General features: G+C 68.0%; 108 protein-coding genes (1 of these 108 running past the window's edge). 47 read left to right on the top strand and 61 right to left on the bottom strand.

Annotated features, from left to right (window positions below):
- Together groL and groES are read right to left on the bottom strand one after the other, a co-directional pair.
- Nucleotides 1–247, bottom strand: the start of a protein-coding gene (gene groL / locus IEY58_RS03960; RefSeq protein ID WP_189042759.1) for a chaperonin GroEL. The gene continues 1,388 nt to the left of window position 1, outside the view; only the first 247 of its 1,635 coding nucleotides appear in the window; it begins with the start codon at nt 245–247; its stop codon lies off the left edge, out of view.
- A gap of 43 nt (nt 248–290) precedes the next feature.
- On the bottom strand, nt 291–605 hold the full coding sequence (groES, locus tag IEY58_RS03955; RefSeq protein ID WP_189042757.1) for a co-chaperone GroES: 315 nt from the start codon (nt 603–605) through the stop codon (nt 291–293).
- Between the two features lie 281 nt (nt 606–886).
- On the opposite strand from groES, the gene IEY58_RS03950 reads away from it, so the two are divergent.
- From IEY58_RS03950 to IEY58_RS03940, 3 genes are all read left to right on the top strand, one after another.
- The gene (locus tag IEY58_RS03950; RefSeq protein WP_189042755.1) at nt 887–1,063 is read left to right on the top strand and encodes a hypothetical protein; all 177 of its coding nucleotides are present in this window, start codon (nt 887–889) and stop codon (nt 1,061–1,063) included.
- Nucleotides 1,060–4,416: a maltose alpha-D-glucosyltransferase gene (gene treS, locus IEY58_RS03945; protein ID WP_189042753.1), complete on the top strand. Its 3,357-nt coding sequence runs from the start codon at nt 1,060–1,062 to the stop codon at nt 4,414–4,416. Before IEY58_RS03950 ends, treS begins: the two co-directional genes overlap by 4 nt.
- Nucleotides 4,417–4,694: 278 nt before the next feature.
- The gene (locus tag IEY58_RS03940; protein ID WP_189042751.1) at nt 4,695–6,287 is read left to right on the top strand and encodes an alpha-glucosidase; all 1,593 of its coding nucleotides are present in this window, start codon (nt 4,695–4,697) and stop codon (nt 6,285–6,287) included.
- A gap of 18 nt (nt 6,288–6,305) precedes the next feature.
- On the opposite strand, the gene IEY58_RS03935 is transcribed toward IEY58_RS03940, so the two are convergent.
- The 3 genes from IEY58_RS03935 to IEY58_RS03925 all read right to left on the bottom strand — a co-directional run bounded on the left by IEY58_RS03935 (nt 6,306) and on the right by IEY58_RS03925 (nt 10,374).
- A complete protein-coding gene (locus IEY58_RS03935; protein ID WP_189042749.1) occupies nt 6,306–7,511 on the bottom strand; it encodes a CaiB/BaiF CoA transferase family protein in 1,206 nt (401 codons plus the stop codon).
- 18 nt (nt 7,512–7,529) lie between these two features.
- Nucleotides 7,530–8,855 (bottom strand): MFS transporter, encoded by a 1,326-nt coding sequence (locus IEY58_RS03930; protein ID WP_229743465.1) that lies wholly within the window; start codon nt 8,853–8,855, stop codon nt 7,530–7,532.
- A gap of 103 nt (nt 8,856–8,958) precedes the next feature.
- Complete coding sequence (locus tag IEY58_RS03925) at nt 8,959–10,374, bottom strand: malonyl-CoA decarboxylase (protein ID WP_189042747.1); 1,416 nt, start codon at nt 10,372–10,374, stop codon at nt 8,959–8,961.
- A 145-nt stretch (nt 10,375–10,519) separates the two neighbouring features.
- Here IEY58_RS03925 and IEY58_RS03920 point away from each other — a divergent pair, with 145 nt between their 5' ends.
- Together IEY58_RS03920 and panS are read left to right on the top strand one after the other, a co-directional pair.
- Nucleotides 10,520–11,407, top strand: coding sequence for a LysR substrate-binding domain-containing protein (locus tag IEY58_RS03920; RefSeq protein WP_189042745.1), 888 nt, complete (start codon nt 10,520–10,522; stop codon nt 11,405–11,407).
- A gap of 145 nt (nt 11,408–11,552) precedes the next feature.
- Nucleotides 11,553–12,518 (top strand): ketopantoate/pantoate/pantothenate transporter PanS, encoded by a 966-nt coding sequence (panS, locus tag IEY58_RS03915; protein WP_189042743.1) that lies wholly within the window; start codon nt 11,553–11,555, stop codon nt 12,516–12,518.
- A 21-nt stretch (nt 12,519–12,539) separates the two neighbouring features.
- Here the strand turns inward: panS and IEY58_RS03910 are convergent, their stop codons facing one another.
- The 9 genes from IEY58_RS03910 to IEY58_RS03870 all read right to left on the bottom strand — a co-directional run bounded on the left by IEY58_RS03910 (nt 12,540) and on the right by IEY58_RS03870 (nt 21,005).
- Nucleotides 12,540–12,995 carry a MaoC family dehydratase gene (locus IEY58_RS03910; RefSeq protein WP_189042742.1) on the bottom strand — a complete coding sequence of 152 codons (456 nt, stop codon included), beginning with the start codon at nt 12,993–12,995 and terminating at the stop codon, nt 12,540–12,542.
- Between the two features lie 11 nt (nt 12,996–13,006).
- On the bottom strand, nt 13,007–14,377 hold the full coding sequence (locus IEY58_RS03905; RefSeq protein WP_189042740.1) for an MFS transporter: 1,371 nt from the start codon (nt 14,375–14,377) through the stop codon (nt 13,007–13,009).
- A 13-nt stretch (nt 14,378–14,390) separates the two neighbouring features.
- Complete coding sequence (locus tag IEY58_RS03900; protein WP_189042738.1) at nt 14,391–15,164, bottom strand: enoyl-CoA hydratase/isomerase family protein; 774 nt, start codon at nt 15,162–15,164, stop codon at nt 14,391–14,393.
- A 10-nt stretch (nt 15,165–15,174) separates the two neighbouring features.
- Nucleotides 15,175–16,344, bottom strand: coding sequence for an acyl-CoA dehydrogenase family protein (locus IEY58_RS03895; RefSeq protein WP_189042736.1), 1,170 nt, complete (start codon nt 16,342–16,344; stop codon nt 15,175–15,177).
- Nucleotides 16,345–16,354: 10 nt separating this feature from the next.
- Nucleotides 16,355–17,221 carry an HpcH/HpaI aldolase/citrate lyase family protein gene (locus tag IEY58_RS03890; protein WP_189042734.1) on the bottom strand — a complete coding sequence of 289 codons (867 nt, stop codon included), beginning with the start codon at nt 17,219–17,221 and terminating at the stop codon, nt 16,355–16,357.
- Between the two features lie 17 nt (nt 17,222–17,238).
- On the bottom strand, nt 17,239–18,447 hold the full coding sequence (locus IEY58_RS03885; protein WP_189042732.1) for an ABC transporter substrate-binding protein: 1,209 nt from the start codon (nt 18,445–18,447) through the stop codon (nt 17,239–17,241).
- 30 nt (nt 18,448–18,477) lie between these two features.
- Nucleotides 18,478–19,431: a BKACE family enzyme gene (locus IEY58_RS03880; RefSeq protein ID WP_189042730.1), complete on the bottom strand. Its 954-nt coding sequence runs from the start codon at nt 19,429–19,431 to the stop codon at nt 18,478–18,480.
- 2 nt (nt 19,432–19,433) lie between these two features.
- Nucleotides 19,434–20,207 carry an enoyl-CoA hydratase/isomerase family protein gene (locus tag IEY58_RS03875; RefSeq protein ID WP_189042728.1) on the bottom strand — a complete coding sequence of 258 codons (774 nt, stop codon included), beginning with the start codon at nt 20,205–20,207 and terminating at the stop codon, nt 19,434–19,436.
- A 63-nt stretch (nt 20,208–20,270) separates the two neighbouring features.
- On the bottom strand, nt 20,271–21,005 hold the full coding sequence (locus IEY58_RS03870; protein ID WP_189042726.1) for a FadR/GntR family transcriptional regulator: 735 nt from the start codon (nt 21,003–21,005) through the stop codon (nt 20,271–20,273).
- 122 nt (nt 21,006–21,127) lie between these two features.
- On the opposite strand from IEY58_RS03870, the gene IEY58_RS03865 reads away from it, so the two are divergent.
- Nucleotides 21,128–22,318 (top strand): CaiB/BaiF CoA transferase family protein, encoded by a 1,191-nt coding sequence (locus IEY58_RS03865; protein ID WP_189042724.1) that lies wholly within the window; start codon nt 21,128–21,130, stop codon nt 22,316–22,318.
- A gap of 68 nt (nt 22,319–22,386) precedes the next feature.
- Here IEY58_RS03865 and IEY58_RS03860 read toward each other — a convergent pair whose 3' ends face one another.
- Nucleotides 22,387–23,208 (bottom strand): alpha/beta fold hydrolase, encoded by an 822-nt coding sequence (locus tag IEY58_RS03860; RefSeq protein WP_189042722.1) that lies wholly within the window; start codon nt 23,206–23,208, stop codon nt 22,387–22,389.
- 355 nt (nt 23,209–23,563) lie between these two features.
- Here IEY58_RS03860 and IEY58_RS03855 point away from each other — a divergent pair, with 355 nt between their 5' ends.
- Nucleotides 23,564–24,163, top strand: a complete 600-nt coding sequence (locus IEY58_RS03855; protein ID WP_189042720.1) for an AraC family transcriptional regulator — start codon at nt 23,564–23,566, stop codon at nt 24,161–24,163.
- A gap of 129 nt (nt 24,164–24,292) precedes the next feature.
- Nucleotides 24,293–25,216, top strand: coding sequence for a helix-turn-helix transcriptional regulator (locus IEY58_RS03850; RefSeq protein ID WP_189042718.1), 924 nt, complete (start codon nt 24,293–24,295; stop codon nt 25,214–25,216).
- Between the two features lie 33 nt (nt 25,217–25,249).
- Here IEY58_RS03850 and IEY58_RS03845 read toward each other — a convergent pair whose 3' ends face one another.
- The 10 genes from IEY58_RS03845 to IEY58_RS03800 all read right to left on the bottom strand — a co-directional run bounded on the left by IEY58_RS03845 (nt 25,250) and on the right by IEY58_RS03800 (nt 35,127).
- A complete protein-coding gene (locus IEY58_RS03845) occupies nt 25,250–25,921 on the bottom strand; it encodes a YoaK family protein (protein ID WP_189042716.1) in 672 nt (223 codons plus the stop codon).
- Nucleotides 25,922–25,925: 4 nt separating this feature from the next.
- Nucleotides 25,926–27,365 (bottom strand): alginate export family protein, encoded by a 1,440-nt coding sequence (locus tag IEY58_RS03840; protein ID WP_229743464.1) that lies wholly within the window; start codon nt 27,363–27,365, stop codon nt 25,926–25,928.
- Between the two features lie 7 nt (nt 27,366–27,372).
- Nucleotides 27,373–27,807 carry a cupredoxin domain-containing protein gene (locus IEY58_RS03835; RefSeq protein ID WP_189042714.1) on the bottom strand — a complete coding sequence of 145 codons (435 nt, stop codon included), beginning with the start codon at nt 27,805–27,807 and terminating at the stop codon, nt 27,373–27,375.
- A 70-nt stretch (nt 27,808–27,877) separates the two neighbouring features.
- A complete protein-coding gene (locus tag IEY58_RS03830; RefSeq protein ID WP_189042712.1) occupies nt 27,878–28,783 on the bottom strand; it encodes a glyoxalase in 906 nt (301 codons plus the stop codon).
- A 29-nt stretch (nt 28,784–28,812) separates the two neighbouring features.
- Nucleotides 28,813–29,778, bottom strand: a complete 966-nt coding sequence (locus IEY58_RS03825; protein WP_189042710.1) for a quinone oxidoreductase family protein — start codon at nt 29,776–29,778, stop codon at nt 28,813–28,815.
- Nucleotides 29,779–29,791: 13 nt separating this feature from the next.
- Nucleotides 29,792–31,210: an alginate export family protein gene (locus IEY58_RS03820; RefSeq protein WP_189042708.1), complete on the bottom strand. Its 1,419-nt coding sequence runs from the start codon at nt 31,208–31,210 to the stop codon at nt 29,792–29,794.
- A 7-nt stretch (nt 31,211–31,217) separates the two neighbouring features.
- Nucleotides 31,218–33,104 carry an amidohydrolase gene (locus tag IEY58_RS03815; RefSeq protein ID WP_189042706.1) on the bottom strand — a complete coding sequence of 629 codons (1,887 nt, stop codon included), beginning with the start codon at nt 33,102–33,104 and terminating at the stop codon, nt 31,218–31,220.
- Nucleotides 33,101–33,388, bottom strand: coding sequence for a XapX domain-containing protein (locus IEY58_RS03810; protein ID WP_189042704.1), 288 nt, complete (start codon nt 33,386–33,388; stop codon nt 33,101–33,103). The genes IEY58_RS03815 and IEY58_RS03810 overlap by 4 nt, the downstream gene beginning before the upstream one ends.
- Before the next feature lie 60 nt (nt 33,389–33,448).
- The gene (locus IEY58_RS03805; protein WP_189042702.1) at nt 33,449–34,105 is read right to left on the bottom strand and encodes a hydrolase; all 657 of its coding nucleotides are present in this window, start codon (nt 34,103–34,105) and stop codon (nt 33,449–33,451) included.
- Between the two features lie 98 nt (nt 34,106–34,203).
- Nucleotides 34,204–35,127 (bottom strand): LysR family transcriptional regulator, encoded by a 924-nt coding sequence (locus IEY58_RS03800; RefSeq protein ID WP_189042700.1) that lies wholly within the window; start codon nt 35,125–35,127, stop codon nt 34,204–34,206.
- A gap of 143 nt (nt 35,128–35,270) precedes the next feature.
- On the opposite strand from IEY58_RS03800, the gene IEY58_RS03795 reads away from it, so the two are divergent.
- The 5 genes from IEY58_RS03795 (at nt 35,271) to IEY58_RS03775 (ending at nt 42,620) form a co-directional block, all read left to right on the top strand.
- Nucleotides 35,271–36,521: an MFS transporter gene (locus IEY58_RS03795; RefSeq protein ID WP_189042698.1), complete on the top strand. Its 1,251-nt coding sequence runs from the start codon at nt 35,271–35,273 to the stop codon at nt 36,519–36,521.
- A 154-nt stretch (nt 36,522–36,675) separates the two neighbouring features.
- On the top strand, nt 36,676–38,397 hold the full coding sequence (gene poxB / locus IEY58_RS03790; RefSeq protein ID WP_189042696.1) for a ubiquinone-dependent pyruvate dehydrogenase: 1,722 nt from the start codon (nt 36,676–36,678) through the stop codon (nt 38,395–38,397).
- 124 nt (nt 38,398–38,521) lie between these two features.
- Nucleotides 38,522–39,853, top strand: coding sequence for an MFS transporter (locus IEY58_RS03785; protein WP_189042694.1), 1,332 nt, complete (start codon nt 38,522–38,524; stop codon nt 39,851–39,853).
- Nucleotides 39,854–39,858: 5 nt separating this feature from the next.
- Entirely contained in the window at nt 39,859–40,812 is a 954-nt protein-coding gene (locus IEY58_RS03780) for a helix-turn-helix domain-containing protein (RefSeq protein WP_189042692.1), read from the top strand.
- A gap of 239 nt (nt 40,813–41,051) precedes the next feature.
- The gene (locus IEY58_RS03775) at nt 41,052–42,620 is read left to right on the top strand and encodes a glycosyltransferase family protein (protein WP_189042690.1); all 1,569 of its coding nucleotides are present in this window, start codon (nt 41,052–41,054) and stop codon (nt 42,618–42,620) included.
- Here the strand turns inward: IEY58_RS03775 and IEY58_RS03770 are convergent.
- The gene (locus IEY58_RS03770; protein ID WP_229743519.1) at nt 42,546–43,448 is read right to left on the bottom strand and encodes a LysR substrate-binding domain-containing protein; all 903 of its coding nucleotides are present in this window, start codon (nt 43,446–43,448) and stop codon (nt 42,546–42,548) included. The genes IEY58_RS03775 and IEY58_RS03770 overlap by 75 nt on opposite strands.
- 140 nt (nt 43,449–43,588) lie before the next feature.
- On the opposite strand from IEY58_RS03770, the gene IEY58_RS03765 reads away from it, so the two are divergent.
- The 8 genes from IEY58_RS03765 to IEY58_RS03730 are packed head-to-tail and all read left to right on the top strand — an operon-like array spanning nt 43,589 to nt 51,260.
- The gene (locus tag IEY58_RS03765; RefSeq protein ID WP_189042686.1) at nt 43,589–44,635 is read left to right on the top strand and encodes an ABC transporter substrate-binding protein; all 1,047 of its coding nucleotides are present in this window, start codon (nt 43,589–43,591) and stop codon (nt 44,633–44,635) included.
- On the top strand, nt 44,635–45,699 hold the full coding sequence (locus IEY58_RS03760; protein ID WP_189042684.1) for an ABC transporter ATP-binding protein: 1,065 nt from the start codon (nt 44,635–44,637) through the stop codon (nt 45,697–45,699). The genes IEY58_RS03765 and IEY58_RS03760 overlap by 1 nt, the downstream gene beginning before the upstream one ends.
- Nucleotides 45,696–46,556 (top strand): ABC transporter permease, encoded by an 861-nt coding sequence (locus IEY58_RS03755; RefSeq protein ID WP_189042682.1) that lies wholly within the window; start codon nt 45,696–45,698, stop codon nt 46,554–46,556. The genes IEY58_RS03760 and IEY58_RS03755 overlap by 4 nt, the downstream gene beginning before the upstream one ends.
- Nucleotides 46,553–47,350 (top strand): ABC transporter permease, encoded by a 798-nt coding sequence (locus tag IEY58_RS03750; protein WP_189042680.1) that lies wholly within the window; start codon nt 46,553–46,555, stop codon nt 47,348–47,350. The genes IEY58_RS03755 and IEY58_RS03750 overlap by 4 nt, the downstream gene beginning before the upstream one ends.
- The gene (locus tag IEY58_RS03745) at nt 47,347–48,471 is read left to right on the top strand and encodes an NAD(P)/FAD-dependent oxidoreductase (RefSeq protein ID WP_189042678.1); all 1,125 of its coding nucleotides are present in this window, start codon (nt 47,347–47,349) and stop codon (nt 48,469–48,471) included. Before IEY58_RS03750 ends, IEY58_RS03745 begins: the two co-directional genes overlap by 4 nt.
- Nucleotides 48,455–48,748 (top strand): (2Fe-2S)-binding protein, encoded by a 294-nt coding sequence (locus IEY58_RS03740; RefSeq protein WP_189042676.1) that lies wholly within the window; start codon nt 48,455–48,457, stop codon nt 48,746–48,748. The genes IEY58_RS03745 and IEY58_RS03740 overlap by 17 nt, the downstream gene beginning before the upstream one ends.
- Entirely contained in the window at nt 48,745–50,157 is a 1,413-nt protein-coding gene (locus IEY58_RS03735) for an FAD/NAD(P)-dependent oxidoreductase (protein ID WP_229743463.1), read from the top strand. The genes IEY58_RS03740 and IEY58_RS03735 overlap by 4 nt, the downstream gene beginning before the upstream one ends.
- A complete protein-coding gene (locus IEY58_RS03730; protein WP_189042674.1) occupies nt 50,154–51,260 on the top strand; it encodes an NAD(P)/FAD-dependent oxidoreductase in 1,107 nt (368 codons plus the stop codon). The genes IEY58_RS03735 and IEY58_RS03730 overlap by 4 nt, the downstream gene beginning before the upstream one ends.
- Nucleotides 51,261–51,272: 12 nt before the next feature.
- On the opposite strand, the gene IEY58_RS03725 is transcribed toward IEY58_RS03730, so the two are convergent.
- From IEY58_RS03725 to IEY58_RS03700, 6 genes are all read right to left on the bottom strand, one after another.
- A complete protein-coding gene (locus IEY58_RS03725; protein ID WP_189042672.1) occupies nt 51,273–51,464 on the bottom strand; it encodes an MbcA/ParS/Xre antitoxin family protein in 192 nt (63 codons plus the stop codon).
- A 107-nt stretch (nt 51,465–51,571) separates the two neighbouring features.
- On the bottom strand, nt 51,572–52,024 hold the full coding sequence (locus tag IEY58_RS03720) for a carboxymuconolactone decarboxylase family protein (RefSeq protein WP_189042670.1): 453 nt from the start codon (nt 52,022–52,024) through the stop codon (nt 51,572–51,574).
- Nucleotides 52,025–52,036: 12 nt separating this feature from the next.
- Nucleotides 52,037–52,456 carry a cupin domain-containing protein gene (locus IEY58_RS03715; RefSeq protein WP_189042668.1) on the bottom strand — a complete coding sequence of 140 codons (420 nt, stop codon included), beginning with the start codon at nt 52,454–52,456 and terminating at the stop codon, nt 52,037–52,039.
- A 116-nt stretch (nt 52,457–52,572) separates the two neighbouring features.
- A complete protein-coding gene (locus IEY58_RS03710; RefSeq protein WP_189042666.1) occupies nt 52,573–54,081 on the bottom strand; it encodes an efflux transporter outer membrane subunit in 1,509 nt (502 codons plus the stop codon).
- 121 nt (nt 54,082–54,202) lie between these two features.
- Nucleotides 54,203–55,768, bottom strand: a complete 1,566-nt coding sequence (locus tag IEY58_RS03705) for a DHA2 family efflux MFS transporter permease subunit (protein ID WP_189042664.1) — start codon at nt 55,766–55,768, stop codon at nt 54,203–54,205.
- 28 nt (nt 55,769–55,796) lie between these two features.
- On the bottom strand, nt 55,797–56,966 hold the full coding sequence (locus IEY58_RS03700) for an HlyD family secretion protein (protein ID WP_189042662.1): 1,170 nt from the start codon (nt 56,964–56,966) through the stop codon (nt 55,797–55,799).
- 285 nt (nt 56,967–57,251) lie between these two features.
- On the opposite strand from IEY58_RS03700, the gene IEY58_RS03695 reads away from it, so the two are divergent.
- The 6 genes from IEY58_RS03695 to IEY58_RS03670 all read left to right on the top strand — a co-directional run bounded on the left by IEY58_RS03695 (nt 57,252) and on the right by IEY58_RS03670 (nt 60,508).
- Complete coding sequence (locus IEY58_RS03695; RefSeq protein ID WP_189042660.1) at nt 57,252–57,899, top strand: TetR/AcrR family transcriptional regulator; 648 nt, start codon at nt 57,252–57,254, stop codon at nt 57,897–57,899.
- Between the two features lie 91 nt (nt 57,900–57,990).
- A complete protein-coding gene (locus tag IEY58_RS03690; protein WP_189042659.1) occupies nt 57,991–58,650 on the top strand; it encodes a TetR/AcrR family transcriptional regulator in 660 nt (219 codons plus the stop codon).
- Between the two features lie 136 nt (nt 58,651–58,786).
- Nucleotides 58,787–59,305, top strand: coding sequence for a DUF4142 domain-containing protein (locus IEY58_RS03685; RefSeq protein ID WP_189042657.1), 519 nt, complete (start codon nt 58,787–58,789; stop codon nt 59,303–59,305).
- Entirely contained in the window at nt 59,302–59,670 is a 369-nt protein-coding gene (locus tag IEY58_RS03680) for a cupredoxin domain-containing protein (protein WP_189042655.1), read from the top strand. Before IEY58_RS03685 ends, IEY58_RS03680 begins: the two co-directional genes overlap by 4 nt.
- On the top strand, nt 59,667–59,816 hold the full coding sequence (locus IEY58_RS03675; RefSeq protein ID WP_189042654.1) for a hypothetical protein: 150 nt from the start codon (nt 59,667–59,669) through the stop codon (nt 59,814–59,816). The genes IEY58_RS03680 and IEY58_RS03675 overlap by 4 nt, the downstream gene beginning before the upstream one ends.
- Nucleotides 59,813–60,508, top strand: a complete 696-nt coding sequence (locus tag IEY58_RS03670) for an RNA polymerase sigma factor (RefSeq protein WP_189042652.1) — start codon at nt 59,813–59,815, stop codon at nt 60,506–60,508. Before IEY58_RS03675 ends, IEY58_RS03670 begins: the two co-directional genes overlap by 4 nt.
- Nucleotides 60,509–60,549: 41 nt before the next feature.
- Here the strand turns inward: IEY58_RS03670 and IEY58_RS03665 are convergent, their stop codons facing one another.
- Nucleotides 60,550–61,626, bottom strand: coding sequence for an alkene reductase (locus tag IEY58_RS03665; protein WP_189042650.1), 1,077 nt, complete (start codon nt 61,624–61,626; stop codon nt 60,550–60,552).
- 80 nt (nt 61,627–61,706) lie between these two features.
- On the opposite strand from IEY58_RS03665, the gene IEY58_RS03660 reads away from it, so the two are divergent.
- The gene (locus IEY58_RS03660; protein ID WP_189042648.1) at nt 61,707–62,021 is read left to right on the top strand and encodes an ArsR/SmtB family transcription factor; all 315 of its coding nucleotides are present in this window, start codon (nt 61,707–61,709) and stop codon (nt 62,019–62,021) included.
- A 1-nt stretch (nt 62,022) separates the two neighbouring features.
- Here the strand turns inward: IEY58_RS03660 and IEY58_RS03655 are convergent, their stop codons facing one another.
- The 3 genes from IEY58_RS03655 to IEY58_RS03645 form a co-directional block, all read right to left on the bottom strand.
- On the bottom strand, nt 62,023–63,099 hold the full coding sequence (locus IEY58_RS03655; protein ID WP_189042646.1) for a LacI family DNA-binding transcriptional regulator: 1,077 nt from the start codon (nt 63,097–63,099) through the stop codon (nt 62,023–62,025).
- 66 nt (nt 63,100–63,165) lie between these two features.
- Nucleotides 63,166–63,675, bottom strand: a complete 510-nt coding sequence (locus IEY58_RS03650) for a MaoC family dehydratase (protein ID WP_189042644.1) — start codon at nt 63,673–63,675, stop codon at nt 63,166–63,168.
- On the bottom strand, nt 63,675–64,463 hold the full coding sequence (locus IEY58_RS03645; RefSeq protein ID WP_189042642.1) for a 3-ketoacyl-ACP reductase: 789 nt from the start codon (nt 64,461–64,463) through the stop codon (nt 63,675–63,677). The genes IEY58_RS03650 and IEY58_RS03645 overlap by 1 nt, the downstream gene beginning before the upstream one ends.
- Nucleotides 64,464–64,604: 141 nt before the next feature.
- Between IEY58_RS03645 and IEY58_RS03640 the strand changes: the two genes are divergently transcribed.
- Nucleotides 64,605–66,227, top strand: a complete 1,623-nt coding sequence (locus IEY58_RS03640) for an acyl CoA:acetate/3-ketoacid CoA transferase (RefSeq protein WP_229743462.1) — start codon at nt 64,605–64,607, stop codon at nt 66,225–66,227.
- 11 nt (nt 66,228–66,238) lie between these two features.
- The gene (locus IEY58_RS03635) at nt 66,239–67,024 is read left to right on the top strand and encodes an enoyl-CoA hydratase/isomerase family protein (RefSeq protein WP_189042639.1); all 786 of its coding nucleotides are present in this window, start codon (nt 66,239–66,241) and stop codon (nt 67,022–67,024) included.
- Between the two features lie 22 nt (nt 67,025–67,046).
- Here the strand turns inward: IEY58_RS03635 and IEY58_RS03630 are convergent, their stop codons facing one another.
- The 6 genes from IEY58_RS03630 to IEY58_RS03605 form a co-directional block, all read right to left on the bottom strand.
- Nucleotides 67,047–67,868, bottom strand: coding sequence for an alpha/beta hydrolase fold domain-containing protein (locus tag IEY58_RS03630; protein ID WP_189042637.1), 822 nt, complete (start codon nt 67,866–67,868; stop codon nt 67,047–67,049).
- A 14-nt stretch (nt 67,869–67,882) separates the two neighbouring features.
- On the bottom strand, nt 67,883–69,139 hold the full coding sequence (locus IEY58_RS03625) for an MFS transporter (protein ID WP_189042635.1): 1,257 nt from the start codon (nt 69,137–69,139) through the stop codon (nt 67,883–67,885).
- A 4-nt stretch (nt 69,140–69,143) separates the two neighbouring features.
- The gene (locus IEY58_RS03620) at nt 69,144–69,584 is read right to left on the bottom strand and encodes a DoxX family protein (protein WP_189042633.1); all 441 of its coding nucleotides are present in this window, start codon (nt 69,582–69,584) and stop codon (nt 69,144–69,146) included.
- Nucleotides 69,585–69,704: 120 nt separating this feature from the next.
- On the bottom strand, nt 69,705–70,625 hold the full coding sequence (locus IEY58_RS03615; protein WP_189042631.1) for a LysR family transcriptional regulator: 921 nt from the start codon (nt 70,623–70,625) through the stop codon (nt 69,705–69,707).
- A 100-nt stretch (nt 70,626–70,725) separates the two neighbouring features.
- Entirely contained in the window at nt 70,726–71,679 is a 954-nt protein-coding gene (locus IEY58_RS03610; protein WP_189042629.1) for a VOC family protein, read from the bottom strand.
- A 20-nt stretch (nt 71,680–71,699) separates the two neighbouring features.
- Nucleotides 71,700–72,653 carry an amidohydrolase family protein gene (locus IEY58_RS03605; RefSeq protein WP_189042627.1) on the bottom strand — a complete coding sequence of 318 codons (954 nt, stop codon included), beginning with the start codon at nt 72,651–72,653 and terminating at the stop codon, nt 71,700–71,702.
- A 264-nt stretch (nt 72,654–72,917) separates the two neighbouring features.
- On the opposite strand from IEY58_RS03605, the gene IEY58_RS03600 reads away from it, so the two are divergent.
- Nucleotides 72,918–73,805 carry a pirin family protein gene (locus IEY58_RS03600; protein ID WP_189042625.1) on the top strand — a complete coding sequence of 296 codons (888 nt, stop codon included), beginning with the start codon at nt 72,918–72,920 and terminating at the stop codon, nt 73,803–73,805.
- 16 nt (nt 73,806–73,821) lie between these two features.
- On the opposite strand, the gene IEY58_RS03595 is transcribed toward IEY58_RS03600, so the two are convergent.
- The 6 genes from IEY58_RS03595 to IEY58_RS03570 form a co-directional block, all read right to left on the bottom strand.
- The gene (locus IEY58_RS03595) at nt 73,822–75,216 is read right to left on the bottom strand and encodes an NAD(P)/FAD-dependent oxidoreductase (RefSeq protein ID WP_189042623.1); all 1,395 of its coding nucleotides are present in this window, start codon (nt 75,214–75,216) and stop codon (nt 73,822–73,824) included.
- 177 nt (nt 75,217–75,393) lie between these two features.
- The gene (locus IEY58_RS03590; protein WP_189042621.1) at nt 75,394–76,272 is read right to left on the bottom strand and encodes a LysR substrate-binding domain-containing protein; all 879 of its coding nucleotides are present in this window, start codon (nt 76,270–76,272) and stop codon (nt 75,394–75,396) included.
- A 137-nt stretch (nt 76,273–76,409) separates the two neighbouring features.
- Nucleotides 76,410–77,243: a sugar phosphate isomerase/epimerase family protein gene (locus IEY58_RS03585; RefSeq protein ID WP_189042619.1), complete on the bottom strand. Its 834-nt coding sequence runs from the start codon at nt 77,241–77,243 to the stop codon at nt 76,410–76,412.
- Between the two features lies 1 nt (nt 77,244).
- On the bottom strand, nt 77,245–78,144 hold the full coding sequence (locus IEY58_RS03580; RefSeq protein WP_189042617.1) for an NAD-dependent epimerase/dehydratase family protein: 900 nt from the start codon (nt 78,142–78,144) through the stop codon (nt 77,245–77,247).
- A 30-nt stretch (nt 78,145–78,174) separates the two neighbouring features.
- A complete protein-coding gene (locus IEY58_RS03575; protein ID WP_189042615.1) occupies nt 78,175–79,080 on the bottom strand; it encodes an IclR family transcriptional regulator in 906 nt (301 codons plus the stop codon).
- A gap of 11 nt (nt 79,081–79,091) precedes the next feature.
- Entirely contained in the window at nt 79,092–80,132 is a 1,041-nt protein-coding gene (locus tag IEY58_RS03570; RefSeq protein WP_189042613.1) for a Gfo/Idh/MocA family protein, read from the bottom strand.
- A gap of 200 nt (nt 80,133–80,332) precedes the next feature.
- On the opposite strand from IEY58_RS03570, the gene IEY58_RS03565 reads away from it, so the two are divergent.
- The 9 genes from IEY58_RS03565 to IEY58_RS03525 all read left to right on the top strand — a co-directional run bounded on the left by IEY58_RS03565 (nt 80,333) and on the right by IEY58_RS03525 (nt 91,596).
- A complete protein-coding gene (locus IEY58_RS03565; RefSeq protein ID WP_189042611.1) occupies nt 80,333–81,589 on the top strand; it encodes an ABC transporter substrate-binding protein in 1,257 nt (418 codons plus the stop codon).
- Nucleotides 81,590–81,688: 99 nt separating this feature from the next.
- Nucleotides 81,689–82,558, top strand: coding sequence for a branched-chain amino acid ABC transporter permease (locus tag IEY58_RS03560; RefSeq protein WP_189042609.1), 870 nt, complete (start codon nt 81,689–81,691; stop codon nt 82,556–82,558).
- A complete protein-coding gene (locus IEY58_RS03555; protein ID WP_189042607.1) occupies nt 82,555–85,104 on the top strand; it encodes a branched-chain amino acid ABC transporter ATP-binding protein/permease in 2,550 nt (849 codons plus the stop codon). The genes IEY58_RS03560 and IEY58_RS03555 overlap by 4 nt, the downstream gene beginning before the upstream one ends.
- A 15-nt stretch (nt 85,105–85,119) precedes the next feature.
- Entirely contained in the window at nt 85,120–85,944 is an 825-nt protein-coding gene (locus IEY58_RS03550) for a shikimate dehydrogenase family protein (protein WP_189042598.1), read from the top strand.
- The gene (locus IEY58_RS03545; RefSeq protein WP_189042596.1) at nt 85,944–87,668 is read left to right on the top strand and encodes an FAD-dependent oxidoreductase; all 1,725 of its coding nucleotides are present in this window, start codon (nt 85,944–85,946) and stop codon (nt 87,666–87,668) included. Before IEY58_RS03550 ends, IEY58_RS03545 begins: the two co-directional genes overlap by 1 nt.
- Nucleotides 87,658–89,436, top strand: a complete 1,779-nt coding sequence (locus tag IEY58_RS03540) for an FAD-dependent oxidoreductase (RefSeq protein WP_189042594.1) — start codon at nt 87,658–87,660, stop codon at nt 89,434–89,436. Before IEY58_RS03545 ends, IEY58_RS03540 begins: the two co-directional genes overlap by 11 nt.
- Nucleotides 89,426–90,040, top strand: a complete 615-nt coding sequence (locus tag IEY58_RS03535; RefSeq protein ID WP_189042592.1) for an NIPSNAP family protein — start codon at nt 89,426–89,428, stop codon at nt 90,038–90,040. The genes IEY58_RS03540 and IEY58_RS03535 overlap by 11 nt, the downstream gene beginning before the upstream one ends.
- 21 nt (nt 90,041–90,061) lie before the next feature.
- The gene (locus IEY58_RS03530; protein WP_189042590.1) at nt 90,062–90,892 is read left to right on the top strand and encodes a sugar phosphate isomerase/epimerase family protein; all 831 of its coding nucleotides are present in this window, start codon (nt 90,062–90,064) and stop codon (nt 90,890–90,892) included.
- Nucleotides 90,889–91,596: an SDR family oxidoreductase gene (locus IEY58_RS03525; protein WP_189042588.1), complete on the top strand. Its 708-nt coding sequence runs from the start codon at nt 90,889–90,891 to the stop codon at nt 91,594–91,596. Before IEY58_RS03530 ends, IEY58_RS03525 begins: the two co-directional genes overlap by 4 nt.
- 12 nt (nt 91,597–91,608) lie before the next feature.
- On the opposite strand, the gene IEY58_RS03520 is transcribed toward IEY58_RS03525, so the two are convergent.
- From IEY58_RS03520 to IEY58_RS34285, 6 genes are read right to left on the bottom strand one after another with little or no spacing between them, the layout of a single operon-like run.
- The gene (locus IEY58_RS03520) at nt 91,609–92,400 is read right to left on the bottom strand and encodes an SDR family NAD(P)-dependent oxidoreductase (protein ID WP_189042586.1); all 792 of its coding nucleotides are present in this window, start codon (nt 92,398–92,400) and stop codon (nt 91,609–91,611) included.
- Between the two features lie 8 nt (nt 92,401–92,408).
- The gene (locus tag IEY58_RS03515; protein WP_189042584.1) at nt 92,409–92,750 is read right to left on the bottom strand and encodes an NIPSNAP family protein; all 342 of its coding nucleotides are present in this window, start codon (nt 92,748–92,750) and stop codon (nt 92,409–92,411) included.
- Nucleotides 92,751–92,766: 16 nt separating this feature from the next.
- Nucleotides 92,767–94,005 (bottom strand): ABC transporter substrate-binding protein, encoded by a 1,239-nt coding sequence (locus IEY58_RS03510; RefSeq protein WP_189042582.1) that lies wholly within the window; start codon nt 94,003–94,005, stop codon nt 92,767–92,769.
- A 48-nt stretch (nt 94,006–94,053) separates the two neighbouring features.
- Nucleotides 94,054–95,235: a 4-hydroxybenzoate 3-monooxygenase gene (locus IEY58_RS03505; protein ID WP_189042580.1), complete on the bottom strand. Its 1,182-nt coding sequence runs from the start codon at nt 95,233–95,235 to the stop codon at nt 94,054–94,056.
- Nucleotides 95,235–96,944 (bottom strand): FAD-dependent oxidoreductase, encoded by a 1,710-nt coding sequence (locus tag IEY58_RS03500; protein WP_189042578.1) that lies wholly within the window; start codon nt 96,942–96,944, stop codon nt 95,235–95,237. Before IEY58_RS03500 ends, IEY58_RS03505 begins: the two co-directional genes overlap by 1 nt.
- A gap of 30 nt (nt 96,945–96,974) precedes the next feature.
- On the bottom strand, nt 96,975–97,274 hold the full coding sequence (locus IEY58_RS34285; RefSeq protein ID WP_229743526.1) for a hypothetical protein: 300 nt from the start codon (nt 97,272–97,274) through the stop codon (nt 96,975–96,977).
- On the opposite strand from IEY58_RS34285, the gene IEY58_RS03495 reads away from it, so the two are divergent.
- Together IEY58_RS03495 and IEY58_RS03490 are read left to right on the top strand one after the other, a co-directional pair.
- Nucleotides 97,212–98,039 (top strand): helix-turn-helix domain-containing protein, encoded by an 828-nt coding sequence (locus tag IEY58_RS03495; protein WP_229743518.1) that lies wholly within the window; start codon nt 97,212–97,214, stop codon nt 98,037–98,039. The genes IEY58_RS34285 and IEY58_RS03495 overlap by 63 nt on opposite strands.
- Nucleotides 98,040–98,139: 100 nt before the next feature.
- On the top strand, nt 98,140–98,943 hold the full coding sequence (locus tag IEY58_RS03490; RefSeq protein ID WP_189042574.1) for an SDR family NAD(P)-dependent oxidoreductase: 804 nt from the start codon (nt 98,140–98,142) through the stop codon (nt 98,941–98,943).
- On the opposite strand, the gene pyk is transcribed toward IEY58_RS03490, so the two are convergent.
- The 4 genes from pyk to IEY58_RS03470 are packed head-to-tail and all read right to left on the bottom strand — an operon-like array spanning nt 98,925 to nt 104,115.
- A complete protein-coding gene (gene pyk / locus IEY58_RS03485; RefSeq protein ID WP_189042572.1) occupies nt 98,925–100,346 on the bottom strand; it encodes a pyruvate kinase in 1,422 nt (473 codons plus the stop codon). The genes IEY58_RS03490 and pyk overlap by 19 nt on opposite strands.
- A gap of 55 nt (nt 100,347–100,401) precedes the next feature.
- A complete protein-coding gene (locus IEY58_RS03480) occupies nt 100,402–101,676 on the bottom strand; it encodes a glycerate kinase type-2 family protein (RefSeq protein WP_189042570.1) in 1,275 nt (424 codons plus the stop codon).
- Nucleotides 101,677–101,690: 14 nt separating this feature from the next.
- A complete protein-coding gene (locus IEY58_RS03475; protein WP_189042568.1) occupies nt 101,691–102,764 on the bottom strand; it encodes a tartrate dehydrogenase in 1,074 nt (357 codons plus the stop codon).
- 49 nt (nt 102,765–102,813) lie between these two features.
- Nucleotides 102,814–104,115: an MFS transporter gene (locus tag IEY58_RS03470; protein WP_189042566.1), complete on the bottom strand. Its 1,302-nt coding sequence runs from the start codon at nt 104,113–104,115 to the stop codon at nt 102,814–102,816.
- Between the two features lie 152 nt (nt 104,116–104,267).
- Here IEY58_RS03470 and IEY58_RS03465 point away from each other — a divergent pair, with 152 nt between their 5' ends.
- The 3 genes from IEY58_RS03465 to IEY58_RS03455 are packed head-to-tail and all read left to right on the top strand — an operon-like array spanning nt 104,268 to nt 106,399.
- Complete coding sequence (locus IEY58_RS03465) at nt 104,268–105,182, top strand: LysR substrate-binding domain-containing protein (protein WP_189042564.1); 915 nt, start codon at nt 104,268–104,270, stop codon at nt 105,180–105,182.
- A 55-nt stretch (nt 105,183–105,237) separates the two neighbouring features.
- Nucleotides 105,238–105,702, top strand: coding sequence for an Rrf2 family transcriptional regulator (locus tag IEY58_RS03460; RefSeq protein WP_189042562.1), 465 nt, complete (start codon nt 105,238–105,240; stop codon nt 105,700–105,702).
- On the top strand, nt 105,692–106,399 hold the full coding sequence (locus IEY58_RS03455) for a class I SAM-dependent methyltransferase (protein ID WP_189042560.1): 708 nt from the start codon (nt 105,692–105,694) through the stop codon (nt 106,397–106,399). The genes IEY58_RS03460 and IEY58_RS03455 overlap by 11 nt, the downstream gene beginning before the upstream one ends.
- A gap of 80 nt (nt 106,400–106,479) precedes the next feature.
- Here the strand turns inward: IEY58_RS03455 and IEY58_RS03450 are convergent, their stop codons facing one another.
- Nucleotides 106,480–107,910 carry an aldehyde dehydrogenase family protein gene (locus IEY58_RS03450; protein ID WP_189042558.1) on the bottom strand — a complete coding sequence of 477 codons (1,431 nt, stop codon included), beginning with the start codon at nt 107,908–107,910 and terminating at the stop codon, nt 106,480–106,482.
- Nucleotides 107,911–108,132: 222 nt separating this feature from the next.
- On the opposite strand from IEY58_RS03450, the gene IEY58_RS03445 reads away from it, so the two are divergent.
- Nucleotides 108,133–108,618 carry a thiol-disulfide oxidoreductase DCC family protein gene (locus IEY58_RS03445; protein WP_229743461.1) on the top strand — a complete coding sequence of 162 codons (486 nt, stop codon included), beginning with the start codon at nt 108,133–108,135 and terminating at the stop codon, nt 108,616–108,618.
- Between the two features lie 134 nt (nt 108,619–108,752).
- Here the strand turns inward: IEY58_RS03445 and IEY58_RS03440 are convergent, their stop codons facing one another.
- Together IEY58_RS03440 and IEY58_RS03435 are read right to left on the bottom strand one after the other, a co-directional pair.
- Nucleotides 108,753–109,613, bottom strand: coding sequence for a peptidoglycan-binding domain-containing protein (locus IEY58_RS03440; protein ID WP_189042556.1), 861 nt, complete (start codon nt 109,611–109,613; stop codon nt 108,753–108,755).
- Nucleotides 109,614–110,028: 415 nt separating this feature from the next.
- Nucleotides 110,029–110,241, bottom strand: coding sequence for a hypothetical protein (locus IEY58_RS03435; protein WP_189042554.1), 213 nt, complete (start codon nt 110,239–110,241; stop codon nt 110,029–110,031).
- A 342-nt stretch (nt 110,242–110,583) separates the two neighbouring features.
- Here IEY58_RS03435 and IEY58_RS03430 point away from each other — a divergent pair, with 342 nt between their 5' ends.
- Nucleotides 110,584–110,994 (top strand): glycine zipper family protein, encoded by a 411-nt coding sequence (locus tag IEY58_RS03430; protein ID WP_229743460.1) that lies wholly within the window; start codon nt 110,584–110,586, stop codon nt 110,992–110,994.
- Nucleotides 110,995–111,116 lie beyond the last annotated feature (122 nt).

The following is a 111,116-nucleotide window of genomic DNA, read 5'->3' as shown; positions in this document are numbered from 1 at the left end:
CGCTCGTCTTGGACGCGACTTCGCGGACCATCTGGGCGCCCATGTTCTCGAACTTGTCCTCGAGCTCGATCTCCTTGGCGACCGTCACGCCGTCCTTGGTGATGCGCGGGGCACCGAACGACTTGTCGATGACGACGTTGCGGCCCTTCGGGCCCAAGGTGACCTTGACCGCATTGGCGAGCGTGTCCACGCCGCGCAGCATCCTTTCGCGCGCGTCGGCGGAGAACTTCACTTCCTTGGCAGCCATATCCCCTATCTCCCTTGCTGATTTGCGTTATGGCGAGCGGCAGTCAGGCGGCCTGGCCGACCGGCTGGGCGTCTTCGATCACACCGAGGATGTCGCTCTCCTTCATGATGAGCAGGTCCTCGCCGTCGATCTTGACCTCGGTGCCGGACCATTTGCCGAACAGCACGCGGTCGCCGGCCTTGAGCTCGGTCGGCACCAGCTGACCCTGCTGGTCACGGACCCCGGGACCGACGGCGGCCACCTCGCCTTGCTGCGGTTTTTCCTTGGCCGTGTCGGGAATGATGATGCCGCCGGCGGTCTTGTCCTCGGCATCGATGCGGCGCACGATCACACGGTCGTGCAGCGGGCGGAAATGCATGCAGATCCTCCAGTGCAATACAGCGGCGGCACGGGCCCCGGGACTGGAAAGACCCGAGGCGCCGGTCAACCGGGAAGCGTCCATTTTTCCCGTCGGCAGAGCGGCACGGGAATCTTAGCACTCTCACCCCATGAGTGCCAAATACTGGGATCGGCGCCCGCCCGGCGGCGGAGGGAACCGCCCGAAGAACGGAACCGTTGGCGGCGTAGTCGGTAGAGAACTCGGGCTAGAGACGCGCCGAGCGCCGCCTCGTCGCCCTCGATTCGATCGAAAGGGCACGCATGCAGACGGCACCGCGCCTCCTCGCCTTGTCCCCGTTGAGCCCGGACGATCTCCTGGCCCGGCGCGACCGTCTGCCGGCGGTTGCGGGCCTCGCCTTCACGGCGGCGACGCTGCTCGATCCCGCAACCTATCTCGCGATGATCCTGAGCGTCCGGCGAATCGAGGCGCCATCATGAGCCGCCGGGGGCAGAAGCCCCTGCTGCAGGCCGCGTCCGAGCGCGCGACCGACCGGCCCGTGATCGCGCGCGACTGGTACAAGGACGCGATCATCTACGAGCTGCACATCAAGTCCTTCTATGATTCTGACAATGACGGCATCGGCGATTTCGCCGGCCTGACGCAGAAGCTCGATTATCTGCGGGATCTGGGCGTCACCGCCGTCTGGCTCCTGCCGTTCTACCCCTCGCCGCTGCGCGACGACGGCTACGACATCGCCGAATACAAGGACATCAACCCGTCCTACGGCACCATGGCCGACTTCAAGGCCTTCGTGCGCGAGGCCCATCGCCGGGGCCTGCGCGTCATCACGGAGCTGGTCATCAACCACACCTCGGACCAGCATCCCTGGTTCCTCCGTGCGCGCCGGGCCAAGGCCGGATCCAGCCATCGAAATTTCTACGTCTGGTCCGACACCGACCAGCGCTATCTCGGCACGCGCATCATCTTCCTCGACACCGAGACGTCGAACTGGGCCTGGGACCCGGTGGCCAAGGCCTATTACTGGCACCGGTTCTATTCGCACCAGCCGGACCTGAACTTCGACAATCCGGCCGTCGTGCGCGCGGTGCTGAACGTCATGCGCTTCTGGCTCGATCTCGGCGTCGACGGGCTCCGGCTCGACGCCGTGCCCTATCTCGTCGAACGCGAAGGCACCAACAACGAGAACCTGCCGGAAACCCATGGGATCCTGCGCACGCTGCGCGCCGAGATCGACGCCTCCTACCCGGACAAGATGCTGCTGGCCGAGGCGAACCAGTGGCCGGAGGACGTGCTGCCCTATTTCGGCAAGGGCGACCAATGCCACATGGCGTTCCACTTCCCGCTGATGCCGCGCATCTACATGGCGGTGGCGCAAGAAGACCGCCATCCGATCACCGACATCATGCGCCAGACGCCGGACATCCCGGAGGGCTGCCAATGGGCGATCTTCCTCAGGAACCATGACGAGCTGACGCTCGAGATGGTGACGGACCGGGAACGCGACTATCTCTGGGACGTCTACGCCGTCGACCGGCGCATGCGGATCAATCTCGGCATCCGCCGGCGCCTGGCGCCGCTGATGCAGAACGACCGGCGGCGCATCGACCTCTTGAACTCGATCCTGTTCTCGATGCCCGGCACGCCGGTGCTCTATTACGGCGACGAGATCGGCATGGGCGACAATTTCTATCTGGGCGACCGCGACGGCGTGCGCACGCCCATGCAATGGTCGCCCGACCGCAACGGCGGCTTCTCGCGCGCGGACCCGGCGCGCTTGTTCCTGCCGGCGATCCAGGATGCGGAATACGGCTTCCTGTCGGTCAATGTCGAGGCGCAGAGCCGCTCGCCCACCTCCATGCTGAATTCGATCCGCCGGCTGATGGCGGTCCGGCGCGATCTCAAGTCCATGGGCCGCGGCAAACTCACCTTCCTCTACCCGCTCAACCGCAAGCTCCTGGCCTATGTCCGCAGCATCGACGACGAGCTGGTCCTGTGCGTCGTCAATCTGTCGCGGGCGGCACAGTCGGTGGAGCTCGACCTCTCGGCCTATCGCGGCCGGGTGCCGGTCGAGCTCCTGGGCCTGTCGACCTTCCCGCCGATCCTCGACCGGCCTTATCACCTGACCATGGCCGGCCACAGCTTCTTCTGGTTCAAGCTCATGGAGCCGAGCCAGATCGAGGGCGGTCTTGCCATGCTCGAGGTCAGCCGCGACGGCGGCGTCGAGCCGGTCACGCTCGTGCTGCGCAGCGGCTGGGACGAGTTCCTGACCGGTGCCGCGGCGTCCGAACTGGGCCGGGCGGTGCTGCGCCAGTTCCTGCCGACGCAGCGCTGGTTCGCCGCCAAGGACGTCGGGGTCGCATCCGCGCAGATCGTCGACGCGGCGGACCTGCCGCGCCGCGACGCCGACGAGCCCTGGAGCCTGGCGATCGTCGAGACGACGCTCGCCGATGGCCGGATCCAGCATTACCAGATGCCGTTCGGCCTGGTCTGGGGAGCCCCCACGGCCGAGGCCCGCGCCGCGGTGCAGCCGATGACGCTCGCCCATGTCCGGCGCTTCCGGGCCGAGGGCGCGCTCTACGACGGCGGCATCCATCCGGGCTGGGCGCTCGCCGCCATCGAGGCGATCGGCGCCGGCCGCGAAATGCCGTTCCGCGGCGGCGGCAAGGCCGCTTTCCGTCCAAGCTCCAAGTTCGCCGAGCGGCCGTTCCCGAGCGAGCCCGCGGTCCGACAGCTGGGCGTCGAGCAGTCGAACAGCTCGATCGCGGTGCAGGATTATGGCGTGCTCAAGCTCTATCGCAGGCTCGAAGACGGTGTCCATCCCGAGATCGAGATGTGCCGCTTCCTCACCGGGACGGCTGGCTTCACCGGTACACCGCCGCTGCTCGGCACCATCGAACGGCTGGGGCGCGACGGGACGACGACGGCGCTCGGCATCCTGACCGGCTATGTCGCGAACCAGGGCGACGCCTGGTCCTATGCCCAGGACCATCTGAAACGCGTGTTGCAGGAGCGCTGGAACGGCACCGGCGAGCCGGCCCACGCGGAACAGGCGCCGGCCGACCCGCATGCTTATTTCCTCGAGCTCATGGGCCGGCTCGGCTATCAGACGGCCGAATTGCACCGCGCGCTCTGCCCGAGCGGCGACACCGACCCGGCCTTCGCGCCCGAGCCGATCACACCTGCCGACCTGGCGCGCTGGCGCCAGGAGACGCGGGCCAGCGCCGAGGCGTTGCTCGGCCGGCTCGCATCGCAACGAACATCTGCACCCGACCCCGCGGTCGACCGGCTGCTGACGCTCGGCGACCGGCTGCTCCAGCGCATCGACGCCGCCTGCGCGGGCCGGGTCCAGGCGGTCAAGACCCGGCTGCATGGCGACTATCATCTGGGCCAGGTCCTGGTGGCGCAGAACGACTTCTCGATCATCGATTTCGAGGGCGAGCCCCGGCGGACGCTCGACGAGCGGCGGGAGAAGCACACGCCGCTCAAGGATGTCGCCGGCATGATCCGCTCGATCGATTATGCCGCCGCCGCCGCGGTCCGCGCGGCGGCCGACCTGCCGTCGGTCGACAATGCCGCGCTCGAGGCCATGTGCCGCGACTGGCGCGACCGGGCGACCGCAGCCTTCCTCGCGGCCTATCGCGGCACGATCGCCGGGACCGCCTGCTGGCCCGCCGACGAGCGCGACGCCGATGCCTTGATCGAGCTGATGCTGATCGACAAGGCGCTCTACGAGATCGGCTACGAACTCGCCAACCGGCCGGCATGGCTCGGCATCCCGATCCAGGGGATCGTCGACCTTTTGACCCGAGCGGACGAGGCGGCGCCATGACCGCGCTCGCGGCACTGCGGCAGCGCATTGACCGGCCGCGGTCGGCAAGCTGCTTGCCGATTTTCCGGTCGGCCTGTTCCTGCGCGAGGGCCTGGTCCTGCGCGAGGGATAGATCGCGCAACCCCATGTCCCGAATTGGCCCCTTGCGAGCGCGGTTTCCCGCTCTTAAGTGTCCGACGAGTGCGGAGCGGCCCCATCCGCTAACCACCCGCCGAAACCGCCCCTTAACCGGGGAAGCGCAGCTCGCCTGCCGCCGAAGTTTTGCCGTCGAGTTCTGAATGCCGTTCGAGCCTAAAACGCCCTGGTGGCACGGCGCCGCGATCTATCAGATCTATCCGCTGAGCTTCGCCGATTCGAATGGTGACGGCTGGGGCGATCTGCCGGGCGTGATCGCTCATCTCGACTATGTCGCGTCGCTCGGCGTCGATGCGATCTGGCTTTCGCCCTTCTGCCGCTCGCCGATGCGCGACTTCGGCTATGACGTGGCCGATCACACGGCGGTCGATCCGCTGTTCGGCACGATCGAGGACGCCGACGCGCTCATCGCCCGCGCGCATCACCTGGGCCTCAAGGTGATCCTGGACCAGGTCTGGAGCCACACGTCGGACCAGCACGCCTGGTTCAAGGAGAGTGCCACCAACCCGACCGGCGACAAGGGCGACTGGTATGTCTGGGCCGATCCGCGGCCGGACGGCATGCCGCCCAACAACTGGCTGTCGGTGTTCGGCGGCAGCGCCTGGACCTGGGAACCGCGCCGCCGGCAGTACTACCTGCATCATTTCCTGGCGAGCCAGCCGAAGCTCAACCTGCGCAATCCGCCGGTGCTGGACGCGATCCTCGCGACCGGCCGCTTCTGGCTCGATCGCGGCGTCGACGGCTTCCGGCTCGATGCCGTCGATTTCATGGCCCACGACCCGCTGCTGCGCGACAATCCCGCGCTGCCGCCGGTCGACGGCAAGTGGCCGCTGAAGCCGTTCGCCCTACAGCGCCACGAGCACGACATGCTGCATGCGGACGCGCTCGCGATCATGGCGCGCATCCGGGCGCTCACCGACGAATATCCGGGCACAGTGACGCTCGGCGAGGTCTCGAGCCAGCCGGGCGCCTTCGAGCGGATCGCGGACTATACCGAGCCGGGCCGCCTGCATCTGGCATACACGCTGCGCCTGCTGCGCGGCAGCATCTCGGCCGAGGCCCTGGAGGCGGCGCTCGGCGAAGCCCGGCGGGCGATCCAGCACCACGGGCTCTGCTGGGCCTTTGGCAACCATGACGTCGTGCGCCTCGCAAGCCGCTGGGCCAGCGCCGACCCGGCGGCGGAACGGGCGTTCATGACGCTCCTCGGTTGCCTGCCGGGGCCGATCTGCCTCTACCAGGGCGACGAGCTCGGCCTGCCCGAGGCGGAGCTGGCGCAGGACGAGCTGCGCGATCCGTTCGGCATCGCCTTCTGGCCGGAATTTCGCGGACGGGACGGCGGACGGACGCCGATGCCGTGGCGCGAGACGGCGCCGGCCGGCGGCTTCACGACCGGCACGCCCTGGCTGCCCGTGCCGGCGGCCCATCGCGCCCGCGCGGTCGATCGCCAGGAGCAGGATACCGACAGCGCGCTCGCCCATTGGCGCGGGTTTCTCAAGGCACGCAAGGCGCGCCCGGCCTTGCTGCGCGGCACGATCGAAGAGATCCGGCGAACCGGCGACGTGCTGAGCTTCGTGCGCAGGCTCGGCGACGAAAGCGTGCTGTGCGCGTTCAATCTGTCCCAGACGCCGCAGCGGTTCGATCTTGCCGGCTGGAGCGCCGGGGAGGCCGACGTCCTGCTGCCGGCGTGGGGCACGATCGTGCTGCGCGCCGGCGAACCGGTGCCGATCGGCGCCTAACCCGCGATCTGCCGAAGCCTAGACGACGCCGCGCGCCTTGAGATCGGCGAGCGCTGCCTCGCTCAAGCCCAGCCGCTCGCGCAGCACCGCGTCCGTATGCTCGCCCAGGAGCGGCGGGGCCAAGCGGTAGTCGGCCGGCGTCTCGGACAGGCGGACCGGGTTGGCGATCACTTTCACGGTGGCGCCGGACGAATGCTGCATCTCGCGCACGGCCTCGCGCGCCTTGATCTGCGGGTCGGCGAACACCTGTTCCAGCGTGTTGATCGGGCCGCAGCCGATCTTGAGCGCCTCGAGCCGCGAGATCCACCAGTCGGTCGGGTGCTGCTTCAGCACCGGCGCCAGTGTATCGGTTACGAGCTGCCGATTCTGCACGCGGGCGGCATTGGTCGCGAAGCGCGCGTCGGCCGGCAGGTGCGCAAGCCCGAACTCCTTGCAGAACCGCTCGAAGGTCGGGTCGTTGCCGACCGAAAGCACCATGAAGCCGTCGGCCGTGGCGAATACCTGGTAGGGCACGATGTTCGGATGCTGGTTGCCGAGGCGCGGCGGGTTCTCACCGGTCGCGAGGTAGTTCATGCCCTGGTTGGCGAGCCAGGCGACATGGGTGTCGAGCATGCCGATGTCGATCTGCTGGCCTTGGCCCGTCGCCTCGCGGTGCCGCAGCGCCGCCAGGATGCCGATGCAGCCGTAGAGGCCGGCGAACAGGTCGGCGAGCGGGATGCCGACCTTCTGTGGCGCGCCGTCGGGCTCGCCGGTCAGGCTCATGACGCCGCCCATCGCCTGGATCAGGCTGTCGTAGCCTGGCCGCGGCGCATAGGGCCCGGTCTGGCCGAAGCCGGTGATCGAGCAATAGATCAGGCCGGTGAACCGCTCCTTCAGCTGGGCATATCCGAGGCCGTATTTGGCAAGCGCCCCCACCTTGAAGTTCTCGACCAGGATGTCGCTCTGGGCGATCAGCTTCAACGCGATCTCCTGCCCCTCCGGCGTCGCGATGTCGAGCGTCACCGAGCGCTTGTTGCGGTTGGCACCGACGAAATAGGCGCTTTCGCCGGTGCCGGGCATGTGGGGCGGGGCGAAGCCGCGCGTGTCGTCGCCCGACCCGGGTTTCTCGATCTTGACGACGTCGGCGCCCAGGTCGGCCAGCATCTGCACGCACGTCGGACCCGCGAGCACGCGCGTCAGGTCGAAGACCGTCAGGCCCTTGAGGGGGCCGGTGGGTTCCGTCATCTCGCTCTCCTCACAAACTCACTCTGGCAGCGACTGCCCGCGCGTTTCCGTCGCAAACGGAATGATCAGCAGGCCGATCGCGAAGGCAACAGCGGTGAGCGCCACCGGCGTGCCGAGCGTTCCCATCGACTTGACCGCCGCCGCCAGCGCGAAATTGACGCCGGCGCCGATGAACCGGCCGACCGAGGTGCAGAACGCGAAGGCGGTCGCCCGCACGTCCGTGCCGAACTGCTCGGGCAGCCACAGGCTGAACATGGTGAAATTGCCACCGGCGACGCCCAGGAAGAACAGCACTCCCAGGAAGACCGGCAGCGCCAGGTCCGACGGCAGGTAGAAGGCCCAGCCGAAGGCGACGACGATGGTTACGAGCATGCCGACGAAATAGAGGGCGAGCGTCGCCCGGCGCCCGTAGCGCTCGGCGAGCCACGGCAGGACGACGCAGCCGATGATCGTGCCGACCGAGAGGAGCGCCGTGCCCCACGAGGCAAGCTTGGCCGCCGTGGGCGCGTCCATGCCACGGGCCTTGGCCAGGAACACGATGGCGGTCGGCTCGTAGACAGCACCCGCCCAGAGGCCGACGATGGCGACCGTCAGCAGCGTCGACATGACGATGGTGCGGCGGCGATAGGGCGCCTTGAAGATCGCCACGAGCGGGCTCTTGTGGCGCTTGTGCGCGGCTACCTCCTCCTCGTGCTTGTGCTCCCAGCGATCCGGCTCCTTCACGCCCAGGAGTGTCAGGATCGACACCACGACCGGCACCAGCCCGCACAGGAACATGCTGCGCCAGCCAAGCGACGCGCCGATCGTGTAGTTGAGGCCGGCGGCGACGAAGAAGCCGAAATAATAGCCGGTCTGCAGGTAGCCGGCGCCCATCTTGCGCCGGTCTTCCGGCCAGGCCTCGGCGACATAGGTGCCGGCCATCGCCCATTCGCCGCCGACGCCGACACCAGCGAGGAAGCGGAACAGCGCCAGCTGCCAGATGTTCTGCGAGAAGGCCGCGGCGCCGGTGAACACCGCATAGATCAGCACGGTCGCCGCCAGCGCCTTCGTCCGGCCGAACCGGTCGGCGACCGGGCCCCAGATGAAGGACAGGCCCCAGCCGACCAAGAACAGCGCGAACATGACCGAGCCGACATAGCCGATGTTGGCCGGCGACGCGTCCATGCCGGAGCGCGGCAAGAGCTCGGTCATGGCCGGCCCGAGGACCAGTGCGTAGATGACGGAATCCATGCCGTCGAGCATCCAGCCGGCCCAGGCCGCCCAGAAGCCGATAATCTGCTGCCGGTTGAGCGGCGTGCGCCGGGCGGTCAACGGCGCCGCCTCCGCATAGGATCTAATCGTCAACGAAGGTTCCTCCCAACATTAAGGCCGGCCGTCTTATATGCCGAGCGATCGGCTTGACGCTCGGCGCGGTTCGTCTCAGGTCCAGGGGATAAGGCCTAGGGGCTCAAGCCCGCCGGAGCCGGCTCGAGCGGGCGCGAACCGGCGGCACCGGTTCCTCGACCATCAGCGCATCGACGTCAGCCGAGCGGGCGACCGTACCATCCTGCGCGAAGGCCTCGTGGTTGGCCTCGATCAGGTCGAGGTCATAGAGGTAATTGACCATGATGCCGTAGGATTCCCGGATGCCGCGGGGCGCCACGTTGCCGAGCCAGTTGATCCGCTCGAGCCGGGCGCCATTGCCCAGGTGGAAACGCGCCACCGGATCGACCGAGCCCTTGGGGCCGGCCGGGCCGGTGAGATACGTGGCGCAGAAGCGCAGGAGCGGCTGGCGCAGCGCGTCGGCCTTGGCCGGATCCTGCCACCAGTCCTCGGCCTTGAGCGGCTTCTCGAGGGCGGCGTCCGCGGCACCGGGCAGCGCCATCCGCTTCTCGAGCCAGCGGCGGAAGCCTGGCACCGGCGACAGCGTCGAGAAGCGGGTGAGCTGCGGCAGCTCGGCCTTGAGTTCCTCGACCACCTGCTTGATCAGGAAATTACCGAACGAGACGCCGCGCAGGCCGTCCTGGCAGTTCGAAATGGAATAGAAGATCGCCGTGTCGGCGCGCGCCGCCCGGGCCTGTGCGGCTGCCTCGTCGATGCGCTGGCCGTCGCACCCGAGGAGCGGCTGCACCGCCGCGGCCAGCCCCTCGACGAGCGCCACTTCGACGAAGATCAGCGGCTCGCCCGGCAGCGCCGGGTGGAAGAAGGCGAAGCAGCGCCGATCGGGTGCCAGGCGCCGCCGGAGATCGTCCCAGCCCTGGATCTCGTGCACCGCCTCGTAGGCAATGAGCTTGTCGAGCACCGCCGCCGGGGACTGCCAGTCGATGCGCCTGAGCTCGAGGAAGCCGCGGTTGAACCAGGAGACGAAGAGATGCTTGAGATCGGCGTCGAGCAGCTTCAGCTCCGGCGCGTCGCGCAGGTGCTGGGCCAGTTCCTTGCGCATGGCAACCAGCGCCGCCGTGCCGCCCAGCGACAGGTTCATGCGGCGCAGCAGCTCCTGCCGGGTCGGGTCGGCCACCTCGGCGAGCTTGGCCGCGCCCTCGGCGGACGGATCGGCGAGATAGGCCTCGGCCGCCGCGCGCAGCCGCTTCGCATCGGGTTGGAAGCCGGTCGCGAGGAAGCGATAGAAAGCGAGCCGATCTTCGGCACCGAGCGTGCGCAGGCATTCGTGCAGCTCGCGGGCGACGATGGCGCCCGACGCCTCGCCGCGGCCCGACAGGAGCGCCTCGGCGAGACGCTTCGCCCGGTCGAGCGGCGGCACCAGGGGGCCGGTCCGATCGACTTCGGTGCTGCTGCGCAACGAGAGCGAGGCCCAGAGCCGCTCGACCCAGGAACGCGGATCGGAGGATTTCGACGACCGGGTCTTCAGGGCCGTTGGCGCCATATCCGAGCTCCTTCGCGATGACCGGCGGATTGTTTTGTCCGCCTGATCGGGGTCGATCGATGTCTTCCTTGAGAATGAGCGCACGGCATTGAACCGAGAAACGATAATTGGTAATTTTACTGATCGTTTTTTGCGATCAATGCCCATGCTCGAGCTCGATCTGTTGCGCACCTTCGTCGCCGTCGCCGAATGCGGCGGGTTCCGCCGCGCGGCCGAGCGGCTCAATCTGACGCAGTCGACGGTCAGCCAGCAGATCAAGCGCCTCGAGCTCGAGACGGGCCGCTCTCTGTTCCGCCGCAACACCCGTGCGGTGGCGCTGACCGACGAAGGCGACATGCTGCTGGGCGACGCCCGGCGCCTGCTGCAGCTCGAGGAGGCCGTGCGCCGCCGCCTGGCGGCGCCGCAGCTCTCGGGCGTGGTGCGGCTCGGCGCCGTCGAGGAGGTCGCCGGCGACTCCCTGCCGCCGGCGCTCGGCCGCTTCGCCCGCCTGCACCCGAACGTCCGGCTCGAGGTGGAGGTCGGCGTCAGCGCCGAGCTCATCGAGCAGCTCGACGCGGACCGGCTCGACGTGGTGCTGGCCAAGCGGCCTTGGGGCACGTCGCGCGGCCGGCTCGTCTGGCGCGAGCCGCTCGTCTGGGCCGCGTCGGAGACGTTCGACCTCGAGCCCGACGCGGTATTGCCGCTGGCACTCTTCCGTGAGCATTCGGTCTCGCGTGAGGCGGCGCTCGATGCCTGCCGCAACCGCGAGCGACCCTGGCGCATCGTCTATACCAGCCCGAGCTTGACCGGCGTCAGGGCCGCAGCACTCGCCGGCCTCGCCGTGACGCCGCTGCCGGCGAGCGCCGTCGTCGCCGGCCTGCGCGTCCTCGGCGAGCCGGACGGGCTGCCGCCGCTGCCCCATCTGGAATTCGCCATCTTCGAGCGGCCGCGGCCGGCGCCGGCCGCCACGGCGCTTGCCGCGGCACTGGCCTCGCTCGCCCAGACCGTGCCCGAGACGGCAGGCGGTCTCAGGCGTGCCGGCACACGAAATTAAGGCGCGCGAAATAAAATTGCGCGCCGTGGGCGCATAGCGGCTTCCCACCCGACGTTCTTGCCCCCGCCGACGAAATAAGCGATCCCCGCACGGCTCATCCAGGCGGCCGTCCCATGATCCGCCCGGGATCATGGAGGCCGTTGCCATGTCGTTCATTACCCGCCTGTTTCCGCTCTGGGCCGTGCTCATCGCCGGGGCCGCCTATCTGGCGCCTGCGTCGTTTCGGACGCTGCTGCCCTGGGTCACCGACCTCTTGATGCTGGTCATGTTCGGCATGGGTGCCACACTCACCTTCGCCGATTTCCGGCGGGTGATCGTGCGGCCGGCGCCGGTCGCAGCCGGCATCGTGATCCATTACGTCGTCATGCCGCTCGCCGCCTTCTTGCTGGCCCGGCTGCTCGCGATGCCGCCGGAGCTCAGCGCCGGCATGATCCTGGTCGGCAGCGTTGCGAGCGGCACCAGCTCGACGGTCATGGTCTATCTGGCCGGCGGCGACGTGGCGCTGTCGGTCACGATCAGCGCCCTGTCGACCGTGGTCGGCATCGTCGCGACACCTTTACTGACGCGGCTCTATGTCGATGCCGCGGTCCCGGTCGACGTGCGGGGGCTGCTCGTCAGCATTTTGCAGATCGTGGCGCTGCCGGTGACGCTCGGCCTGCTGCTCAACCGCTTCGCCCGCCCGGTCATCCGCACGGTCGAGCCGGCCCTGCCGCTCGTCTCCATCCTCGCCGTCATGGCGATCATCGGCGCGGTCGTCGCCGGCAGCCAGGCGAGCATCGCCAGCGTCGGGCCGATCGTGCTGGTGGGCGTGATCCTGCACAACGGGCTGGGCCTCCTCGGCGGCTACTGGGGCGGCCGGCTGCTGGGCTTCGATGAGTCGGTCTGCCGCACGCTGGCGCTCGAGGTCGGCATGCAGAATTCCGGCCTCGCCGCCACCCTGGGCAAGCTCTACTTCTCGCCGCTGGCCGCCCTGCCGGGTGCCATCTTCTCCGTCTGGCACAACATCTCGGGCTCGCTGATCGCCGGTTTCTGGTCGAACCGGCGGCCGTCCGAGCGCCCGGCCGACGCGGCGGCACTCGGCGATCTCAAGTTCGAACCGACGCGCGACTAGTACGGCGGATCGGCCCGCACGCTAGGGATCCTGCTTCAGCATCAGGGCCGATCGCTTGCAATGGGCGACAAGGTCCTGCCGTTGATTGAAGGCCCGGTGCAGGAACGTGACGATGCCCTGGTTCGGCCGAGACTTGCTCTCGCGCATCTCCAGCACCTCGGTCTCGACCCGGACCGTGTCGCCATGGAACAGCGGCTTCGGGAAGCGCACTTCGTCCCAGCCGAGGTTGGCGACGGTGGTGCCGAGCGTCGTGTCGCCGACGGTGATGCCGACCATCAGGCCCAGCGTGAAGGCGCTGTTGACGATGCGCTGGCCGAACTCCGTGTGTTCCCGGCAATATTCCTCGTCCAGGTGCAGGGCCGCCGGATTGTGGGTAAGCGCGCTGAACCAGACATTGTCCGCCTCGGTCACGGTCCGGCGGATCGGGTGCTTGAAGATCTGGCCAATGTAGAACTGGTCATAGAACAGACCGGGCATGTTGGTGCTCCTCAGCCGATTGGCGCTTCACGGACGGCCATCGCGGCCTGGTCGGTCTCCTCCGGCGCCAGCGCCTCGAGCGAGCGCCGGTTGGTCTCGATGCCGAGGGCGGCGACGACGACTGCCTGGATCAGCAGGATCGCGCCAAGCAGCGAGACGACGCCCACGACGCCGAACCGTGTGAACAGCGGCACGACCGCAAACGGCATGGCGGCCGCCACGAGGCGGCCGACCGCGTTGCAATAGCCGGCCGCGCGCAGCCGGATCTCGGTCGGGAACAGCTCAGGCACGTACGACGCCCAGGCGACCGCCACGAAGACATAGATCACGGTGACGAGCGCGAAGCCGTTCAACGCGACCCATTCGTTGCTGTCGGCGAACGGATAGGCGAAGCCGAGCAGTGCCGCCAGCACCGATAGGCCGACGATCATGCGCTTGCGGTTGAAACGGTCGGCGACCAGCATGCCGATCGCGGCACCGACCGGCCCACCCAGCGACATGATCGCGGTGAAGCCCAGGGACGAGGTGATGGTCAGGCCCTGCTTCACGAAGAAGCTCGGCAGCCAGACGATGAAGCCATAGACCGCCGCATTGCCGCCGATGTTGAGCGCGAAGCCCATGGCGAAGCGCGCCACCATCTCACGCGAGAACAGCGGGTGCATTGCGGCCGGTGGAGCCGACGGAGCAGGCGGCAGGGCGGACCGGCCGACGCCGGCCTCCGCCTCGATGCCCGCCACGATGGCCTCGGCCTCGACGTTACGGCCCTTCTGCTCGAGCCAGCGAGGTGACTCCGGCACGCCCTTGCGCAGGTACCAGACCCCGAGCGCAGCCACGCCGACCGCAACGAACAGCGAGCGCCAGCCGATCATCGGCAGCACGAAATAACCGCTGATCGCCGATGCGAAGAGTGCCGCGTTCATGAACAGCGACAGGCCGGCGCCCCAGCGGCCGCGATGGGTCGGCGGGACATATTCGATGAGCGTCGCATAGCCGACGACGATCTCGGCGCCGAGCCCGATGCCCATGACGAAGCGGGCGGCGACCAGCCAAGGCATGGAAGGCGCCGCCGCGGCCGCGAAGGACGCGAGCCCGAAGATCAGCAGGTTGAGCTGATAGGAGAAGCGCCGGCCAAACCGGTCGCCCAGGATGCCGGAGAACCAGGCGCCGAGCACCATGCCGAACACGCCGGCCGAGATGAAGCCGCCAGCCGACGCCATGTCGGTCCAGCCGGTCTTGATCAGCAGGCCGATGACGCCGCCGGCCAGATAGACCTCGAATCCGTCGAGGAACATGCCGGCGCCGATCAGCCAGAGCAGGCGGCGGTGGAAGGCGCAGATGGGCAGCCGGTCGAGCCGGGCTCCCGAGGCGACGATGGTGCTCATGGGCAGGTCCCTCTCAATGTTCCCGGCCGAATTGCGGCGGGCGCTTTTCCAGGAAGGCGGCGACGCCCTCCCGATGATCGGCGGTCAGAAGGCAGGCCTCTTGCGCCCAGGCCTCGGCATCGAGGAACGCCTCGAGGCTGGGCACAGCCGTGGACTTGAACAGCTTCTTAGTGACACCGAACGAGAAGGCCGGGCTGTCGGCAAGGCGCCGGGCGAGCGCCCGTGCCGCCGTCTCCAGCTCCGCGTCGGGCACGACCTGGGTTGCGAGGCCGAGCGAGAGGGCCTCCGCCGCCGGCACGGGCCGCGCGCTATAGACGATCTCTTTCGCCTGCTGGAGGCCCAGGATCTGGGTCAGGAAATAGACGGCGCCGCCATCGGGAGCGAGGCCGACGTTCTTGAACACCTGGATGAACTTCGCCGTATCGGACGCCACGACCAGGTCGCAGGCGAGCGCCAGGCTCCAGCCGATGCCGGCGACCGGTCCGCGTACGGCGGCGATCACCGGTTTTTCGATGTTGGCGACGGCCAGGATCATGCGATGGGCCATCTTCAGACGGTCGCGCGCCGTTTCCGGCGTGAAACAGCCCATGCTGGTGACGTCACCGCTGCCGCAAAAGCCGCGGCCGGCTCCGGTCAGGACGATGGCGCGGGTCTCGCGCTCCTGGCCCAGCAGGCCGAAGAGCCGGGCCAGTTCCTCCCGCATTTCCGGCGTCAGCGCGTTGAGCTTCTCCGGCCGGTTGAGCGTGACGGTCGCGATGCCGTCGGCGCGGGCGATCTCGACTTCCACCCCTGCCTCCTCAATAAGACTTCGCCTGGCCGAGCACGCGCTCGGCGATGTTGCTGAGGATCAGCTGCTCGCTGACGGGGGCGAGGCGTGCGATCACGGACTCGCGCAACAGGCGCTCGACGTGGAATTCCTGGGCGTAGCCCATGCCGCCATGGGTCATGACCGCACGCACGCAGGCCTCGTAGCCGGCGCGTGCGCCCAGGAACTTGGCGGCATTGGCCTCGGGCCCGCAGGGCTTGCCGCTGTCGTAGAGCCAGGCGGCGCGCATGCAGGCGAGCCAGGCCGCCTCGAGCTCGATCCAGCTCTCGGCGAGCGGATGCTGGATGCCCTGGTTCTGGCCGATCGGCCGGCCGAAGACGTGGCGCTCGCGGGCATAGCGCGCGGCGCGGTCGAGCGCATGCTGGCCGATGCCGACCGCCTCCATGCCGATCAGCACGCGCTCCGGATTGAGCCCGTCCAGGAGATAGCGGAAGCCCTGGCCCTCCTCGCCGATGCGGTGCTCGGCCGGCACCGGCAGGGCATCGATGAAGATCTGGTTCGAATCGACCGCGTGCCGGCCCATCTTGTGGATGAGATGCACGTCGATATGGCGCCGGTCGAGGTCGGTGTAGAACAGCGTGAGGCCGTCCGCCGGCTTCCGGCACTCGTCGATCGGCGTGGTGCGGGCCAAGAGCATGATCTTGTCGGCGCGCTGGGCGGTCGAGGTCCAGATCTTCTGGCCATGGACGACATAGTTGCCGCCGGTGACCCGCTCCGCCCGGGTCTTGGTCCGGGTCGTGTCGAGCCCGGCGTCGGGCTCGGTCACGCCGAAGCAGGTGCGCGCGCGTCCTTCGATGAGCGCCGGCAGCCATTCCCGCTTCTGCGCCTCGGTGCCGTGCACCACGATCGGATGCGGCCCGAAGATGTTGATGTGGATCGCGGAGGCCGCCGCCTGGCCGCCCGGCGATGAGGCGATGCGATGCATCATGAGCGCCGCCTCGGTCACACCCAGGCCAGCGCCGCCGTATTCCGCCGGCATGGCGATGCCGAGCCAGCCGCCCTTGACGATCTCGGCATAGAATTCATCGGGGAAGGTCGCGGCCTGGTCGCGCTCCAGCCAGTAGCGCTCGTCGAACCCGTCGATGATGCGTCCCACCGCGTCGCGGATCGATGCCTGCTCTTCCGTCAGCCCGAAATCCATTCGCCCTCTCCTAAAGGCCGGCGCGCGCCAGCAGGCTCTGGGCCTGCTTCAGGTGCGGCATATCGAGCATCTGCCCGTCGAGCCCGACCGTACCGGTGCCGGCTTCGGCGAAGGCGGCGACGACACGGCGCGCCCAGGCGATCTCCACCTCGCTCGGCGTGAAGGCGCGGTTGATGATCGGCACCTGGTCCGGATGGATCGCGATCTTGCCGCGGAAGCCCATGCGCCGGCCCTCCTCGGTCTCGCGCGCGATGAGGCCCGAGTCGCGGAAATCGGCAGTGATCGTGTCGATCGCCGACACGCCGGCGGCGACGGCGCCCATGAGGCAGAGCGAGCGCGCCAGCTCGTACGGCGGCGCATAGGCGCCGTCGGCCCGCCGGTTGGTGCCGGCGCCCAAGGCGGCCGCCAGGTCTTCCGCCCCCCAGGTGAGTCCGGCGAGGCGCGGCGTGCGGCCGCGATAGGCGCCGAGCTGGAACATGCCGAGCGCCGTCTCGGTCGCGACCGGCATGATCTTCGTCCGACCCGGCTCAAGCCCGTTCGCCGCCTCGAACGCGTCGAGATAGTGGCCCAGCACCGTGACTTCCTCGGCGCTTTCCGGCTTCGGCAACAGGATGCCGTCCGGGCCGCCTGGCATGATGCCGGCGAGATCGGCGAGCGCCAGCGGCGTTGCGAGCGGATTGATGCGGACCCACAGCTTCTGGCCGGCACGGTCGGGCCGGGACGCGAGATATTCCCGCACGAGGCCGCGCGCGGGGGCCAAGTTCTGGACCGCGACCGAGTCCTCGAGGTCGAGGATCAGCACGTCGGCGCCACTCGCCGCCGCCTTTGCCATCTTGCGTTCCGAATCGCCGGGCACGAACAGCCAGGACCGTTCCATCGGGAACTCCTCCGAGATCAGGATTTGACGAAAGGGCAGCCACCGGCCGCGAGCGGGCGGAACGCGTCCTCCGGCTTGATGGCGCTGATGATCTTGTAATAGTCCCACGGGTACTTGGATTCGGCCGGCGTCTTGACCTGGGCCAGGTAGACCGGGCGGATGAGCCGCCCGTCCTCGCGTAATGTCGCCCCCGGCGCATAGAAATCATCGACCGGCGTCGCCTTCATCTTGGCCATGACCGTGTCCGAATTCTTCGTGTGCGTGGCAATCACCGCCTGCAGGTAATGGCGCACGGCAGAATAGGTCTCGGCATGCTCGCGCGTCGGCATGCTGCCGCCCATGAGGGCGGCATAGCGCTTCGACCAGGCCCGCGTTTCCGGCGTGCGGTCCCAGTAGAAGCCGGTGGTGAGATAGAGGCCCTGGGCCACGTCCAGGCCCAGCGTATGGACATCGGTGATGAACAGGCCCATGCCGACCAGCGCCTGTCCGCCTTGAGCGATGCCGAAATCGTGGGCCGCCTTGATCGCGTTGATCGTGTCGCCGCCCCCATTGGCAAGCGCAATGACCTTGGCGTGGGAAGCCTGGGCCTGCAGCAGGAACGATGACATGTCGGCGACGGCGACCGGGTGCTTGACCGAGCCTACGATCTTGCCGCCATGGGCGAGCACCACCTTTGTCGCCTCCTCCTCGGCGCTGTGACCGAAGGCATAGTCGGCAGTCACAAAGAACCAGGTATTGAGGCCCTGGTTCAGCAGGGCGATCGGGGTCGAGGACGCGAGCGTGTAGGCATCGTCGGTCCAGTGCGCGGAATAGGGCGAACAGGCCTTGCCCGTCAGATCCGTCGTCGCGGCGCCCGTGATCAGGAAGATCTTCTTGCGTTCGCGGGTCAGGTTCTGCACCGCCAGTGCCACCGCCGAATTCGGCACGTTGACGATGGTGTCGACGCCGTCATTGTCAAACCAGCCGCGCACGATCGACGAGCCGACGTCGGCCTTGCCCAGATGGTCGGCGCTCAGCACCTGCACGTCGAACTTGGCAGCGGCCAGTTCCGATTTCAGATCGTCGATCGCCATCTGGGTCGCAACGATGGCGCCCTTGCCGGACGAGGCCGAATAGGTGCTGCTCAAGTCGGTCAGCACGCCGAGCTTGACCGTCTCGGCTTCAGCCGTCACTGCCAGGCCGAGACCGAGCGCCAGCAAGGCGCCACAGATGCCCTTCATGTGCATGGTGTCCTCCCCGTTGGTCTTTTTGGTTGTTCAGAAGGCGACCTGATCGCCGCCCTTGAGGCCGAGCTGGGCGCGCGCCTCGGCCGGCGTCGCGATCTCGAGGCTCAGGTCCTCGAGGATGCGGCGGATCTTGGTGACCTGCTCGGCATTGCTCTTCGCGAGCTCGCCCTTGGCGATATAGATGCTGTCCTCGAGCCCGACGCGGACGTTGCCGCCATAGATGCCGGCGAGCGTCGTGAAGGCCATCTGGTGGCGGCCGGCCGCCAGCACCGACCAGTGGTAATCCGTGCCGAACAGCTTGTCGGCGATGTGGCGCATATGGACGAGATTGTCCGGGTCGGCGCCGATGCCGCCCAGGATGCCGAAGATCGTCTGGATGAAGAACGGCGGCTTGACCAGCCCGCGGTCGACAAAATGCGCCAGGTTGTAGAGATGGCCCACATCGTAGCATTCGAATTCGAACTTGGTGCCGCAGCCCTGGCCGAGCTCCGTCAGGACGAATTCGATGTCCTTGAACGTGTTGCGGAAGATGAAGTCCCGCGTCATCTCCAGATAGGCGGGCTCCCAGGCGTGCTGCCAGTCGCGCGGCTTGTCCAGGCCGGGGAAGAGCCCGAAATTCATCGAGCCCATGTTGAGCGACGCCATCTCGGGCCGGGTCACGAGTGCTGCTGCCAGCCGCTCGGTCAAGGCCATGCCGTGGCCGCCGCCGGTCGAGATGTTGATGACCGCGTCGGTTGATTGCTTGATGCGCGGCAGGAACTCCATGAACACGGCCGGATCCGGCGTCGGCTGGCCGGTATCCGGCTTGCGTGCGTGCAGATGCAGGATCGCGGCACCGGCCTCGGCGGCACCGATCGCCGCCTCGGCAATCTCGGCCGGCGTGATCGGCAGGTAGGGCGTCATCGAGGGCGTATGGATCGAGCCGGTGACGGCGCAGGTGATGACGACCTTGCGGCCGGTTGCCTTAGGTTTGCTCTCGACCATGCTCATCTTCCCTTGAATTCGGGGGCGCGTTTCTCGGCGAAGGCGCGAGTGCCTTCCTGGACGTCCTCGGAGGTCTGCAGCAGGCGCAGCATCGCCTGTTCCATCCGGAGCCCGTCGGCGAGGCCGAGGTCGCGGCTGCGGATCGCCAGCTCCTTGGCGCTCTGCACCGCAAGCGGCGCGTTCCGCGCGATGCGCCGGGCAGCCGCCATCGCGGTGTCGACGAGCTCGCCCGCGGGGACGATCCGGTTGATCAGGCCCCAGCGCGCCGCCGTCTCGGCGTCGATCGGGTCGCCGGTCAGCAGCAGCTCCATGGCGATCGGGTAAGGCAGCTGCTGCAGGATGCGCTGGGTCCCACCGTTGCCCGGGAACACGCCGCGCTTCACTTCGCTCAAGGCGAAACTCGCATGCGGGGCGGCGAAGCGCAGGTCGGTCGCAAGCAGCAGGGTCATGCCGCCGCCCAGGCAATAGCCGTTCACGGCAGCAATGATCGGCTTCCAGACCTCGAGCCCACGATTCAGCAACTGGCCCTTCTGGCTCAGCATGAACTCGGCCAAGTCAGGCGCCTGGCCGATGAAGCTCTTGAGATCGGCGCCGACCGAGAAGGATTTCTCGCCGGCGCCGGTAATGACGGCAGCGCGGATCGCCCGGTCGTCGCGAATGCGGATCCAGGCGTCCGACAGCAGGCCGTAATGCTCGGCGTCCATGGCGTTCAGCCGATCGGGCCGGTTGATCGTCACCAGGGCGACGCCGTCCTCGAGGTCGAAGTCGATACTCATGCGCTGCAGCACCCTCCCTTGTCTCCGCCGCCGTCATTGTTTCGACGCGCGGCGCATGCGCGCTCAGGTCAGCACGACGGTCTCCGGCCCGACCTGCTCGACCGTTTCGCAATAGGCGCGCAGATGGCGGGCCATGCGCCGGCGTGCGGCCTCTGCATCGCCCTCGACGATGGCGCGCTGGACGCGCGCATGGGCGCCAAGGACGATCTGGCGCATGTCCAGCGAGACGAAATCCTCGACATGCGGGTCGTGCAGCCGCGGGCCCAGCGCCTGCATGACCGCGACCAGCAGCGCGTTGTGGCTGGCGCGCGCGACGGCCAGATGCCAGGCGGCGTTCAGAGCCAGGTAGCGGGCGGAATCGATTGTCGGATCGGCCATCTCCCGGCTGATTTCCTCGAGCGCCGCAATATCCTGCGGCGTGCGGTGCTGGGCCGCCAGCGCCGCCAGCGCCGGCTCCAGCGCCTCCATGGTCTCGAGCACGGCGGCGAACGGCACCTGCTGGCCGCGGATGAAGAAATCGAGCGAGCGCTCGACGCCCTCCGCCCCCGGCAGGCGTGCCACCCGGCCGCCGCTGCGACCGGCCCGGGTCGTGACCAGCCCCTCGGCTTCGAGGATGCGCAGCGCCTCGCGCACCGAGCCACGGCTCAGACCCGTCTGGTCGCAGAGGTCCCGCTCGTTCGGCAGCACGGCGCCGGGCGGGATCTCGCCCTTCAGGATCTGCTCGCGCAGGTGACCCGCCAGCGCCTCGTAGGTCCGCTCGACCCGGATCTGTCCCAGCTCGATCACTTCACCCGTCATGGCTCGCCCGCGTCCGCTCTGTTGACAGGACGTGATGCTATGGCCCTATTATCTGATTGTCAAATGGTCGGACCAAATAAATTGCGATCGAGGCCGACCGGACGTCGAGGGAGGGATGGCCGATGTTCAAGCCGCTCGCTGGCATGCGCGTGCTCGATTTCACCAAAGTGCTGGCCGGGCCGTTGTGCACCCAGTACCTGGGCGACCTGGGCGCCGAGATCCTCAAGGTCGAGCCGGCTGAGGTCGGCGACGAGACGCGCCGTTGGCCGCCGTTCCGCGACGGCGAGGGTGCGGTGTTCCTGAGCGTCAACCGCAACAAGCGAAGCCTGGCGGTCGATCTCAAAACTGCCGAGGGGCGCGAGATCGTGCGCCGCCTGGCACGCACGACCGACATCGCCATCGAGAGCTACGGCACCGGCGTCGCCGAACGGCTCGGTATCGACTATGCGGCGCTCAAGGCGGAGAAGCCGGACCTGATCTATTGCAGCATCTCGGGCTTCGGACGGTCAGGCCCGCGGGCGAACGGCCTGGGCTACGACGTCATCCTGCAGGCGTTCAGCGGCATCATGAGCCTGACCGGCGAGAAGGGCGCCGGCCACATCCGCAGCCCGATCTCGCCGATCGACCAGGCGACGGGCCTGCACGCGCTCTCCGGCATCATGGCAGCGCTCATCCAGCGCGGCCGGACCGGCGAGGGCACGCGGCTCGAGGTGTCGCTTTACGAGACCGCCGTCGCGTTCCTTGGCTACAACCTGCAGAGCTTCTGGGAAAAGGGCGTGCAGCCGGAGAAATGCGGCTCGGGCCATGAATCGCTTTGCCCCTATCAGGCGTTCGAGGCGTGCGACGCGCCGCTGATGATCGGCATCGCCAACGACAATCTGTGGCAGCGCTTCTGCCGGGCCGTCGGGCGCGAGGAACTGATCCTGGACCAGCACTTCCGCACCAACCCGGACCGGGTCCGGCATTTCGCCGAGACGGTCGCGACGGTCCAGGCGATCATCGGCGCCCGCCCGCGCGACGAATGGATAGGCCTGCTGAGCGGCCTCGGCGTGCCCTGCGCGCCGATCAACACGCTGAACGAGATGCTGGACGATCCCCATACCGCGGCGCGCGGCATCGTGCTCGACTACCAGCACCCGACCTTGGGGCCGATGAAGACCATCGCCCACCCCGTCGTGTTCAACGGCGCGCCGCGCGCGGTCGAGCAGGCCCCGCCGCTGCACGGCGAGCACACGCGGCAGATCCTCGAACTGGCCGGCTACGACGCCGCCGCCATCGAACGGCTCGTGCAGTCGGCCGTGGTCGTGGCCTGAGCCTCGCTGCCGAAATCGCGCTCGGCAGCGAGAACCAGGCCGTCGACAATATCTGACAAGCCGGCTGCTCAGCCTTTGATGAAATCGAGCAGGTCGGCGTTGATCTGGTCCAGGTTGGTCTCGGCGACGCCGTGCGGGCCGCCGGGGTAGACCTTGAGCACGGCGCCCTTGATGAGCTTGGCCGTGAGCACGCCGGAGTTGGCGAACGGCACGATCTGGTCGTCGTCGCCGTGGATCACCAGGGTCGGCACGTCGATCTGCTTCAGATCCTCGGTGAAGTCCGTCTCGGAGAACGCCTTGATGCAGTCGTAGAGGCCCTTGGCACCGCCCTGCATGCCTTGCAGCCAGAACCCGTCCGCAAGCCCGGCCGACACAATGTTGCCCGGCCGGTTGGCGCCGTAGAACGGCACCGCGATGTCCTTGAACAGCTTCGACCGGTCGGCGAGGAAGCTTGCGCGGAGCCCGTCGAACACTTCCATCGGCAGGCCACCCGGATTGGCCGCGGTCTTGAGCATGATCGGCGGCACGGCGCCGATCAGCACCGCCCTGGCGACCCGCTTCGAGCCATGGCGCGCGATGTAGCGCACGACCTCGCCGCCGCCGGTCGAATGGCCGATATGGATTGCATCCTTGAGGTCGAGCGCCTCCGTCAGCGCCGCCAGGTCATCGGCGTAGGTATCCATGTCGTTGCCGTGCCACGGCTGGTTCGACCGGCCGTGGCCGCGGCGGTCGTGCGCGATGACGCGATAGCCGTGCGATCCCAAAAACAGCATCTGGCTGTCCCAGGCGTCGGCCGTCAACGGCCAGCCATGGCTGAACACGACCGGCTGCCCGCTGCCCCAGTCCTTGTAGAAGATCCGGGTCCCGTCCTTGGTGGTGATGGTGCTCATGACATGATCCTTCTCGCGTGACGACGGAGAGACGCCCCGCCACCTTCCGGTGCGGAGCCGTCTTGTCCCGGTCGCCCGCAAATTGGCCGAGGCTCTGCCGGAAGGATTGAACAAAAGTCCGCAATTTGCGCGATCGCCCGCGTGCCGGACGCGCTCGACAGCACCTTATTCGAACAACCATCGATTTTCTGTTCAAGACCCGGAGCCTCGCCCTCTTGCAGAATGCGGCCTTTCACCATCACAGCTCCTAGGGACCGCGTCATGGCCGGAATCGGGACGGACGACGATGCGATCGGGGGCGGGATCCTGGCGGCGCCGAGAGACGGCGGGGCAAGAACCCTGCAAGGATGATCCGATGGGACCGACCGGCGCCTACGGTCATCGGCTTGGCCGATATTTCGGGCTCGACGCCGCCCCCTCGCTCGTGACCTCGGGGCCGCGACGCCGGCGCTTCGCCGTAACGCGGCTCTGCTGCGGCCGCGATCAACTCGGCCTGAAACAGACGATTCCTGCGGAGGATGCGTTCATCGTCATCCTGCATCTGGCCGCCATTGGGCATCTCGAGCTATGGCGCCACGGGCACCCGGTCTCGGCCGGCACCTATGCGCCCGGCTCGATCAGCATCGCAAATCTGATGGACGACTTCGCGGTCTCGATCGGCGGCCCGCTCGATTGCCTGAGCTTCTACATGCCGCGGCCGCTGTTCGACGCCCTGGCCGACGAGGCCGGCGCCCCCAGGCTCGAAGCCCTCCAATGCGCGCCCGGCCACGAAGACCCAATCATCGAGCAGATCGGCGCCGCCCTGCTGCCCCTGCTCGCCAGCCCCGAGACCGTTGCACCCGGCTTTCTCGAGCACATCGCGCTCGCGACCACGGTCCATGTCGCCCACACCTACGGCAACCTCCGCCTCGACGCCTACGCGCCGTTTCTCCGGTGGGACCGTAAACTGCATTGAGCCCCGGGCGAGCATGCGCCTATTGGGCAAGCGACGTGACTCCTCTACAATATTCCCAGGGGTGCGGAGCACTAGAGTCCGCCAGATCGCGGCACTAGTGCTCCGCGCACCAATCTGGGCTCGACTCTGATGATCCGGCACCGATCCCCATCGGCCGAGGACAGCTGTTTCGCGCAGTATCTGTCCCAGCACTATGGCGAGAACCAGCGCGGGTTCCTTCGGACCGGCTGGGAACCGCACTCCGATCTGACCGTCCATCGCAAGCGGTCGGCGCTGCCGGTCTTCGGCCAAGTGTCGGCACCCGCACTGGAAGATGGGTTCCTCGTTTCGATTTCGCTCCGGGGCGACAGCCAGCAGCTCGTGCGCAACGGGCGCTTCACCGAGACTCGGTCCTTTCCGGCGGACTCGCTCGGGATCCGCGATTTGAGCGAAGCCTATGCGGCCTATCTGTGCAGCCCGTTCGACTTCCTGTTCTTCCATGTGCCCCGCGCGGCGCTGGATCGGTTGGCTGAAGAAAGCGGTGCCCGCCGGATCGACCGGCTCTTCAGCGGGCCGGGCATCGTCGATCCGATCGCGGCGAGCCTCGGGCGCGCCCTGCTGCCGGCCTTGAGCGATCCTACGGTGGCCAAGGCGCTGTTCGTCGAGCATGTGGCATTGGCGCTCAACAGCCACCTCGCCCAGACCTATGGCGGCCTGCAGGTGCCCGCGGCGCGGCAGATCGGGCGCCTGTCGGGCCCGCAGGAGCGGCGTGCCAGGGAGCTCCTGCTGCTGCATGTCGGCAAAGAGGCCTCGATCACGGCCATCGCCGCGGAATGCGGCCTGTCGCGCAGCTATTTCATCAAGGCGTTCAAGCAGACGACCGGCATGACGCCGCACAAATGGCTGCTCGATCGCCGGATTCAGCAGGCGAAAGACCTGCTGCTGCGTCCCGGGACGGCGATCGCCGAAACGGCCGTCGATTGCGGCTTCGCCGACCAGAGCCACCTGACCCGCGTATTCACGAGCGTCGTCGGGATGCCGCCCGGCGCCTGGCGGCGCGAACACGCCGCGTGACTGTGAATTACATGGGCGACATGCCGGCCGTCATCAGGCGGCGGCCGTCGTGCGCAGCGCCATCGAGAGCAAGCCCAGGACCGGCGGCACAACGAAGCACCAGACGTTGAGGAAGGCGTAGAATGTCGCCGCCAGGGCGCAGCCGACGGCGAAGCTCGCGACGCTGATCGACATCCGAACGAGGCGGGAGCGTGCGGCCGCTCTCGCCTCCGCCGGCAGATCGCCGATGAGATCGGCCACGTCGATCATGATCTGGGTGGTCGTGCCGGTCATGAGCGTGGTCGGCGGCGCGCTCGCCAGATGGATCCGATGGGCGGCGTTCTGGATCGCCATGGCCGAGACCAGGACCATGCCGGTGGCGAGCGCCGTCCAGGCATCGCCGTTGGTGAAGGGGCCGAACCGGATGGCGAGTGCCGCCCCGGCGATGAGCAGCGCCACTTTCAGGCCGAGCATCGTCGGCAGCACGGGCAATCCCAGACGCGGGAGCCCGCGGCCGAGCCACCTCGTCACGATCACCACCAGGCAGAACATCGGCAGGGCCAACAGCTTCGCCAAGGCCCCGGAGGTGCCGAGCACGATCGCCGCACCGAACGTCACGAAATTCCCGGTGACATGCGCCGTGAACAGGCCCTGCAAGGCCAGGAACCCGGCCGTGTCCACATAGCCGCCGTTGAGGCTCAGGAGCGCCGGCAGATCGAGCTTCATGGTCTCACCACCCGTATTTGATCTCGACGCCGACGTAGTCGCTGTTGTGGCCGCCGGCGCGCCGGATCGTATCGCCCACTTGGAAATGCACGGCCTCGACCGCGAAGGCGGTGGACCGCGACACGGCCCAGTCGAGCCGCACCTGACTATAGGCGCCTGTATAGAGGTCGCCCCGGCCCGCCGTGTTGCGCACCGGCACGTTCGGCTGGGTATAGACGGCGTCTGCCGTGCTCTCCCGCCATTGCGGTGCCGCGGCAAACATCAGCTTGGCATCTTCGAACGGGTGGATCGTGACCGACGGCTTGACCTGGACGAAGTTCGTATAGCCGGTGTAGCCGGCGAGCGTGACATAGGCGCCGTTCGGGAAGAGCGGGTTGAACGTCCCGAGCGTCCGGTCGTGGGGATTGCTGTCGCCCGACGCCGCATCGATCTGCAGCCCGAGCCGGGGCGTCAGGGGCAGGTTCGCGAAAGTATAGCCGCCGAGCGAGCCCATGCCCCAGGCCTCGACATCCTCGTTGGATATCCGCCCGAATTGCCCCATCCCCTCGACGTCCCAGTCGAAGCCTGCGGCCGTGCCGTCCAGATGGACGTCGAAATTCTCCCGCCGCTCGTTGCCGGTGACGCTCAGGTACCGGGCGCCGTCCTGGGTGTAATGGGAGTAGTAGGCCGAAAGGCTGATCGCCTGGGTGAGCCTGCGCTCGACGCGCAGCACGCTGAATGTCAGATGACCGTTGCTGAAATCGTCGAACGCCCGCCGGTCCCGCGTCTGCACCGGCTGGCTGTAGAAGCCGATGAAGCGCCAGGGCCAGGTCTCGTAATCGGCCCAGGCCGCGTCGTAGGACTGCCGCACGTTGGGCCCGTCGCGCACCGAGACGAAGCGCTGCAGGTCGAAAGCGAATTGCTGCCGGCCGAGCCGCAGCTTCAGCGTGCCGTCGCCCGCCGGCTCCGTCACCACGACGAACGCCTGCTCGATGTCGGCGCGATTGCGGTCGACCGGCACCAACTGCGTCTTGCCCGGCGCGAAGTCGCTCTGCAGCTGCAGGAAGCTTTCGACATGCTGGCCCACATGCAGGTCGGCATGCAGCTCCGTGCGGCTGATCACATAGTTCTGGGAGCGGTTGCCGGCGGTCCCGAACTGGGCCGCGGAATTGGACTCGAACCGCTCGCGGATCGTGGCGCCGAACGACAGATAGGTCTCGGGATCCGTCGCCGACAGCGGGATGTACTTGAGCGCATCGAGCGGCTCGCGCGGCACGCGGGGATCGGCCAGGACCGACCAGTCCTCCTGCCAGCGGTTGAACATGATCGCGGGTCGCGCCGGCGGCGCGTCCTGCGCCCGGGCGCGCTCGAGGTGCCAGCAGGCGAGTACCAGAACGGCAGCACCGATGGCGCGCATCGGGTGCCGGCCCATCGCGTTCGTGCCCGGTGCGGTGGCGGGATGCATGCCGACGCTATCCCCCCGGTTGCACGGTCAGCGTCAGGATCTCCTCATGCCCGCCGCAGTCGCAGATGATCTGGTACGTGCCGGCGGCCATCGGCCTGAGCGGAAATGACGCCATTTTGAAGTTCCCCGGCCCGGCGTTGTGGCTCTTGTTCTCGCGGGGCTGATTAGTCGGCAGCAGGGTCGGCTCGATCCCAAGCGCCGGGCTGCGGATCGAGGCCTCCATGAACCCGACGAGCCCGACCTTGAGCGTGGCCGGCGTCCCAGCCGCAAGGGAAATGCTGTCGGGATTGAAGTGTCCGTCGACGATGGTCGCGGTGCGCCAAACCGGTTGTTCGGAACCTTGGAACAAGCTGCATGCGGCAAGCGCTTGGCCGAGAAGCACCGTTCCGAGCACCAACCCCAGGCGAGCGGTGGCATGAGAGCTTTGCCGCATCGACGTCACTCCGATTCAACCCGCCGCCACCCGTTGGCTGGAACAGGGCGGCGGCCGTCCTGCCCCAGCCCCGTGCTCGTTAGTGCGCCGCTGCGCTGTGGATCTCGGCGACATAGCCGCCCGGGAACTTCACCATCGCCTCACTGCGCGCGCCAGTGCTGTAGGGCGCGACCAGCACCTCGGCACCGGCCGTCTTGGCCCTGTCGAGTGTGCCGGCGAGATCCGCCACCTCATAGCCGGTCATCTCGCGGCCGTAGGGATAGGGCAGATGCCCATCGGTCACGAACACGGCCATCTTGCCGAAGGTGGACGTGATGGCGACGCGGCGGAAGCTGTCGCTCGGCCGGCCGATCTCGATGCCCGGCGCCTGTTTCTCGTCGGCCGTCACCTTGCCGTGCGAGAACGCAAGGAAGCTCTTGACGAAGGCGTCGGCGCGGTCCGGCGAGACATAGACCCGGTTCTCCGGGATCGTCTTCAGCGCCGGATAGTCGGGCGCCGTCGTGTGCCAGTAGATCTGGGTGTTGATGCCGCCCGGCCATTGGATGATCGCGTCGCGCCCGATCGGGTCGGGGAAGGTCTGGACGATCACGTCGGCGCCGGTCGCGCGCGCCGCCATGACGGCCGCATCCATGTCGGTGACCAGATAGCCCGTCCGCTCGGCCCCGAACGGCGCCGGGACCGGCGTCTTGAAGCCGAACACCGAGACCGTGCCCGCCGGCGTCAGCACGAGCTGCGACATGGTGAGGCTCGGCGTCGGCGTCACGGTAAAGACGCCCTGCTTCGTCGTGGTGCCGCCGAAGGTCGCGGTGAGGCTCGCCACGAACTTGTCGAAATCCTCGGGCGCTACATAGACGTGCGTCGTGTCGTACTGCGGGGCGACGGCCACGGCCGGGCTGTCCTTGGCCGCGAAAGCCGAGGGCGCTGCTGCGAAAGCCAAGCCGGCAGCCAGGGCCGATGCCGAGGCGAGACGGGCGATGAGGTGCATGACAGAAACTCCGGACGGGTTCTTGGTTGTTACGGCGTGAGGACCACTCGACCGGCCGTGCCCTTGGCGACGGCTTCGTAGGCCGCCCGCGCCTCCTCCAGCGGATAGGTCGCGGCGATGACCGGAGGAGAATACGCGCCGCTCTCGAAGCCCGGCACCAGGTCGGCCAACAAGGCCGCGGACGCGGACGTATCAAGCTTGCGGCTGTCGGCGCCGAAGATGCGGCTTTCGTTGTGGTAGAAGTCGATCACGTCGAACTCGACGCGCCGCTTGCCGGTACCGCTGATTTCGACCAGACGCCCGCGATGGGCGAGCGAAAGCAGCGCCGGCTCGAACATGACCCCGCCTACGGCATCGAACACGACCGAAGCGCCGGTGCCGCCGGTCAGGCGACGGACCTCGGCCGGGACATCCGCGTCGGCCGGAACATAGTCATCGATCAGACGGCCAGCCGGCGACTCCGGCGATGGCGGCCTGCGGTCGATCGCCATGACCCGGCAGCCGCGCGCCTTGGCGATCTGCACGACGGCACCTCCGACACCGCCGCCGGCGCCGACGACCGCGATCGTCTCACCGGCGGCGAGCCCGGCATAGGTCACGGTGCCGAGCCAGGCAATGACGAAGTTGACGCCGATCGCCGATGCCGTCGCATGGTCCAGGTTGGTGGGCTTGCGCACCAGCGACGCGATAGGAAAGGCAATCCGCTCGGCGTGAGTCCCATCCTCCAGGAAGCCGATATCGCCGCCGGTGCCCCAGACTTCGGCGCCGAGCCATTCCGCAGGCCCATGCTCGACGATGCCGGAGAAGTCGCGCCCCGGCACGCGCGGCAACACCGTGTGCTCCATCTGGCCCGCCACGTTCTTGACGTCGCTGGGGTTGACCGACGCCGCCTTGATGCGGATGACCGCCGTCGCCTCGTCGGGCTGGGGGTCCAGCAGCGTGGCCAGCTGCAGCTTGGACGGGTCGCCGAACTCGGTGAACTGGATCGCGCGCATGTCGTGTCTCCGGTCAGAAGTTGAAGGTCGTCCAGACGCCCACCCAGTCGATGTCCTTGGCGCCTGCGGCCTTCAGGAAGCCGTCGGCGGCGAAATGCGTATAGGCGAGGTTGAGGTCGAGATTGGCCGTCGCGTACCACTCGACCTGGGCCATCGACGAGGTGCCGAGATAGCGCCGTCTGTTGGCATTGCCCGGCACCACGGGCAGGCCCGGCGGCTGGTAGAAACCGTCGTGGGTATTCTCACGCCAGAGCCATTCGACGCCGACGGTGAAGGCGAGGTCGCGGCGCGGCTGGATCTGCAGCGTGGGATAGACGGAGATGTCGTTCATCGGCGTCTGGATACTGGCCTCGGTGAAATAGTTGTTCTTGGGGAACAGCGGATAGAACGTGCCGAGCGTGCCGGACCCTCGCGAATTGCCGCCGCTGTCGATGTCGGCCCTGAGGCCGAGCCGCGGCGTCGCCCAGAGCGAGGCGAAGGTCCAGCCGGTGTCGGAAGAGACAGCGAAGGCGTCGATGTCGCGATTGCCGAACCGGCCGTATTGATAGACACCCTCGACATTGTAGTCGACCGGTCCGACCGCGCCGAACAGCCGCGCGCCGACCGTGTCGCGCCGCTCGTCAGCCCGGCCGGCATCGAGAACGGCGTTGCGGCGAATGAGACCCAGCCAATAGAGATCGACCTTGAGCCCGGGCACGGGTGCGACCGGCACGGTGCCGTAGACCCCATAGAATTCCTGCGTCGGGTCGGGCTGGTCGTCGAACAGCCCCTGCTTGTCCTCGACCGGCCGGGTCCAAAACGCATCGACCCGTAGGCTGCCGAGGCTGAGCCACATGCGGGCGCCATCGAAGCTCTGGCGGATGTTCGGCCCCTCACGGATGTCGACGAGGCGGTTCGAGCCGAACATCATCTCCTGCCGGCCGCCGCGGAAGCCCCACTCGGCGCCGTCGTCCACCGGCAGGTTGGCCTCCACGAAGCCCTGTGCCAGGTCGAGCCGGTCCACGTCGGTCGGCGTCGGCCCCGGCCGGCGCCCGGTCTCGAGCTCGTCGCCCAATTGCGCGAACAGGCGGAACGACGGCCCGAGGTGGACATCGGCATTGAGCAGGGCCCGATGCAGCAGATAGCTCTCGCCGCTCGAGCCGCCGGCCTGGCGGAAGCCGAAGGCCGGCTCGCTGAAGCTCTCGAACCGCTCGCGCAGGCTGCCGCCGACATTGGCATAGAAGGTCGGATCGGCGCTGAGCGGAATGTTCTTCAACCCATCGAGCACACCGGTCAGCGAGGCCGGGTCCCGGAAATCGTCGTCATAGCGCAGCGGCCCGAAGGGCGTCGGCGGATCACGCACAACCTGGGCGTGGCCTGTTGCCGCCAGCAGCGGCAGCAGGCTCACTGCCGCCACCACGCGGCACAACCAGCCCCAGGGCAGCTTCGCCATTCAACGCTCACACCGCCCAGCAAGCGCAGCCGAGCGCGCCCCAGAAGCTTTTCAGGTCCGAGATCGGCAGCTTGGCGCCCCAGGCCGTCGCATGGTCATGGCCATGGACGTTGCAGTGATGCGCGCAGCCGCAGGATTGTGCCGCTTGGCTCTGCAGGTTCGCCTGCCCGCCCGCCGGCTCGCCCCAGGCGGCATAGCCGCCGTAGGTCCGCACCGGCGACCAATCGGGCATGGCCGGCGGCACCGGGTTCTCGTCATGCGCGGCGAAGTCGCCGGCGCCATAGACCACCTTGCCACCGACCAGGGTCAGGAGCGCGGTCGTGTCGGCGATCTCGCCCTCAGCACAGGCGAAATAGTCGCGGTCGGGCACCACGAGATCGGCGAACTGGCCGATTGCGATCCGGCCCTTCTTGCCTTCCTCGTTCGAGAACCAGGTGACCTTCTCGGTCCACATGCGGAGTGCGGTCTCGCGGTCGAGGCAGTTGCGCTGCGGCGTGATCCGCAAGCCCCCAACCGTACGGCCGGTCACGAGCCAAGCGAGCGAGACCCACGGATTGTAGGAGGCGACGCGGGTCGCGTCCGTGCCGGCCGAGACGTTGACGCCCTTCTCCAGCATGCGCGCGACCGGCGGCGTCGCCTCGGCGGCGCCCGGCCCATAGCGCTCGACGAAATATTCGCCCTGGTAGGCCATGCGGTGCTGGACCGCGATGCCGCCGCCCAAGGCCGCGATCCGGTCGATCGAACGCTCCGAGATCGTCTCGGCATGGTCGAAGAACCAGTGCAGCCCTTCGAGCGGGATCTCCTGGTTCACCCGCTCGAACACGTCGAGCGCCCGGGAGATCGTCTCGTCGTAGGTCGCATGCAGTCGCCAGGGCCAGCGGTTCTCTGCCAGCACGCGCACGACCACTTCGAGCTCGCCCTCCATCTCCGGCCCCATGTCCGGGCGCGGCTGGCGGAAATCCTCGAAATCGGCGGCCGAGAACACCAGCATCTCGCCGGCGCCGTTGTGCCGGAAATAATCGGTGCCCTGCTTGTACTTGGACGTCTTCGTCCAGTTGAGGAAATCGTCCTTCTCGGCCTTGGGCTTCTGGGTGAAGAGATTGTAGGCGAGCCGGATCGTGAGCTGGCCCGCGTCCGAGAGCTGCTGGATGACCGCGTAATCCTCCGGATAGTTCTGGAAGCCGCCGCCGGCGTCGATGGCGCCGGTGACGCCCAGCCGGTTGAGCTCGCGCATGAAGTGCCGGGTCGAGTTGACCTGGTAGTCGAACGGCAGCTTCGGCCCCTTGGCCAAGGTCGCATAGAGGATGCCGGCATTGGGCTTGGCCAAGAGCAGGCCGGTCGGGTTGCCGGCCGCGTCGCGGATGATCGAGCCACCCGGCGGCTCCGGCGTGTCCTTGGTGTAGCCGACGGCGCGCAGGGCTGCCGCGTTCAGCAGCGCCCGATCATAGAGATGCAGGATGAAGACCGGCGTGTCGGGGGCCACGGCGTTCAGTTCCTCGATCGTCGGCAGGCGCTTCTCGGCGAACTGGTGCTCGGTGAAGCCGCCGACGACGCGCACCCATTGCGGCGGCGGCGTGATCGCGACCTGGCGCTTCAGCATGGCCATCGCGTCGGCGAGCGAGCGCACGCCGTCCCAGCGCAGCTCCATGTTGAAGTTCAAGCCGCCGCGGATGATGTGCAGGTGATTGTCGATCAGGCCGGGCAGCACGCGCCGGCCCTTGAGATCGATCACCTTCGTGCCCGGTCCGGCAAGCGGCATCACCTCCTCGTCGCGACCGACGGCGGTGAACTTGCCATTCGTGATTGCCACCGCGCTGGCATTCGGGTTCGCGCGATCGAGCGTGGTGAAGAGGCCGCGATGCAGGATCAGGTCGGGCGCGGGGGTCGCGGTCATGAGCGTTTCTCCACGGGTTCGGCCGGCGTGACCACGGCTTGGGCCGAGTGATGGCCCGGTAGCATGCCGAAGAGGTGGCCGGTGCAGTTCGCCTGCTTCCAGGCGGCGGCGAGGCTCGTGCCGGCCAGCAGCTGCTTGCCGACGGGAACGACCTGCTCGCCCACGAGGATGCCGAGCAGGCCCACGAGGGCGACGAGCGGCGGGGCCGGAGAGCGGACGCCCAAGAGGCTGTAGATCAGCCCGACCAGCACGCCGGCGCCGAGCGAGACGAAGTAGATGCGCATAGGATCGGCCCTATCGACGAAGGCGCGGCCGGCGCCCAGCGGACGCCGGCCGCAAGACCATCAGTGCCCTTCGGAGGAATTGAACATCGACTTGGCGTAGATGATGCCGAGCCCATAGGCGCCGCCGTACTTCTTGGCGATGCCGGTGGTGAGCTCGTAGGTCTCGGTGCGGGCCCAGTCGCGCTGCAGTTCGAGCATGTATTGCAGCGACGTCATCGGCCGGGCGCCGGCCTGGACCATGCGGTCCATCGCCCGCTCATGCGCCTCGGTCGAGACGTCGCCGCAGGCGTCGGCGATGACATAGACCTCGAAGCCCTGGTCGAGCGCCGAGAGTGCCGGGCCGACGATGCAGACGCCGGTCCAGAGGCCGGCCAGCGCGATGCGCGGCTTGCCGATCCTGTTGACCTCGGCAATCACCGCCGCGTCTTCCCAGGTGTTCATCGAGGTCCGGTCCAAGAGCTTCTGGCCCGGGAATGCGTCGGTGATCTCGTTGAACATCGGGCCGGAGAAGCTCTTCTCCGCCACGGTGGTGAGAATGGTCGAAACCCCGAAGCCGGCCGCCGCATTGGCGACGAGCGCCGCGTTGGTGCGCAGGTTGATCGCGTCGATCGACTTGGTCGCGAACGACATCTGCGACTGGAAGTCGATCATGATCAGCGTGTGATCCTTCGGGGTCAGCAGCTTGGCACCGGGCGTCGGCGTAGCGGTAATCGGCATGATGTCTTCCTCACAAGCAGGTCGGTTAGGTCTTTCGCGAGGCAGATAGCGCCCGATCACGGGCCGTCGTCTTGTCGATTGGGCACCCGGTTTGAAGATTAGAGCGCTGGACTGCGCTCCGGCCTGAAGTCGCCCAGATCCGCATGGTCGGCCCGCAGCGCCGCCTCGAGCGTCGCGATGAACAGCCGCTGCTTGGGCAGCACCAGGCGCGAAGACGGATAGACCGCCCAGATGGTCTGCTCTTCCGGGCGCGCGTCCGAGAGGGTGAGCGACACGAGCTTGCCGTCGCGGATTTCGTCGCGCGCGTTCCAGGCGGCGAGCAGGGTGATCCCGCCGCCGCCGAGGCAGGCGGACCGCAGCCCTTCGAGGCTGCTCGCCGTGAACCGGCCGGCGACCCTGACCCGACGTTCCTTGCCGGCGACCTCGAACGGCCAGTGGGTCATGCCCGTTACGACGAGGCATTCATGGCGGGCAAGGTCGTCGATCGTCTTGGGCGTGCCACGCTCGGCCAGATAGCTGGGTGCCGCACAGAGCAGCCGCGGACTGGGCGCCAGGCGGCGCGCAACCAGGCTGTTGTCGCGCAGCCGCCCGATCCGGATCGCAAGGTCGGCGCCGCTCGCCACGATGTCGACAACGCTGTCGGTGAGCTCGAGATCGATGCGCAAGTCCGGGTTCTGGCGCAGCAGCCGGGGCACCAGGGGTGCCACGACCCGCCGGCCGAAGGAGGCTGAAACGGTGACGCGCAATAGCCCCGAAACGCCGGCGCTGGCACTGCGCAGGCTCGCGCGTGCCGCCGCCTCGCTCTCGACGATGGCCTGCGCATAGGGCAGGAACGCCTCGCCTTCGGCCGTGAGCGAGACGGACCGCGTGGTGCGGTGCATGAGCCGGATGCCCAGGTCGCGCTCGAGGGCGGCGAGCCGGCGCGTCGCCAGCATCGGGGAAAGGCCCAGCCGACGCGCGGCGGCAGCCAGGCTGCTGGCCTCGGCCGCAGCGGCGAAGACGATCACGGCTTCCGTGTCCATTATATCGCTTTCCGTTATTCCGACACCTCGGATCCAGTCACTACAGCAGATTCGGTCGACAGGCCAAATAGCCCTCGAGCTTTGCTCCTTGTGCGAAAGGGGCTCCCTGGTAGGAAAGGGCACGATCGATGAGTGAGCGATCGATGAGTGAGCAATCGGTGAGTGAGACTGCGGCCGTAGCAACGCTCGGCAGAGCGCCGGCCCTCGGCAAGGGCCTGACCTTGGCCATGGCGATCGCCTGCGGCGTCGCCGTCGCCAACATCTATTACAACCAGCCGATGCTCGGCATCATCGAGCGCGACTTTTCCGGCACCAGGCTGACGGGCCTGATCCCGACGGCGACCCAGCTCGGCTACGCCGCGGGCCTGTTCTTGCTGGTGCCGCTGGGCGACCTCCTGGATCGGCGGCAGCTGATCGTGGCGCAGTTCTTGGCTCTGGCCATGGCACTCGTCGTCGCAGCCGCCGCCCCCACGGCTGCCGTCCTCGTGCTGGCCTCGCTCTTGGTCGGCGCCACCGCCACGGTCGCGCAACAGATCGTGCCGTTCGCAGCCGCCCTCGCGACACCGGAGCGGCGCGGCAGCACGATCGGCACGGTGATGAGCGGGCTTTTGTGCGGCATTCTGTTCAGCCGGACACTTGCCGGCTTCCTCGCGAGCCATGCGGACTGGCGCACGACCTTCTGGGTCGGCGTGCCGCTGGCGCTCCTGGCCGCCGGCGCCATGGCCATCGTGCTGCCGCGCCGGCACGGCCGCAGCGGTGCCCGTAGCAGCATGATGGGCGGCATGAACTACCATCGTGCGCTCTTCTCGCTGTTCCATCTCTGGCGTGACGAAGGTGCCTTACGCCAGTCGACGGTCATGCAGGCCGCCATGTTCGCGTCGTTCACCGCGTTCTGGACGATCCTGGCCTTTCATCTGGAGGAGCCGGCGCTGCACCAGGGGGCGGACGTCGCCGGCCTGTTCGGCGTGGTCGGCGCCGTCGGCGTCTTTGCGGCACCGCTGGCCGGGCGGCTCGCCGACGCCCGAGGCCCGAAGCTGGTGATCGCGCTCGGCGCCGCACTGGCCGTCGGCGCCTGGGTGCTGTTCGGCCTCTGGGGCACGATCCCCGGCCTCGTCATCGGCGTCATCGTGCTCGATTTCGGCATCCAGAGCTCGCTCGTCTCCAACCAGCACGTGGTTTATGCCCTTCGGCCCGAGGCACGCAGCCGGATCAACACGATCTTCATGACCGGAATGTTCATCGGCGGCGCGCTCGGCTCGGCCGGTGCCACCGCGGCGTGGCAGTTCGGCGGCTGGCAGGCGGTCAGCCTGTTCGGCGGCGTGCTCGCCGGCCTCGCACTCGTGATCGAGCTTATGTCGCACAAGGCACGGCGACGCTCGCACCACAAGCGCTGATCCCGGACCCCGAAAGGGGGACTGGCATTCGGCCAATGCGACACCACACTTTCCGTCAAACACGCGGCGGCAGCGACAAGCGCCGCCGCGTCCGGATTGTCATGGTCGAGCGATCCGAAGCACCTGCCCCCCTTTCGCGTCTCGGAGATTTCACATGGCGAGAACAGCCGCCGATTTTCTGGCCGAATCCCTGCAAAAGGCTGGCGTAAAGCGAGTCTATGGCGTCGTCGGAGATTCGCTGAACGGGTTCACCGACGCGCTGCGGCGCCTCAAGACCGTCGAATGGGTTCACATGCGGCATGAGGAAGCAGGCGCCTTCGCCGCCGGCGCCGAAGCGCATCTGACCGGGGAGCTCGCCGTCTGCGCCGGCAGCTGCGGGCCGGGCAACCTGCACCTGATCAACGGCCTGTTCGACTGCCACCGCAGCCGCGTGCCCGTGCTCGCGATCGCGGCGCACATCCCCAGCACCGAGATCGGCATCGACTATTTCCAGGCGACCCATCCGGAGAGCCTGTTCAAGGAATGCAGCCATTATTGCGAGCTGGTGTCCCACCCGGCCCAGTTGCCGCAGATCCTCGAGCGCGCCATGCGCACGGCCATCGCGAAGCGCGGCGTCGCGGTCGTCGTCATTCCGGGCGACGTGGCGCTGAGCTCCCTCGACGCCAAGGTGCCGACCTGGCTGGCGCCGGCCACGCCGGTCATTCGGCCGGCCCAGGCCGAGATCGATCGGCTGGCTCAATTGCTCAACGGCGCCAGCCGGGCGACGATCCTGTGTGGCGCCGGCTGCGCCGGGGCGCATGACGAGGTCGTGGCGCTCGCCCAGCTGCTCAAGGCGCCGGTCGTCCATGCGCTGCGCGGCAAGGAATTCGTCGAGCACGACAATCCCTACGACGTCGGCATGACCGGCTTCATCGGCTTCGCCAGCGGCTATCTGGCCATGAAGGACTGCGACCTGCTGGTGATGCTGGGCACCGACTTCCCCTACCGGCAGTTCTATCCGGAGCGGGCGCGCGTCGTGCAGATCGACCTCCGTGCCGAGGCGCTCGGCAATCGCTGCCCGCTCGAGCTGGGCGTGGTCGGCGATGTCAAGGAAACGTTGGCCGCCCTGCTGCCGAAGCTCAACGCCAAGACCGACACGCGCCATCTCGAGGATGCGCTCGCCGATTACCGGAAAGCCCGCCGGGATTTGGACGCGCTCGCCGAAAGCGGCCCGGGCAGCGCCATCATCCATCCGCAATACGTCAACCGGCTGGTGAGCGAGCTCGCGGACGACGACGCCATCTTTACCTGCGACGTCGGCACGCCCACGTGCTGGGCCGCGCGCTACCTGAAGCTCAACGGCAAGCGCCGGCTCCTGGGCTCGTTCAACCACGGCTCGATGGCGAACGCGCTCCTGCAGGCGGTCGGCGCCCAGGCGACCTTCCCGGGCCGGCAGGTGATCTCGCTCTCGGGCGATGGCGGCTTCAGCATGATGATGGGCGACTTCATCACGCTCTCCCAGATCGGCCTGCCCGTGAAGGTCGTCGTGCTGAACAACGGCACGCTCGGCTTCGTCGAGCTCGAGATGAAGGCGAACGGCTTCATCGACAGCGGCTGCGACCTGAAGAACCCCAATTTCGCCGCCATGGCCGAGGCGATGGGCGTCAAGGGCGTGCGGGTCGAGCGCCCGCAGGACCTGGAAGCGGGCCTCGCGGCCGCCTTCCGCCACGACGGGCCGGCGCTGGTCGACGTGGTGAGCGCGCGCCAGGAACTGGTGATGCCGCCCAAGACCGGCCTGACCGAAGCCAGGCATTTCGGGCTGTTCCTCCTGAAAGCCGTCATGAACGGCCGTGCCAACCAGGTGATCGACCTCGCCAAGGTCAACCTGACACGCTGAACCTCGGCGCCGCGGACGGGCGGTTGCATCCGTCCGCGGCTCGTCGATTTTGACAAAGAGCGTTCCAAGCCGGCACTTATAGAGGGAGGAGCGATCAGGCGTAGCCCCGAACCGTCGAGCGTGCATGAGCAGATTCCGGGATGGCGATCTCTATTGCTGGGCCGTAGCGGGCCTGCTGAGCGGGTGCTACGCGGTCGCCTTCATCGATCGGGCGCTGATCAACGTCGCGAGCCAGCCGATCAAGCAGGGGCTGGGCTTAAGCGACACGGAGTTTGGGCTCCTGAGCGGCACGGCCTTCAGCCTGGTCTATGCATTCGGCGGGCTGCCGCTCGGCTGGCTCGCCGACCGGCTGAACCGGCGAGCGATGATCGCGTTCGCCATCCTGTTCTGGTCGGCAATGACGGCCGCCTGCGGATTTTCGACCTCGTTCGGCACGTTCTTCGCGGCCCGGGTCATGGTCGGCCTTGGGGAGGCCTGCCTGCTGCCGGCCGCGGTCTCGCTGCTTGGCGCCATCGTGCCCGAGCGTGGCCGGGCGCGGTCGATCGGCATCTTCCTGATGGGATCGGCGATCGGCAATGCAGCGGCCCTGTTGGGCGGCGGCCATTTGCTGACCCGGCTCAGCCAGAGCGGCCCGCTGGTCCTGCCGGTGATCGGCGTGATGGCGCCTTGGCAGGTCCTGTTCCTGCTCACCTGCCCGCTCGGCCTCGCCGCCGCCGCGGCCGTGCTCGCGATCCGGGAGCCTGATCGAGCCGCAGCCGCCTCCGCGGCAACGCCGGGGCTACGCACCATGATCGCTCACATCGGCGATCATCATCGCGCATACGGATTCCTTGCGGGCGCGACCTGTTGCACGGTGCTGCTGGCGCAGGCGCAGGCCGTGTGGCTGCCGCTCTACTACGTCCGGCACTTCGGCCTGGAGCCGGGCGAGAGCGCCGTCCTGATCGGCTGGCTGTTTGTGGCCTCGGTCCCCGCGGGTCAGCTGGCGGGCGGCGTCCTCACCGATCGCCTGCATGCGGCGAAGGTCACCGGCGCGCCTCATGTGGTCATCACGCTCTGCGTCACGCTCGCCCTGTTGCCGGCCGTCGTGTTCTGCACGACTGATCGCCTGTGGGTGTCCGGCATCGCCTATGCATTGTTCAATTTCCTGATCTCGGCCTCGACGCCGATGGGCCTGGTCGGCCTGCAGCAGCTGACGCCCCCGAGCCATCATGGCGTCGCGAGCGCACTCCTCGCGTCGGTCGCGACGCTCGCCGGCGTGGGCATCGGCCCGGCGGCGGTCGGCTTCATTGCCGACCACCTGTTCCAGAGCCCCGATGCGCTCGGCCATTCGCTGCTCGCCGTCATCCTGGCAGCCGGCCTCGCCGCCCCGCTTTTGGCGCTGAGCGGCCGGGACGCCTTTGCGCGCTCCGTGCGGACGCTCGCCCCCGAGGCCGTTCAAATGCGGCCGGCCGAGTGATGAAGATGCCGCAAGCCCACCACCCTCCCATGGCGGCCGGCAGTCGTGCCTATGGCGATACGATCGCCCGCAGCCTCGGCCTCAAAGACATGCCGGCGCTCCGCACCCGGTCGCTCACCGGCGCACAGATCGGCATCACCCGGGTTTCCTGCAGTGCCGCTGAAGCCGGGATGACGCCCGGCGTACCGGCGGAAGACACGTTCATCGTGGCGCTCTACCTGACCGCGTTGCCGCATCACGAGCTCTGGAGCCGAGGCCGCAAGGCCTTCTCGCAAGGCTACCGGCAGAACGCGATGCGGATCGTGAACCTGGAGGCCGAATATTCGGCACTCATCACCGCCGCCCATGAAACGATCTATTTCTATATCCCGCGTGCGAGCCTGGACGGCTTCGCCGCGGAGGCCGGATTACCGCGCATCGCCAATCTCGCCTGCGAGCCCGGTCTGGTTGATCCGGTCGTCGCCAACATCTCGGCCGCACTGCTGCCGGCCTTTCGGGCGCCGGAGCAGACGAGCACGCTCTTCCTCGACCAGATGGCGCTCGCCTTGTGCGCCCATGCGGCCGGCCGCTATGGGGCGAACGAGCTGCCGCGCACGCTGCTGCGCGGCCGCCTCACGCTCAGGACCGAACGGATCGCGAAGGAATTCATGGCGGCCCGGCTCGCGGACGACGTCTCGATCGCCGATGTCGCCGCCGCCTGCGGGCTCTCCCGCGGGCATTTCCTGCGCGCCTTCAAGACGACAACCGGGACCACACCGCACCAATGGCTGCAGGCCTATCGGGTGGAGCGGGCCAAGGCCCTGCTGCTCGATCCGGCATCCAGCCTCGCTGAGGTCGCGCTCAAATGCGGCTTCGCCGACCAAAGCCATCTGACCCGCGTCTTCGCCAAAATCACCGGCAAGCCGCCCGGCGCCTGGCGGCGCGAGTACCAGGGCTCCGCGAACCCGCCGCCATTCTAGCCGGCCTCGGTCTACATCGCATCGACGGCAAAGACATTGCTGACGCTTTGAGGGTAAAAGTCACGGCCGCCACATGGCAGGTCGATCGCGCTGAGCTGGAACCGTAAACGATGTCAGTCTCCTCTAAGGCAAGAAGGTCAAAGAGACTTACCCGACTTGGCGAGCAGCGGGTGTCGGCGCGATCGCCGGTGATGCGGAACTTCGCCGCCCCCAACGGCTCTCCGGCGCAAACCTGATCCATGCCAAATAGCTTCGGGGCCAGGTTGCGCACGCCCCAAGGACTTCTCGCTTCCGGGCTTATCCTTTTCGGGCTGCTGGCGTTTGCGCTCCTGGTGCGGGCGCGAACGTTGAACAACCCCGTTCTCGGTTTTGACGAACAGTTTTACCTGCTCGTCGGCGATCGGATGCTGCTCGGCGCGGTCCCCTATGTCGACATCTTCGACCGCAAGCCCATCGGACTGTTCCTGATTTACGCTGCGATTCGCGGCCTCGGCGGCGAAGGATTTGTCGAATATAAGCTCGTGGCATGCGGCTTCGTCGCGCTGACGGCGTTCCTGATCTATCGCGCCGCGCGCCCTCTCAGCAGCAGCTTCGCGGCCGGCGTTGCCGCGTGTCTCTACGTCCTGTGGCTCAACTTCATGGGGGGCGAAGGAGGACAGGCCGCCGTTTTTTACAATCTCCCCGTGCTGATGGCGGCCCTACTGACATGGCGCGCGGCACGAACCCTCGTACGGATCGTCCCGCTGGGTTGTGCGGCGATGTTGTTCGTCGGTATCGCCATCCAGATCAAATATACGGCGATATTCGAGGGGATCTTCTTCGGGATCGCACTTCTCTGGTCGTACCATCTGTCGCGAAGAAACCTCGCGGCCCTGATCGCCTACGCCCTTCTCTGGATCGGTTGCGCGCTGCTTCCCACCGCCCTTGCCGCGCTGGCTTATTGGCGGATCGGCGCGCTTCAGCCTTTTCTGTTTGCCAATTTCGCTTCGATATTCGGGCGTACGCCCGATCCGTTCTCGGCCCAAATGATCGGGCTCGCCAAACTGTGCGGCATTCTCCTGCCATTGCTTTTGTTGTGTGCGCTTTCACGGCGCCGCCGAGCTTCCGAAGGGACACCGGCGCCAGGATTTCCCTTTCTTTGGCTCGGCGCCGCGATTTTGGGCGTTCTGCTCTTCGGCAGTTTCCTGTCCCCGCAATACGGCATGCCGATCCTCGTTCCCGCCTGCATTGCCGCCGCGCCGTTTTTCGCCAGCTACAGACATGCACGTCTCGTTGCCGCTGTTATGCTGGCGACGGCGTTGATCGGCAGCAACATCGCGCTTGAGCGGAGTGAATTTGGCAAAGGCGGGCGCGCACAAGCCCTTGAGATCGCCCAGGCCGCACAACCGCACCATGGGTGCATCTATGTATATGACGGTTATCCGGCCCTCTACATGCTTACCCACTCTTGCTTGCCGACGCGCTGGGTGTTCCCGGGCCATCTGAATACCAGCGACGAATCCTCGGGCAATGCCCTTGGCGTTGACCCCGCAGCCGAGGTGCGCCGGATATTGGCAATGCAGCCGGAGGTGATCATCGACGATGCCCCCGCCTATGAACTCGGCAACCCCGAAACGCGGGCTCTGGTCGAGACCGCGCTGGCCCGCGACTATCATCTCGAGAAGAAGGTAAAAACCGGCACTGCGCGCTATCGGCTGGTCTATCGGTTGAATGGACCTTCGCAGGTGGGCAACCTAGCTCGCAAACTCGGCAGCGAGGACGCCCAGACGCTCGCGCACGGTCGCGACGAAGCCGTCGATCATCGCTGAGCCAGGCCGCGACAGCGCCGTCACCACGAACATCTCGAAATAGATCGCCGGCGCCATGGGCCTGACCGCCAGCCGGTCGCGGTAGTAGGACGCCGTCACCGGCTCGACCACCGCGACGCCGGCGCCGGCCGCGACGAACTCGCAGGCCGACACAGCGAGATGGGTCTGCACCATCGACTCGAGTGCCACGCCGCGCTGCAGGAACAGGTCCTCGATGATGTGACGCGCGCGATCCTCGCGGCCGAGCTGGACGAAGGGCGCATCGCGCAAATCTTCCGGGGCGAGCACGGCACGCCCGGCAAGCGGATGGTCGCGCGGCAGGACGACGACCCCGGGCAGCGACGCCAGCGGCTGCACCACGACGGCCGGCGAATGAGCGACCGAGAGCGCGAATCCCAGGTCGACCTGGCCCGCCTGCACCATCTCGACCACGTTCTGCGACGAGGTGACGGTGAGCGCCACATTGACGCCGGGCCGCTCTCGGCGAAACGCCGTCAGGATCTCCGGCAGGAAGCGCACGCCCAGGCTCGCCATGGCCGCGACATGCATCTCGCCGGTACCGAGCGAGCGGATCTCGTTCGCGACATGCTCGATGCGGTTCATCGTCAGGAACAGCCGCTCGACCTCGATGGCGAACCGCCGCGCCTCCCGCGTCGGCTGCAGGCGGCGGCGCACCCGGTCGAACAGGCGCAGGCCCGTCTCCTGCTCCAGCGCCTGGATCAGCTTGGTGATCGCCGGTTGGGACACCTGCAGGATCTCGGCGGCCCGGGTGACGGAGCCGCTCTCCATCACCGCGTGGAATGCCTCCAGCTGGCGCATGCGCGACACGGACAAGGCTTTGCTCCTGCCGAAGATTCATAACTGACAGGAATGATATACCGAAAATTCTATATTTGACGGAATGATTACGGGCTGCCAGCCTGACCGCCAACTGACAAATAAAATTTATCCCAACAGGAGGCATTCTGATGCGCACCTTGCGGTCGTTGACGCCTATCGTGCTGGCCATGCTTCTGGCACCGCTCCCTCTGACGCCAGGCGCCAGGGCTGACGACAAGACGCTCTATGTCGGCTCCTACGGCGGCTCGTACGAGACCATCATGAAGCAGCAGGTCATCCCGCCGTTCGAGAAGACGGCCGGCGTGCAGGTGCAGTACGTCTCGGGCAACTCGAGCGAGACCCTCGCCAAGATCCAGGCGCAGAAGGGCCATGAGGACCTGGACGTCGCCGTCCTCGACGACGGGCCGATGTATCAGGCGAAGTCGCTCGGCCTCTGCGGCAAGCTCAAGACCGGCCCGAACTACGCCGATATCTACGATCTGGCCAAGATGGGCGACGACGCGGTCGCGACCGGCGTGGTGGCGACCGGCCTCGCCTATGACGCGCGCGCGTTCGAGAAGGCCGGCTGGCCGGCACCGACGAGCTGGGCCGATCTCGCCGACAAGAAATACGCGGGCAAGATCGCCATCCCGGGCATCGACAACACCTACGGCCTGGTCGCCCTCCTCATGTACGCGCGGCAGAACGGCGGCGGCATCGACAATATCGATCCCGGCTTCGCCTACATGGCGAAGACGATCGCGCCCAATGTCCGCGCCTTCGAATCCTCGCCCGGCCGCATGTCGGAGCTGTTCCAGAGCGGCGAGGTCTCGCTCGCGATCTGGGGCAGCGGCCGCGTCAATGCGCTGGCCGACACCGGCTTCCCGATCAAGTTCGTCTATCCCAAGGAAGGGGCGGCCGCCCTGCTCATCACCGCCTGCGTCGTGAACGGCGCGCCGCATGATGCAACCGCGCAGGCGTTCGTCGACTATCTCCTGTCGCCGAGCGTTCAGGCCCTGCTCGCCAATGCCGGCAACGGGCCGGTCAACAAGAAGGTGACGCTGTCGCCGGAACTGGCCGCCCGCCTGCCCTACGGGCCGGAGCAGATCTCGAAGCTCGTGGCCTTCGACTGGTCCAAGGTCAACCCGAAGCGCGACGACTGGACCAAGCGCTGGAACCGCGAGATCGAGCGCTGATGGCCTTCCTCGAACTGGCTGGGCTGGAGCGGCGCTACGGCGATTATCTTGCCGTGGCGGCCCTTGATCTCACGGTCGAGAAGGGCGAGTTCGTCTCGCTTCTGGGGCCGTCCGGCTGCGGCAAGACGACGACCCTGCAGATGATCGCTGGCTTCGTCGAGCCGACGGCCGGCCGCGTCGTCATCGACGGCACCGACATGGCGCCGGTGCCGGCCAACCGGCGCGGCATCGGTATCGTGTTCCAGTCCTACGCGCTCTTCCCGCACATGACCGTGACGCAGAACGTGGCGTTCGGGCTCGAAATGCGGAAAGTGCCGGCGGCCGAGCGGCAGCGGCGCGTCGCGGAGGCGCTGGAGCTGGTGCACCTCGGCCATCTGGGCAGCCGCTATCCGCGCCAGCTGTCGGGCGGCCAGCAGCAGCGGGTGGCGCTCGCCCGCGCGCTCGTCATCGAACCGCGTCTCCTGCTGCTCGACGAGCCGATGTCGAACCTCGACGCGAAGCTGCGCGAGGACATGCAGCTCGAGCTCCGCCGCCTGCAGCGCAAGCTCGGCATCACCACGATCATGGTGACCCACGACCAGAACGAGGCCATGGGCTTGAGCGACCGGATCGCGGTCATGCGCTCGGGCCGCATCGTCCAGGTCGACACGCCCGAGCGCGCTTACGAACGTCCCGCCGACGGCTTCGCCTCGACCTTCCTCGGCAAGAGCAACCTGTTCCAGGCCGAGGCGGTGGCGGCGGACCGGATCCTGCTGCCGGGCGGCCGCGCGGTCGAAGCGCCGGCGGGCGAGCTCGACGGCCGAAGCGGCGCGGTCCTGTGCTCGCTCCGGCCGGAGAAGCTCAGGCTCGTGCCAGCGGGCACGGGGCGGCTCGATGGCACCATCGCGTCGCGCATCTTCCTCGGCAATCACTGGCTGTTCCAGGCGACGTGCGATCTCGGCACGATCCTCGTCTATCGCCAGAACGAAGGCGGCTCGGCGCCCGAGGAAGGGGCAACAGTCGGGCTCGACTGGCCGACGAACGCGCTGCGCCTGCTCGATCCCGAGGAAGAGGCGGCGCCATGACCGGCCGTCCGGGCTCAGCACCGCTCTGGCTGTCGCTGCCGGCGCTGGCGCTCTACGGGCTGCTGCTCGCCGTGCCGCTCACCATGACGCTGGTGCTGAGCGTCAATCTCTACGATCAGACCAAGGGCGTGCTGCCGGCCGTCTCGGCGGCCAACTACACGAGCGTGCTGGGCGACCCCTATTTCCACCGCATCTTCCTGCGCACGCTGCGCATCTCGCTGATCACGACCATCGTCGCAGCGCTCATCGGCACGCCCGAGGCCTGGATCCTGTCGCGCCTCCAACCCCGCTGGCGCGGCCTGTGCCTGCTCGCCGTGCTGGGGCCGCTGTTGATCTCGGTCGTGGTCCGTACGCTTGGCTGGACCATCCTCCTGGGCCGCACCGGCCTCATCAACCAGGCGCTCGGCAACCTCGGCCTCATCGATCGGCCGGTCGAGCTCCTGTTCACCGAGACCGGCATCGTCATCGCCCTCGTCCATGTCCTGGTGCCGTTCGTCGTCATCGCCGTCTGGACGGCTCTGCAGCAGGTCGACCCGGCGGGCGAGCGGGCGGCGCTGTCGCTCGGCGCCTCCGAGCGCACGGTGTTCTTCCGCATCGTACTGCCGCAGATCATGCCGGGCGTGCTGTCAGGCAGCGTCATCGTCTTCTCGCTCGCGGCGAGCGCGTTCGCCACGCCGGCCTTGATCGGCGGCCGGCGGCTCAAGGTCGTGGCGACGGCGATCTATGACGAGTTCCTCGGCACGCTCGACTGGCCGCTCGGCGCCGCGATCGCCGTGCTGCTCGTCGTCTCGGTCGTGGCGATCGTGCTGCTGTGGAACCGGCTCGTTGAACGGCGCACCGCGGCGGTGCTCGGATGACGCGGATCGGCTGGCTCGCCGGCGCCTTCCACCTGGCATTCATCGCCTTCATGCTGGCGCCGCTCGTCGTCGTGGCGCTCGTCGCCTTCACGCCGGACGGCTACCTGTCGCTGCCGGTCCATGGACCGTCGCTGCGCTGGTTCCGGGCGCTTTTGGTCGATCCCGACTTCGTGCGCAGCTTCTGGATCAGCATCCGCCTGGGCCTCCTGTCCGCGACGCTCGCCGCCGTCGTCATGGTGCCGGCGGCGCTCGCGATCGGCCGCTACCGCTTCTTCGGGCGGGAAGCGCTCACCGCCTTCGTCATGTCGCCCTTGATGGTGCCGACCGTGGTCCTCGGCGTCGCCTTCCTGCGTTTCCTGACGCTGATCGGGCTGCAGGGTACCTTCGTGGGCCTCGTCGCCTGCCATGCCATCGTGATCGGCCCCTATGTCGCGCGCATGCTGCTCGCGGCCGTGGCCGGGCTCGACCAGAATGTCGAGCGCGCCGCCGTTTCGCTCGGCGCCTCGCGCTTCACCACCTTCCGGCGGGCGACCGCGCCGATGCTGCTGCCCGGCATCGTCGGCGGCTGGCTGCTCGCCTTCATCGCCTCCTTCGACGAGCTGACCGTGACCATCTTCATCGCCTCGCCCCAGACCACAACCCTGCCGGTGCGCCTGTTCTCGCACATCGCCGAGACGACCGATCCGCTGGTCGCCTCCGTCTCCGCCGTCATCATGGCGGTCACCACCCTGGTATTGCTGACGCTCGACCGGCTTTACGGCGTCGACCGGCTGTTCGCCGGAGGTCGTCGGTGAGGCCGGTCAAGGCCGCGGGCGCGTTCGACGCCCTGGTGATCGGCGGCGGCCTGGTCGGCGCCGCCATCGCCTGGGGCCTTGCGCGCGCAGGTGCGGAGACGGCGCTCATCGACGAGGGCGACGTGGCCTTCCGCGCGGCGCGTGGCAATTTCGGCCTGGTCTGGGTGCAGAGCAAGGGCGACAACCGGCCGGAGTATGCCCATTGGACGCGCCGCTCGGCCGAGCTCTGGCCCGACCTCGCTGAGACGCTAGCCCGGGAGACGGGCATCGATGTCGCGCTCGCCCAGCCGGGCGGCCTGCATTTCTGCCTGAGCGAGGCCGAGATGGCCGAGCGCGGCCAGATGATCACGCGCATGCATAACCAGAGCGGCGGCATCGGTGCCAAGCTCCTGGACCGTTCGGAGCTCAAGGACATGGTGCCGGGCCTGGGGCCCGACGTGCGCGGCGCCTCGTTCAGCCCGGTCGACGGGCATGCGAGCCCGCTCCATCTGCTGCGGGCCTTCCATGCCGGCCTCATCGGCCGCGGCGGGCGCTACCTGCCCGGCCGCACGGTCGATCGGATCGCGCCCGCGCCCGGCAGCTTCGCGGTCTATTCGGGCACCGAGCGTTTCGTGGCGCCGAAGCTCGTCGTCGCGGCCGGGCTCGGCAGCCGGCACCTCGCCCCCATGACCGGGCTCGACATGCCGGTCGATCCCTTGCGCGGCCAGATCATGGTGACCGAGCGCCTCAAGCGCTTCCTCGACCTGCCGACCGTGTTCGTCCGCCAGACCGCCGAGGGCAGCGTCCTGGTCGGCGACAGCCACGAGGACGTCGGCTTCGACAATGGGACGACGCCCGCCGTCATGCAGGACATCGCGCGGCGCAGCGTCGCGACATTTCCGGCCCTCGCCGACGCGCAGATCGTCCGCGTGTGGGGTGCGCTCCGCGTCATGACACCCGACGGCTTCCCGATCTACGAGCAATCGGCGCGCTATCCGGGCGCCTTCGCCGCGACCTGCCACAGCGGCGTCACGCTGGCCGGCGCCCATGCCTTGGCGCTGGCGCCGGCGATCGCGGCCGGCGCCTTGCCTTCCTCCCTCGACAGCTTCATGAGCGGACGCTTCCATGTTTCAGCGGCTTGATCCCGGCACAGCTACGGCCGTGCGTCTCGATTTCGAAGGGCAGAGCGTTGCGGCCGAGCCCGGCGACACCGTCGCGGCCGCCCTGCTCGCGGCCGGCATCGGCCGGTTCCGCGAGACGCCGGTCGCAGGCTCGCCGCGGGCACCCTATTGCATGATGGGCATCTGCTTCGACTGCCTCATCGAAATCGACGGCGTGCCGAACCGGCAGGCCTGCATGGTGCCGGTCGCGGACGGCATGAAGATCCGGCGCCAGCACGGTGCCCGGGAGGTCGCATGAGCGGAAGTCGCATGAGCCCCTGGGACGCGATCATCATCGGTGCCGGCCCGGCCGGCCTTGCTGCCGCCACCTTGCTGGCCGAGCGCCAGGCCCGCGTGCTGCTGGTCGACGAGCAGCCGGCGCCGGGCGGGCAGATCTATCGGCGGATCGAGCATGTTGCGAGCCGACGGCCCGACCTCTTGACCGTACTCGGCGCCGACTATGCCCATGGCGCCGATCTCGCGAAGCGGTTCCGGGCGAGCGGCGCCGACTATCTGCCCGAGAGCACGGTCTGGCAGGTGACGCCGGAGCGCGAGGTGTGGCTGAGCCGCGCCGGCCGGTCGGCCCGGCACGAGGCCCAGACGATCGTCATCGCGACCGGCGCCATGGAACGGCCGGTCCCGGTGCCGGGCTGGACCTTGCCGGGCGTCATGACGGCAGGTGCGGTGCAGATCCTGTTGAAGTCGGCCGCCTTGAAGGCTGACGAGCCGCTCGTCCTCGCGGGATCCGGCCCGCTGCTCTACCTGCTGGCCGAGCAATGCCTCGCCGCTGGCGCGCGGCTTGCCGCCGTGCTCGACACGACGACGGCCGAGAACGAGGGCGCCGCCCTCGTCCATCTGCCGGCGGCGGTGCTGAAGGGCGGCCTCGCCTATCTGCGCAAGGGCCTCAAGCTGCGCGCGGCGATCCGCAAGAGCGGCGTGCCCTGGTTCCGCCACGTGACGAAGCTCCGCATCGAGGGCACGGACGCGGTCGCCGGCGTCACCTTCGAGAGCCGCGGCCGGACCGAGCGGCTCGATGCCCGCCTCGTGGCGCTGCACGAGGGCGTCATCCCGGCGCAGCAGATGACCCGGTCGATCGGGCTTGCCCATGAGTGGGACGCGGTCAGCCATTGCTTCCGCCCGACCGTTGATGCCTGGGGCAACAGTTCGGTGGACGGCATCCTGGTCGCAGGCGACGGCGCCGGCATCGGCGGCGCGCGCGCGGCCGAGCATGCCGGACGCCTTGCCGCCGCGGAGATGCTGCGCCGGCTCGGCCGGATTGACGGCGCCGCGCGCGACCGGCTCGCCCAAGCCGACCGGCGCGCGCTCGCGGCGCATCTCGCGATCCGCCCGTTCCTCGACCGGCTCTACGCGCCCCGGGCCGAAATCCTCGAGCCGGCCGACGCGGTCACGATCTGCCGCTGCGAGGAGATCACGGCCGGCGCCGTGCGCGCCGTCGTGGCTCAGGGCTGCCTCGGCCCGAACCAGGCGAAGAGCTTCCTGCGCTGCGGCATGGGCCCGTGCCAGGGCCGCCTGTGCGGGCCGACGGTCACAAGCGTGATCGCAGGGGCGCTTGGGCAATCGGACGAGGAGGTCGGCTACTACCGCATCCGGCCGCCACTGAAGCCGATCACGCTCGGTGAGCTCGCGAACATGGACGCGGCCGAATGAGTACCACCGCCGATGTGCTGGTCGTCGGCGGCGGCATCCAGGGCTGCTCAAGCGCGCTGCAGATCGCCCGGCGCGGCCTCAAGGTCGCGCTCGTCGAGAAGAACACGGCCGGCCGCCATGCCTCGGGCGTGAACGCCGGCGGCGTGCGCCGGCTGCTGCGTGCCGCCCCGGAGATCCCGCTGTCGATCGCGTCCATGCGGCTCTGGCACGAGATCGAAGCGCTCGTCGGCGATGATTGCGGCTTCAAGGTGAGCGGCCAGATCGCCGTTGCCGAGGACGAAGAGGGCCTGAAGGCACTCGAGGCGCGCGCGGCCGAGGTCCAGGCGCTCGGCTTCACGCATGAGGAGCTGGTCGGGCGCAACGAGCTGTTCGAGATCCTGCCGGCACTTTCGCGCCATTGCGTCGGCGGCCTCGTCGCGCGCGACGACGGTTTTGCCAGCCCCTATCACACGACCATGGCGTTCCGCCGCGCCGCGATCGCGGCCGGCGTCGACCTGCGCGAGGAATGCCGTGCCACCGGCTTCGCGCGGAAGGGCGGCGTCTGGCGCGTCGAGACCAGCCAGGGGCCGATCGAAGCCTCGACGCTGGTCAATTGCGGCGGCGCCTGGGGCGGCGCGGTCGCGGCCGCACTGGGCGAGCCCGTGCCGCTCGAACCGATCGCGCCCATGATGATGGTGACGTCGCGCATGCCCGAGTTCGTGACGCCGGTCGTGATCGGGCTGCAGCGTAAATTGTCGTTCAAGCAGATGCCGAACGGCACGGTGCTGATCGGCGGCGGTCACCGCGGCGTGCCGGACACCGCGCGCGAGCTCTCGTCGGTCGATTTCCAGAAGCTCGTCGTCAGCGCCCGCACCGTCGCGGACCTGTTCCCGATCATGCGCGACGCCCAGATCGTGCGCGCCTGGTCGGGCATCGAGTCCCGCATGCCCGACGATCTGCCGGTGATCGGCCCGAGCAGCACCGAGGAAGGCGCCTATCACGCCTTCGGCTTCTCCGCGCACGGCTTCCAGCTCGGCCCGATCATCGGGGCGATCATGGCGGACCTGGTGACGACAGGCCGGTCGGCCCTGCCGATCGAGCCGTTCCGCCTCACCCGGTTCTGAGGGGCTGTGTCGCTATTCGATCAGGATGGTGCGCTCCAGTTCCCGGAGCACCAGGCGCGCGCCGACTTCCGACTGCGCCATTTCGTAGGGAGGCAATTGAGCGAAGGTGCGGTTGGGCTTGAACAACCAATGCCTCGCGTATTCGGCGCCAAACAGTTCGTGGGCCTTGCGCTCGACAGCTTCGTATGTCGCATGCTCGGACATGGCGAAACCTCCTCTTATCAGAGGGGCGAGTTTATGACAGTTCGGCGCCATGCTGTCGAGGTGCGGCTGGCGTTGCCGGCCGCGGTTTCAATGATATTTTCGACGCATCACGGCACAGCCGTGGGCTTCGCACGGAAACTGATCGCCAGGCGGTTGTAAGCGTTCATAAGCCCGATTGCGATCGTCAGGTCCGACAATTCCTTGGCGTTGAACACGGTCGCTGCCGCGACATAGTCCGCGTCCGGCACGCCGGTCGACGCCACGTTCGTCACCGATTCAGCCCAGGCGAGTGCCGCCCGCTCGCGCGCGTCGAACAGGTCGCCCGCCTCGCGCCAGACCAGCACGAGCGCCAGCTTGTCGATGCCGAGGCCGGCCTTGACCAGCGCGCGCGTGTGCATGTCGATGCAATAGGCACAGCCGTTGATCTGCGACGTGCGCAGGAACACGAGTTCGAGGAACGACGGCGCGAAGCCGGTTTCCTTGAACAGATAGGTGTGGACGCCGTACAGCGCCTTGGTGCCGGCGGGTGCGGCCGCGTTGTAGTCGAGCCTTGCGGACATTTCACGCACTCCTCACTGCGGATCGGGGGTCGTCAGCGTCTTTTCGTCGCTGTCGACCACGAAGACGGCAAGCAGCTTCGCGGGCTTCGTCTTGCTCGCGTTCTCGCTCGCCTTATGGTGGGCGCCCGGCGCCTCGACCCAGCTTTCGCCGGCGCGATAGACCCGCGGCGGCGCGTCGTCGACCTGGCTCCGGATCTCGCCTTCGAGCACATAGGCATAGATGAAGGCGGAGCCCGCGTGGTGGTGCGGCGCCGATTTGGCACCGGGCGGATACGACACCACCACGGTGACGAGCGATTTCCCAGGCAGGTTCGGCATCACTTGCGAGGATTGCGGCGTCACTGTCTCGCGGACGGGCGCCGCGTAGGCCGGTGCGGCACCGACAAGAAGCGCGCAGAGGGGCGCGAAATAGGCGATTTTTCCGGGGGACATCGGGGACCATCCGTTGTAACGGTCCCCGGAAGATGGTCCGTTCTTGGCCCAGAACATAGGGCCAAGAACGGACTTAACGACTGGGCCAAGATCGCGGGCGCGATCGTACGGACCCCTTACCACCCGCCGCCCAAGGCCCGGTAGGATGTGACGGCGGCGCGCGCCGCATCGGCCTTGGTGCGGGCCAGATCGTCCTCGGCGGCCAGCAGCTGCCGGTCGGCGTCGAGCACGTCGGTCAAGGTGATGGCGCCGCCGCGGTAGGCGTCTTCCGACTTGTCGCGCGCGGTGGTGAGCGACGCGGTCTCGCGGCCGAGCTCTTGGTTCTGCGCCTCGAGCTGCACGAGGGACGTGAAGGCGTCCTCGACGTCCTCGGTCGCCTGCAGCACCGTCTTGCGGTACTTGGCGAGCGCCTCGGCATTGCCGCCCTTGGCTTGCGCCACCTCGGCGTCGACCTTGCCAAAGTCAAACAGGCGCCAGTGCAGGCCGGCCGTCATCTGCGGCTGGAACGCGCCACCAGTGAAGAGACTGCCTGCCGAGAGGCTCTCGAAGCCGAGCAGGCCGGAGAGCGAGACCTTCGGATAATATTCCGAGATCGCCTCGCCGATCTGGGCGTTGGACGCGGCGAGCTTACGCTCGGCTGCGATGATGTCGGGCCGCCGGCGCAGCAGGTCGGACGCATCCTTGCCGGGGTCGATGGCCGGGACCGCATCGATGCCGGCGTCGGCCGAGAGATCGAGCCCGTCGGTGCCGGGCTGCACGCCCATCAGCACGTCGAGCCGATTGTGCTCAGCCTCGAGCGTGGTCTTCAAGGGCGGGATGGTCGTCTGCGCCTGCTCGAGCAGCGCCTCGGCCTGGGCGGTCTCCCGGTCGGTCGCGGCACCGCTGGATCGGCGCTGATTGATCAGATCCAGGAGATGCTGGTCCGTCGCGATCTGGTCTGCCGCGACCTTGAGACGGGCCTGGGCGCCGCGGATCTGGAAATAGGCGTCGGCCGCTTCGGCCACGACGGAGACGCGCACGCCGGCATGCTCGGCCTCGGCCGCCTCGGCCTCGGCATCGGCCGCCTCGACGCCGCGCTGCAGGCCGCCGAACAGGTCGATCTCCCAGCTGGCGCCGACGCCGACGTTGTAGTCGCTCTGGTCGCGGTCATAGCCCGGCAGGTGGCGCGCAATGCTGCCGAGCGGCCCTTCGGTCGACTGGTGGATCGGGCTGATGCTCGCCTCGAGCGAGCCCTGCGGGTAGAGGCGGGACCCCGCCTCCTCGGCCGCGGCGCGCGCCTGCCGGACCCGGGCGACGGAGGCCTCGAGATCGAGGTTCTGGGCGAGCGTGCGCTCGACGATCCTGGTCAGCACCGGGTCGTTGAAGCCGGCCCACCATTGGTCGAGCGCCGGCGCCGGCGTTGTCGTCTGCCGCGCCTCGACGGAGGCCGCGTTTTGGAGCGGCTCGAGCTTCGTCTCAGGCGCCTGGTAGTCGGGGCCGACGACCGTGCAGGCGGCGATGCTGCTGGCCAGCAGGAGACCGGTTCCGAATTGAAGGCCGCGGCGGATCCAGCGTGATCCGCGGGCCGAAGACCGCAAGGGCGCTATCGAGCGCGGTACGGCGGCGTTGTCCTTGATTTGAACCATTTCACCCTCCGATTTTGCGTGCGCCGCGCCGTTCCCAACGAGCCGCAGCGTCGAGTTTCGAGAAGTCCTGATGTTTTCGAATGGGCTCGGGCTGGATCGCCCGAGCCGATATCAGCGGTGTTTAGTGCGCGTTGGCCGCGGCGGCGCCGGCCTTGGCCTTGTGGGCGAGCAGCATGCAGACCGCGGCGATCGCCAGCAGGACACCGACGACCGCGAACGCGTCGGCGAAGCCCATGACCAGCGCCTGGCGCCGGACGATCTGGCCGATCGCGATGATCGCCTGCTGCTGGGCCGCCGCCGGGTCGGTCATGCCGTGCGACTGGAAATAGCCCATCAGGCTGGCGATGCGCTCGCGGACCTCCTCGCGGTAGATCGTGACCGACTGGCCGATGATGTTCGAGTGGAACTGCTCGCGCTTGGTGATGATGGTCTGCAGGGTGGCGGTGCCGACGGCGCCGCCCAGGTTGCGCAGCATGTTCGAGATGCCCGAGGCGTTGCCGGCATCCTTGGGCGCGATCTCCGCCAGCGTGATCGCGGTCAGCGGCGTGATCACGAAGGCCTGGCCGACGGCACGCACGATGTTCGGGATCAGGAACTGGTCGCCCGAGTTGTCGTAGGACAGTTCGATGTTCATGAAGCAGCTGGCGGCGAAGAGCGCGATGCCGAAGAAGGCGACGTAGCGGATGTCGACCGTCTTCATCAGTTTCGGCACCAGCGGGATCAGGATGAGCTGCGGCAGGCCGGTCCAGGCAAGCACGTTGCCGATCTGCTCGGCGTTATAGCGCTGCACCTGCCCCAGATACTGCGGCAGCAGATAGACCGTGCCGAACAGCGCGAAGCCCACCAGCACCTGGGCGACCACGCCGATGCCGAAATTGCGGCCCTTGAACAGGCGCAGATTGAGCAGCGGGTTCTTGACCTTGAACTCGATCCAGATGAAGGCCGAGAGGAACACGACCGAGGAAATCGCCAGGTTGACGATGTATTGCGAGCCGAACCAGTCGTCCTTGTTGCCTTCCTCGAGCATGGTCTGGAACGAGGCGAGGCCGATCGACATGGTGACGATGCCGGCCCAGTCGGCTTCCTTGAGCAGGGCCAAGTTCATCGGGCCGCCCTCGAGCGTCGCCAGGAGCGCCGCCATCATCGCCAGGCTCGGCAGCGTGTTGACGAAGAAGATGGTCTGCCAGCCGTAATTGAAGGTGAGGAAGCCACCGATCGTCGGCCCGATCGCCGGCGCGAAGGTGACGGAGAGCGCGAACATCGCGAGGCCGATCGGCTGCTGCGGCTTCGGCAGGTGGGTCATGACCATGGTGACAGCCATGGGGATCAGGACACCGCCGGAGAAGCCCTGGATGCCGCGAAAGAGGATCATGGTGCCGAGATCGTGCGCCGTGGCGCAAGCCATCGAGAACATCATGAAGAAGAAGGTGCCGCCGATGATGACGCGGCGGAACGAGAACACCTTGACCAGGTAGTCGGTGAGCGGGATCACGATGATCTCGCCGATGAGATAGGCGGTCGAGACCCAGGCGCCGTTGTCGATGCCGGTGCCGATGCCGCCCTCGATATCGAGCAGCGAGGCGTTGGTGATCTGGATGTTGAGGATCGACATGAAGGCGCCGATCATGCCGGCGAGCACGGCGATCCAGGTGCCGACGGTGGCTTTGGCAGGCGTTGCAGTCGACATGATGAGGCCTCCCTCCTGAGATCCGGGCTCAGCCGGCGTGCGCCGGCTCGGCGGCCGCGCTCTTGGTGGCAGTGCTCTTGGTTGAAGACTGGGGCTTGGTCACGATCGTTGGCTCGACCGACATGCCGGGCCGGATCTGACCCGCGAGCGGGCTGCCCGGGTCGAGCACGATCTTGACCGGGATGCGCTGGACGATCTTGGTGAAGTTGCCGGTCGCGTTGTCGGGCGGCAGCAGCGCGAATTCCTGGCCGCTGCCCGGCGCCAGGCTGTCGACATGGCCGTGGGCGACCACGCCCGGGAACATATCGATCTCGACGTCGGCCGGCTGGCCGGCCTGGACGTGGGTCAGCTGCGTTTCCTTGTAATTGGCGACGATGTACGCCGCCTGGAGCGGCACCACCGCCATCAGCTGCGTGCCGGCCTGGACATACTGGCCGACGCGCAGCGTGCGGTTGCCGACCGTGCCGTCGACTGCGGCCACGATGGTCGTATAGGAGAGGTTGAGCTCGGCCTGGTGCTCGGCCGCCTGGTCCTGCGTCAGCGTCGCCTCAGCCTGGGCGAGCTCGGCCTTGAGCGTGTCGATCTGCTTGACCGCGGTCGCGAGCGCTGCCGTGTCGCGGGCGACGGTCGCATGGGTCGCGGCATTGCGCGAGGCCGCCTGCTGGGCGTTCTGCACGCTGCCGGCGCCGGTCTGGGCCAGTGCTGCATAACGCGCGTTATCCTGCTCGGCGAAGGTCTGGTTCGCGACGTCGACCGCGATCGTCGCCTTGGCCGCGTCGATGATCGACTGCTGGGTCACGAGTGCGGCCTGCTTATCGGCGATCACGGCCTCGGCCTCGGCGACATTGGCCTTGGCCTGGTCGACCGCCGTGCGGAAGTCGCGATCGTCGATGTGGGCCAGCACCTGGCCGGTCTTGACCGGCTCGTTGTCATTGACCAGCACCTGGTCGAGATAGCCCGACACCTTGGGGGCGACCGTCGTGTTGTCGGCCTGGACATAGGCATCGTCGGTCGAGACCTCGAACCGGCCGGCGGTCCAATACCACTCGCCGGCATAGGCGACGCCTGCGAGCACGAGAAGGCTCGCCCCCACCAGCAGCAGTTTCTTGCGGCGCCCCTTCTTCGGCACCGCGGGCGCCTCCGCCTCGGACGCCAGGGTCTCGGTTTCGATCTCAACGGAAACATCATGTTTGGTCATCGGACGCACTCCCTTACCCGGTTGAACCGAGGGCCGCCGCTTGGGTGCCCTCAAAAGGAAATCTAACGTTTTCCAAAATAGCGTCACCAAATCAGGAGTCAAGTCTTTTGGAAAACAATCGTGCGCCAAAATGTGTGAGCCGGCATGCGTGGGGTGCGGCCGATGCCGGAAGGCAGTTCCCCCCTCCCGCGCTCGGCTGCCGGGCGGGTGTTCGCTTTCAAAGAAATTTGATGTTTTCCAAAACAACGGCTACATAGGCCGTGCCACGGAATTTAGGAAAAGGTCATGCCGCAAACTGAGGAAACGGTCCGCCGCCCGCGGGGTCGGCCCCAGGTCCGGCCGGACGACGAGACACGCCAGCTGCTGATCGAGGCGGCAAACGCCGAGTTCCAGCAACATGGCTATGCCGGCACGGGCATGGGCGCTGTAGCGCAGCGTGCCGGCGTTTCGACCAAGACGCTTTATCGGCTGATCCCGACCAAGGCGGATCTGTTCGCCACGGTGATCATCGATCGGATCGGGCATTTCATGCTGGCGGTGGACGATCGGGCGCTCGAAGCGCGCGCCCCGGCGGAAGCGCTGTGTGATATCCTCGTCGCCTTCGGCAATCTGACGCTGGCACCCGACACGATCGCGATCTACCGCCTGGTGGTCGCGGAAGGCGACCGGTTTCCCGAGATCGCCGCTGCCTTCTATGAGCACGCGATCTCGCGGATCGGCCACCGGCTCGAGAGCTGGCTCGCGCGCGAGGCCGAGCGCGGGCGGCTCCACATCGACGATCCGAAAGCGATGGCGGGCATGCTGCGCGGCATGATGATCATGGAGCCGCAGCGCGCCGTCATGCTGGGCCAGCGCCCGGCCCCCGCGATCGAGGAGATCGAGGCCCGGGCCAAAGCCTGCACCCAGCTGTTTCTCGACGGCTGCCGACGCTGAGCGGCATCGGCGGCGCTGTCGTCAAAAAAGAAATTTGACGTTTTCCAAATGACGACTACATAGATGTCGTCCAGGAATTTGGGAAACGGCCATGCTACAAAATGACGAGACGCTTCGCCGTCCGCGGGGTCGGCCGCAGATCCGGCCGGACGACGAGACGCGCCAGCTGCTGATCAAGGCGGCTGCGGCGGAGTTTCAACTCTACGGCTATGCCGGTACTGGCATGGGTAACGTGGCGCAGCGCGCTGGCGTGTCGACCAAGACGCTCTATCGACTGATCCCGACCAAGGCGGAGCTTTTCACGACGGTGGTGATCGAGCGGACCGGCCACTTCATGCTGGCGCTCGACGACGAGGCGCTCGACGCGCTCGACCCGGCTGAGGCGCTCCGCCGTATCCTCGTCGCGTACAGCAACCTGACGCTCTCGCCTGAGACGATTGCGATCAATCGCCTGGTGATCGGCGAATGTGAACGGTTTTCGGAGATGGCCGCCGCCTTCTACGAGCACGCGATCGTAGGGTCCAGCAGGCGGATCGAGAGCTGGCTCGCACGCGAGACCGAGCGCGGGCGGCTTCGGATCGCCGATCCGCACGCGGCGGCCGGCATGCTGCGCGGCATGATGATCATGGAGCCGCAGCGTGCCGTCATGCTGGGCCAGCGTACACTTCCGACAATGGAGGAAATCGAGGCCCGGGCTGCGGCCTGCGCGGCGCTGTTCCTCGACGGCTGCCGGTCAGGGCCTGTCGCTTGAGGTAAGCGCTGCCCGGCCTCTGGCCGCTTCCTCAAAATCGGCCGAAATATTTTTCGGGAACCTTCTCCGGCGAACGGCATCCAATGGCGCGAAGGACCTCGCGCCAACCCGGCGCGTGCCGACCCAGGAGAAAGACATGTTTGCCCGCACGGCCCTCGTCGCCGCCCTCGCCCTCGTCCCTGCCCTCGCGGTGGCGCAGGCCCCGAAGCCGACCGATCCGCAGATCGCCCACATCGCCTATACGGCGGGGAAAATCGATGTCGATGCCGCCAAGCTCGCCCTCAAGAAATCGCACAATCGCGAGGTTCTCACCTTCGCCCGGGAGATGGAGCGCGATCACACAGCCGTGAACAACAAGGCGCTGGCGCTCGTCAAGAAGCTGAACGTCACACCCGAGGACAATGCCACCAGCCAGAGCCTGGTGACCGCCGCCACGGCCAAGCAGAAGGAGCTGTCGGGCCTCAAAGGCGCGGCATTCGACAAGGCCTATATCGACAACGAGGTCGCCTATCATAAGACCGTCAACGGCGCGCTCCAGGACACGCTCATCCCCAGCGCCCAGAACGGCGAGCTGAAGGCGCTGCTCCAGACCGGCCTCAAGCTGTTCCAGTCGCACCAGGCTCATGCGGAGCAGATCGACGGAGAGCTTCATTGAGCCTGCGCAGCGGTCTCGCCGGCGTCATGGTCGCCGCCGCGCTGGCGGTGGCGCCATCAATCTCCGGCGCCCAAGCAATCGCCAAAGCCGGGGAGCCGCCGACCGTCGTGATGCAAAACCTGGCGTTCGGCCCGGCCCCGGCCGACCTGAAGGTCGGCGAGACGCTCGTGTTCCGGAACGACGACAGCTTCCGCCACACGGCTACGGCACGGGGCGACTTCGACCTGGATCTGAAGCCGGGCCACAGCGGGTCCGTCGTTCTGAAACGGGCCGGCACGATCCAGGTCACCTGCCGCTATCACCCGACGATGAAGCTCACGCTGACGGTCGCACCTCTTCCTGCCTTGGGAGACTCTCGCCAATGACCCATCTGCTTGCGTCTGGTTACAAGGCCGGGCCAGCGGCCTATCATGAGCGGGGCTTCGCGGCAGCCTGCGGCGGTGAGGCGTTGATCGTGCGCCGCGACCGTCGCCCGGTACTGCCGAGCCTCATCGCGGAGGGTGCCGCATGAAGCACGCGACCGCACTCGATTACGCCGGCCTGGAGGAGGACGCGCTCTTGGCACTCGCCAAGGCCGGCGACCGTGAAACCTTTCGGGTCATCATGACCCGCAGCAACCAGCGCCTGTTCCGGATCGCGCGCGCCATCGTCGGCAACGATGACGAGGCGGAAGATGTGCTGCAGGAGGCCTACCTGCGCGCCTTTGCGAACATCGCGGGGTTTCGCGGCGGTTCCAGCCTTCTCACCTGGCTCGGCGCCATCACGCTCAACGAAGCGCGCGGCCGCCTGCGCCGACGCAGGCCAACGGTGGCACTCACCATGATCGAGGAGCAGCCGAACATCATCGCATTCCCCGCGCCGACCCCGAGCAATCCCGAGGCCGAGGTCGCCCGCGCCGAAATTCGCCGGCTGCTCGAGCAGGCCGTGGATGAGCTCCCACCAGATTTCCGAGTGGCCTTCCTGCTCCGCGAAGTCGAAGGCTGCTCGATCGAGGAGACGGCAGCCGTGCTCGATATTCGGCCGGCAACCGTGAAGACGCGCCATCACCGGGCCTGCCGGCTCCTGCGCCATGCGCTGGACGCCCGCCTTTCGACCGCCTTGCGGGATACTTTCCCGTTCCTCGGCGCCCGCTGCTCGACCGTGACGGATCGCGTCATGGCAAAGCTCGACCGGCTTGGCGAGACGGGCGGGCGGTCGCCTTAGAGGGCCGCCCGTCGGACGTGCCGATGGGCGGCCTCGCATGGTTACTCGGCGGCCGGGTAGTCCGCATAGCCCGCAGCACCGCCGCTGTACCAGGTTTCCACGTTGTCGGCGGCCAGCGCCAAGCCCTTGGCGAAGCGTTTCGGCAGATCCGGGTTCGCGATGAACGGGCGGCCGAACGAGATCGCGTCCGCCAGGCCAGCGTCGAGGGTGGCCTGGCCCTTCCCGCCGTCATAGTCGGAATTGAGCACGAAGGCGCCCTTGAACGCAGCGCGCATGAGCGGCGCCACCGGCGGGCGTTCCGCCTGGCCGTTGGTGCCGTCGTAGCCAGGCTCGCGGACTTCCAGGAACGCAATGCCGAGATCGGACAGGGCGGCCGACGCCGCCTCGAACAGCGGTTCGGGACGGCTGTCGTTGACGCCCTGGCGTTCCTCGTTCGGCGAGAGGCGCACGGCGGTGCGGTTGGCGCCGACGGTCTCGACCACGGCCGACGTCACCTCGACCAGCAGGCGGATGCGGTTCTCGATCGAGCCGCCATATTCATCGGTCCGGAAATTGGCGTTGTCGCGCAGAAACTGGTCGATCAGGTAGCCGTTGGCGGCATGGATCTCGACACCGTCGAAGCCCGCCTTGAGCGCATTGGCGGCGGCGCTGCGGTAGTCGGCGATGAGCGCGCGAATATCGTCAAGCGTCATCGCCCGCGCCTCGGCGTAGGGGTGCTTGCCCTCGTAGGTTCGTGCCAGGCCTGGCGCCGTGGTTGCGGACGACGACAGAGGCTGGCCGCGCCCCGGCAGGCTCGGATGGACGACCCGTCCCATGTGCCAGAGCTGCGAAAAGATGAGGCCGCCCACCTCGTGCACGGCGGCGGTGATGGGCTTCCACGCCCCGACCTGGTCCGCATTCCAGATCCCCGGCGCGTAGGGCCAGCCGAGCCCCTCGGCGCTGATGCCGGTGGCTTCCGCAATGATCAGGCCCGCGCCCGCCCGCTGCCGGTAATAGTCGATCATCATCGGCGTCGGCACATGGTCCATGGTGGCGCGCGCCCGGGTGAGCGGTGCCATCAGGATACGGTTCCGCGCGGTGACCGCGCCCAACTGAATGGGATCAAAGAGCGATGGCATGCAACCTCCTATCGTCAATTCCATAGTTCGATAATATACGAACATTGATAGCGAAGGGAAGAGCGTGGTAGAGATGCACCATGCGCACCATTCACCATCCGGCAATCGAGGACGTGGCCTTGAGCCAGGTGCTCTACGCGCTCAGCGATCCGGTCCGCCTCGAGGTCGTGCGCCGGCTGGCGTTCCACGGCGAAGCAACCTGCTCGGCGCTTGAATGCGGTCGGCCGAAATCGAGCATGTCGCACCATTTCCGGGTCCTGCGCGAGGCCGGCCTCGTCCGGACACGGACGGACGGCCCGGCCCACATGAACGACCTGCGTCGCGACGAGATGGATCGGCGGTTTCCCGGCCTGTTGTCCGCAGTCTTGGCAGCGGAAGGCGGTCCCGCCAGCTGAATTACGGCTCGCAGGACCGCCGCTTGCGCTTCGGCGCGGCCGGGCGGCCGGTGCTCTCGCGCACGATGAGCTCGGTCGGCAGGCAGATCGTCTGGAACGGCGCGTCGAACTGTTCGATCCGGCGCAGCAGTAGCTCGGCAGCCGTGCGCCCCACCGTCTGGCGCGCCACGGCGACGGACGTGAGGGCCGGCCGCCAGAGCGTGGCCTCGGCGATGTCGTCGAAGCCCACGACCGAGAAGTCCCGACCCGGTGTCAGGTCCCGCGCGCGCAATCCCAGCATGGCGCCGAAAGCCACCACGTCGTTGAAGCAGACCACGGCGGTCGGCGGCTCGGGCAAATCGAGCAGCGCCATCACTTGGGCCATGCCGACGTCCCTGGTCGCGGCCCCCGACAGGACGAACGCCGGCTGGAAGGCGATGCCAGCGTCGGCGAGCGCCTGGCGATAGCCTGCGAAGCGCTGCCGGCCGGTCGAAATCTGCTCGTTCAAGCCGATCATGCCGATACGCCGGTGGCCGAGCGCGATCAGATGATCGGTCGCCGCGACCATGCCCGCGTGATGGTCGGCCTGGACCTGATCGGCCTCGGCCCCCTCGATTGCGCGCGAGACCAGCACGCACGGCAGGCGCCAGCCCCGGAGCTGATGCAGGAAGGCCGCGTCGGTACCGGTTGCCGGCACGATCAGGATGCCGTCCGCATTGTACTCGCGCACGGCCGCGGCGAAGGCTTTCTGCCGCTCGACCGAATCGCCCGAGTTCGACATGAGCACGATGCGGTTCTGCTCGGTGAGCGCATCCTCCATCGCGGCCGCCACTTCGGCGAAATAGGGGTTCGTCAGATCATTGACCGACATCGCGATGAGCCGCGTCTCGGCCGAACGCATGGCCGCCGCACCCCGGTTGTAGACATAGCCCAAGTCCCGGGCGATCTGCATGATCCGGTCGTGGGTCCGTTTCGGAATGCTCGGATGGTTGCGGAGCACGAGCGACACCGTCGCTTTCGAGACGCCGGCCGCATGGGCGATGTCGACGAGCGTCGGGCGGTGGCGGCCCCGATCGACCGGTTGGAAACTGTCCGTCACGCTCTGTCCTACTGCGATAAGCTCGCGCGTCAGATCACCCGAATGATCAGTCGCGTCAAGCGGCACTCAATCGGGCGGCCCGGCCGGCAGCGCCCGCCCGGGCCGGAAGCGGATGAGCAGCGTCGTTTCGCCCTCCTGGGCAACTTCGCCGCCCTGCTTCCTCACCTCAAATCCGAGCGTAAGCAGGCCCTGGCCCTTGCTGGACACGCGCTTGGCTACGACCCGGATCAGGGCGCGGATCCGGTCGCCCGCGAAGATCGCGCCCTTGAACCGGTAGTTCCAGCCGAGCGACGCGACGGCCATGATGCGCACGGATGCGCGGTTCTTGAGCCCGTCGGCGAGCGCCAGTCCCAGCAGCCCATGGGCGACGCGGGCGGGGAAGCCTTGCGCGCGGGCGAATTCGTCGTCCATGTGGACGTCGAAGAAATCGCCCGACAGGCCGGCGAAGGCGACAATATGGGCCTCGGTCACTCCGATCGCGCCGGTCTCATAATGATCACCGGGCTCGAGGTCCTCGTACCAATATTCGCCCGCCGGGAGCGCCCTGCCCTCACCCTCTCCACTGACGACGGTCATCACAGCCGCCGGATCGCGAGGCCGCCGTCCACGCGCACGACCTCGCCCGTCGTATAGCGGAGCGCGCCCGAGGCCAGCATGGCGACCGCCCGCCCCAGATCCTCGGGCTCGCCCCAGCGGGCGATCGGCGCCAGCCCGCCGGCGAAGAGCGTGTCATATTTCTCCCTGGCGACTGCCGTCATCTGCGTGCGGATGACGCCTGGCCTGACCTCGTAGGTATTGATGCCGTGAGGGGCGAGCCGCGTCGCATAAAGCTGCGACATCATCGCGAGCCCACTCTTCGAAATGCAGTATTCGGCGCGATCGGGCGACGCGAACTCGACGTTGATCGAGGAGACCGTAATGATGCTGCGAAAGCCTTCCGCCACCTGCTCGGCCATGCGCCGGGCGATCGCCTGGGTCAGAAAGAACGGCCCGCGCAGATTGACCTCGATCAGCCGGTCGAAGCTGTCCGGCGTCACATCGAGCATGTCGCCGCGCCGGGCGACGGAGATGCCGGCATTGTTGACCAGACATTCGAGGCTGCCGAACGCATTCCAAGCTTCCTCGACCAGTCCTTGATGGCGAGCCAGATCGCTGATGTCGCCCGGGAGCCCGTGGGCCTGCCCGCCCCGCTCGCGGATGGCCGCGAGGGTCTGGGCCAAGTCCGTCGAGCCCGGCAGATCGTTCGCGACAACCTTGAAGCCGGCATCGGCCAGGGCGATCGCGACGGCCCGGCCGATGCCCCGGCCGGCGCCCGTGACGAGAGCCGTTCCGACGAGGGCGGTTCCGACGCTTCCTTCGTGCATGTGAGGGTGTCCTGCTTCCCGAGAGTTTCCTACCGCACGGCCCAATTTTTAGTGTTGCCTCGAGCCAGTCGACGGGGATACTAGAACGGTCTACTAGAACGATCAAGTTAGCTGTCGGATCGTCGCTTCGGGAGGATGCGCATGCGAGAAAAAATCATCTCCGCGGCCGAGGCGGCCCGGCTCGTCCCCGACGATGCGGTCGTGGCGATCGGCTCGTCGGCCGGCCTCAACTGCCCCGATTTCATGCTGAAGGCGATTGGCGAGCGCTTTGACGCCGAGCAGCACCCGCGCGGCCTCACCATCTTCTCGCCGATCGCGGCGGGCGACATGTACGGCATCAAGGGCATCGACCATCTGGCCCGACCCGGTTTGATCGACACGATCATCGCCGGCTCGTATCCGAGCGGCCCGTCGTCGCTGCCGTCGCCCCGGATCTGGGAAATGATCACGGGCAACGAGGTCGCGGCCTACAACCTGCCGTCCGGCGTGCTCTACGACATGGTGCGCGACGCCGCCGCCAAGCGCGCGGGCGTCCTGACCAAGGTCGGGCTCGACACGTTCGTCGATCCGCGGCTCGATGGCGGCAAGATGAACGAGGCGGCGGCCCGGCGCGGCGACATCGTCAAGCTCGTCGAGTTCGCCGGCGAGCGCTGGCTGCATTTCCCGAACCATCCGCCGCAGGTCGCGATCATCCGCGGCACCACGGCGGACGAGCGCGGCAACATCTCGATGGAGCACGAGGGCGCCGTGCTCGGCATGGTCGACCTGGCGCTCGCCGCGCGGAACTGCGGCGGCATCGTAATCTGCCAGGTCAAGCGCACGACGGCCGCGGGCACGATCCCGACGCACGACGTCCATATTCCCTCGACGCTCGTCGACTATATCGTGGTCGATCCCGACCAGCGGCAGGCGACCGAGATCCTCTACGACCCGGCGATCAGCGGCGAGGTCCGCCGGCCGCTCGCAAGCTTCGAGCCGGAGGCTTTCAGCGTCGACAAGGTCATCGCGCGCCGGGCCGCCATGGAGCTCAGCGACGACAGCGCGGTCAACCTGGGCTTCGGCATCTCGGCGCTCGTGCCGAAGATCCTGATCGAGGAAGGCCGGGCCGAGGCGGTCACCTGGGCGATCGAGCAGGGTGCGGTCGGCGGCGTGCCGCTCACCGGCTTCGCCTTCGGTTGTGCCGCCAACGCGCAGGCGATCTTCCCGACACCGCAGCAATTCACCTATTTCCAGGGCGGCGGCTTCGACTGTTCGCTGCTGTCGTTCCTGGAAGTGGATGCGGACGGCTCGGTGAACGTGTCCCGGCTGCCGTCCCGCCCCTATCTCACCGCCGGCTGCGGCGGCTTCGTCGACATCACGGCGCGGGCGCGGAAGCTCGTGTTCAGCGGCTATTTCACGGCCGGCGGCCTGAAGGTCGCGGCCGAGGACGGCCAGCTCCGGATCGATGCCGAAGGCAAGATCGCCAAGTTCGTGCCGCGCGTCGGCCATGTCACGTTCAGCGGCCGCGCGGCGGCCGAGCGGGGCCAGGACATCACCTACGTGACGGAGCGCTGCGTTCTGAAGCTCGGGGTCGACGGCCTGACCGTGGTCGAGGTGGCGCCCGGCGTCAGCCTCGAAGACGACGTGCTGGCACGGGCCGGCATCCCGCTCAAGGTGGCCCCGAACCTCAAGACCATGGACGCGAGGCTGTTCCGGCCGGAGCCGATGGGCCTGCAGCTGAAAGAACAGATCGCCCGCACCATCGACCGCTCGCGCACCGTATGAGGATGGCAACCATGCCCGAAGAGATCTGCAAGACCGACCCGTTCGAGGCCCATCGGATGGCGCCGGGCGTCATCCTTGTCCGCATCACCGCGAAACCGTTCGGCGTGTTCACGATCGAGGCGCGCCGGCAGCTGACGGCGTTCCTGGAAAATGTGGCGAGCGCCCATGGTGCGCGCGCAGTCGTGCTGACCGGCACCGGCGCCTCCTTCTCGGCCGGATCGAACATCCGGGAGTTCGAGGCGACGCCGGCGTGGATCGAGGAGGCCCGCCGGGTCGAGACAAGGCTGAACGAGACGATCGAGCGCGGCCCCGTCCCGGTCATCGCCGCCTGCAACGGCCATACGCTGGGCGGCGGCTGCGTACTGGCGCTTGCCTGCGATTTCCGCATTGCGGCGCAGAGCGCCACGTTCGGCGTGCCGGAGGTCAAGCTCGGTGCCATGCCGACCGCCACTGGCACGATGCGCCTGCCGCAGCTCGTCGGCCGCGGCCAGGCGCTCCGCCTGATCCTGACCGGCCAGCCGATCGATGCGGCCGAGGCGCTGCGCATCGGCCTCATCGAGGAACTGGTGGACGACGACCGGCTCGAAGCCCGGGCGCTCGAACTCGCGGCCCAGATCGCCGCCGTCTCGCCCCGGGCGGTCGCGACCGCGCGCCGCTCAGTCGCGGCCGGCCTGCGCCTCGGCTACCAGGCGGGGCTGCTGATGGAGGAGGAGCTAACGGTGCCGCTCGGCCTCAGCGACGACGCGATCGAAGGCAAGGCGGCCTTTGTCGAAAAGCGGCCGCCGCGGTTCGGCTGAGCAATATCGCCAGCTTGAGCCGCTACAGGCGCTCTTGGAGGAACCGCAGCAGGGCGGGCGCCAACCGGGCCGGATACCCGTAGGGGTCGTCCAGCGGGTCCGACATCCAGAAATGCGGCGCGTCGGTGATCGGTACCGTGCGGACGAAGCAGCCGGCCTGCTTGAGCGCGGTGACGAAGGGCTGGGACTGGGTCTGCCAGGCGACGACATCGTCAGCCGTCCCCCACGCCACCAGAAAGGCCGTCCTGCTGCGGCGCCGAGTAACGTGGCTCAGCGGCGACGCCGCGAGGTACGCGAGCCGGTCCTCGAGCGGCGAAATCCCCATGAAGATCTCGGTAATCTGGTCGTGCGGCCGCGCCGCCAAGTCGTGCTGCCACTGCGCGACCAGGTCATAGACCCCGTAGACGGTGACGGCCGCCTTGATGCCGGGCTCATCGGTCAGTGCGACGAGGGCCGCCAAATGCGCGCCAGCGGAATCGCCGACGAGTGCGATGCGCTCGGCATCGATGCCGAGGCGGGGTGCCTGGGCGCGCACGAACGCGACGGCGGCGCGGACATCGTCGACCGCCGCCGGATAGCGATGCCGGCCGTCCTCGACCAGGCGATAGTCGATCGCGAACAGCGCGATGCCGCGCGCCGCAAGGAACGGCCCCCAATATTGATAGAAGCGGGCCGAGCCGAGCTTCCAGCCGCCGCCATGCACGGCAACGACCACGGGCGCCGCCGCCATCGTCTCCGGCCGATAGAAGTCGCCGGCGAGGGCGATCCCGTCGAGGGTCGCATAGACGAGGCCGCGCTCGACATGCACGGGGAAGCTCGCCAGCTGGTCGGCATTGCTCAGCAATCGTTCGTCCTTTCTCAATTCCGCGGTGCCACGTCTTCCGCCACCAAACGCGCCGCTTCATGCAATCCGAGCTCGCGCACGGGGTAGCGATAGGGGCCAAGACGCAGCGCCAAGCCGCAGGCCACGACGAGGGCCGCTTCGAAGAGCGCGAGCGCTGCGCCGTAGGCGTGATAGCGATCGAACGCCAGGCCCATGACATAGGGCCCGAGGCCCGTGCCGATCGTGAAGACTGCGAAGAACAGGCCGTAGATCGTGCCGTAAGCGCGCATGCCGAAATATCGGCCGATGAAATAGGCCATGAGATCGACCTCGGCGCCGACACCGAGGCCGCAGAGCGCCGTACCCGCGAGCAGCGGCGCCGGCTGCGTGGCACTGGCCAAGAGCGCGATGCCGATGATCGGACAGCAGAACGAAGCGAGCGCGATATAGCGGCCGTGCATCCGGTCGAGACAGAAGCCCGCGATCAGCCGCCCGGCGATCACGGCGATGCCGGCGAGCGACATGGCGCCGGTCGCGACCTGGAGCGGGATGCCGCGGTCGATCAGCAATGCCACCGCATGGGCGAGCGTGCCGTTGATCGCCGTGACGGCGAGGAAGAAGCAGGCATTGAGCAGCCAGAAGCTCGCCAGGCGCCAGGCCGCGGCGAGCGGCATGCCCGGGCCGGCCGATGCCGCACCGCCTCTGGCCGCGACCGGTGGCTCGCGGAGGAAGAGCGCCACCGGCAGCAGCGCCAAGGCCAGGATCGCGCCGCCGAGGCCGAGATAGGCCGTCCGCCAGCCGTGTCCGGCGATGAGCAGGGCGGCGAGCTGCGGCACCAGGGCGACGCCCAAGCCCACACCGGTCTGCGCGATGCCGAGCGCCAGGCCGCGCGTCCTGTCGAACCAAGCCGAGATCGTCTTGACATAGGCCGTCGGCGTCTGGCTGGCGCTGAGCGCACCTTGCAGGGCGAACAAGAAATAGAACAGCAGCAGCGAAGATTGCAGCAGCGACAGCGCCATGGTCGCGAGCGCGAACAGCAGGATCATCGGCAGCAGCACGACACGGACGCCGAATCGGTCGACCAGCCGGCCGACGAAGGGTGTCACGAGCGCGGCGCTGACGGTCAGGAGGCCGATTGCCGACGAGAAGGTGCCGCGGTTGATGCCGAGCTCGTCGCTGACCGGCTTCAGGAACACGCCGAGCGTGAAAATGGTGATCGGCCCCTGCCCGACCGTCATGCCGAGCACGCCGGCCGCGACGATCCACCACCGGTTCCGGAACGGGCCCAGCATGGTCCTACCGCCGGGTCCGCCGCTCGTCGACGCTGAGGCGGCCCGCGCCGTAGGCGATGATGTAGACGAGGCCGCCCGCTGCCTCGAGATGGAACAGGAAGAGATTGAGCTGGAGCGAGAGCTGCTTCGCATCGACCGCCCAGAAGGGGTGGAAGATGACGGCCAGGATGCAGGTCCAACCCAGGAGCGCCAGGGCGGTCCACCGCGTCCAAAGGCCGGCTGCGAGTAGGAACCCGCCCGCGAGCTCGAACGCGGTCGCCGGCGGCAGCAGGAGTCCCGGAGCCGGAATGCCGTTGCTCGCCATATAGGCGGCGACGCCCGCCATGTCGCCGATCTTGCGGAAGCCGGAGACGATGAAGATCGACGCCAGGAGCAGACGGCCGGCGAGCGACAGCCACGCTCTATCGACCCGTCCGGACGCAATCGGCAAAGTTTCGGTGGTCATGAGTCGCAATCTCCCCAGCGGGCCTCGCTCCCGATCCATCTCTTGCGGGGCGGTACGGCGAGAATATTGCGGGGCCCTGTCAGGGGTGTCGCGGCAGGAGTTTGCGACACTGCGTTCGATCTATTGGACGCTGTTTCCCGCGCCGTCGCGGATGTCGCGCGTCAGCCGCTCCATATTGCGATCGAGGTAGGTCAGAAAAGCCCGGACGCGGCTCGCCAGATGGCGCTTGCTCGGATAGAGCACATAGACGTCGGCGCTCTCGGGCGTCCAGTCGACCATCACCCGCTCGAGGCGCCCGTCGCGCTCGGCCTCCCGGCACTGGTAGCAAGGCAGCAGCGCCACGCCGAGCCCGGCGATCGCCGCGTCGCGCAGCACGGTCAGATTGTTGGCCTCGACCGTGCCTGCAGGCTGGAACGAGACCTTGCCGCCCGGCCCGGTGAAGACCCAGGCGCCGTGATAGAACGCGGTCTCGAACCGAAGGCACGCGTGGCGGTCCAGATCCTCCGGCCGCTCAGGCCGGCCATGGGCCGCCAGATAATCCGGGCTCGCGTAGAGGCCGCGCGGGATGCTGAGGATCCGCCGCGAAACGAGCGCCGAATCCTCGAGCGTACCGATGCGCAGCGCCGCATCGTAGCCCTCCTCCACGAGGTCGACGTTGCGGCTGGTGAGCTCGAGCTTGAGGCGGACGTGCGGATGGGCCTTGAGAAACTCCGCCAGCACGCCGCTCAGGATCTGCATGCCGAATTCGATGGGGCCGCTCAGGCGCAGGGTGCCGGTCGGCTCCTTCGGCTCCTGGCGGACCTCCGTCTCGGCATCTTCCAGTTCGGCGAGGATGCGGACGCAGCGCTGGTAATAGACGGCCCCTTCCTCGGTCACGCGCACCACGCGCGGCGTGCGATGCAGAAGCCGCACGCCCAGCCGCTCCTCGAGCTGCTGGACCCGGTGGCTGATCGTCGATTTCGGCAGCGACAAGCGCCGGCCGGCCTCAGAGAAGCCGCCGGCATCGACGACGGTGACGAAGCTTAGAATCTGCTCGATCATCGCGGGCCGGGCTCGGCGGCTCTCCTTTTTGAGATGTCCGGCAGCAGCTTAGCACCCGGCCCGCACGGCGCCGTCAACCGTTTCCTGGCGTGGCGGCGCGCTAGTCGCGGATCGGCTCGAGCTTCGCCACCATCTCGCCCTTGCGGCTTTCGAGCCAGGCCGGCAGCTGCAGCTCCCGGCCGAGCGTCTCCCAGGTCTCGTCCTTGAGCCAGCCGCGTTCCTGGGTCACTGCCGCCTCGAACAGCGCGCCCGACGGCGTCCGGACATAGATCGAGTTGAAGTAGTTCCGATCCTTGATCTCGGACACGTCGACGTAGCCGAGCCCCTCGAGGTGCGCCTTCAGCCCCTGCTGCACCTGGCCGTCCGGCAGATCGAACGCGATATGGTGCACGGTGCCGCAGGCATAGGTCCAGCTGCCCTGCGGCCGATCCGGCTCGTGGAGCACTTCGAGCACGCGCGCCTTCCGGCCGTGGCCGATGGCGAACCGCGCGTCCCGGCCATCCCGCCCCTCGCTGGCGAAGCCCAGCGCATCGACGAGGAACGCGTCGAACTGCGGCAGGTCACGCGCCGACACGGCGACCGAGCGGATGCCCTGGATCGCGACCTCGGCAGGCACGCCGCCGCCCGTCCAGGCGCCCTTGGTGTCGTGGCCTGCCTCGACGAACTCGTACTCGATGCCGCAGGGGTGGGTGAAACCCACCCGCTTGGCGCCGAGCCGCTCGGCCGTCGCGGTCTTGTAGCCGAAGCCTTCGAGGCGCCGCTGCCAGAAGGCCAAGCTGCCGTCCGGCACACCGAGGCTGAGCACGCGCACCTGGCCCGAGCCGCGGCTGCCGGTGTTGCGCCACGGCATCGGGAAGGTCGTCACCAGCGAGCCTTCCTCGCCCAACTCGTTGCCGTAATAGAGGTGATAGAACGGCTCGGCACCGTCGAGCAGCACGGTCTTCTTGATCAGCCTGAGGCCCAGGACCTTGACGTGGAAGTCATAGTCCTCCTGGGCCGAGCCGACACAGAGTGTCACGTGGTGATAGCCGCGGATGAGCAAGGTCTCGGACATGGGGATTCTCCCGCGCAGGATCAGCGCTTGTTCAATTGGCGGGCGACGCGCGGCAGCAGCCGCAGTGCGTTCTCGGATGCGATCTTCCGCACGTCCTCGCCGCTGTAGCCGGTGAAGTCGAAGACGTCGTCCTTCGCCTCCAGGATGTCGGCGACCGGCATGTAGGGAAAATCGCTGCCGTAGAGGATGCGGTCCGGTGCCACCAGGGCATTGAGCGCCGGCAGCGTGAAGCGGCCGCTGACCATGGCGACGTCGAAGTAGAATTTGCCGAGTTCAGCGATCGTGTCGATGGGCGCCTTGCCCTTGAGCTCGGCCACGATCTGCGGCCCGTAGGTCAGGCGCTTCGCCAGGAACGGCACGGTGCCGCCGGCGTGCGACAGGATAAGCTTCAGGTTGGGAAAGCGCCCGAACACGTTGTTGTAGGCAACCTGCACGGCGACCCGCGTCGTCTCAAACGTGAATTCATAGAGCGAGGGCGGCAGGCCGAAATCCTGCTCTCGCGTCAAAACCGGGGGACGCGGATGGATGTGCACCGGTGCCGCCGTGCGATTGAGCGCGTCCAGCAGCGGATCGTAGAAGGGCGTGCCGAAATACGGCCCGTAGTTCGACATGACGCCGACGCCGTCCAGGCGCAGCACGCCCAGCGCATGCTCGAGTTCGCGCAACGATCCGTCGATGTCGGGCAGCGGCAAGGTCGCAAAGGCCGCGAACCGGCTCGGGTAGCGCGCCACGTAGGCGGCGAAGGTTTCGTTGATGCAGCGGGCCGCATCGCGCGCCCTGGCCGGATCCGCATAGGGGATGCCGGGCGAGCTCAGCGACAGGACCGCAACGTCGATGCCGGTCTTGTCCATGAACGCGACACTGTCGTCGATCGACCAAGGGGGAATGTCGACCGTTCCGAGATCGATGCCGCCGGTGAGATCCGGCAGCAACGCGTGGTGGTGAACGTCGACGATGGGACTGCGCTGCGCCATGCTGCTGCCTCCGCCTTGTTTCGAATTCTCGCTGATCGGGGAGGCTAGCGCCGAGCCGGGCGCCTCAGAAGCCGCGGAATTCTGCACGCATCGTCCAAGAATCTTGGCCGCTCGCCGCGCATCGAACGGCACGGCCGGCCGCCGTCGTTCCAGAATCTCGGACGATGCGTTCAACGAACGCCAGGTTCCGCTCAGCCGTGCGACGCCCTACCTCGTGACGCTGGGCGCGGCACCATCCGCGTTGCGCAACGAGGGAGCGGCGCGATGACGATCGCAGTTGGGAATATCGTCGAGGCAACGGGCGCGTTGACATTCTCGCCGGTGACGACCGGGGAGCCGTTTGCCATCGGCCCGGGCTTTACCGCCCTGCAGTTCCGCCACGACCAGTTTGCGGCGCGGGCGATGTCGCCGTTCGTCATGGTCGATCATTTTCATATGTCGGAGCCGACCTTCGACGTGCATCCGCACGCCGGCATGTCGGCCGTGACCCTGATGTTCGAGGATACCGAGGGCACCATGGCGAGCCGGGATTCCGTCGGCCACAACGCGGTGTTCGGCGCCGGCGACTTGCATTGGACGCTCGCCGGTCGCGGCATCCTGCATACCCAGGTGCCGGTCGAGCGAACGGCCCGTCTCCACGCGCTGCAGATTTTCGTGAATCTGCCGGCGCGCCTGAAGGATCTGCCCCCAACCTCGTTTCATGTGCGGGCCGGCGATATGCCGGAGATCCGCGGCACCGGATTTCGGCTGCGCGTCGTCGCCGGCGAGCTGGCCGGCCGGAAATCCCCGGCGATGACGCCTGAGCCGATCCTGATGCTCGACGGGGTGCTCGACGCCTCGGCGGATAGGGTGGCGATCCCGCTGCCGGCAAATTGGAACGCCTGGGTATATCTCGTCGACGGGGCCACAAGCATCGACGGCGTGGGCGATCTCGCGGCCGGCCAGGTGGTCTGCGCCAGTGCTGCAGGCGAGGCGGGCCCGCTCGCCTGCAAGACCACCTCGCGCGCCCATTTCGTCGTGCTGGCCGGTCCGCGGATCGACGAACCGGTGATCCAGCGCGGCCCCTTCGTCTTCGACAGCGAGGCGTCGCTGGCACGGGCCCTCGCGGACCTGCACAACGGCCGATTTGGGCAGGTCGCGGACGCGCGCTAGGTACCGCCCAGGCGGGTCAGTGCAGCTTCAGTTTCGGCCGGAGGATCCGGTTGACATGGCCGATTGCGATGAGCGCCAGCCCCTTGACCCAGCCGTGGACGGCCAGGAGATGCATCCGGTACAGCGACAGATAGACCAGCCTTGCAATCCGTCCCTCGACCGCAAGGCGGCCGCCGACGAGATTGCCCATCAGACTGCCGACCGTGGAAAAGCGGCTCAAGGAGACGAGCGAGCCGTGGTCGCGATAAACGAAGGGCACCAGCGGCTGGTTGGCGATCATCCGGTCCAGGTTGCGGGCGACGGTCGCCGCCATCTGATGCGCTGACTGCGCCCGAGGCGGCACCGGGCGTTCGCTGCCGGGCATCTTGTAGAAGCAGCAATCGCCAAGCGCGAAGATGCGGTCGTCCAGCGTGGTCTGCAGGGTCGGCCGGACAAGGAGCTGCCGCGACGGGCTCGTCTCGAGGCCGCCCACACCCTGAAGCAGGTCGGCCCCGCGCACCCCTGCAGCCCACACCATGAGGTCGCACGGAATCTGCTCGGCCGATGCGATGATCGCCGCTTCCGAGACAGCGGTGACCGCGCGGCCGACCAGGACCCTGACGCCGAGCTTCTCGAGCTCCGCCTGCGCCGCGGCCGCAAGCCCCTCGGGCAGCGCCGGCAGCAGGCGCGGGCCGGCCTCCAGCAGCACGACCTTGAGCCGCGTCTCGTCGAAGGCTTCGAGCCCCTCGTCACGGAGCGCGTGCGCGGCGTTGTAGAGTTCCGCCGCGAGTTCGACGCCGGTCGCGCCGCCGCCGACGATGCCGATCCTGACATAGGCCTCAGCCTCAGCACCGGCGCTCATGGCCCGCGACACGCGCAGGCAATGATTGAGCAGCCTGTCGCGGAAGCGGTCGGCGGCCGCCTGATCGTCGAGGAAGATGCAATGCTCGCGAACCCCCGGCGTGCCGAAATCGTTCGTGATCGAGCCGACCGCGATCACCAGGTAGTCGTAGGCGATCGTGTGGCGGCCGATCAGCTCCGTGCCGTCGTCATCCAGCAGCGGCGCAATCGTTATCGTCCGGGCCTCACGCTCGATACTTTCCAAGCTGCCGTGGCAGAAGCGATAGCCCCAGCGGTGGCCGTGGCTCCGATAGCTGACTTCATCGAGATTCGCATCGAGCGAGCCCGTGGCGATCTCATGCAGCAGCGGCTTCCAGACATGCGTCCGATTGCGTTCGACGAGGACGACGTCATGCGATCGCCGGCCGTAGCGCGCGCCAAGGCGCCGCGCGAGCTCGAGGCCGCCGGCGCCACCGCCGACGATCACGATCCGCGGCTTGTTTACCGTCGTGGCCGCGGCGGCGGGAATTTCCGGCCGCTCGATGTCGTCCTGCCCTTCGGCCCGTTGAAGCTTCGCGCTGACCTCGGTCATGTTTACCTCCATCGGCGTGCCAACATTGCGTCGATAGTGGCCTGCGGTCGGCCGGACCTCGCCGCCGAACAAGGCGGCAAGTGACGGTAGCGTAAAGCTGCATGAGCGGGAACACGAACAGGCCCTCGCCGCGACACAGGAAGACGAGGCTCGCGGTGGATGACCTCGCGCAGGTCGTCACGCGGCGAACGCTGCCCTCGTGCCGGCCAGGCTTTCCATGAGGAAGGCGATGAGCGGCCGCACCAGGTCGGCCTCGGCCGTCTCCTCGCCGATCAGCACGATCTCGGTCATCGGCAGCGTCGGCCAATGGCTGGGCACCTCGAGGATCTGCAGCCCCTCCTGCACGAAGGACCGGCCAAGGATGGTGATGCCGAGGCCGCCAGCGACGGCGGCTTGAATCCCCATCAGGCTGCTGGCCGTGCAGGACGCGACCCAGGGCTGATGCACGGAATCGAGCGTCTGGATCATGAGGTCGCGATAGGTGCAGGGCGGCGTCAGCAGGACCAGTTGGGCGGGTTCATTGAAATCCACCGCGCACCCGGTCGCCGCGAGCCAGACCAAGGGCTCGCGCCAGACGACCCGGCCGCGCTGGGCGGCGCCGTCCTTCTTGGCGATCACCACGTCGAGCGCGCCGCCGTCATAGGCGGTGAGCAGGTCGCAGCTCAGGCCCGTCATCAGCTCCAGATGCACGCCGGGATAGAGCCGGCGAAACCGTGCCAGCAGGCCCGGCAGTTGCCGCGGCACGAAATCCTCGGAGATGCCGAGGCGCAGCGTGCCGACCGCAGCAGGCGCCAGCATGCTGCGCACCGCCATGTCATTGAGCTCGAGCATCCGCCGAGCCGTCACCAGCAGCTGCTCGCCGTCGCGCGTCAGGCGCAGCGACCGGCTCGTGCGCTCGAACAGGCGGTGGCCCAGCAGGTCTTCGAGCCGGATGATCTTCTGGCTGACCGCCGACTGCGACCGCCCGACGATGTCGGACGCCGCCGTGAAGCCGCCGGCTTCGGCCACGGCGACGAAGGCGCGCAGCAGGTCGATCTCGAGGTCCGGATACCGCATGGCTGTCCATCGGGATATCAAATCGATATGGCAAACCTATGCGTTTTGCTTATTCGGCACAACCGCCCGATGGGAGGTCGAAAGCGCCCGTCTTCTGGATGCCGAGCGCTTTCTTTGGGTTGAGATGTTGCCGGCCGTCAGCCGATGACGCCCGCATAAGGCAGCCCCGCGGCCTTGAGGGCGGCGACCCCGTCGATCAGCCCCTGCATCGGCGCCTCGGACAGGATCTCGAGCACGACAGCGCCCGTGTAGCCGCGCTGGCCGAGCAGGTTTGCGATCGCCGTGAAATCGATCTCGCCCGAACCGATCGGATCATGGCGCCATTGCCCCTTGGGACTGTCCGATAGGTGGATCACGCCGAGACGCGGCCACAGCCGATCAAGCCCCGCGACCGGGTCTTCGCCGATGGCGAAGGCATTGGCCACGTCATAGATCACCTGAACCGAACCGTAGCCCTCGTCATGGAGGAACCGGTCGATCGTCGCGGCATCGGCCAGCAGGCCCTGCGGATGGTTTTCCAGCATGACGTCGAGGCGGCACCGCTCGGCCGCCGCGTGGATCCGGGCGAAGGCGGGGCGAAACACCTCCATCAGCTGTAGATTGGCCCGGGCGAGCAGCGCATGGCGCCGCCCGGAGCCGACGCAGATCCCGCGCGCGCCGAGCTCCGCCGCGCGATCGATGGTTCGGACATAGGCGTCGACCGCGAAATCGACCACATCCTTGGCCGGACTCGCCAGGTTGATGTCGCTGCTGGCGAGGTCGAGCGCCAGCAGCGTGAGGCCGTGGCGCTCGAGGATGGTGCGAAGCCGCCGCGTGCGGGCGGCATCCGACACCCAAGGATCGAAGTGCGGGGGCGTCGCCATGAGCTGCACCTGGCGGAAGCCGGCAGCGCCGATCCGGTCGATCGCCTCTTCCGGCGCCGCCTGCCAGACGAAACCGAACGTATGGGCCCCCAGCACGGCGATGGTCATGTCAGCGCGCCCTCTGCTGGTAATATTCCACCGTGCGCCGGATGCCCTCGCGAAGGCTCATCTGCGGCAGGTCGCCCAGCACCTGCCGAAGCTCGCCCTCCTCGACGTCGGACGCGAACGGCAGCACCGGCCCGCGGATGCCGATCGCCGCATCGGGGACGACGGCGCGGATCGCGGCCACGACCGCCTCGTTCGACGCGACCTCGCCCACGAGATTGAACACATGCGCACCATCGGGCGTGCGATCGAGGGCCGCTTCATAGGCGGCCGCCACGTCGTCGACATGGACGAGCCCCGCGGCCCCAGAATAGGGAATGTCGTAGGCCTCGCCGCGCGCCGCCGCCAGGCAGGCGAGCGACGGGCCGGCGGTCAGCCCCGTCTCGCGTCCCGGCCCATAGACAATGTAGGGGCGGAAGCCGACGCTCGGCAGCCCCGCGTCGTGCCAATAGGCGCGGGCGCTGCCTTCGCAGGCGAGCTTGAAGGCGCCGTAATGGGTGACCGGATACGGACGCCGGCCGTCGCCCGGCCCGTAGACCCCGGCGCTGCTGGTATAGACGATCCGCCGGATGCCAAGCGCCTCAGCCACGCCGAACACGTGCAGCGTGCCGAGCAGGTTCACCTGGGCGCCGAGCACCGGGTCGGCCTGACACGCCGGCGTCAGCACGCCGGCCAGATGCACAATGCCGTCGCACCCTTCGGCCGCGGCCTGAACGTCCCGCGGCGCCGCGATGTCGCCCTGGCGCCAGTCGACCCTGTCGGCGACCGCAGCGCCGGCGATGTCGCGGACGAGCGCCGGATCGCAATTGCGATCGAAGATACGGATATCGTCACCGCGCGCCGCCAGTCGGCGCACGATCGCGGCGCCCATAAAGCCGCTGCCGCCCGTCACCAATATCCGCATGCGCTCCCCCCCGATATGCTCGTGCCCGGATCAGGCCTCGCGGTCGTCGTAGATCGTCACCTTCGACCGGCCGCCCGGGCCGTAGAGGCCGGGCGACGCGATCGTCGCCAAAGCCAGCTCCTCAGCCGCATTGAGCAGCCGCTCGGCGAATTCCAGCATGCGCTCTTCGGTCAGGCGGAATTCCGGCCCGGCGATGGCGACCGTGCCGGTCACCTCGCCGGTGTTGGGGTGGCGGATCGGTGCTGCGATCGCGTTGGTACCCCGCGAATAGGTCTGCATGACCAGGCCGAAGCCGCGCTTGCGTGCCTTGCGCAGATAGCGCAGCACCGCCTCCATCGTTTCCGGCGCGCGCGGCCCGTATTCCCGGCGCGAGCCCAGCCCCTGGCGTTCGATGAGCGCGATCGCCTCGGCCTCGGGCAGGCAGGAGAGCCAGGCATGCCCGCTGGCCGAGCAGGACAGCCGCCCGGCCTGCCCCATGTCCGGGTCGTAGCGCAGCCCGTGCGGCGAGCCCTGCGCTTTGGCCACCCAGACCAACTCCTTGCCGTCGATCATGCCGAGGCGCACCAGCTCGCCCACTTCGCGGGCGAGCTGGTCGAGGATCGGCTGGGCAAAATCGGAAATGCCGCTGCCGCTGAGGAAGGTGAAGGCGAGCGAAGCGATCTTCGCGGTCAGCTGGTAGGCGCCCTGCTGGCGCTCCTGCCGCACATAGCCGTGCTCGACGAGGCTGGCGAGCACCCGATGGGTGGCGCTACGCGGGATATGCAGCGTGTCCGCGATCTCGAACAGCAGCATGCCGTGCGCATTGTTGGCCAGAAGCTCGAGCACGCCCAGCGTCCGCTCGAGCAGGCCGCTCGGACCGCCACTGGCTTCCGCCGGCGACGGGTCGGTAGGCGGTTGGTTGGTCGGCGATCGGTTGGTAAGGGCTCCGTACGGCATGGCCTTCGTTCCTAGTCGAGAGCCACCATTCGCTGGGTTCGTGCCGCCTCGTGGACCGCCATCGTGGCGCGCAAGGTCAGCATGCCGTCCGCCGCAGGGATGAGCGGGGCATCTTCGTTGCGCACGACCCGGCAGAGATGGTGGAGTTGCTCCATATAAGGATCGCCCCGCGTGAAGGCGACCGTTTCCCGAGTGATCGGCGTGAACCAGCTCTTCGTTCCGTCGTAGCGCCAGTGCTCGAGCGTCGGCAGCGCCAGCGATCCCTCGGTGCCCGCAATGAAATGCGTCTGCACCGGCACCGGTTGCGGCGGGTAATTGGGGCTTTCGCCCGACGCAAGATCCCAACTCCAGGGTGTCGCAGCACTGTCGCTCAGGCTTACCGTCACGAGCGCACCGTTCACGAGCCGCAGCAGCACCGCCACCGTGTCCTCGACCTCGAAGCCGCGGATGGCGTTCGAGGTGAGCGCCTGGACCGTCGCGATCTCGCCGCACAGGTGGCGGATGAGATCGATCTCGTGGATGAGATTGATCAGGATGGGCCCGCCGCCCGCGGTCCGCCGCCAGGCGAGGTCGAAATATTCCGGCGGCTTCACGAAGGTGTAGAGCACGGACGCGTTGGTCAGCCGACCAAGAGCGCCGCCGGCAATCATCTCGTGTGCCTGCCGAATGATCGGATTGTAGCGCCGGTGATGCCCGACCAGGATCGGCACACGGGCCTCATCGGAGGCGGCGGCAATCGCTGCCGCGTCTTCGAGCGTGCTGGCGATCGGCTTCTCCACGATCGCCGGAATGCCCCGCTCGATGCACGCGAGCGCCATCGCGCGGTGCGTGGCGTTCGGCGTGGCGATGATCGCCGCGTCCGGCCGCACGTGATCCAGCAGTTGGGCGGCATCACTGCTCCAGGGCACGCCCAGGCGCTCGGCAAGCGCCCGCCCCTCCGCCGCCGGCTCCGCGATTCCGGCGAGCCTGCAGGCGTCTATGCGACCGATCGTTTCAATGTGCGCGCGGCCGATGGCCCCGGCCCCGATGACCGCAATGGTGAGTTCGGACATGAGCGCGCTCCCTCCCTTTGCCTCCAGTCCTGATCCTCTGCCGCGTCGACGTCAAGCAATTTTGGAATCGGATTCCAGTTTTGAAAACTGTTATTGGAATCGAATTCCAGTCGTGTTAAGCCGGATGAGGATCAAGGGAGCGACAGTTCCGCGGCCGCCGGCGCCGATCCGAACGACCGGCAATTTTGGGGAGGGGTTCCATGACGGAGAAGATTGAAGAGCCGAAAGGCCTGGTGATCGGCCGACGTGAGCTGATGCTGGGCGCGACCGGCCTCGCCGCCACCCGCCTTGCCATGCCCTATATCGGCCGGGCGGAAGCTGCCGAGCCGATCAAGATCGGCATGATCTGGGCCAAGACAGGACAGATCGTCGACCAGGCGGAGTATCTGGCCCAGGGTGGCATGCTGGCGCTGGAGCAGCGCGGCAGCATGCTCTTGGGCCGGCCGGCGGAGATCGTCTGGCTCGACGAGCCCAATCCGCAGGGTGCCCAGCAGAGTGCCGAGCGGCTGGTCGGCGAGCACAAGGTCGTGGGCATGGTAGGTGGTGCCCTCTCCTCCTTCGCGCTCGCGATCTCGTCGGTCGCGAAGAAGTCCAAGGTGCCCTATATCGCCGCCAATGCAGCGGCTGGCGAAATCACCGGCAAGTCCTGCAACCGCTACACCTTCCGCCTGCAGCCGCCGGTCGACGTGCATACCCGCGTGCTCGCCCCCTATTGCGCGGCAATCGGCAAGAAATGGTATCTGCTGACGGCGTCCTACGCTTTCGGCCAGGACATCAAGCGGGCGTTCAACGACTATATCGTCGCCAACGGCGGCACGGTCGTCGGCGCCGACGAAGTGCCGGTCGGGACACCCGACTACAGCTCGTTCATCCTGAAGATCCGCGCGGCGAAGCCCGACGTCGTGATCGGCGGCATCTCGGCCGGCGACCTCACGACGTTCCTCAAGCAATGGAACGAGCTCGGCATGAAGGGCAAGATCCCGTTCGCCGAGATCTCGGTCGGCAATACCGACCTCTGGGGCGTCGGCCCCGACGCGGCCGACGGGCTCTACACCATCACCTGGTGGTACAAGAACCCGAACAATCCGCCGGAAGAACAGGCAATGGCGGCGGCCTACGAGAAGAAATACAACCGGCCGGCCGCCGACAAGACCTGGATGGGCTGGCTCGGCATGAAGTCGCTGCTGGACGCGATCGAGATGGCAAAGTCGACCGACCCTGCCGCGATCGTGAAGGCGCTCGAGAGCTGGAAGGTCAAGCGCGGCGATCTCGACGTCGGCTACCGGCCGTTCGATCACCAGATGATCAACCGGCTGCTCGTCGCCGGCATCCATCCGAAGATCACCGACAAGTGGGACTATTTCGACGTGAAGGCCGAGCTGCCGAAGACGCTCGCCGACATCGAGCAGGCGTTCGGCTCTGAGGCCAACAGCGCCTGCAAGATGGATTCGATCTAGCCTCACCCGCTCGTTCGTCGACGGCTTGGGCAGGCGGCCGCGGTTCTTTCCCGCCGCAGCCGCTCCCCATGCCCCCGCTCTCCCGAAAGGACTTGGGCGATGCTCGACATGGTCCTGTCCCAGGCCGCCAACGGCCTGGTCTTAGGCTTTCTCTACGTGCTGATCGCGATCGGCCTTTCGATCATCTTCGGCATGCTGGGCATCGTGAATTTCGCGCACGGCTCGTTCTTCGCCGTCGGCGCCTATCTCGCTTATGCCCTGACATTGCAGTTCGGCTGGGTCGGCACGCTTGCGGCCCCGGTCCTGACCGGCGTGATCGGCATCGCGGTCGAGGTCGTGCTCATCCGATGGCTCTACGGCAAGGAGCCGCTCCTGGGCCTGATCCTGACCTTCGCGCTCGCCCTTTTGGCGGAGGCGGTGCTGCGCCTCATATTCGGCGGTGCCGCCGTGCCGTTCGCCGCCCCCAAGTTCCTCGCCGGCTTCATCGAATACGGCCCGATCCTCATCACCAAGTACCGCATGTTCGTGCTGGTCGTGACCGCGCTGGCGCTCGTCGCCTTCTGGGCGTTCTTGAGCTACACCGCCTACGGCCGCATCATCCGCGCCGGGTCGCGCGACCCGGAGATGGTCGGGCTGCTCGGCATCAACCTGCCGATCGTGTTCAGCGGCGTGTTCGGCATGGGCTGCCTCTTGGCCGGGCTCGCCGGCATGCTGGCGGCCCCGCTCTGGACCGTCACCCCCTCGATGGCCGCGGGCGCCATCATGCCGGCCTTCGTCATCGTCACGATCGGCGGCCTCGGCTCCTACGCCGGCGCCATCGTCGCGGGCCTGCTGGTCGGCATCACCACGTCCATGACCATCCAGTTCCAGCCGGAATGGTCGGGGGCTGCCATGTACATCCTGATGGCGCTGATCCTGCTGGTCCGGCCGCGCGGCCTGTTCGGCGAGCGGTGGGAGCGGTTCGAATGAGCCCCGCCATGATCCGCCACCCGGCGCTCACCGTCGCCGGCATCCTCGTGCTGCTGACCTTGGGCTGGCTTGCGATCGGCGCGCCGATCTCGCTCATCACCGAGATCGCGATCTACACGCTCTACGGCGCCGGCGTGAACCTGCTCGTGGGCTATACCGGCCTGGTGCCGTTCGGCGCCTCGGTCTTCTTCGGCTCGGCCAGCTACGCGGCCGCCTTCTTCATCCTCGGCGGCTACGGCAATGACCTGGCCGCGCTTGTTTTCTCGGTCCTGTTCTCGGTCGTGCTGGCGCTGCTGATCGGCGCGCTGATCCTGCGGCGCAAAGGGCTCTATTTCTCGCTGCTGACCCTCGCCTTCTCGCAGATCGCCTTCGAGGTCGCATTCAAATGGACGGCGGTCACCGGCGGCGAGAACGGGCTGCAGGGCGTCGCCCGGTCGAGCTTCCCGAGCGACTTGGGCTTCCACGCCTTCGTCGTCGCGACCGTGACGCTCGGCATGGCGCTGCTCTGGCGCATCGCCCATTCGCCGTTCGGCCGCACGCTGCAGGCGGTGCGCGATAACGAGCACCGGGCCCTCAGCCTCGGCTACGACGTCTATCGCATCCGGCTCGGCGGCTTCGTCTTGACCGGCGGCTTCGTGGGCTATTGCGGTGCGTTGCTGACGCTGATGCTGCAAGGCGTCTACGCCACCAACCTCAATTGGCAGCACGCGGGCGACTCCCTGCTCATGACCGTGCTGGGTGGCGTCCACCATTTCCTGGGCCCGCTCTGGGGCGCCATCGCCTTCATCCTGCTCGAAGACCGGCTCTCGGCCTTCACCGAGAACTGGTGGCTCGTCTTCGCGCCGATCCTGATGCTGTTCGCGCTCTTGTCGCCGGAGGGCATGCAGGGCCTGGCGCAGCGCCTCGTGGGAGGGGCGCGCTGGGGCCGCCAGCGCTGGACCCTGGTACGCAACACGATCCCCGCCCGCCCGGCCGAGATCGTGCCGTTCGAGAGTGCAGCAAGCGGCATCGACCCAGATCAGCCGATCCTGCGGGTCAAGGGGCTGAGCAAGCAGTTCGGCAGCCTGGTGACCGCGCGCGACATCGACCTCGAGATCCGGCCGTTCGTGCTGCACAGCATCATCGGTCCGAACGGTGCCGGCAAGACCACGTTCTTCAACATGCTCTCGGGCGCCTTGGCACCGACCGCCGGCCAGATCCTGTTCGAAGGCCGGGACATCACCCGGCTGCCCATGCATGTCCGTGCGCGCCTCGGCATCGGGCGGTCGTTCCAGATCCTGTCGATCTTCCAGAACCTGAGCGTGTTCGAGAATGTCCGCATCGCCGTGCAGGCCCATCGGCGGGGTGCCGGCGGCCTTTTCGCCGACGCCCATGCCGATGCCGGGATCAACGCGCGCACCTGGTCGATCCTGGACGCGGTCGGCCTCGCCGACCAGGCGGCGGAACCCTGCCTCAACCTGCCGCACGGCGCCAAGCGGCTCTTGGAGATCGGCATCACGCTCGCGATCGACTCCAAGCTCTTGCTGCTGGATGAGCCGCTGGCCGGCCTTGCCGAGGCCGACCGGATCGTCGTCGCCGACCTCATCAAGCGACTGTCGGAGAAGCATGCGGTCGTGCTGATCGAGCATGACATCGACCGGGTGCTCGCGATCTCGGACCGCGTCTCGGTGCTGCATCAGGGCCGCATGATCGCCGACGGCCGGCCGGTCGAGGTCGCGAAGCACCCGGACGTGATCGCCGCCTACCTGGGCGCCGCCAAGGACGAAGCGGCGCCGACGGCCACGGTCGAGCGCCTGGTCCGTGCCGAGGCCCCGGCGCTCTTGGAGGCGAAAGGGCTCGCCGCCGGTTATGGCGGCAGCACGGTCCTGAACGGCATCGATCTCACCATCCACGAGGGCGAGGCCGTGGCGCTGCTCGGCCGCAATGGCGTCGGCAAGACGACGACGCTCAAGACCTTGAGCGGCACGCTCGCGATCGCCCAGGGCGAGCTCCTGTTCGGCGGACGGCGGCTCAACGGCCTCAAGCCCTATGAGATCAACCGCCTCGGCATCTCGCTCGTGCCCGAGGGGCGCCGGCTGTTCCCGAACCTGACGGTGCTGGAAAATCTCCAGCTGGCGACGCGACCGGGCGGCATCGGCATCGAAGAGGTCTTCACGCTGTTCCCACGCCTCAGCACCCGGCAAAAGGCCAAGGCCGAGAACCTGTCGGGCGGCGAGCGCCAGATGGTCGCGATCGCCCGGGCACTCGTCGTGCCGAGCCGCCTCATCCTGCTCGACGAGCCGTTCGAGGGCCTCGCCCCGGCCGTGGTCAAGGAGGTGATGGAGGCGCTCGTCAAGCTGCGCGGCAAGGTCGCGATGGTGATCGTCGAGCACCATGCGGAAAGCGTGCTGCCCATCGTCGACCGCGCCTATGTCCTGGTGAACGGCCAGGTCGCGTTCGCGGGCGAGGCCGCCGCCCTCGAACAGGATGCCGATCTGCAAGCACGTCTTCTTGGCGTGGTCCAGGGCGAAGAGCTCGAGGCCACCCTCCAACGCGCGGCGATCTGATCCGGAGCGAAACCCATGAACCTGACCGGTGCCACCCGCCTCAATGTCATCCTGGGCGATCCCATCGCCCAGGTGAAATCGCCGAACGGTGTGACCCAGGCCTTCGCCGACCGGGGCCACGACGGGCTGCTGGCGCCGGTTCAGGTCGGCGTCGAGGATCTTGGCGCGTTCCTCGCCGTCGCCGACCGGCTGAAGAACCTGGACGGGATCATCGTCACCGTCCCGCATAAGTTCGCCTGCTTCAAACATTGCCGGAGCGCCTCGGAGCGCGCGGATTTCCTCGGCGCGGTCAACATCATGCGCCGCCGCCCGGAGGGCGGCTGGCATGGCGACATGGTGGATGGGCTGGGCTTCGTCGGCGCCGTGCGGGCCCAAGGCTATGAGCCCGAGGGCAAGCGTGCGCTCCTGGTCGGCGCGGGCGGCGCCGGTTCGGCGATCGCCTTGGCGCTCGTCGAAGCCGGCGTGCGCGAACTCGCCATCCACGATGCCGATCACAAGCGCCGCGACGATCTCATCCAGCGCCTCAATGCCCTCGGTCGGGCGACGGTCGAGGCCGGATCGCCCGATCCGACCGGTTACGACCTCGTCGCGAACGCGACGCCGGCCGGCATGCGGCCGGGCGATCCGCTGCCGGTCGACGCAGGCAAGCTCACGCCCGACACCTTCGTCGGCTGCGTCATCACCGTCCCCGCCGTCTCGCCGCTGATCGACGCCGCCCGCCGCCGCGGCTGCCCGACCTCGACCGGCACCGAGATGTATCAGGCGCTGCAGTCGGCGATGGTCGACTTCCTGCTGGCGCCCCAGGCCGCGTCACCCCTGGCCGCGTCCGAGAGGGCGTGATGTTCAAGACGCTCGACGCCATTACCGACGAAGCCGGCTACGACATTGTCGTGGTCGGTGCCGGCGCCGGCGGCATGGCGGCCGCCCTCTTTGCCGCGATCGAGGGCCGGCGGGTGCTGCTGGTCGAGCGGACCGAATATGTCGGCGGCACCAGCGCGCTGTCGGCCGCGACGACCTGGGTCCCGAACACGACGCATGCGGCCGCTTTCCCGGACAAGGACAGCCGGGAGAACGCCCGCCGGTTCCTCGATGCCGTCGTCGGCAATCATTCGTCCGCAGCCCTCCGCGAAGCATTCCTCGACAGCGGCCCCGCGGCAATCGCGACGCTCGAGGCCCAGTCCGACGTCCGGTTTCGTCCCTACGCGACCCATCCGGACTACGAGCAGCAGGCGGAGGGGGCGACGCTCCGCGGCCGCGCGCTCGAGCCGGTGCCGTTCGACGGCCGGGCGCTTGGGCAGAGCCTCGGGCGCATCCGGCCGCCCATTCCGGAATTCACGCTGTTCGGCGGCATGATGGTCGACCGCACCGACATCAATCATCTGCTGAACCTCAAGCGGTCCTGGAAATCCGCCCGCCATGTGGCGAAGATCCTGACGCGGTACGGCCTCGACCGGCTGTCGGACCCGCGGGGCTCCCGCCTCGTCATGGGCAATGCGCTCATCGGCCGGATGCTGCTGTCGCTCGAAAAGCGCGGCGTGGAGATCCTGACCGGCATCTCGGTCGAGGATCTTGTGACCGAGCGCGGTCGGGTGACGGGCGTAGTGCTCGCGGCCGACGGGCTCGCGCGCCGGGTGCGCGCCTCGGCCGGCGTCGTGCTCGCGGCCGGCGGCTTCAACCGGCACCCGGCACGCCGGGCGGAACTGCTGCCGGCGGGCGCCCTCCACAGTCCCGCGGCGCCCGGCCACACCGGCGCCATGCAGGACCTAGCGCTCAAGCTCGGCGCCCGGCTGGGTGAGGGCAACCTCGACAATGCGTTCTGGGCGCCGGTTTCCGTGCGGCGCCGCGCCGACGGCAGCACCGCCGTCTTCCCGCATTTCGTGATGGACCGCAGCAAGCCCGGCACGGTCTGCGTCGATCAGACCGGCCGGCGCTTCGTCAACGAATCCTGCTCCTACCATCTCTTTGCGCGCGCGATGTTCGAGCGCAACCGGACCACGCCCGCGATCCCGTGCTTCATCGTGACCGACGCGGTCGGCATCCGGAAATACGGCCTCGGCATGGTGCGTCTGGGCACGCGGAACCTGGCTCCCTTCCTCGCCGACGGCTATCTGGTCGAGGGCCGGACGGTCGCCGAGCTCGCCGGCAAGCTCGACATCCCGCCCGGCGCGCTCGAAGAGACCGTGGCCGCGATGAACCGCCATGCCGCGACCGGCGTCGATCCGGAATTCGGCCGCGGCACCACGGCCTATCACCGCGTGAACGGTGATGCCGCGGTCGGCCCGAACCCGACGCTCGGGCCGATCGCCGTCACCCCCTTCTACGCCGTGCGCCTCTACCCCGGCGACATCGGCGCCGCAACCGGGCTCGTGATCGACGAATGGGCGCGCGTCACCAAGGCCGACGATCAGCCCATCCCCGGCCTCTATGCCTGCGGCAATGAGGCGAACTCGATCATGGGCGGGACCTATCCGGGGCCGGGCATCACCATCGGGCCGGCCATCACCTTCGCCTATCGGGCGATCCGCCATGCGCTCGGCCGGGCCGAGGCGCGCGATGCCGCGTGAGCAGCAGAATTCGCCCCCGTCCGGGGACGCGATCCGGCTCTGCGACCTGCTCGTTGTCGGCTCCGGTGCCGCGGGCCTCTCGACCGCCGTCACCGCCGCGATCCTCGGGCTCGACGTCATCGTGCTCGAGAAGGAACGGCTGCTCGGCGGCACCAGCGCCTGGTCGGGCGGCTGGCTCTGGATCCCGCGCAACCCGCTGGCCCAGGCCGCCGGCATCGTCGAGGACTTGGGTCACCCCAGGACCTATCTGCGCCATGAATTGGGCGACGGGTACGACGCGGCCCGCATCGACATGTTCCTGGAGCAAGGGCCGCGCATGGTGTCGTTCTTCGAGCGCGAGACTGCGCTTGCCTTCATCGACGGCAATGTCATGCCGGATTTCCACGGCCACGTGCCGGGCGCCGGGACCGGCGGGCGATCGGTCTGCGCGGCGCCGTTCGATGGCCGCGAACTCGGCGCCCGCCTCCACGACCTGAAGCCGCCACTGGACGAGATCGCGCCCTTTGGCATGGGCATCGCGTCGGGCGCTGATCTGCGCCACTTCCTCGACGCGACCACGGCCTGGCGCTCGTTCGTCCATGTGGCGCGGCGTCTCCTGCGGCACGGCTGGGATCTGTGGCGCTACGGGCGCGGCACGCATCTCGTCAACGGCAACGCCTTGGTGGCACGGCTGTTGAAATCGGCCGACGACTTGGGCGTCCGCATCATCAAGGCGACGCCGGTGCAAGACCTGCTGGTCGAGCGGGGCCGAGTCGTGGGCGCCCGGGCGCTGGTCGACGGCACCCTGCAGGAGATCCGGGCGCGGCGCGGCGTCGTGCTGGCGGCGGGCGGCTTTCCGCACGACACGGCGCGCAAGGCCAAGCTGTTCCCGCATGCCCCGACCGGCCGCGAGCATTGGTCGGCCGCCCCCGAAAGCAATACCGGCGACGGCATCCGCTTGGGCGAACGCGCCGGCGGCGTCATGCGCACGGATCTCACCCAGGCCGGCGCCTGGGCGCCCGTGTCGCTGGTACCCCATGCCGACGGCTCGATCGGCCGCTACCCGCACCTGATCGAGCGGGCGAAGCCCGGCCTGATCATGGTCGACCGGACCGGCCGCCGCTTCGCCAACGAGGCGGATTCCTATCACGACGTCATGACCGCCCTGTTTGCGGCCACGCCTGCCGACCAACCGGCCGAGGCCTGGGCACTCTGCGACCGGGCCTTCATCCGGCGCTATGGCCTGGGCCGCGTGCGGCCTTGGCCGTTTCCCCAGCGGCCCTGGCTCGCCAACGGCTATCTCAAACGAGGGAAGACCATCGCGGCACTGGCCGCTGCCTGCGGCCTCGACCCCGAGGCACTCGTGCGCACGGTCGAGGACTACAATCGCTTCGCCGTCCGCGGCGAGGACCCGGCGTTCGACCGTGGCGGCACGCCCTACAACCGCATCCAGGGCGAGGCCCGGCATCGGCCCAACCCGTGCGTGGCACCGCTCGCCGCCGGCCCGTTCTATGCCGTGAAGATCGCCGCCGGCAGCCTCGGCACCTTCGCCGGCCTCAAGACCGACGCTTACGCCCGCGTGCTCGACGCGCAGTCGCGGCCGATCGACGGGCTCTACGCGGTCGGCAACGACATGGCGAGCGTCATGGCCGGGCGCTATCCGGCCGGCGGCATCACGCTTGGGCCCGCCATGACCTTCGGCTATGTCGCCGCCCATCACGCGAGCGGCATCCCGCTCGACAACAATCGATCCACGATCACGACGATCGGAGACGAGCATGCTCTATGAAATCGCCACCCTCTCGATCCGCTTTGGCACGGCCGCGCAGGCGGTCGCCGGCATTGCCGATTATGTGAAAGCACCCGACGCGCTGGGCCGCCTCCTCGGCTGCTGGACGACCGACATTGGCGACCTTAACCAGATTCTGGTTCTGCGCGGCTTCGACGGCGCCGCGTCGCTCATCGCCGAGCGCGAGCGCGCGCTCGGCACGACGAACCCGTTCGGCTGCGGCGCCGCCATCACCGCGCTGACGTTCGACAGCTACGCGCCCTTCCCGTTCCTGCCGCCGGTCGAGCCCGGCAAGTACGGCAGCGTCTACGAGATCCGCACGTATCGCCTGAAGCATGGCGGCGTGCCGCCGACCATCGCCGCTTGGGCGGCGGCCATGCCGGCCCGCGGCCGGCTGTCGCCGCTGACGCTGGCGATGTACGCGCTCGACGGGCCGCCGCGCTTCACGCACATCTGGCCCTACGCCAGCCTCGACGCACGCGCCGCCATCCGCAGCGATGCCGTCGCCCAAGGCATCTGGCCGCCCAAGGGCGGGCCCGACTGGCTGACCGGCGAGATGCGCTCCGTCATCGGTCTGCCGACCGCGATCTCACCCCTGTCCTGATGCCGCACACAGGATCCCGCCATGCCGCGCGCCTATTCGCTTGCCTATTTGACAACTGCCCCGCTGGCCCCGCCGGACGCGCTGCAGCTCGCGCAGAAGCTCGGCTATCAGATGATCGGTGTCCGCATCGCGCCCGCCGCACCGGGCGGCGATTTCTCACCGCTCATCGAGGATGCCGCCCTGCTGCGTGAGACCGTGGCGCAGATCAAGGCCACCGGCGTCACGGTCTATGACGTCGAGATCGCGCGGCTCAACGCCGATTTCCGCGTCGAGCAGTTCCGGGATTTTCTCGAGACCGCCGGCAAACTCGGCGCGCGGGCGATCCTCGTCGCCGGCGACGATCCGGTTGAGGAACGGCTCACGCAGTCCTACGCGGCGTTCTGCGATGCGGCCCGGGACTACGGCCTGACCGCCGATCTCGAGTTCATGCCGTGGACGTCGGTGCCGGATGCCAAGAGCGCGCTCCGGATCGCCACCACGGCCGACCGGCCGAACGGGCGTGTCCTGATCGACGCGCTGCACGCCGCGCGGTCGTCGACGACGCTCGCCGATCTCGCGGCCATCCCGCGCGAGCGGCTCGGCTATGCCCAGCTGTGCGACGCGCCGGGCGAAATCCCGACGACGAACGAGGGCCTGATCCACACGGCGCGCTGCGCCCGGCTGCTGCCCGGCGAAGGCGGCATCGATCTCGTCGGCATCCTGCGCCAGCTGCCTGACGACCTGCCGCTCAGCCTCGAGATCCCGAACGACGAGCGCCTGCCGGTGGTCGGCCCGGAAGCCTGGGCGCGAGAAGCGCTCGCCACGGCGAGACGCGTGGCCGCGAGGGCTGCCGAGCAGGGAGAGACGCCATGAACCGGATCGATCTCGACGGGCGCATCGCCCTCATCACCGGCGGTTGCGGCGGCATCGGGCAGGCGGTGCGGCGCCGCTTCCTCGAGTCCGGCGCTACCACCGTCACCTGGGATCTTGCCGAGGAGGCCGACGACCGCATCGACGTGACCGACGAGGCGGCCGTGGCAGCAGGGATGGACCGCCTGCTCGGGCGCTTCGGTCGGCTCGACATCCTGGTCAATGCCGCCGGCATCACCGGCCCGACCGTGCCGATCGAACATTACACGCTCGCCCAATGGCGTCGCACGATCGACGTCAACCTGACCAGCACGTTTCTCAGCTGCCGGGCCGCCGTCGCCCCGATGCGCCGGCAGAACACCGGGCGGATCGTCAACCTGGCCTCGATCGCCGGCAAGGAGGGCAATGCCCAGATGACCGGCTATTCCGCCGCCAAGGCCGGCGTGATCGCGCTCACCAAGGCACTCGGCAAGGAACTGGCCGGCACGGAAATCCGCGTGAATGCGCTCGCCCCCGCCGTCATCGCAACCGAGCTCACCAAGCAGATGTCGCCGGAGACCTATGCGGCAGTAATGGCCAAGATCCCCGTCGGACGCGCCGGACGGCCCGAGGAGGTCGCGGCCATGATCGCGTGGCTCGCGTCCGACGAATGCTCGTTCTCGACCGGCGCGACCTTCGACCTGTCCGGCGGCCGAGCGACCTATTGAGGGGCGCGGAGCTTACGAGAAGCCAGGCCGCGGGATCACGTTCATGATGGTGCGGGTGAAGCCGCCGTCGACGACGATCTCGTCGCCGGTAACGTAGCTGGCCCTGGCACTCGCCAGGAAGACCACGGCGTTGGCGATGTCCGCGGGCTCGCCGATGCGTCGGACCGGCACCAGCGCCTGCCGGGCTTCGAGCACGCCCGGCGCGTCATAGAACGGCTGAGACATGGGCGTGCGGATGAGGCCAGGGCTCACCACGTTGCTGCGCACGCCGCGCGGCCCCCATTCGGTCGCGAGTTGCTGCGACAGCATGACGATGCCGGCCTTGCTGACGCTGTAGGCGCCGCTCGCCCCCTGCGGCGCGCTGGCGGCGATCGAGGCAATATGGACCAGGCTGCCGGCGCCGCGCGCCAGCATCTGGGCGCCGAACGCCTGGGCGCTGAGGAAATAGCCGGTCAGGTTGACCGAGAGCGTCGCGTGCCACGCCTCGGCCGTGAGCTCGTCCATCCCGCCGGGGCTCAACAGGCCGGCATTGTTGACCAGGATATCGGTGGGACCGAGTGCTATCTGCACACGCTCGGCTGTCGCCGCGATCTCTTCCGCCACGGCGAGATCGCAGCCGATCGCAACGGCCCGGCCGCCCCCCGCCTCGATCTCCGCGACGATCGGCCGGCAGGCTGCCTCCTGCCGATCGATGAGCGCCACCGCGGCGCCCACGTCGGCGAGGGCGAGCGCGATGCCGCGCCCGATGCCACCCGCGGCCCCGGTGACGACGGCGACCTGTCCCGTGAGATCGATCCAGCGCATCGGCCGCCTCACCGATCGTTCCGATCGAGCGACGGCATCGCCGCGCGTCGGATCAGCCGGTTTTCCTGGGCGACGATCAGATCGGCCGAGGCCTGGAGATAGGCCGGCCAGTCCGCGTCCTGGTCGCGCGCGGCGTGCAGGCGCTCGAACTCGCCCATATCGTCGAAGCCCCAGAGATGGACGACCTGGTTCAAGGGCCCGACCGCGCTCGTGAAGATGCCGAGCGGCCGGCCGAGGTACCGGAGCTGCACGGGCATGGCCAGCCGGTCGAACACTTCCAGGAACTCCGGCATCTTGCGCAGGCGGATCGTATAGGTTCTGAGGTCGACGATCGCGGATTCGTAGGACATCGTGCCTTCGCTCCCCTCAAGCCTTGACGAGCGGGCAGCCGCCCTCGGCGATCGGGCGGAACGCCTCTTCGGCCGAGAGGGTCGAGACCAGCTTGTAGACGTCGCCCGGGCCGTGGCTCTCCTCCGGCTTCTTCACCTCGAACAGATAGGCCGGATGAATCTTGCGCCCGTCTGCCCGGATGCTGCCCTTGCCGAAGCAATCGTCATCGGTCGGCATGCGCTTCATCAGGTCGACCACGTCGCGGCCCGACGCCTTGGCGCGCGCCACGCCCAGCGCCTTCACGGCCTTCAGGTAATGGAGCACGCACGAATAGTCGCCGGCCTGGCTCATGTTCGGGAACACCTTTGGCCCAAGCTTCGGCTTCACCCGGTTCATGAAGGCGCGGGTCCGCTCGTTCAGGTCCCAGTAGAAGGTCTCAGTCAGCGACAGGCCCTTGGCGGTGTTGAGCCCCATCGCCACCACGTCGGTAACATAGCCGACCATGGCGGCCATGCGCAGGCCGCCGGCCTCCAGGCCGAACTCCTGGGCCTGCTTCAGGCAGGTGACGAGCTCGGTGCCCGAATTGGCGAAGGCCACGACGTCAGCGCCGCTGCTCTGGGCCTGGACCAGGAACGAGGAGAAGTCGGTCGTGGTGCCCAAGGGATAGCGCACGGCGCCCAACACCTCGCCACCCGCCGCCTGGACGAATTTCGACGCATCCGCCTCGGCGGCATGGCCGAAAGCATAGTCGGCCGTGATGAAGAACCATTTCTTGCCACCCGAGCGGACGAGCGAGGTCGCGGTCGAATGGGCGAGGCACCAGGAATCCCAGGACCAATGCACCTGATTGGCGCTGCAGGCGGAACCGGTCAGGTCCGAGCTGCCGGCGGTCGTGATGAGGGCGACCTTGTTCTTTTCCTCGAGGATGCCGCGCGCACCTAGCGCAATCGCGCTGTTGCCGACATTCTCGATCATGTCGACACCGCCCTGGTCGAACCATTGCCGGATGATGGCGAGGCCGACGTCGGGCTTGTTCTGGTGGTCGGCGACCACGAGCTCGACCTTGATGTCGGGATTCTCAGCCATGAACTCGGCGACCGCCTGCTGGGCGCAGGCAACCGTGGTCGGGCCCGACACGTCGCGATAGACACCGGACATGTCGGTAATGACGCCGATCTTGATGGTCTTGGCCTCCTCCGCCCGGCCGAAGCGGGTCGGCATCAGGGCCGCCGCGGCGAGCCCGGATCCGATGAACAGGCGTCGATCAAGTTGCATAGGCTTCCTCCCTCGATTGGTCTTGGTTTGTCGTCGCGCCCTGCGCGCTCAGTGGAGCGGCAGGCCGACGTAGTTCTCGGCGATGGTGCGGGCGGCCGCGGGCGAGCTCGTGACCATGTCGAGCTCCGCCACTTGGCGGCGCCGGTCGAACTCGCTCGCATCGGCGAAGCGATGCAGCATCGACGTCATCCACCAGGAGAAATGCTGGGCCCGCCAGATGCGGCGGAGCGCCGTCGCCGAATAGGCCTCGAGCCCGTCAGCCGTGCCGGCGGTGTAGAAGCGCTCGAGCGCGCGCGACAACACGAAGACGTCGGCGACCGCCAGGTTGAGCCCCTTGGCGCCAGTCGGCGGCACCGTGTGCGCCGCGTCGCCGGCGATGAACAGGCGCCCTGACTGCATCGGCTGGCGCACATAGCTGCGCATCGGCACGACGCCCTTCTGGAAGATCCGGCCTTCCTTGAGCCGGAAGCCGTTGCCGGATACCCGCGCCTGCAGTTCGGCCCAGATGCGGTCCTCGGACCAGTCGTCCGGGTTCTCGGCCGGATCGCATTGGAAATACATGCGCTGAACGCCCGGCGAGCGGGTCGAGATCAGCGCGAAGCCGCGGTCGTGACGCGCATAGATGAGCTCGTCCGACGAGGGCGGCGCCTCGGCCAGGATGCCGAACCAGCCGAACGGATAAATCCGCTGATAATCCTCGCGCTCGCCCGCCGGCATCGCCTCGCGCGACGGGCCGTAGGAGCCGTCGCAGCCGGCGATGAAATCGGCCGCGAGCTCGCAGAGCGCGCCATCGGGCGCCATGAACCGCACCCGGGGCGCTTGCCCGATATCGAGGATCTGGGCGTCGGCCGCCTCGAACACGATCTCCCCACCCGCGGCGAGCCGGGCCGCGATCAGGTCCTTCAGCACCTCGTGCTGCGGATAGACCGTGACCGAGCGGCCGCCCGTCAGGTTGTAGAGATCGATCCGGCGGCCCTCGCCGCCGAAGCGGAACTCGAAGCCGTGATGGTTGAAGCCTTGGCACTTAAGCCGCTCGCCGACGCCGGTTTCGACCATCAGGTCGACCGTGTTCTGCTCCAGCACGCCGGCGCGGATGGTCGTCTCGATCTGTTCGCGGCTGCGCCGGTCGAGCACGACCGAGCGGATGCCGGCAAGGTGCAGCAGATGGGACAGCATCAGGCCGGCCGGCCCGGCGCCGATGATCGCGACCTGGGTCTTGAGCGCGCGCATCAGAGCGCCCTCCCCGCCAGGTGGCAGCCGGTAATATAGCCGAACGTCATGATCGGCCCGAGCGTGATGCCGGCGCCCGGATAATTGCCTCCCATGACGCTCGCCCGGTCGTTGCCGACGGCGTAGAGCCCGGCGATCGGCGCCGAGCCGGCGCCCAGCACCCGTCCAAGCGGGTCGGTCTGAAGCCCGTCGAACGTGCCGAGATCACCCATGACGAGTTTGAGCGCGTAATAGGGCCCGGCCCCGATCGGCGCCACGTTCGGATTGGGCTTATGCTCCGGATCGCCGAGGTAGCGGTTGAACGCCGTCGAGCCGCGGCCGAACGCCGGGTCCTCGCCGCGCACGGCGCCGAGATTGTAGTCTTTCACCGTCTGCTCGAGCCCTGCGGCGTCGATGCCGGCCGCCTTCGCGAGCGCCGCCAGCGTACCGCCGGTCTTGAGATAGCCGTTCCGCGTATAGAGCTGGATCGGTACCGGCGCCGGCTTCGCATAGCCGAGGCCGTACTTGCGGATCGTCGCATGGTCGCAGATGAGCCAGGCCGCGGCCTCGCCATTGGCTTCGCTGTCGCGGATCATGGCGGCACCGGTGTCGTGGTAGGAGTTGGATTCGTTGGTGAAGCGCCGGCCGTGCCGGTTGACCGCAATGATGCCCGGCTTGTAGCGGTCGACCAGATGAGGGAAGACCCCGGTCCGGCCGCCGCCGAGCGGCACCTCGGACACGGGCATCCAGGCGGCCGCGTTCGGGAAGCGGATCTCGAACGCCGCCCCCGCCGCCTCGGCCATGCGGATGCCGTCGCCGGTATTGCCGGCCGGAGTCGGCGAGAGATGCCGGCTGCCGCGGGCAACATGGGGATAGGCGCGGGCGATCCGTTCCGGATCATGGGGGAAGCCGCCGCAGGCGAGCACGACCGCGCGGCGCGCCCTGATCGTTTCCTCTCCTGACGCAGCCTTCACGACCAGGCCACGCACGGCTCCATCCTCGATGAGCAGCCGCTCAGCCGCCGTGCCGGTACGGATCGGGATGCCGAGATCGAGGGCGGTCTTGGCGAGCCGCGCGACCAGCGCGTTGCCGCTGGTGATCTGCACGCCGCGGCGATAGAGCGCCAGGTCCTTCAAGTGCGAGGCAAGCCGGCGGCCGACATAGATCGCCGACTTGAGGGAGCGCGTCGCCTTGAAGAAATGCTTCAGGTCCTCGTTCGAGGAATTGAACATCATGCCGATGAAGGTGATCGTCTCGAGCGGCGGCCGGAGCCGCGTGATCTCCGGGCCCAGCCGGCGGGCATCGTAGGGGGCTGCCGTGACGGAGCGGCCGATCAGGGCACCGCCCTCGACATCCGGGTGATAGTCGGGATAGCCCGACAGCACGAACTTCGCCTCGGTCTCGCGCTCGAAGAACTCAAGCATGCGCGGCCCGGCGTCGAGGAAGGTCTCGACCGCCTCCTCATCGAAATAATTGCCGGCTTCGTGCCGAAGGTAGGTGCGCGCGGCCGCGCGGCTGTCCTTGATCCCGGCCTTGCGGGCATGCGGGTTGCCGGGGATCCACAGTACGCCGCCGGAAAAGGCCGTGGTGCCGCCGAAGAATTCCTCCTTCTCGATCACGACCACGTCGAGGCCGCCCTTCCTGGCGGTGATCGCGGTCGAGAGACCGCCGGCCCCGGATCCCACGACCAGGACGTCGCAGTCGAGCGAACCCACACGCTCTTCGGCCATACTTCGCTTCCTCCCACCCGACGATGTGGATCAGCGCCGCGCCGAAACCCCGGCGACGTTCGAGCCCGATCCCTTGTCGATTGCGGTAGAACGGTAGCGGCGCCACGACCGGCTCGACAATGGACTTTTCTCGATTCCTGTTGTACTTTTCATCATATTGTTTGAGTGGAAAGCTGATGAGAAATGCGCAGCGCGGAGCCTATCCCTCGCTACTATCTTTACGGCGAAGCGCCGGACGACGTTGAACTTTTCTTCCTGCACGTCGAAGTGATTCATCGGCGAAGCGGCGCAAACAATTGGATTATTCGTGCACATGCGCATCCGGATCATCACCAGATCCTGCTCGTGAGCAAGGGCGGCGGCACGCTGCGTGTCGACGAGACGGAATGGCATTTCGAGGCACCGGCCCTGCTGGTGATACCGGCGCTCAGCGTGCATGCGATTGAATTCCGGGCCGGCTCCGACGGCTTCGTCATCACGGTCTCGACCGATTTCCTGACCGCGGCGATCGAGGGCGACGAGGCGCTTGGCACCGCTTTCTCCGGCCGGGCGCGCTGCGTCTATAACGAGCTCGGCAAGATCCAGAGCCTGGTCGATGCGTTTCAAGCGGTCGCGCGCGAGTTCGTCTGGCAGGCGCCCGGCCGGCGCATCGCCATCAAGGCGCATCTGCAGCGCATCCTGATCACACTCGCCCGGCTGCAGTCGGCAAGCGCGCAGGAGGACGGTAGCCTGCATCGGCGCGACAGCGAGATCGTCGTGCGCTATCGCGAGCTGGTCGAGCGCGAGTTCCGCCAGCAGCCGGACCTGTCGGCCGTCGCCAAGGCGCTGGGCGTTACGACGGCGCGGCTCAACCAGGCCTGCCGCTCCGTCACGGGCAAGACGGCGCTCACCGTCATGCATGACCGTCTCATGATCGAGGCGAAGCGGGCGCTGCTCTATACCGGCATGACCGCGGCCGAGATCGCCTGGTCCATGGGCTTCGCCGACCCGGCCTATTTCAACCGCTTCTTCTCGCGCCGCGCCGGCCTCTCGCCGGGCGCCTTCCGCGCGTCCAAGGGGCTTGGGCCGAACGCTGCTACGGCCCGAGCCGGCTGATCGCCGGAAAGTCCAAGAGGAAACGGGAAAAGTCCATTGCCCGGCCGGACCGGGCAGCCCCTAGATCGCGAGCGGGAAGCAATGCGACAGGAGGAATGCCATGGGCGGTCGGAACACCGTCATCATCACCGGTGCCGCCGATGGCATCGGCTGGGCGACCGCGCAGAAATTCGCCGAGGCCGGCTATAGGCTGGCGTTGCTCGACCTGCGCGAGGCCGAGGTTCAGGCCCGCGCGGCCGAGCTTGGGCCTCAGCACTTGGGCCTGCGCTGCGACGTCGCGGCCGAGGCGGAGGTCAAGGCTGCGGTCGACACCGTGGCCCGGCGCTATGGCCGGATCGACGCGGTCGTCAACAATGCCGGCATCGGCAATCCCCATATCCCGACGTTGGAGCAGACGCTCGAGAGTTTCGAGCGCGTGCTGCACATCCATCTCTCGGGCACGTTCCTCGTGTCGCGCGAGGCGGCGCGGATCATGATGGCGGGTGACGGCGGCGCCATCGTCAACGTGAGCTCGATCGCCGGCATTACCGGCCTGCCGCGGCGCAACGCCTATGGCGCCGCCAAGGCCGGCATCGTCGCCATGACTCGCTCGATGGCGTGCGAATGGGCCGGCCGGGGCATCCGCGTCAATGCGGTCGCCCCCGGCTTCACCCTGACCGCGCTCGTTGAGAAACTGGAGCAGGACGGCTCGATCGATATCCGGCGGCTCGAGCGGCGCATCCCGATGGGGCGGCTTGCCCGGCCGGCGGAGATCGCCGACACGATCCTGTTCCTCTGCTCGCCCGCGGCCAGCTACGTGACCGGCGCCATGCTGAGCGTGGACGGCGGCTGGGCCGCGTTCGGCGACGCGGGAGACGCCGCCGATCCCCACTCCGAACCGCGACCTCAGTCCCTGGGGATGTGAACCACCCGCAGGTTGTTGGTCGTCCCCGCCTGGGCGAAGGGGATGCCGGCAACCACGACCATCAGATCGTCGGGGCGCGCGAACTCCTCGGTCTGGCCGATGGCGCAGGCGTGGTCCACCATCTCCTCGTAGGTATGGATATCCTCGGAGAGCACGCTGTGGGCGCCCCAGAGCAGGCAGAGGCGCCGGGAGACGGCCTCGTTCGCAGTGATCGCGAGGATCGGCACGGCCGGACGCTTACGCGCGATACGTGCTGCCGTGGTCCCGCTGGACGTGAACGCCACGATGGCCGCGGATTGGATGACGTCCGCCAGGCCGGCCGCCGCCGCAGCGACCGCGTGCGGCGCCGTCTTCTCCTCGTCGGGGGCCGAGGCGTCGATGATCGAGCGATAGAGCTTGTGGTGCTCGGTGCTGCGGATGATCCGGTCCATCATCTCGACGGCTTCGACCGGATAGGAACCGCTGGCGGATTCCGCCGACAGCATGACGGCATCGGCGCCGTCGTAGATCGCGGTTGCCACGTCCGACGCCTCCGCGCGCGTCGGGGTGGGTGCCGCGACCATGGAATCGAGCATCTGGGTCGCGACGATCACCGGCTTCACCGCCAGCCGGCAGGCGCGCACCAGTTCCTTCTGGCGGCCCGGCACATCCTCATGCGGGATCTCGACGCCCAGGTCGCCGCGCGCGACCATCACCGCGTCGGACAGGCGGATGATGTCGTCGATGCGTTCGAGCGCCGAAGGCTTCTCGATCTTCGCCATCAGCGCCGCCCGATCGCCGATCAGCCCGCGCGCCTCCAACAGGTCCGCGGGCTTCTGGACGAAGGACAGCGCCACCCAGTCGACGCCCAGGTCGAGCCCGAAGGCGAGGTCGGCGCGATCCTTGGCGGTCAGCGGCGACAGGTCGAGCACCGTGCCGGGCAGGTTGACGCCCTTGCGATTGGAGATCGCACCGCCGAAGATCACCTTGGCCTCGATGAAATCATCGCCAAGCCGGGTGACGGCAACGCGCACGCGGCCGTCGTCGATCATCAGGTGATCGCCCGGCATGATCGCCGCAAAGATCTCCGGATGGGGCAGCGGGATCGCGTTGCGGTCCCCGTCGGTGCCGGACGGCACGAAGCGAATCGTCTCGCCGGCCGCGACGGTGATCTTGCCGTCCCGAATCGTCCCGACGCGGATCTTCGGTCCCTGGAGATCCTGGAGGATGCCGATCGGCCGACCGAGCTCGGTCTCGAGCGCGCGGATGGCGCGGTGCACCTTGGCGTGGTCATCGTGCGTGCCATGGCTGAAATTCAGGCGGAACGTATCGACGCCGGCCAGGAACAGCCGCTTCAGCATATCGGGCGACGCGCTCGCCGGTCCGACGGTGGCAACGATCTTGGCATGGCGGTGACGACGCATGTCTTTTCGGCCACGCGGGCCGCCTCCTTGGGTGGTGTTCGGGAGCGCCGACCCGTCAGGTGACCAGCACGGCGCGGATGTCGTTCACGTTGGTGAGCGTCGGGCCGGTGACGACGAGGTCACCGACGGCGCGGAAGAAACTATAGCTGTCGTGCCCTGCCAGCAAGGCGCGAGCATCGAGGCCGGCCGCCCGGCCGCGATGCAGAGTGTCCGGCGTGACGATGGCGCCGGCCGCATCCTCGGTCCCGTCGATCCCGTCGCTGTCGCCTGCGATGGCCCAGACGCCCGCCTCGCCCGCCATCGCCACGGCGAAGCCCAGCAGGAATTCCGTGTTGCGGCCGCCGCGCCCCGCGGGGCCACGACCAATGGTCACCGTCGTCTCCCCGCCGGACAGGATGACCGCGGGGCCGGCAACGGGCAGGCCGTTGGTCCGGACCGACCGGGCGATGCCGGCCATGACCGTGCCGAGCTCCCGGCTTTCCCCTTCGAGCGCGTCGCCCAGGACGAGCGGCGTCAGCCCCTCGCACCGCGCGGCATCGGCCGCCGCGGCAAGTGCCAGCTGGGGTGCGGCGATCAACCGGACGTCACTCGCGCGCTCACCCGGCTTCGGCGTCTCGCGCCCCTCCTCAAGCACGGCGCAGGCCGCGGGCGGCAGGTCGATGGCATAGCGCGCGACGATCTCCCGCACGTCGGCGAGCGTGCTTGGATCAGGCACGGTCGGCCCGGAAGCGATCGCCGCCGGATCGTCTCCCGGCACATCGCTGATCACCAGCGTGACCAGGCGAGCCGGCCGCGCCGCGGCGGCGAGGTGCCCGCCCTTGATCCCCGACAGGTGCTTGCGCACCGTGTTCATCTCCGCGATGGTCGCACCGCTGGCCAGCAGTGCGCGATTGACGGCCTGCTTGTCGGCGAGCGTCATGCGGCCGGCCGGCAGGGTCATGAGTGCGGAGCCGCCGCCGGAGATGAGCGCCACCACCAGGTCATCGGGACCGAGGCCGCCGACGGCATCGAGGATGCTTCGCGCCGCCCGTTCGCTCCGGTCATCAGGCACCGGGTGGGACGCCTCGATGATCTCGATTCGCCCCGCCGGCACGGCGTGGCCCTCGCGGGTGACGACCACGCCCGTGAGGTCCACGTCGCGCCAGGCGGCGTCGAGCGCTGCCGCCATCGCCGCCGAGGCCTTGCCGGCCCCGACCACGACGCAGCGTCCCCTGGGCTTTTCAGGCAAATGGCGCAGCACCGCGGCACCCGCATCGGCGCTCGCCACGGCCGCATCGAAGATCCGCCGCAACGCCGCCCGCGCCGTCGCATCGTCCCAGGGTCCGCCCATTGCCCGATCCCCGCTCAGACGTTCGAGCTGTGGATGGCATCCACGACGGCAGCCGTCACCTCGGCCGTCGTGGCGGTGCCGCCGACGTCAGGGGTCAGGATGCCGGCGGCGCACACCCGCTCGACAGCGCGCATCAAGCGTGCCGACGCCTCGGCCTCGCCCAGGTGGTCGAGCATCTGCGCCGCGGTCCAGAACGAGGCGACCGGGTTGGCGATGCCCTTGCCGGTAATATCGAAGGCCGAGCCATGGATTGGCTCGAACATCGACGGGAAGCGGCGTTCCGGGTCGATGTTGCCGGTCGGTGCCACCCCCAGGCTGCCGGCAAGCGCGCCAGCGAGATCCGACAGGATGTCGGCATGCAGGTTGGTGGCGACGATCGTGTCCAGGCTCTGCGGCTTCAGCGTCATGCGCACGGTCATGGCGTCGACCAGCATCTTGTCCCAGGTGACGTCCGGGAATTCCTGAGATACCTCGGCCGCGATCTCGTCCCACATCACCATGCCGTGCCGCTGGGCATTGGACTTGGTCACGACGGTCAGCAGCTTGCGCGGCCGGGCCTGCGCCAGCTTGAAGGCGTAGCGCATGATGCGGGTGACGCCGACGCGGGTGAAGATCGCAACCTCGGTCGCGACCTCTTCCGGCAGGCCGCGATGGGCGCGCCCGCCGTGGCCGGCATACTCGCCCTCCGAATTCTCGCGGACGATCACCCAGTCGAGGTCACCCTCGCCGACATGGCGCAGGGGCGAGGTGACGCCCGGCAGGATCCGGGTCGGCCGCACGTTGGCATATTGGTCGAAGCCCTGGCAGATCGGCAGGCGCAACCCCCAGAGCGTCACATGGTCCGGCACGTCGGGCGCACCCACGGCGCCGAAGTAGATCGCGTCGAACGGCTTCAGCGTCTTAAGCCCGTCCGCCGGCATCATGACGCCGTGCTTCTTGTAGTAGTCCGATCCCCAGTCGAAGGTCGTGACATTGAACTTCGCCTCGCCCAGCCGCTGCTCGAGGGCCTTCAAGACCGTGGTGCCGGCGGCGATGACCTCGGGGCCGATGCCGTCGGCGGGGATGGCTGCAATCGTGTATTCGCGCATGGTGGAACTACCTCTGGTTCGATGGGGCTCTGGTTCGATGGGATCGGGATCAATGTCGGGTGACGGGTTCGGCGACGCGCCGCTTCCGGTGGGCGCGTGACAGGGCGAGCGTCAGGATGGCAGAGAGTGCCGGCAAGACGGCGACGAAATAGAGCCCGTAGACGAAGCTGCCGGTCAGGTCCTTGATCCAGCCGATCATGGCGGGGCCGACGAAGCCGCCGAGATTGCCGATGGAGTTGATGGTGGCGATGCCGGCCGCGGCCGCCGGGCCCGACAGGAAGATCGTCGGCATGCTCCAGAGCGGCGGCTTGGCCGCGCTGATGCCGATGTTGACGAGTGTCAGCGCCAGCAGCACCGGGACCACCGTGGCAGCAGACCCGGCCCATACCAGGCCGACGGAGGCGAGCAGGCAGGCCGCGACCACGTGCCAGGTCCGTTCGCCGGTGCGGTCCGAATGGCGGGCCCACAGCACCATGGCGAGCACCGCGACGATGGCCGGGATCGCGTTCAGGAATCCCACCTGGAGCGACGTCAGGCCGAATTGCTTGATGATCATCGGCGACCAGATGCCGAGCGTGTAGAGGCCGGCCGAGGTGCCGAAATACACCAGCGACAAGGCCAGCACGCGACCGTCCGCCAAGCCGCGCCAGACACTGTGGCTCGCGGTCGCCGCCTTGCTCGCCCGCTCGGCGTTCATGGTATTGACCAGCCAGGCACGCTCCTCGTCGGCGAGCCATGTCGCCTTCTCCGGACGATCGGTCATGTAGAACAGGACGACGACGCCCAGGATGACAGCCGGTGCCGCCTCGGCCAGGAACATCCACTGCCAGCCGGCGAGGCCCAAGAGACCATGCAGCTCCAGCAGCGCCCCGGAGACGGGCGAGCCGAGTGCCGTCGACAACGGTGCCGCCGCCATGAAGAGCGCCGTGACGGCGGCGCGGCGGCGCGGCGGAAACCAGTAGCTGAGATAGAGGATGATGCCGGGAAAGAAGCCCGCTTCCGCGGCGCCCAGCAGGAAGCGCAGAACATAGAAGCCGGTGCTGCCCTGAACGAATGCCATGGTGCCCGACACCAGGCCCCAGGTGATCATGACCCGGGCGATCCAGATCCGGGCGCCGACCTTGTCGAGGATCAGGTTGGACGGAACCTCGAACAGGAAATAGCCGAGGAAGAAGATCCCGGCGCCGAACCCGAAGACCGTCGGCGAGAATCCCAGCTCCTTGTTCATCGTCAGTGCTGCAAAGCCGATATTCACGCGATCGATGAACGCGATGAAATACAGCAGCATGATGAAAGGAACGATGCGCAGCGTAATCTTGCGCAATACGCGCAGCTCGAGCGTGCCGTCCATCGGACGCTTCCTCCATATACTGTTACTTTATTGGGTGGCGACGCTATTTGTCTGCGCGGCTCCGGCAGATTTCGCCGCCGAACCGGAATGAAGTCAATTCGCGTGCGATTATACAAAAAAATCATATAATCGCCCGGCAGGAGGGCCGGACGATGGACTTGCACCAGCTCCGCTGCTTCGTCGCGGTGGCGGAGGAACTGCATTTCGGGCGTGCGGCGCAGCGGCTTGGCATGCTGCCGTCGGCGCTCGGGCGCCACATCCGCCTACTGGAAGAGGATCTGGGTTCCCGTCTCCTGGCACGGACCACGCGGAACGTGGCACTGACCGAGGACGGTGCAACGCTGCTCGATGAGGCGCGGGCATTGCTGCTTCAGGCCGACGACCTTGCGGCACGCTTCCGCGCGCAGGGGCGCCAGCAAACGGCGCTGCTCCGGGTCGGCGCCATCGACAGTGCGGCGGCCGGCTTGCTGCCGCTGCTGCTGCACGATTTCCGCGAACGCCATCCCGAGATCGTCGTGCAGCTGGTGGAGGACAAGACGATCCGCCTTCTGCCGCGCCTGTTGTCCGGGCGGCTCGACCTCGCGTTCGTCCGTCCGCCGGAGAGCCCCGACAAGCGGCTCGAATTCCTGTTCCTGTTCCACGAGACGGTCGTCGTGGCCGTGCCGGCCCGGCATCCGCTGGCGCGCCGCGACCGGCTCGCGATCGCGGATCTGGCCGATCAGCCGCTCATCGTGCCCGAGCGGCGGTCACGGCCGCACAGCCACGACCTGACCGTCAAGCTGTTCGCCGAAGCGGGGCTGCAGCCGCGCATCGCGCAGCTGGCCGAGGAGAAGCAGACGATCATCAACCTGGTCGGCGCCGGGCTGGGGGCGGCGATCGTGCCGAAATGGACCGCGCGCATGGCGACGGAGAGCGTGCGCTTCATCCCGCTGGATGCGCAGGGTGCCGGCGGTCGAGACCGCCTGCCGCTGGCGGCGGCCTGGCTGCACGACGCGCGCGACGCGGTCCGCGACCGGATGCTGGCCACGCTGCGCGCCGGCCTCGCCGCCTATGCCGAGCAGGCTTGAGGCCGTCCGCCATCACCATTGACTGACCTCACGATCATGTACTAATAGGAGTTACATGAAACGCGATAGTCGATTGTCGGGCGTGCTCCATGTGCTGCTGCACATGGCGGAGCACGAGGGACCGATCACCTCGGAGGTGCTCGCCCGGGCGATGCAGACGAACCCCGTCGTGATCCGGCGGATCATGGCGGGACTGCGGGGGCAAGGTTATGTGCGCTCGGAAAAGGGGCATGGCGGCGGCTGGTCGCTCGCCTGCGATCTAGGCGCGATCACGTTGCGCGACATCTACGACGCGCTCGGCTGTCCATCGCTTCTGGCGATCGGCAACCGGACCGAGGCGCCGGGCTGCCTCGTCGAGCAGGCGGTCAACGCGGCGCTCGACACGGCCTTCCATGATGCGGAAGCGCTGCTGCTCGCCCGCCTCGGCGATGTGACACTCGCCGCCTTGAGCGCCGATTTCCACGCGCGCCTGGAGCGCCGATCAAAAGACGCCAGAACGGGAGAGGGGCATGACAGCTGAGATCGCGGATGGCGCCGAGCACTTCCTGCGCGCGTTTTCGGACCCGGAAGCCGTCGCCCGCTACGCCGAAGGGCCGCGTCGGTTCGTTCCCGGCCTGGAGGCGCTGCACCGCATGACGGGCGTTCTTCTGGCCGAGCAAGCGCCCGCGAATGCGAAGGTGCTCGTGCTGGGCGCGGGCGGCGGGCTGGAGTTGAGCGCCTTGGCCGAAGCCCAGCCCGGCTGGACCTTTGTCGGCGTCGATCCCTCGCGGGAAATGCTGCAGTTGGCCGAGCGGACGCTCGGACCCCGCATGGCGCAGGTCGAGCTGATCGAGGGCTATATCGATGACGCGCCCGACGGCCCGTTCGACGCGGCGACCTGCCTGCTCACGCTCCACTTTCTTGCGGCACCGGCACGGCAAAAAACGGTCCGCGCGATCCACCGCCGGCTCCGGCCCGGCGCGCCCTTCGTGGCCGCCCACGGCAGCTTCCCGCAGGATCCGGAGGAGCGCGCGCTTTGGCTGGACCGCTACGCCGCTTACGCAATCGCCTCCGGCGCCGACCCCGAACAGGCTGGAAGCGCTCGGGCGGCCGTGGACGCGATGGCTCCCATGCTGAGCCCTGAACAGGATGAGGCGATCCTGCACGATGGCGGCTTTCGGAACGTTCGCCCGTTCTTCGCCGCATTCACCTGGCGCGGCTGGATCGCCCATGCCTAGAGCACGATCCTTGAGCGTTCAGGCGGAGAGAGGCGCGATGCCTTCCCGTCTCTCTCCGCCCCCTTTCGGCCGAGGCTCGATCAGGCGGCGTCGTAGCCCACGATGCCCTTGATCTCCAGGAACTCCTCCAGGCCGAACTCGGCATACTCGCGGCCGTTGCCCGACTGCTTGTAGCCGCCGAACGGCGCACCCGCGTCCCAGGCCGGATAGTTGATGTAGACGTTGCCGGAGCGCATGCGGGCGGCAACGCGCCGGGCGCGCGCGAGATCGCCCGACTGGACGTAGGAGGCGAGGCCGTAGGGCGTGTCGTTGGCGAGCCGGATCGCCTCCTCTTCGCTCTCGTAGGAGAGGATCGACAGCACCGGCCCGAAGATCTCCTCGCGTGCGATCGTCATCTCCGGGCGGACGTGGCCGAACACCGTCGGGCGCACGTAGTAGCCGCGGTTCAGCCCCTCGGGCCGGCCAGGGCCGCCGGTGACGAGCGTGGCACCCTCGGCGATGCCGCTTTCGATCAGGCGTTGGATCTTGTCGAACTGCACCTGGCTCACGACCGGGCCCAGCACCGTGTCGGCCGCGTCGGGCGGGCCAACACGGAAGGTCTCGGCCGCCGCCTTGGCGATCTCGAGCGCTTCATCGTGCCGGGCGAGCGGCACGAACATGCGGGTCGGCGCGTTGCACGACTGCCCGCTGTTGCCGTAGCAGCCGGCGACGCCGCGCGTGACCGCGTGACGGAGATCGGCATCGTCGAGGATGATGTTGGCCGACTTGCCCCCGAGTTCCTGGTGCACGCGCTTCACCGTATCGGCCGCGGCTTTCGCGACCAGGATGCCGGCCCGGGTCGAGCCGGTGAAGGACACCATGTCGACGTCCGGATGACGCGCGATCGCCTCGCCCACGGTCGGGCCGTCACCGTTCACGAGGTTGAAGACACCCTTGGGCACGCCCGCCTCGTGCAGCACCTCGGCGAACAGGATGCCGTTGATGGGGGCCACCTCGCTCGGCTTCAGCACCATGGTGCAGCCGGCGGCGAGCGCCGGCGCCACCTTGCAGACGATCTGGTTGATCGGCCAGTTCCAGGGCGTGATCATGCCGACGACGCCGATCGGCTCCCTGGTGACGAGCGTCGTGCCGGCGAGCCGGTCGAACTCATAAGACTCGAGCGCCTCGATCATCTTGGTGAGATGCGCCGTGCCCATGCCGGCCTGCGACGTCTTCGCGAGCTTCTGGGGCGCGCCCATCTCGCGCGAGAGTGCGGCTGCGACCTCGTCGTAGCGGCTCTTGTAGACCTCGAGCACGCGCCTCAAGAGCTGGAGCCGCTCGGCCTTGCTGGCGCGCGCGAAAGCCGGAAAGGCGGCCTTGGCGGCCGCGACGGCGCGGTCGACGTCGGCTTCGCTGCCGAGCGAAATCTTGGTGAAGGCCTCTTCCGTCGCGGGATCGATCACGTCCAGCGTGCGCGGGATCACCGGATCGACCCAGGCGCCGTCGATATAGAACTGCAATTCGTGCGACATGACATTCTCCCGGAGTGGACATGGCCGGACGGCCGGAACGAAGCGCTATATTTGAATGAATATAGCGAATAATGCGAGAGGACCGATAGCCGCAAGAAGCACGACGGGTAAGCGGTCGGCGGCGAGCTTGGTGTTCGACCGAACCTATCGCCTCAGCGCGCTTCAGGGCCGTATAGTCGATCTTTGCCTGATGACGGCGGTCGAGGGGGAATTTTCGGAAAGATGGCTAGCGCTGCCGCCACGTCCGCGCGCGAGGACGGCGCAATCATGACGGGGCGCACGCTCGAGCAGGAGCGCAACCGCGTGGCGCTCACCGGCCCGCTCGTGCTGTTCGACGGCGTCTGCAACCTGTGCCACGGCGTCGTCCAGTTCCTCTTGCCGCGTGACCGGGCCGGCCGGCTCTATTTCGCGCCGATGCAGTCCGCGACCGGCCAGCAGGTCCTGGGCCGGCACAAGCTGCCGCTCGATGACTGGGACAGTTTCGTCTTCCTGGACGAGGGTCGGATCTATCTGAAATCCGCGGCGATCTTTCGGATTGCGCGATCCTTGCCGTGGCCCTGGCGGCTGCTGTGGGTCTTTCGATTCCTGCCCAGGCCAGGCGCCGACTGGCTTTACGACCGGGTCGCGCGGAACCGCTATGCGCTGTTCGGCAAGCGGCAGCAATGCATGGTTCCCGACGCAAAATCGCGCGCAAGGTTCCTCGTCTAGGCGTTGAGACCAACGTCCGCTATCCGGCAAAGGCCCGGGGTTGGCTCGGCGGCAACGCTGCCGGTTTTCCGCGGGCTATGCGGACCCTGGAAAACCGGCGCGTGCCGCCCTGCCACCAAAGAGATCGCGGCGCCCTACTTGTAGATCGAGCTGTTGGGCGCGACCGGCGGCGTTGCAGCCGGCGTCGTCGCAGCCGGTTGGGCGCCAACCTGGGCGGTTGGGCTGCCCTGTACCGGCGGATTGCCTTGGGCGGGCGCGCTGCCCTGCACAGGAGGAGCGCTCTGGGCGAGGTCGGTGAGCGGCACAGGATCGAGGCCCAGCGCGGTCTTGGTCGGGGCATCGAGCTGGCCGGTCGAAGCCATGCTGTTCGCCTGCTGGAAATTGCGCACTGCCGTGCTCGTCGCAGGTCCCCAGCGCCCATCGACGTTATTGCGCACGTAGAACCCCTGATCGTGCAAGCGCTGCTGCGCCCGTAAAACCAGGTCTGTCGATGCGGCCCGCTCGGCCGCCGGTCCCGTCTCGGTTCTCCAGGCCCCGTCCGGTTCAAGGCAGGCGACCCCCTCGACCGGCTGGGTCTGCCCGTCGATCATCGCCTGGCTGCTCACGAACCGGCAGGTGCGAGGTCCGCCTCCGGCCGCCGCCCCTTGTTGGGCAGCACCCTGGCGCGCGCTGGCGCCCTGGGGTGAAGCCTGCCGGTGTGAGGGGCAGCCCTCGACCTGGCGGCCGGCATAGCCGCCGGCGAGCGCGCCGCCGACGACGCCGACCCCAGTCATCACGCCCTTACCGGCCCCCCCGCCGAACTGGCTGCCAAGCAGGCCGCCGCCCACGGCACCGAGGACGCTGCCGACCACATTCCCCGTCGAGCCGCTGAGCGGGCCGCCGCCGCAGTCCGCGGCCGACGCTTGTCCGGGATGGAGGAGAAAAGCTGCCGAAACCAGCAAGGCCGTCATTGCAAGACGGCTCTGCACGATGTGCGGCCAAATATGGGTCTTCATGGAAGTCTCCGTGCGGTCGTCCGGTGACCACAAGCCACACCGTAAACGCCTCTGAAGACGCAAAGTTGCAGTTGGGACAGCACCAAAAAAGAATCAAAAGAGAGGCATTTTCCGCGCGTCGTTCAATCGACGGCGGCGACGCGAGCGATCGTTCCGGACGCCGCCGAATGCCCGATCGGCTGGGCTGTGCTGCGGCGGCAAATTGCGCCACAGCTTGGTCATTAGGTCTTTCAAGCGCCATCGGCCTAAGATTCCGCCCTTGAACCGAGCCCCCCCGCCGGACCGCCGATACGTCCCTGTCGGCAGCTTCCGAGGATAGGGCAGGATCGGATGCCGGAATGGAGAGACACGTGCATAAGACATCTGTAGCGGCGCTCGTCGCCGGGCTTCTCCTTCTGCAAGCCGGATGCGCCGATCAGCCAAGCGGGAACAGCGTCGCATCGACTTCAGCCGGACCTTCTACGGCATCTTCTGCCGGCGCCGATGCCTCGTCGGCCCATCCGCAAAGCCCGGCGACGCAAGCGCCGGCGACGCTGGCACCGGCCGCAACGGGCCAATCCAGCGGCAGCGAACGATCCCTCTTCTCGGTCGGCACATGGTCTGCCATCGGCGCCGGGGCCTTAGCCATCGCGGGCATCGCACTCGCGGTGTTCTGAGTGCGGCGGCCTGCGTCGAGCGCGCCTTCCTGGTGCACTGCTCATAGCGCGGAATGCACTCCGGGACAAAATCGATGCGGGTGAGACGCTGGTCTCACCCGCATCGTCTATCCAGCGTTCAATCTTTGGTCGCGATTCGACGTCGGCACCTGCTTGACAGTCGCCGCTGCGGTACGAGAACTAGGGTTGACGGCGCCCGCGCTTCCTCCTCTCTAGGTCACTGGCAGCAGGAGGAGCCCGATGCGGCACCTCTGTCAGGCGGCGAAGACCGTCGGCTTCAATTTTCGTCCCGTGCAGTTCGAGCAGGAGTTGCGATGATGGATTTTCACCGCGATGGTCGTCGGTTCCTGAAATCAATGACACTCATTGTCTGTATGACGGGCGGCCTCGCGGCATGTGCCGGCGCCGACTTCCGGCCGGTTGTCGACATGACGGGCCATACCCAGGCGGAATACGAGCAGGATCTCGCGATGTGCCAAGACCAGGCCCGCAGCGTGCGCAATAACGGCGACCTGGCGGAAGATGCCGGGCTTGGCGCGGTCGCCGGCGCCGCGGGCGGGGCGGTGCTCGGCGCGATCACCGGCAATGCCGGAACCGGCGCCGGCATCGGCGCCTTGACAGGCTTGGTCGGCGGCGGGGGGCACAAGGAAGCGGAGACGGAGGAGCGTGAGCAGCGAATCATCACGAACTGCATGCGCGCCCATGGGTTCAATGTTTACGGCTAGAGCGGTTTGCGACCTGAGTGATTCGAGGATTCCCAAAGGCGCGTGATCGTGATTCCCTACGATGGGAGGTGGGTCACGATGACGAAGCCGCTATCCGTTGATTTGAGGGGCCGTGTCGCGCG

It is taken from the genome of Aliidongia dinghuensis, from assembly GCF_014643535.1.
Taxonomy (GTDB): Bacteria; Pseudomonadota; Alphaproteobacteria; order ATCC43930; family CGMCC-115725; genus Aliidongia; species Aliidongia dinghuensis.
Note: the sequence above shows the minus strand (reverse complement) of the source record. Positions and strands in the feature narration are given on the sequence as shown.

Bases quoted from the DNA above. Each gene is read 5' to 3' on its own strand.
- IEY58_RS03755 (WP_189042682.1), top strand. From the start codon at position 45,696: ATGACCGGCCGTCCGGGCTCAGCACCGCTCTGGCTGTCGCTGCCGGCG.
- IEY58_RS03895 (WP_189042736.1), bottom strand. From the start codon at position 16,344: ATGGATTTCGGGCTGACGGAAGAGCAGGCATCGATCCGCGACGCGGTG.
- IEY58_RS03605 (WP_189042627.1), bottom strand. From the start codon at position 72,653: ATGGCGCAGCGCAGTCCCATCGTCGACGTTCACCACCACGCGTTGCTG.
- IEY58_RS03475 (WP_189042568.1), bottom strand. From the start codon at position 102,764: ATGCGCGAATACACGATTGCAGCCATCCCCGCCGACGGCATCGGCCCC.
- IEY58_RS03450 (WP_189042558.1), bottom strand. From the start codon at position 107,910: ATGTCGCACGAATTGCAGTTCTATATCGACGGCGCCTGGGTCGATCCG.
- IEY58_RS03615 (WP_189042631.1), bottom strand. From the start codon at position 70,625: ATGATCGAGCAGATTCTAAGCTTCGTCACCGTCGTCGATGCCGGCGGC.
- IEY58_RS03560 (WP_189042609.1), top strand. From the start codon at position 81,689: ATGCTCGACATGGTCCTGTCCCAGGCCGCCAACGGCCTGGTCTTAGGC.
- poxB (WP_189042696.1), top strand. From the start codon at position 36,676: ATGGCGAGAACAGCCGCCGATTTTCTGGCCGAATCCCTGCAAAAGGCT.
- IEY58_RS03715 (WP_189042668.1), bottom strand. From the start codon at position 52,456: ATGTCCCCCGGAAAAATCGCCTATTTCGCGCCCCTCTGCGCGCTTCTT.
- IEY58_RS03575 (WP_189042615.1), bottom strand. From the start codon at position 79,080: ATGCCGTACGGAGCCCTTACCAACCGATCGCCGACCAACCAACCGCCT.
- IEY58_RS03470 (WP_189042566.1), bottom strand. From the start codon at position 104,115: ATGGACGGCACGCTCGAGCTGCGCGTATTGCGCAAGATTACGCTGCGC.
- IEY58_RS03870 (WP_189042726.1), bottom strand. From the start codon at position 21,005: ATGACGGGTGAAGTGATCGAGCTGGGACAGATCCGGGTCGAGCGGACC.
- IEY58_RS03830 (WP_189042712.1), bottom strand. From the start codon at position 28,783: ATGCACCTCATCGCCCGTCTCGCCTCGGCATCGGCCCTGGCTGCCGGC.
- IEY58_RS03705 (WP_189042664.1), bottom strand. From the start codon at position 55,768: ATGTCGACTGCAACGCCTGCCAAAGCCACCGTCGGCACCTGGATCGCC.
- IEY58_RS03760 (WP_189042684.1), top strand. From the start codon at position 44,635: ATGGCCTTCCTCGAACTGGCTGGGCTGGAGCGGCGCTACGGCGATTAT.
- IEY58_RS03435 (WP_189042554.1), bottom strand. From the start codon at position 110,241: ATGGCTAAGGCCCCGGCGCCGATGGCAGACCATGTGCCGACCGAGAAG.
- IEY58_RS03950 (WP_189042755.1), top strand. From the start codon at position 887: ATGCAGACGGCACCGCGCCTCCTCGCCTTGTCCCCGTTGAGCCCGGAC.
- IEY58_RS03810 (WP_189042704.1), bottom strand. From the start codon at position 33,388: ATGCGCATCTACTTCGTCTCGCTCGGCGCCGGCGTGCTGGTCGGGCTG.
- IEY58_RS03775 (WP_189042690.1), top strand. From the start codon at position 41,052: ATGCCAAATAGCTTCGGGGCCAGGTTGCGCACGCCCCAAGGACTTCTC.
- IEY58_RS03675 (WP_189042654.1), top strand. From the start codon at position 59,667: ATGACCCATCTGCTTGCGTCTGGTTACAAGGCCGGGCCAGCGGCCTAT.
- IEY58_RS03650 (WP_189042644.1), bottom strand. From the start codon at position 63,675: ATGACCGTCGTCAGTGGAGAGGGTGAGGGCAGGGCGCTCCCGGCGGGC.
- IEY58_RS03880 (WP_189042730.1), bottom strand. From the start codon at position 19,431: ATGGTCGAGAGCAAACCTAAGGCAACCGGCCGCAAGGTCGTCATCACC.
- IEY58_RS03480 (WP_189042570.1), bottom strand. From the start codon at position 101,676: ATGGGCGGACCCTGGGACGATGCGACGGCGCGGGCGGCGTTGCGGCGG.
- IEY58_RS03905 (WP_189042740.1), bottom strand. From the start codon at position 14,377: ATGAGCACCATCGTCGCCTCGGGAGCCCGGCTCGACCGGCTGCCCATC.
- IEY58_RS03800 (WP_189042700.1), bottom strand. From the start codon at position 35,127: ATGGACACGGAAGCCGTGATCGTCTTCGCCGCTGCGGCCGAGGCCAGC.
- IEY58_RS03570 (WP_189042613.1), bottom strand. From the start codon at position 80,132: ATGTCCGAACTCACCATTGCGGTCATCGGGGCCGGGGCCATCGGCCGC.
- IEY58_RS03545 (WP_189042596.1), top strand. From the start codon at position 85,944: ATGTTCAAGACGCTCGACGCCATTACCGACGAAGCCGGCTACGACATT.
- IEY58_RS03635 (WP_189042639.1), top strand. From the start codon at position 66,239: ATGCCCGAAGAGATCTGCAAGACCGACCCGTTCGAGGCCCATCGGATG.
- IEY58_RS03525 (WP_189042588.1), top strand. From the start codon at position 90,889: ATGAACCGGATCGATCTCGACGGGCGCATCGCCCTCATCACCGGCGGT.
- IEY58_RS03430 (WP_229743460.1), top strand. From the start codon at position 110,584: ATGATGGATTTTCACCGCGATGGTCGTCGGTTCCTGAAATCAATGACA.
- treS (WP_189042753.1), top strand. From the start codon at position 1,060: ATGAGCCGCCGGGGGCAGAAGCCCCTGCTGCAGGCCGCGTCCGAGCGC.
- pyk (WP_189042572.1), bottom strand. From the start codon at position 100,346: ATGCGTCGTCACCGCCATGCCAAGATCGTTGCCACCGTCGGACCGGCG.
- IEY58_RS03610 (WP_189042629.1), bottom strand. From the start codon at position 71,679: ATGTCCGAGACCTTGCTCATCCGCGGCTATCACCACGTGACACTCTGT.
- IEY58_RS03580 (WP_189042617.1), bottom strand. From the start codon at position 78,144: ATGCGGATATTGGTGACGGGCGGCAGCGGCTTTATGGGCGCCGCGATC.
- IEY58_RS03690 (WP_189042659.1), top strand. From the start codon at position 57,991: ATGCTACAAAATGACGAGACGCTTCGCCGTCCGCGGGGTCGGCCGCAG.
- IEY58_RS03750 (WP_189042680.1), top strand. From the start codon at position 46,553: ATGACGCGGATCGGCTGGCTCGCCGGCGCCTTCCACCTGGCATTCATC.
- IEY58_RS03795 (WP_189042698.1), top strand. From the start codon at position 35,271: ATGAGTGAGCAATCGGTGAGTGAGACTGCGGCCGTAGCAACGCTCGGC.
- IEY58_RS03825 (WP_189042710.1), bottom strand. From the start codon at position 29,778: ATGCGCGCGATCCAGTTCACCGAGTTCGGCGACCCGTCCAAGCTGCAG.
- IEY58_RS03595 (WP_189042623.1), bottom strand. From the start codon at position 75,216: ATGACCGAGGTCAGCGCGAAGCTTCAACGGGCCGAAGGGCAGGACGAC.
- IEY58_RS03710 (WP_189042666.1), bottom strand. From the start codon at position 54,081: ATGGTTCAAATCAAGGACAACGCCGCCGTACCGCGCTCGATAGCGCCC.
- IEY58_RS03505 (WP_189042580.1), bottom strand. From the start codon at position 95,235: ATGCGCGCGCTCAAGACCCAGGTCGCGATCATCGGCGCCGGGCCGGCC.
- IEY58_RS03445 (WP_229743461.1), top strand. From the start codon at position 108,133: ATGGCTAGCGCTGCCGCCACGTCCGCGCGCGAGGACGGCGCAATCATG.
- IEY58_RS03840 (WP_229743464.1), bottom strand. From the start codon at position 27,365: ATGCATCCCGCCACCGCACCGGGCACGAACGCGATGGGCCGGCACCCG.
- IEY58_RS03585 (WP_189042619.1), bottom strand. From the start codon at position 77,243: ATGACCATCGCCGTGCTGGGGGCCCATACGTTCGGTTTCGTCTGGCAG.
- IEY58_RS03940 (WP_189042751.1), top strand. From the start codon at position 4,695: ATGCCGTTCGAGCCTAAAACGCCCTGGTGGCACGGCGCCGCGATCTAT.
- IEY58_RS03490 (WP_189042574.1), top strand. From the start codon at position 98,140: ATGGGCGGTCGGAACACCGTCATCATCACCGGTGCCGCCGATGGCATC.
- IEY58_RS03845 (WP_189042716.1), bottom strand. From the start codon at position 25,921: ATGAAGCTCGATCTGCCGGCGCTCCTGAGCCTCAACGGCGGCTATGTG.
- IEY58_RS03730 (WP_189042674.1), top strand. From the start codon at position 50,154: ATGAGTACCACCGCCGATGTGCTGGTCGTCGGCGGCGGCATCCAGGGC.
- groES (WP_189042757.1), bottom strand. From the start codon at position 605: ATGCATTTCCGCCCGCTGCACGACCGTGTGATCGTGCGCCGCATCGAT.
- IEY58_RS03890 (WP_189042734.1), bottom strand. From the start codon at position 17,221: ATGGAACGGTCCTGGCTGTTCGTGCCCGGCGATTCGGAACGCAAGATG.
- IEY58_RS03885 (WP_189042732.1), bottom strand. From the start codon at position 18,447: ATGCACATGAAGGGCATCTGTGGCGCCTTGCTGGCGCTCGGTCTCGGC.
- IEY58_RS03935 (WP_189042749.1), bottom strand. From the start codon at position 7,511: ATGACGGAACCCACCGGCCCCCTCAAGGGCCTGACGGTCTTCGACCTG.
- IEY58_RS03820 (WP_189042708.1), bottom strand. From the start codon at position 31,210: ATGGCGAAGCTGCCCTGGGGCTGGTTGTGCCGCGTGGTGGCGGCAGTG.
- IEY58_RS03695 (WP_189042660.1), top strand. From the start codon at position 57,252: ATGCCGCAAACTGAGGAAACGGTCCGCCGCCCGCGGGGTCGGCCCCAG.
- IEY58_RS03500 (WP_189042578.1), bottom strand. From the start codon at position 96,944: ATGGCCGAAGAGCGTGTGGGTTCGCTCGACTGCGACGTCCTGGTCGTG.
- IEY58_RS03765 (WP_189042686.1), top strand. From the start codon at position 43,589: ATGCGCACCTTGCGGTCGTTGACGCCTATCGTGCTGGCCATGCTTCTG.
- IEY58_RS03460 (WP_189042562.1), top strand. From the start codon at position 105,238: ATGAAACGCGATAGTCGATTGTCGGGCGTGCTCCATGTGCTGCTGCAC.
- IEY58_RS03620 (WP_189042633.1), bottom strand. From the start codon at position 69,584: ATGACCACCGAAACTTTGCCGATTGCGTCCGGACGGGTCGATAGAGCG.
- IEY58_RS03700 (WP_189042662.1), bottom strand. From the start codon at position 56,966: ATGACCAAACATGATGTTTCCGTTGAGATCGAAACCGAGACCCTGGCG.
- IEY58_RS03540 (WP_189042594.1), top strand. From the start codon at position 87,658: ATGCCGCGTGAGCAGCAGAATTCGCCCCCGTCCGGGGACGCGATCCGG.
- IEY58_RS03860 (WP_189042722.1), bottom strand. From the start codon at position 23,208: ATGAGCACCATCACCACCAAGGACGGGACCCGGATCTTCTACAAGGAC.
- IEY58_RS03465 (WP_189042564.1), top strand. From the start codon at position 104,268: ATGGACTTGCACCAGCTCCGCTGCTTCGTCGCGGTGGCGGAGGAACTG.
- panS (WP_189042743.1), top strand. From the start codon at position 11,553: ATGTCGTTCATTACCCGCCTGTTTCCGCTCTGGGCCGTGCTCATCGCC.
- IEY58_RS03925 (WP_189042747.1), bottom strand. From the start codon at position 10,374: ATGGCGCCAACGGCCCTGAAGACCCGGTCGTCGAAATCCTCCGATCCG.
- IEY58_RS03875 (WP_189042728.1), bottom strand. From the start codon at position 20,207: ATGAGTATCGACTTCGACCTCGAGGACGGCGTCGCCCTGGTGACGATC.
- IEY58_RS03780 (WP_189042692.1), top strand. From the start codon at position 39,859: ATGCCGCAAGCCCACCACCCTCCCATGGCGGCCGGCAGTCGTGCCTAT.
- IEY58_RS03720 (WP_189042670.1), bottom strand. From the start codon at position 52,024: ATGTCCGCAAGGCTCGACTACAACGCGGCCGCACCCGCCGGCACCAAG.
- IEY58_RS03550 (WP_189042598.1), top strand. From the start codon at position 85,120: ATGAACCTGACCGGTGCCACCCGCCTCAATGTCATCCTGGGCGATCCC.
- IEY58_RS03535 (WP_189042592.1), top strand. From the start codon at position 89,426: ATGCTCTATGAAATCGCCACCCTCTCGATCCGCTTTGGCACGGCCGCG.
- IEY58_RS03640 (WP_229743462.1), top strand. From the start codon at position 64,605: ATGCGAGAAAAAATCATCTCCGCGGCCGAGGCGGCCCGGCTCGTCCCC.
- IEY58_RS03670 (WP_189042652.1), top strand. From the start codon at position 59,813: ATGAAGCACGCGACCGCACTCGATTACGCCGGCCTGGAGGAGGACGCG.
- IEY58_RS03510 (WP_189042582.1), bottom strand. From the start codon at position 94,005: ATGCAACTTGATCGACGCCTGTTCATCGGATCCGGGCTCGCCGCGGCG.
- IEY58_RS03530 (WP_189042590.1), top strand. From the start codon at position 90,062: ATGCCGCGCGCCTATTCGCTTGCCTATTTGACAACTGCCCCGCTGGCC.
- IEY58_RS03910 (WP_189042742.1), bottom strand. From the start codon at position 12,995: ATGCCCGGTCTGTTCTATGACCAGTTCTACATTGGCCAGATCTTCAAG.
- IEY58_RS03520 (WP_189042586.1), bottom strand. From the start codon at position 92,400: ATGCGCTGGATCGATCTCACGGGACAGGTCGCCGTCGTCACCGGGGCC.
- IEY58_RS03735 (WP_229743463.1), top strand. From the start codon at position 48,745: ATGAGCGGAAGTCGCATGAGCCCCTGGGACGCGATCATCATCGGTGCC.
- IEY58_RS03740 (WP_189042676.1), top strand. From the start codon at position 48,455: ATGTTTCAGCGGCTTGATCCCGGCACAGCTACGGCCGTGCGTCTCGAT.
- IEY58_RS03725 (WP_189042672.1), bottom strand. From the start codon at position 51,464: ATGTCCGAGCATGCGACATACGAAGCTGTCGAGCGCAAGGCCCACGAA.
- IEY58_RS03660 (WP_189042648.1), top strand. From the start codon at position 61,707: ATGCGCACCATTCACCATCCGGCAATCGAGGACGTGGCCTTGAGCCAG.
- IEY58_RS03815 (WP_189042706.1), bottom strand. From the start codon at position 33,104: ATGACCGCGACCCCCGCGCCCGACCTGATCCTGCATCGCGGCCTCTTC.
- IEY58_RS03665 (WP_189042650.1), bottom strand. From the start codon at position 61,626: ATGCCATCGCTCTTTGATCCCATTCAGTTGGGCGCGGTCACCGCGCGG.
- IEY58_RS03440 (WP_189042556.1), bottom strand. From the start codon at position 109,613: ATGAAGACCCATATTTGGCCGCACATCGTGCAGAGCCGTCTTGCAATG.
- IEY58_RS03685 (WP_189042657.1), top strand. From the start codon at position 58,787: ATGTTTGCCCGCACGGCCCTCGTCGCCGCCCTCGCCCTCGTCCCTGCC.
- IEY58_RS03645 (WP_189042642.1), bottom strand. From the start codon at position 64,463: ATGCACGAAGGAAGCGTCGGAACCGCCCTCGTCGGAACGGCTCTCGTC.
- IEY58_RS03805 (WP_189042702.1), bottom strand. From the start codon at position 34,105: ATGCCGATTACCGCTACGCCGACGCCCGGTGCCAAGCTGCTGACCCCG.
- IEY58_RS03920 (WP_189042745.1), top strand. From the start codon at position 10,520: ATGCTCGAGCTCGATCTGTTGCGCACCTTCGTCGCCGTCGCCGAATGC.
- IEY58_RS03515 (WP_189042584.1), bottom strand. From the start codon at position 92,750: ATGTCCTACGAATCCGCGATCGTCGACCTCAGAACCTATACGATCCGC.
- IEY58_RS03600 (WP_189042625.1), top strand. From the start codon at position 72,918: ATGACGATCGCAGTTGGGAATATCGTCGAGGCAACGGGCGCGTTGACA.
- IEY58_RS03850 (WP_189042718.1), top strand. From the start codon at position 24,293: ATGATCCGGCACCGATCCCCATCGGCCGAGGACAGCTGTTTCGCGCAG.
- IEY58_RS03455 (WP_189042560.1), top strand. From the start codon at position 105,692: ATGACAGCTGAGATCGCGGATGGCGCCGAGCACTTCCTGCGCGCGTTT.
- IEY58_RS34285 (WP_229743526.1), bottom strand. From the start codon at position 97,274: ATGATCCGGATGCGCATGTGCACGAATAATCCAATTGTTTGCGCCGCT.
- IEY58_RS03625 (WP_189042635.1), bottom strand. From the start codon at position 69,139: ATGCTGGGCCCGTTCCGGAACCGGTGGTGGATCGTCGCGGCCGGCGTG.
- IEY58_RS03555 (WP_189042607.1), top strand. From the start codon at position 82,555: ATGAGCCCCGCCATGATCCGCCACCCGGCGCTCACCGTCGCCGGCATC.
- IEY58_RS03785 (WP_189042694.1), top strand. From the start codon at position 38,522: ATGAGCAGATTCCGGGATGGCGATCTCTATTGCTGGGCCGTAGCGGGC.
- IEY58_RS03565 (WP_189042611.1), top strand. From the start codon at position 80,333: ATGACGGAGAAGATTGAAGAGCCGAAAGGCCTGGTGATCGGCCGACGT.
- IEY58_RS03865 (WP_189042724.1), top strand. From the start codon at position 21,128: ATGTTCAAGCCGCTCGCTGGCATGCGCGTGCTCGATTTCACCAAAGTG.
- IEY58_RS03855 (WP_189042720.1), top strand. From the start codon at position 23,564: ATGGGACCGACCGGCGCCTACGGTCATCGGCTTGGCCGATATTTCGGG.
- IEY58_RS03590 (WP_189042621.1), bottom strand. From the start codon at position 76,272: ATGCGGTATCCGGACCTCGAGATCGACCTGCTGCGCGCCTTCGTCGCC.